80 protein-coding genes are annotated in these 105,103 nt (G+C 37.2%); 50 read left to right on the plus strand and 30 right to left on the minus strand.

The features are described from left to right. Nucleotides 1–554: 554 nt before the first annotated feature. Nucleotides 555–1,631: a magnesium-protoporphyrin IX monomethyl ester (oxidative) cyclase gene (gene acsF / locus QNJ50_RS02320; protein ID WP_300631590.1), complete on the minus strand. Its 1,077-nt coding sequence runs from the start codon at nucleotides 1,629–1,631 to the stop codon at nucleotides 555–557. Nucleotides 1,632–2,478: 847 nt separating this feature from the next. Here acsF and QNJ50_RS02325 point away from each other — a divergent pair. Then, nucleotides 2,479–3,012, plus strand: coding sequence for a TM2 domain-containing protein (locus QNJ50_RS02325; protein ID WP_300631592.1), 534 nt, complete (start codon nucleotides 2,479–2,481; stop codon nucleotides 3,010–3,012). A gap of 5 nt (nucleotides 3,013–3,017) precedes the next feature. Here the strand turns inward: QNJ50_RS02325 and QNJ50_RS02330 are convergent, their stop codons facing one another. Together QNJ50_RS02330 and QNJ50_RS02335 are read right to left on the minus strand one after the other, a co-directional pair. Next, nucleotides 3,018–3,548 carry a DUF2996 domain-containing protein gene (locus QNJ50_RS02330; RefSeq protein ID WP_300631594.1) on the minus strand — a complete coding sequence of 177 codons (531 nt, stop codon included), beginning with the start codon at nucleotides 3,546–3,548 and terminating at the stop codon, nucleotides 3,018–3,020. A 45-nt stretch (nucleotides 3,549–3,593) separates the two neighbouring features. Next, nucleotides 3,594–3,743, minus strand: coding sequence for a hypothetical protein (locus QNJ50_RS02335; RefSeq protein ID WP_300631596.1), 150 nt, complete (start codon nucleotides 3,741–3,743; stop codon nucleotides 3,594–3,596). A 121-nt stretch (nucleotides 3,744–3,864) separates the two neighbouring features. Between QNJ50_RS02335 and QNJ50_RS02340 the strand changes: the two genes are divergently transcribed. The 3 genes from QNJ50_RS02340 to QNJ50_RS02350 all read left to right on the plus strand — a co-directional run bounded on the left by QNJ50_RS02340 (nucleotide 3,865) and on the right by QNJ50_RS02350 (nucleotide 8,047). Continuing rightward, on the plus strand, nucleotides 3,865–6,090 hold the full coding sequence (locus tag QNJ50_RS02340) for an S-layer homology domain-containing protein (protein ID WP_300631598.1): 2,226 nt from the start codon (nucleotides 3,865–3,867) through the stop codon (nucleotides 6,088–6,090). Nucleotides 6,091–6,642: 552 nt separating this feature from the next. Further along, nucleotides 6,643–7,284, plus strand: a complete 642-nt coding sequence (locus QNJ50_RS02345; protein WP_300631600.1) for a hypothetical protein — start codon at nucleotides 6,643–6,645, stop codon at nucleotides 7,282–7,284. Nucleotides 7,285–7,294: 10 nt separating this feature from the next. Further along, nucleotides 7,295–8,047: a pentapeptide repeat-containing protein gene (locus QNJ50_RS02350; protein WP_300631710.1), complete on the plus strand. Its 753-nt coding sequence runs from the start codon at nucleotides 7,295–7,297 to the stop codon at nucleotides 8,045–8,047. Here the strand turns inward: QNJ50_RS02350 and QNJ50_RS02355 are convergent. Together QNJ50_RS02355 and QNJ50_RS02360 are read right to left on the minus strand one after the other, a co-directional pair. Further along, nucleotides 8,044–8,250: a hypothetical protein gene (locus QNJ50_RS02355; RefSeq protein WP_300631602.1), complete on the minus strand. Its 207-nt coding sequence runs from the start codon at nucleotides 8,248–8,250 to the stop codon at nucleotides 8,044–8,046. The two genes, QNJ50_RS02350 and QNJ50_RS02355, sit on opposite strands and share 4 nt — an antisense overlap. A gap of 47 nt (nucleotides 8,251–8,297) precedes the next feature. Further along, complete coding sequence (locus tag QNJ50_RS02360; protein WP_300631604.1) at nucleotides 8,298–9,140, minus strand: prohibitin family protein; 843 nt, start codon at nucleotides 9,138–9,140, stop codon at nucleotides 8,298–8,300. A 326-nt stretch (nucleotides 9,141–9,466) separates the two neighbouring features. Here QNJ50_RS02360 and QNJ50_RS02365 point away from each other — a divergent pair, with 326 nt between their 5' ends. From QNJ50_RS02365 to QNJ50_RS02375, 3 genes are all read left to right on the plus strand, one after another. Then, entirely contained in the window at nucleotides 9,467–9,667 is a 201-nt protein-coding gene (locus tag QNJ50_RS02365) for a hypothetical protein (RefSeq protein WP_300631606.1), read from the plus strand. Between the two features lie 739 nt (nucleotides 9,668–10,406). Next, on the plus strand, nucleotides 10,407–12,905 hold the full coding sequence (locus QNJ50_RS02370; RefSeq protein ID WP_300631608.1) for a glycogen/starch/alpha-glucan phosphorylase: 2,499 nt from the start codon (nucleotides 10,407–10,409) through the stop codon (nucleotides 12,903–12,905). Between the two features lie 212 nt (nucleotides 12,906–13,117). Further along, nucleotides 13,118–13,756, plus strand: a complete 639-nt coding sequence (locus QNJ50_RS02375; RefSeq protein WP_300631610.1) for a histidine phosphatase family protein — start codon at nucleotides 13,118–13,120, stop codon at nucleotides 13,754–13,756. Nucleotides 13,757–13,915: 159 nt separating this feature from the next. Here the strand turns inward: QNJ50_RS02375 and QNJ50_RS02380 are convergent, their stop codons facing one another. From QNJ50_RS02380 to selD, 3 genes are all read right to left on the minus strand, one after another. Further along, the gene (locus QNJ50_RS02380) at nucleotides 13,916–14,458 is read right to left on the minus strand and encodes a hypothetical protein (protein ID WP_300631612.1); all 543 of its coding nucleotides are present in this window, start codon (nucleotides 14,456–14,458) and stop codon (nucleotides 13,916–13,918) included. Nucleotides 14,459–14,739: 281 nt separating this feature from the next. Further along, nucleotides 14,740–15,441, minus strand: coding sequence for a class I SAM-dependent methyltransferase (locus QNJ50_RS02385; RefSeq protein ID WP_300631614.1), 702 nt, complete (start codon nucleotides 15,439–15,441; stop codon nucleotides 14,740–14,742). A gap of 69 nt (nucleotides 15,442–15,510) precedes the next feature. After that, the gene (selD, locus tag QNJ50_RS02390; RefSeq protein WP_300631616.1) at nucleotides 15,511–17,964 is read right to left on the minus strand and encodes a selenide, water dikinase SelD; all 2,454 of its coding nucleotides are present in this window, start codon (nucleotides 17,962–17,964) and stop codon (nucleotides 15,511–15,513) included. Nucleotides 17,965–19,248: 1,284 nt separating this feature from the next. Between selD and QNJ50_RS02395 the strand changes: the two genes are divergently transcribed. The 4 genes from QNJ50_RS02395 to QNJ50_RS02410 all read left to right on the plus strand — a co-directional run bounded on the left by QNJ50_RS02395 (nucleotide 19,249) and on the right by QNJ50_RS02410 (nucleotide 25,154). Beyond that, entirely contained in the window at nucleotides 19,249–20,586 is a 1,338-nt protein-coding gene (locus tag QNJ50_RS02395; RefSeq protein ID WP_300631618.1) for a pentapeptide repeat-containing protein, read from the plus strand. Between the two features lie 925 nt (nucleotides 20,587–21,511). After that, nucleotides 21,512–21,988 carry a glycosyltransferase gene (locus tag QNJ50_RS02400; protein WP_366914202.1) on the plus strand — a complete coding sequence of 159 codons (477 nt, stop codon included), beginning with the start codon at nucleotides 21,512–21,514 and terminating at the stop codon, nucleotides 21,986–21,988. Nucleotides 21,989–21,990: 2 nt separating this feature from the next. Further along, nucleotides 21,991–22,773, plus strand: coding sequence for a glycosyltransferase family 4 protein (locus QNJ50_RS02405; RefSeq protein WP_300631620.1), 783 nt, complete (start codon nucleotides 21,991–21,993; stop codon nucleotides 22,771–22,773). Nucleotides 22,774–22,994: 221 nt separating this feature from the next. Continuing rightward, complete coding sequence (locus tag QNJ50_RS02410) at nucleotides 22,995–25,154, plus strand: MHYT domain-containing protein (protein WP_300631622.1); 2,160 nt, start codon at nucleotides 22,995–22,997, stop codon at nucleotides 25,152–25,154. A 182-nt stretch (nucleotides 25,155–25,336) separates the two neighbouring features. Here QNJ50_RS02410 and rfbB read toward each other — a convergent pair whose 3' ends face one another. Both rfbB and QNJ50_RS02420 read right to left on the minus strand, forming a co-directional pair. Beyond that, nucleotides 25,337–26,407 carry a dTDP-glucose 4,6-dehydratase gene (gene rfbB, locus QNJ50_RS02415; protein WP_300631624.1) on the minus strand — a complete coding sequence of 357 codons (1,071 nt, stop codon included), beginning with the start codon at nucleotides 26,405–26,407 and terminating at the stop codon, nucleotides 25,337–25,339. 144 nt (nucleotides 26,408–26,551) lie between these two features. Beyond that, nucleotides 26,552–27,586: a PfkB family carbohydrate kinase gene (locus QNJ50_RS02420; RefSeq protein ID WP_300631626.1), complete on the minus strand. Its 1,035-nt coding sequence runs from the start codon at nucleotides 27,584–27,586 to the stop codon at nucleotides 26,552–26,554. Nucleotides 27,587–27,936: 350 nt separating this feature from the next. On the opposite strand from QNJ50_RS02420, the gene QNJ50_RS02425 reads away from it, so the two are divergent. Next, nucleotides 27,937–28,761, plus strand: a complete 825-nt coding sequence (locus QNJ50_RS02425; protein WP_300631628.1) for a MerR family transcriptional regulator — start codon at nucleotides 27,937–27,939, stop codon at nucleotides 28,759–28,761. A 109-nt stretch (nucleotides 28,762–28,870) separates the two neighbouring features. On the opposite strand, the gene prmA is transcribed toward QNJ50_RS02425, so the two are convergent. Continuing rightward, nucleotides 28,871–29,788, minus strand: a complete 918-nt coding sequence (gene prmA / locus QNJ50_RS02430; RefSeq protein ID WP_300631630.1) for a 50S ribosomal protein L11 methyltransferase — start codon at nucleotides 29,786–29,788, stop codon at nucleotides 28,871–28,873. A 314-nt stretch (nucleotides 29,789–30,102) separates the two neighbouring features. On the opposite strand from prmA, the gene QNJ50_RS02435 reads away from it, so the two are divergent. The 4 genes from QNJ50_RS02435 to QNJ50_RS02450 all read left to right on the plus strand — a co-directional run bounded on the left by QNJ50_RS02435 (nucleotide 30,103) and on the right by QNJ50_RS02450 (nucleotide 33,313). Next, nucleotides 30,103–30,441, plus strand: a complete 339-nt coding sequence (locus QNJ50_RS02435; protein ID WP_300631632.1) for a hypothetical protein — start codon at nucleotides 30,103–30,105, stop codon at nucleotides 30,439–30,441. A 67-nt stretch (nucleotides 30,442–30,508) separates the two neighbouring features. After that, the gene (locus QNJ50_RS02440; RefSeq protein WP_300631634.1) at nucleotides 30,509–31,450 is read left to right on the plus strand and encodes an ABC transporter substrate-binding protein; all 942 of its coding nucleotides are present in this window, start codon (nucleotides 30,509–30,511) and stop codon (nucleotides 31,448–31,450) included. A 5-nt stretch (nucleotides 31,451–31,455) separates the two neighbouring features. Beyond that, on the plus strand, nucleotides 31,456–32,016 hold the full coding sequence (gene tsaA / locus QNJ50_RS02445) for a tRNA (N6-threonylcarbamoyladenosine(37)-N6)-methyltransferase TrmO (RefSeq protein WP_300631636.1): 561 nt from the start codon (nucleotides 31,456–31,458) through the stop codon (nucleotides 32,014–32,016). Between the two features lie 736 nt (nucleotides 32,017–32,752). Next, nucleotides 32,753–33,313 carry a YbjN domain-containing protein gene (locus tag QNJ50_RS02450; protein WP_300631638.1) on the plus strand — a complete coding sequence of 187 codons (561 nt, stop codon included), beginning with the start codon at nucleotides 32,753–32,755 and terminating at the stop codon, nucleotides 33,311–33,313. Between the two features lie 169 nt (nucleotides 33,314–33,482). On the opposite strand, the gene QNJ50_RS02455 is transcribed toward QNJ50_RS02450, so the two are convergent. The 3 genes from QNJ50_RS02455 to QNJ50_RS02465 form a co-directional block, all read right to left on the minus strand. After that, complete coding sequence (locus tag QNJ50_RS02455; RefSeq protein WP_300631639.1) at nucleotides 33,483–34,397, minus strand: branched-chain amino acid transaminase; 915 nt, start codon at nucleotides 34,395–34,397, stop codon at nucleotides 33,483–33,485. Nucleotides 34,398–34,702: 305 nt separating this feature from the next. Further along, nucleotides 34,703–35,539, minus strand: a complete 837-nt coding sequence (locus QNJ50_RS02460) for a hypothetical protein (protein WP_300631640.1) — start codon at nucleotides 35,537–35,539, stop codon at nucleotides 34,703–34,705. Beyond that, nucleotides 35,539–36,171, minus strand: a complete 633-nt coding sequence (locus tag QNJ50_RS02465; protein WP_300631641.1) for a ParA family protein — start codon at nucleotides 36,169–36,171, stop codon at nucleotides 35,539–35,541. The genes QNJ50_RS02460 and QNJ50_RS02465 overlap by 1 nt, the downstream gene beginning before the upstream one ends. A gap of 352 nt (nucleotides 36,172–36,523) precedes the next feature. Between QNJ50_RS02465 and QNJ50_RS02470 the strand changes: the two genes are divergently transcribed. Next, nucleotides 36,524–37,900: a cytochrome P450 gene (locus tag QNJ50_RS02470; protein ID WP_300631642.1), complete on the plus strand. Its 1,377-nt coding sequence runs from the start codon at nucleotides 36,524–36,526 to the stop codon at nucleotides 37,898–37,900. Between the two features lie 273 nt (nucleotides 37,901–38,173). Here QNJ50_RS02470 and QNJ50_RS02475 read toward each other — a convergent pair whose 3' ends face one another. Both QNJ50_RS02475 and QNJ50_RS02480 read right to left on the minus strand, forming a co-directional pair. Continuing rightward, a complete protein-coding gene (locus QNJ50_RS02475) occupies nucleotides 38,174–38,779 on the minus strand; it encodes a GDSL-type esterase/lipase family protein (RefSeq protein WP_300631644.1) in 606 nt (201 codons plus the stop codon). Between the two features lie 23 nt (nucleotides 38,780–38,802). Continuing rightward, nucleotides 38,803–39,012 (minus strand): hypothetical protein, encoded by a 210-nt coding sequence (locus QNJ50_RS02480; RefSeq protein ID WP_300631646.1) that lies wholly within the window; start codon nucleotides 39,010–39,012, stop codon nucleotides 38,803–38,805. A 177-nt stretch (nucleotides 39,013–39,189) separates the two neighbouring features. Here QNJ50_RS02480 and QNJ50_RS02485 point away from each other — a divergent pair, with 177 nt between their 5' ends. The 3 genes from QNJ50_RS02485 to QNJ50_RS02495 all read left to right on the plus strand — a co-directional run bounded on the left by QNJ50_RS02485 (nucleotide 39,190) and on the right by QNJ50_RS02495 (nucleotide 42,985). After that, nucleotides 39,190–40,560 carry a CapA family protein gene (locus QNJ50_RS02485; protein WP_300631648.1) on the plus strand — a complete coding sequence of 457 codons (1,371 nt, stop codon included), beginning with the start codon at nucleotides 39,190–39,192 and terminating at the stop codon, nucleotides 40,558–40,560. 957 nt (nucleotides 40,561–41,517) lie between these two features. Next, nucleotides 41,518–42,504: an SDR family NAD(P)-dependent oxidoreductase gene (locus tag QNJ50_RS02490; protein ID WP_300631650.1), complete on the plus strand. Its 987-nt coding sequence runs from the start codon at nucleotides 41,518–41,520 to the stop codon at nucleotides 42,502–42,504. A gap of 226 nt (nucleotides 42,505–42,730) precedes the next feature. Further along, entirely contained in the window at nucleotides 42,731–42,985 is a 255-nt protein-coding gene (locus tag QNJ50_RS02495) for a DUF4342 domain-containing protein (RefSeq protein ID WP_300631652.1), read from the plus strand. 173 nt (nucleotides 42,986–43,158) lie between these two features. Here the strand turns inward: QNJ50_RS02495 and QNJ50_RS02500 are convergent, their stop codons facing one another. Continuing rightward, entirely contained in the window at nucleotides 43,159–43,497 is a 339-nt protein-coding gene (locus QNJ50_RS02500) for a VOC family protein (protein ID WP_300631654.1), read from the minus strand. Between the two features lie 640 nt (nucleotides 43,498–44,137). Here QNJ50_RS02500 and QNJ50_RS02505 point away from each other — a divergent pair. The 25 genes from QNJ50_RS02505 (at nucleotide 44,138) to QNJ50_RS02620 (ending at nucleotide 78,505) form a co-directional block, all read left to right on the plus strand. Further along, a complete protein-coding gene (locus QNJ50_RS02505; RefSeq protein WP_300631656.1) occupies nucleotides 44,138–46,297 on the plus strand; it encodes an AAA family ATPase in 2,160 nt (719 codons plus the stop codon). Between the two features lie 297 nt (nucleotides 46,298–46,594). Beyond that, on the plus strand, nucleotides 46,595–48,199 hold the full coding sequence (locus QNJ50_RS02510; protein ID WP_300631658.1) for a DUF4157 domain-containing protein: 1,605 nt from the start codon (nucleotides 46,595–46,597) through the stop codon (nucleotides 48,197–48,199). A 250-nt stretch (nucleotides 48,200–48,449) separates the two neighbouring features. Next, the gene (locus tag QNJ50_RS02515) at nucleotides 48,450–49,016 is read left to right on the plus strand and encodes a DUF4255 domain-containing protein (RefSeq protein ID WP_300631660.1); all 567 of its coding nucleotides are present in this window, start codon (nucleotides 48,450–48,452) and stop codon (nucleotides 49,014–49,016) included. A gap of 697 nt (nucleotides 49,017–49,713) precedes the next feature. Continuing rightward, nucleotides 49,714–50,316: a carboxypeptidase regulatory-like domain-containing protein gene (locus tag QNJ50_RS02520; RefSeq protein ID WP_300631663.1), complete on the plus strand. Its 603-nt coding sequence runs from the start codon at nucleotides 49,714–49,716 to the stop codon at nucleotides 50,314–50,316. Nucleotides 50,317–50,374: 58 nt separating this feature from the next. Next, nucleotides 50,375–51,778, plus strand: a complete 1,404-nt coding sequence (locus QNJ50_RS02525; protein ID WP_300631665.1) for a phage tail sheath C-terminal domain-containing protein — start codon at nucleotides 50,375–50,377, stop codon at nucleotides 51,776–51,778. A gap of 38 nt (nucleotides 51,779–51,816) precedes the next feature. Then, on the plus strand, nucleotides 51,817–53,244 hold the full coding sequence (locus QNJ50_RS02530) for a phage tail sheath subtilisin-like domain-containing protein (RefSeq protein ID WP_300631666.1): 1,428 nt from the start codon (nucleotides 51,817–51,819) through the stop codon (nucleotides 53,242–53,244). A 48-nt stretch (nucleotides 53,245–53,292) separates the two neighbouring features. Beyond that, nucleotides 53,293–53,718, plus strand: a complete 426-nt coding sequence (locus tag QNJ50_RS02535) for a phage tail protein (RefSeq protein WP_300631667.1) — start codon at nucleotides 53,293–53,295, stop codon at nucleotides 53,716–53,718. A 154-nt stretch (nucleotides 53,719–53,872) separates the two neighbouring features. Continuing rightward, nucleotides 53,873–54,235: a phage tail assembly protein gene (locus tag QNJ50_RS02540; protein ID WP_300631668.1), complete on the plus strand. Its 363-nt coding sequence runs from the start codon at nucleotides 53,873–53,875 to the stop codon at nucleotides 54,233–54,235. A gap of 20 nt (nucleotides 54,236–54,255) precedes the next feature. Then, the gene (locus QNJ50_RS28530) at nucleotides 54,256–54,399 is read left to right on the plus strand and encodes a DUF6760 family protein (protein WP_366914203.1); all 144 of its coding nucleotides are present in this window, start codon (nucleotides 54,256–54,258) and stop codon (nucleotides 54,397–54,399) included. Nucleotides 54,400–54,413: 14 nt separating this feature from the next. Continuing rightward, nucleotides 54,414–54,896: a phage tail protein gene (locus tag QNJ50_RS02545; RefSeq protein ID WP_300631669.1), complete on the plus strand. Its 483-nt coding sequence runs from the start codon at nucleotides 54,414–54,416 to the stop codon at nucleotides 54,894–54,896. Nucleotides 54,897–55,010: 114 nt separating this feature from the next. Continuing rightward, complete coding sequence (locus QNJ50_RS02550; protein ID WP_300631670.1) at nucleotides 55,011–58,031, plus strand: hypothetical protein; 3,021 nt, start codon at nucleotides 55,011–55,013, stop codon at nucleotides 58,029–58,031. Nucleotides 58,032–58,049: 18 nt separating this feature from the next. Continuing rightward, the gene (locus QNJ50_RS02555; protein ID WP_300631671.1) at nucleotides 58,050–58,724 is read left to right on the plus strand and encodes a LysM peptidoglycan-binding domain-containing protein; all 675 of its coding nucleotides are present in this window, start codon (nucleotides 58,050–58,052) and stop codon (nucleotides 58,722–58,724) included. An 8-nt stretch (nucleotides 58,725–58,732) separates the two neighbouring features. Further along, nucleotides 58,733–59,830, plus strand: coding sequence for a hypothetical protein (locus QNJ50_RS02560; RefSeq protein ID WP_300631672.1), 1,098 nt, complete (start codon nucleotides 58,733–58,735; stop codon nucleotides 59,828–59,830). A gap of 116 nt (nucleotides 59,831–59,946) precedes the next feature. Then, nucleotides 59,947–60,618, plus strand: a complete 672-nt coding sequence (locus QNJ50_RS02565) for a phage baseplate assembly protein V (RefSeq protein WP_300631673.1) — start codon at nucleotides 59,947–59,949, stop codon at nucleotides 60,616–60,618. A gap of 58 nt (nucleotides 60,619–60,676) precedes the next feature. Continuing rightward, complete coding sequence (locus tag QNJ50_RS02570) at nucleotides 60,677–61,069, plus strand: PAAR domain-containing protein (RefSeq protein ID WP_300631674.1); 393 nt, start codon at nucleotides 60,677–60,679, stop codon at nucleotides 61,067–61,069. Between the two features lie 13 nt (nucleotides 61,070–61,082). Beyond that, nucleotides 61,083–61,484: a GPW/gp25 family protein gene (locus QNJ50_RS02575; RefSeq protein WP_300631675.1), complete on the plus strand. Its 402-nt coding sequence runs from the start codon at nucleotides 61,083–61,085 to the stop codon at nucleotides 61,482–61,484. Further along, nucleotides 61,484–64,690, plus strand: coding sequence for a putative baseplate assembly protein (locus QNJ50_RS02580; RefSeq protein ID WP_300631676.1), 3,207 nt, complete (start codon nucleotides 61,484–61,486; stop codon nucleotides 64,688–64,690). Before QNJ50_RS02575 ends, QNJ50_RS02580 begins: the two co-directional genes overlap by 1 nt. 175 nt (nucleotides 64,691–64,865) lie before the next feature. Continuing rightward, entirely contained in the window at nucleotides 64,866–65,858 is a 993-nt protein-coding gene (locus QNJ50_RS02585; protein WP_300631677.1) for a baseplate J/gp47 family protein, read from the plus strand. Between the two features lie 43 nt (nucleotides 65,859–65,901). Next, complete coding sequence (locus tag QNJ50_RS02590) at nucleotides 65,902–66,606, plus strand: phage tail protein (RefSeq protein WP_300631678.1); 705 nt, start codon at nucleotides 65,902–65,904, stop codon at nucleotides 66,604–66,606. Between the two features lie 16 nt (nucleotides 66,607–66,622). Then, entirely contained in the window at nucleotides 66,623–67,666 is a 1,044-nt protein-coding gene (locus QNJ50_RS02595; RefSeq protein WP_300631679.1) for a hypothetical protein, read from the plus strand. A 93-nt stretch (nucleotides 67,667–67,759) separates the two neighbouring features. Continuing rightward, the gene (locus QNJ50_RS02600; RefSeq protein WP_300631681.1) at nucleotides 67,760–69,424 is read left to right on the plus strand and encodes a tail fiber domain-containing protein; all 1,665 of its coding nucleotides are present in this window, start codon (nucleotides 67,760–67,762) and stop codon (nucleotides 69,422–69,424) included. A gap of 171 nt (nucleotides 69,425–69,595) precedes the next feature. Continuing rightward, complete coding sequence (locus QNJ50_RS02605) at nucleotides 69,596–71,404, plus strand: alpha-amylase family glycosyl hydrolase (RefSeq protein WP_300631683.1); 1,809 nt, start codon at nucleotides 69,596–69,598, stop codon at nucleotides 71,402–71,404. Between the two features lie 475 nt (nucleotides 71,405–71,879). Continuing rightward, nucleotides 71,880–72,908: a glucosaminidase domain-containing protein gene (locus QNJ50_RS02610; RefSeq protein ID WP_300631685.1), complete on the plus strand. Its 1,029-nt coding sequence runs from the start codon at nucleotides 71,880–71,882 to the stop codon at nucleotides 72,906–72,908. A 1,320-nt stretch (nucleotides 72,909–74,228) separates the two neighbouring features. Then, nucleotides 74,229–75,083, plus strand: coding sequence for a sulfotransferase (locus tag QNJ50_RS02615; protein WP_300631686.1), 855 nt, complete (start codon nucleotides 74,229–74,231; stop codon nucleotides 75,081–75,083). A 1,133-nt stretch (nucleotides 75,084–76,216) separates the two neighbouring features. Then, nucleotides 76,217–78,505 (plus strand): polysaccharide biosynthesis tyrosine autokinase, encoded by a 2,289-nt coding sequence (locus QNJ50_RS02620; RefSeq protein WP_300631687.1) that lies wholly within the window; start codon nucleotides 76,217–76,219, stop codon nucleotides 78,503–78,505. Here the strand turns inward: QNJ50_RS02620 and QNJ50_RS02625 are convergent. Further along, nucleotides 78,502–79,209 carry a PEP-CTERM sorting domain-containing protein gene (locus QNJ50_RS02625; protein ID WP_300631689.1) on the minus strand — a complete coding sequence of 236 codons (708 nt, stop codon included), beginning with the start codon at nucleotides 79,207–79,209 and terminating at the stop codon, nucleotides 78,502–78,504. The genes QNJ50_RS02620 and QNJ50_RS02625 overlap by 4 nt on opposite strands. A gap of 712 nt (nucleotides 79,210–79,921) precedes the next feature. On the opposite strand from QNJ50_RS02625, the gene QNJ50_RS02630 reads away from it, so the two are divergent. After that, a complete protein-coding gene (locus QNJ50_RS02630; RefSeq protein WP_300631690.1) occupies nucleotides 79,922–83,860 on the plus strand; it encodes a DUF2157 domain-containing protein in 3,939 nt (1,312 codons plus the stop codon). A gap of 296 nt (nucleotides 83,861–84,156) precedes the next feature. On the opposite strand, the gene QNJ50_RS02635 is transcribed toward QNJ50_RS02630, so the two are convergent. Together QNJ50_RS02635 and QNJ50_RS02640 are read right to left on the minus strand one after the other, a co-directional pair. Further along, nucleotides 84,157–84,384 carry a hypothetical protein gene (locus QNJ50_RS02635; protein WP_300631691.1) on the minus strand — a complete coding sequence of 76 codons (228 nt, stop codon included), beginning with the start codon at nucleotides 84,382–84,384 and terminating at the stop codon, nucleotides 84,157–84,159. 650 nt (nucleotides 84,385–85,034) lie between these two features. Beyond that, the gene (locus QNJ50_RS02640) at nucleotides 85,035–85,451 is read right to left on the minus strand and encodes a hypothetical protein (protein WP_300631692.1); all 417 of its coding nucleotides are present in this window, start codon (nucleotides 85,449–85,451) and stop codon (nucleotides 85,035–85,037) included. 521 nt (nucleotides 85,452–85,972) lie between these two features. On the opposite strand from QNJ50_RS02640, the gene QNJ50_RS02645 reads away from it, so the two are divergent. Further along, a complete protein-coding gene (locus QNJ50_RS02645) occupies nucleotides 85,973–89,626 on the plus strand; it encodes an NB-ARC domain-containing protein (RefSeq protein ID WP_300631693.1) in 3,654 nt (1,217 codons plus the stop codon). Between the two features lie 49 nt (nucleotides 89,627–89,675). Here the strand turns inward: QNJ50_RS02645 and QNJ50_RS02650 are convergent, their stop codons facing one another. Continuing rightward, nucleotides 89,676–90,182: a DUF1622 domain-containing protein gene (locus QNJ50_RS02650; protein ID WP_300631694.1), complete on the minus strand. Its 507-nt coding sequence runs from the start codon at nucleotides 90,180–90,182 to the stop codon at nucleotides 89,676–89,678. Between the two features lie 542 nt (nucleotides 90,183–90,724). Between QNJ50_RS02650 and QNJ50_RS02655 the strand changes: the two genes are divergently transcribed. Beyond that, on the plus strand, nucleotides 90,725–95,227 hold the full coding sequence (locus QNJ50_RS02655; protein ID WP_300631695.1) for an NACHT domain-containing protein: 4,503 nt from the start codon (nucleotides 90,725–90,727) through the stop codon (nucleotides 95,225–95,227). A 185-nt stretch (nucleotides 95,228–95,412) separates the two neighbouring features. Here QNJ50_RS02655 and QNJ50_RS02660 read toward each other — a convergent pair whose 3' ends face one another. From QNJ50_RS02660 to QNJ50_RS02670, 3 genes are all read right to left on the minus strand, one after another. After that, on the minus strand, nucleotides 95,413–95,553 hold the full coding sequence (locus tag QNJ50_RS02660; RefSeq protein WP_300631696.1) for a hypothetical protein: 141 nt from the start codon (nucleotides 95,551–95,553) through the stop codon (nucleotides 95,413–95,415). 112 nt (nucleotides 95,554–95,665) lie between these two features. After that, the gene (locus QNJ50_RS02665) at nucleotides 95,666–96,763 is read right to left on the minus strand and encodes an alkene reductase (RefSeq protein WP_300631697.1); all 1,098 of its coding nucleotides are present in this window, start codon (nucleotides 96,761–96,763) and stop codon (nucleotides 95,666–95,668) included. A gap of 99 nt (nucleotides 96,764–96,862) precedes the next feature. Continuing rightward, nucleotides 96,863–97,567 carry a pirin family protein gene (locus QNJ50_RS02670; protein WP_300631698.1) on the minus strand — a complete coding sequence of 235 codons (705 nt, stop codon included), beginning with the start codon at nucleotides 97,565–97,567 and terminating at the stop codon, nucleotides 96,863–96,865. Nucleotides 97,568–97,896: 329 nt separating this feature from the next. Between QNJ50_RS02670 and QNJ50_RS02675 the strand changes: the two genes are divergently transcribed. Then, complete coding sequence (locus tag QNJ50_RS02675) at nucleotides 97,897–98,790, plus strand: LysR family transcriptional regulator (RefSeq protein ID WP_300631700.1); 894 nt, start codon at nucleotides 97,897–97,899, stop codon at nucleotides 98,788–98,790. Nucleotides 98,791–98,898: 108 nt separating this feature from the next. On the opposite strand, the gene QNJ50_RS02680 is transcribed toward QNJ50_RS02675, so the two are convergent. From QNJ50_RS02680 to QNJ50_RS02690, 3 genes are all read right to left on the minus strand, one after another. Then, nucleotides 98,899–99,336, minus strand: a complete 438-nt coding sequence (locus QNJ50_RS02680; protein ID WP_300631712.1) for a hypothetical protein — start codon at nucleotides 99,334–99,336, stop codon at nucleotides 98,899–98,901. Between the two features lie 118 nt (nucleotides 99,337–99,454). Next, complete coding sequence (locus tag QNJ50_RS02685; RefSeq protein WP_300631702.1) at nucleotides 99,455–100,294, minus strand: M56 family metallopeptidase; 840 nt, start codon at nucleotides 100,292–100,294, stop codon at nucleotides 99,455–99,457. Continuing rightward, on the minus strand, nucleotides 100,294–100,713 hold the full coding sequence (locus QNJ50_RS02690; RefSeq protein WP_300631704.1) for a BlaI/MecI/CopY family transcriptional regulator: 420 nt from the start codon (nucleotides 100,711–100,713) through the stop codon (nucleotides 100,294–100,296). The genes QNJ50_RS02685 and QNJ50_RS02690 overlap by 1 nt, the downstream gene beginning before the upstream one ends. A gap of 407 nt (nucleotides 100,714–101,120) precedes the next feature. On the opposite strand from QNJ50_RS02690, the gene QNJ50_RS02695 reads away from it, so the two are divergent. Then, complete coding sequence (locus QNJ50_RS02695; protein WP_300631706.1) at nucleotides 101,121–101,858, plus strand: 2-phosphosulfolactate phosphatase family protein; 738 nt, start codon at nucleotides 101,121–101,123, stop codon at nucleotides 101,856–101,858. A 428-nt stretch (nucleotides 101,859–102,286) separates the two neighbouring features. On the opposite strand, the gene QNJ50_RS02700 is transcribed toward QNJ50_RS02695, so the two are convergent. The 3 genes from QNJ50_RS02700 to QNJ50_RS02710 form a co-directional block, all read right to left on the minus strand. Then, nucleotides 102,287–102,634, minus strand: coding sequence for a hypothetical protein (locus QNJ50_RS02700; RefSeq protein ID WP_300631707.1), 348 nt, complete (start codon nucleotides 102,632–102,634; stop codon nucleotides 102,287–102,289). A gap of 322 nt (nucleotides 102,635–102,956) precedes the next feature. Further along, a complete protein-coding gene (locus QNJ50_RS02705; RefSeq protein ID WP_300631708.1) occupies nucleotides 102,957–103,856 on the minus strand; it encodes a fasciclin domain-containing protein in 900 nt (299 codons plus the stop codon). A 595-nt stretch (nucleotides 103,857–104,451) separates the two neighbouring features. Continuing rightward, nucleotides 104,452–104,682 (minus strand): HetP family heterocyst commitment protein, encoded by a 231-nt coding sequence (locus tag QNJ50_RS02710; RefSeq protein ID WP_300631714.1) that lies wholly within the window; start codon nucleotides 104,680–104,682, stop codon nucleotides 104,452–104,454. Nucleotides 104,683–105,103: the final 421 nt, after the last annotated feature.

The raw sequence follows: 105,103 nt of genomic DNA on the forward strand, positions 1-105,103 counted from the left end.
CAAGTCACAATTAAGACTTAGGAATGTGGATTAAATAAAGTACAAAAGTAGGGTGCTGTTAGCATCGCGTAACGCACCATTCCAAATTTCAAAATTACAGGTTATTAAATTCTCATTCCTAAGTTTAGAGATTTTGAATTCAGAAGAATCTTGTTTACAGGATCTTACTTATCAAATATTAATAGGGACACGCTATAGCTCGCTACTTTGTGGATCCGCTAATGACTTTTGACTTTTTACTTGCGCGTAGCGCCATACTTTCGTTTTAACAATTTGATTTTAACAAATTCAGGACTTACGCGAGTGTCACAATTGGTGGGTGGTTGGTGCGTGACGCTACAAGTCTCATTTTTAAGTTCAAATATTTTCGCAGCGTCACACACCCTACAGGAAAAATATGCCAGTTGCGTAAGTCCTAAAATTAAATTTTTGTTGGAAGAAACAGAAAACGAGAAATAGGATAATAAAAAAGTAAAGACGCGACATGTCGCGTCTCTACATATTGGTCAAACTATTATTTTGACTGAATTCTGAAGTTGCTTGAAGGAATGCGTTTAACGTACGCTACCTTCATAAGCCTTAGCATCCAAAGGCTTCATGAAATACAATTTCAAGAATTGTACGCCATTGGAAACATAAAGAGGTAATTTTTGGAATAATTGCAGGAATTTTGGAGTCCCAGAATTAACAATAGCTCTGAGCTTGTCGTTGTTATTGACACAAGTATCTAAGAATTGATAGAATTTGGGGTTTTTAACATCTAACATTACGGGGAAGACTCGTCCGGCGGTTTCGTTGGTCTTCTCAATTACGTGGATGTCATATTCCCGCGCATCCAACCCAATAGCAGCGTAAAAGTCTTTACGTTGGATGTCATTGAGATACATGGTCGCAAAAACTGATAAGAGGAAAAAGCGACACCATAGACGCGCTTTCCAATCATTAAGCATTTGCGGTTGAGATTTCATGATCGCATCGAAGAAATCTCCATGACGGTTTTCATCCTGACACCAGTTTTCAAAGAAACGGAAAATTGGATAAATCCGATCTTCTGGATGTGCTTCTAAATGACGATAAATAGTTATATAACGCCAGTAACCAATCTTCTCTGAAAGATAAGTGGCGTAAAAGATGAATTTTGGCTTAAAGAAAGTGTATTTGCGACTCTTAGTTAAAAATCCCAAGTCTAATGACAGATTAAAATCTGACATTGCTTTGTTGAGGAAACCTGCGTGACGAGCTTCATCTCGGGACATCAAGTTGAAGCACTCCGCTAATACCGGGCTTTTACCTTTTAAGCGACGACCGAGTTCTTTGTAGAGCAAGAAACCGGAAAATTCAGCCGTACAGGAGCGTTCTAGAAATTCTACGAACAATTGGCGAGTTTCCCCATCGATATGCTCCCAAGACTGCTCGAATTCGGCGTCCCGAACAAAGTGATGGCGGTTATAGTCAGCACGAAATTCTTCCAAGATGGCTCTCAATTCGTCTTCATTGACGGAGATGTCCATCTTTTCCATCTCATCAAAGTCGGTGGTGTAAAACCGGGGAGTTAATAAAGTTTCCTTTGCCGGGATTTTTACCCCGGGGCGCATTTCTTCAAAGCTTGGTTTTTTTAGGGAATCTACCATATTGCGATCGCTTCTGTTCCTTTTGTTTTATGCGGATGCCCCTCAAAGCTAAAGAATATGCTTTCGCAGGGTCTAAAAATTAAGTAATAAACAATAGTCTACCAACCCTAAGGACTAGAACCGATAATTTAAACGTTAAGAGTTGCAACAATTACAGAAATATTAATCGTGCAAATTTACGCAAAATTTCTGGAATTTGCCGTTTGCGATTGGTAGTTAATCCGGTATGACCGGAATAGTTTAACTTTAAACGACCAAATTAGAAGTCAATGAATTAGAATTCGATATTTAACTTAAGAGAAGAAATTATTTGGGGCTATATCTCCTACTAAACAAGCTTTCTGGGTTTTAGGCTTGGAGAAAAAGCACTGTGGAGTATTCAGAATCTAAAATAATTATCCGTACCAACTTTGATTTCAACTCACCAACGTGAAACAAATAATTATTTGGAATTATTTTCCCATAACTATTTTGAAATCCGGGTCTCCAAATGTCAGCGATAGGAAATTTCTATAACTAATCTATATATCAGTCAATTTCTTTAACTAGAACAAAGTGCAGAAATCAACACCGATGAAGTTTAACTAACAGTGCCAACCCCAGATTGAAACAATTACAATTGAATATATCTCTAATATTTTTAGTGACTTTTAAATATCAACCATTCTTGGATATTTCTGTACGCTTTCCCACTTTATATTTACTAGGTCTGAATCGCACTGTTGATCACCAGACAAATTAACATCTATCGTCATTTTTAAAGTCCGCTAATTTAAAGTTCGCTAAAAAGTCCCCCGACCGAAAAATTATTTTAATAAATCAACTAAATGAAGAGGTTGAAATTCAGATGAAGGCAAAAAGTGACGTTAATTACAGCAAAAAAACTCAATCGCGTCAAGAGCGCTTGCTGGCATCCTATATATTAACTGCCGCACACTTTTTTGGTTTGAGTGGTTTACACCGTTTATACAACGGTAAGATAGGCACTGGCTTATTATGGCTATGTACTTGGGGTATTCTTGGTATCGGGCAGTTTGTAGACTTGTTTTTAATCCCCGATATGGTTGATGAAGCTGAAGCCAGACTTAAACTTAAAGCAGGGGTTTCTTCCTTTGGGATTCCTTTAGATGTTCCAGTAACCACATCTCAAGTTTACCAATCTGCCAAGAAAGAAGAAACAAAGCCACTAAATTTGAGATTATTGAAAGCTGCGGAAAAAAATGGCGGTAAGATATCCGTAACTAAGGGCGTTTTGGAAACAGAAGCTACCTTTGAAGAAGTTGAAAGCACCTTAAAAGAAATGATGAAGTCGGGTTATGTCAGCATAGATAACGACCCACATAACGGAGCCGTTATCTACCATTTTCATGAATTGAGTTAGTTGAGTTAGTTTATTCCCAACCACTTTTGACCATTTAAACGCTGCATCAACCCAAATACCATTAGATCCAGGGTGATTTTACGTTCATCAATCAAAAAAGATTCCATAGTACTTGGTTTTTTACCTTCATTACAGGAGAACCCTTTTTTACCCTTAATATCTTCATCAGGGAAATATAAGTTGAACTGACGTTGACCACCATACCAACGACCTTCAACTTGCCAGCATTCTCCAGCACTTTCAAAACCAATAATGGGAACTTTTTGTTTCGCAAAAGATAACTGTAAATCTTCTACCCCCTTACCAGTCATCGCTTTTTCTACGGCTGGAACATAAATGTTTTCCATAAACTCCGCAAATGGCTTATCTTCCAGCGCTGGGGGCTTTTCTTTTTTAGGTTTTTTGGCTGCAGCAGGAGGTTTATCGCTTTTAGCTGCTGCAGGTTTGGCTGCTGCGGGTTTTGCTTCAGCAGGCTTAGATTTGGAAGCTTCCGCATCTGAAGAAGCAGGTTTGTTTTGCTTGTTTTCTTCTGCCATTAGTTGAGTTAATCCTTTATCTCACTAAGATAGCAATTCTCCGGTTTAGAAGAAGCTACCTTTGAGTTTATCGATCATTCCCATTTTGGCATAGGGGAAAGATTGAGTAATGAGTAAGAAGTAAGGAGTCAGAAGTAAGAAGTAAGGAGTCGTAGAGACGCGACATGTCGCGTCTCTACAGGAGTCAGGAATCATGCATTATTACCAATTACCAATTACCCAATTGCTTACGCAACGCTACGCTAACACCAATTCGCGATAGCATAAAAAAATAGTTATCAAACCAATAAAATATACAAAATTATTGGGAGGGGTCATGGTATCTTCCACTAGTTTTCCAGATATTCAAAACCATTGGGCGCGTCCATTTATTGAGGCTTTAGCGCAACGAGGAATTGTAAATGGTTATCCTGATGGTAAATTTCGCCCCGACAACTCAGTAACCAGGGCTGAGTTTGCTGCTATTGTAACTACAGCTTTTTCCCAAATTCCTCGCAGACGCGAATATGTACCTTTTGTTGATGTTCCTACGAATCATTGGGCATTTTTGGCGATCCAAAAGTCTTATGAAACTGGTTTCATTAGCGGATTCCCCAATCGTCAATTTCGCCCTTCGACTCGAATTACACGGGTAAATGCTCTCATATCTATTATTAGTGGTCTAGGATTAACTAATACTGTTGATGCCGATTTAGAAAGCAAATTACCGCAAATTTATCGGGATTACGAACAAATTCCAGATTATGCCAAGGTAGGGATAGCAATTTCTACTAAGGCGAAATTAGTTGCGAGTTATCCTGATACTAAATTACTTCATCCGACTGTAGTCGCCACTCGTGCAGATATTACTGCATTTGTTTATCAAGCTTTGGTTCATTTAGGAGAAGCAAGTGAAATTGATTCTAAATATTTAGTATCAGTAACAACTTCTCCCCAAACAATTTCTCCAACAACAACCCCAATCCCAAATAACAATACCGATCGTGAATATGACATTATCTGTTTTGGTGATGAGGTTCCTGGTGTTTTAAGTTTGGTGTGTGCGGGGCGAGAATACTATCGTCGCACGGGTAAATACCCCCGCAGTTTATTGCTATTTAAAGGAAATTCTCAACTTGGAATTGGTGGTCATTTAATCCGGGGAGCTTTATCTTACCTGGATCGTTCTGCTGTTCCTCCTTCTATTCGTTCCCAATATGGTTTGGATACTTTCGGTGATTCACCGGCGATCTATCAAGAATTTCTCAGACGCTCCGGGGTTTATCAAATAGCTTTAGATCCTGAAGATGGGAACACTGCTTTGCGTCAAATGTTGCAAGAGGTCAAAGCCCATATTCTTGACAATATCGAAATCGAATCAGTAATTAAAATAGATGACGGTCGAATAACTGGGATTAAGTTAAACAATGGTGAAACTTACACTGCAACACAGTTTATTGATAGTACGGTCAACGCTGAATTAGCTCAGTTTGCTGGGGTGAGAAAACTTAAAGGTTTTGAGACTTTTGGTTTACCAAATTCAGAATTATCAGTAACTTTAACTTTTCAAACGAAGGGTTTAAGTGTAGCTAGAATTAAGGACGTTGAAAATCAATACCTAAAACGTTTCACTAATCTTTCAGACACCCAAGCCCAAAGCTGGATCAATGTTGCTGCTGGTAATAACTCTGAATTTGCTGATAGCCTCAGAAATAGCCTGACTGATGGAAATGGCAAGTTAAAAACCATGTATGCTGGTAAAGATTATATTGATGTTCGTTCCAGAGCTTTATCGATCGCATACCATGGTTTCCGGGGAACTACATTATCTTTAGAAACCAGTGGAAGTATTCTTGATAATGGCAATGTGGCAATTTTAAATCCCAGTACTCTGTCTTGGAATGCTTTACTATTTGATGTTGATGCTGACCAAGCCGAAAACTTAGCCAAACAAAAAGCCATACCTACACCCAAGATGCAGCAGGAGATGTCTTTTGTTGGTCAGTGGTTTAAGAGTCTAGGTGCAGTAGAAGCGATCCCATCTCACGAATTATACATTCGTCATGCGGGTAATATTACTGGAGTTGTCAGACCTCTCACAGGAGCAGATATGCTTTCTGGTGGAGTATCTGAGGAAGAAGCTTTAGGCTCTTTTAGCTATCATTTCGATATTCGTGGAGGTATAAAAGGTTTAGGTGATCGGGCATTTGAGAAAGGATTTGAAACAGAAGCTCTTTTACATCCCCAAAAACCACTATTTAATTTTGGGATCCAACACGCTTTAGTAAAAAATGTACCTAACCTTGCAGTTGTCAGCCCTGCTTCTGGATTTGAAGGTTATGCTTCCTCCACTGGAAGAATTGTTGAATTTAACTGCGGTGTGGGACAAGGGATTGGTATTGCTTGCGCGATCGCACTATCTAAGAAAAATAAACTTGCAGATATTTCCAACCGTGAGGTGCGAGAAGTTTTACTTCAAACCCAACGTTTACCAAAAATATATGGCGTGAATTACCTTGCACAAGCGCAGCAGTTGGGTATTTTTGAAAATCAAATGGCGTGATGAGAGTGAGTAATGAGTGATGAGTAATGAGTAATGAGTAATGAGTGATGAGTGATGAGTAATGAGTAATGAGTAATGAGTAATGAGTAATGAGTAATGAGTATTGAGTAGCAATTAATAAGTTAGAAGTGAGTCAGACTTGCATTTTAACGACGTATTATGGGGTTTAGAGATCAATACAGTTTAGAATCGGCTAAATCTCAAGATTGAAGTAGGTTGGGTTGACGGAGGTTAGCAAAGCGTGTCCGTAGGACATAACCCAACAATAATCAGGTTTTGTTGGGTTCGCTGTCGCTTAACCCAACCTACAAAAATGCTTAACTGAAACGTATTGGTTTAGAGATAGCAGCAATTATCAGTTGCAATTACTAAATCACCCAATTGCTTACGCCAAGCGCTAAGACTCACTACGAATTATCTATCACCCACTACTCATCACTCATTACTTATTACTCATTACTTATTACTTCCTCTAGCTCCCAAATCAAAGGTATGATAGGTATTCAAGTAAACATAAGATGATCGGTCTTCATACTACGGAGAGAAACAACCTTGGGAGTAGAACTGCGGAGTTTCGTATACCTCGATAACTTGCAACCTCAACATGCAGCATATATGGGAACTGTAGCCCAAGGTTTTTTACCATTACCAGGAGATACGTCACTTTGGATTGAAATTTCTCCTGGAATTGAAATTAATCGAATTACAGATGTAGCCCTTAAATCAGCTTCTGTTCGTCCGGGAGCTTTGGTTGTGGAACGACTTTATGGTCTGTTGGAAGTACATTCAAGTTCCCAAGGAGAAACTAAAACAGCAGGTCAAGCTATTTTAGCGGCTTTGGGAGTTGATAAAAGTGACTCTCTCAAACCACAAGTTGTTTCCAGCCAAATTATTCGCAATATTGATGCTTATCAAACGCAGCTTATAAATAGAAATCGACGGGGGCAGATGCTACTTGCTGGGCAAACGCTGTACATACTAGAAGTTCAACCAGCCGCGTATGCTGCACTTGCTGCAAATGAAGCGGAAAAAGCAGCTGCAATTAATATTCTTTCAGTCCAACCTGTAGGAAGTTTTGGAAGATTGTACTTGGGTGGACAAGAACAAGACATTCTCGCTGGCGCGCAGGGAGCATTAGCAGCGATTGAAAATGTTGCTGGTAGAGGGACAAAATCCCTTGTGGGACAGGAGTAAAGGAGAAGAAATGGCTAATCGAGAGCATCTAGCTTTGCTTAACTTCGGCAAATTTAAATGGGTTGAATGGAGAAAAAACAATCCCCAAGTTGAGTTGGATTTTGTAAGTGCTAATCTTGCTCAAATTCAACTGATTGAAGAAAATCTCAGTGGAGTTAATTTTAGTTTGGCGGATTTGAGGGGCGCTAAGCTAATGCGGGCGAATCTTTCAGGAGCTAATTTGATTGGTGCTAATTTGAGTGAAGCTAATCTCAAAGGTGCTGCGATCGCAAATGCAAATCTGATTGGGACTGATTTGCAAGGGGCTAATTTGAAAGATACGGATTTTAATTCAGCAAAGTTGAGCCGAAGTAATCTTTGTTTTGCAAATCTGATGGAAGCTCATTTGAATAATGCTGACTTGAGTCAAGCAAATCTATATGAAACAGAAGCAATGGGATCTTATTTTTATGGTGCTAATTTTTCTAAAGCTAAGTTAAATAAAGCTCATTTATTAAGCGCATATCTATTTGGAGCAAATCTACAGGAAGCAGATCTGACCAAAGCTGATTTGAAATGGACTAACCTCAGGGGAGCAAGTTTCACAGGAGCAAATCTCCAAGAAACAAAGTTAACAGGGGCGAATATTAAAGGAGCAAACTTTGTGGGGGCTGAGAATTTATCTACGGAGCAAATTCAGTCCGCGCGAAATTGGGAAGATGCTCAATATGATGAGGATTTTCGGGAAAGTTTAGGTTTATATCAAGGAATTAGAACATGTTAGTTGACTAATTCTACTAAAGCTTCTGATTTAAATCTAATTACACCTGAATTTAAATGGCGATAATTATCGCCAAGAAATACTAATAGTGCAATGCTACTTGTGTCGCGATTAGAAATGCGTTTTACTGTACATACCTGTTTTTTATTTTTGAAGTAGACAATAATGCGATTGCCAGTCTTAATATTTAAAGCTTGAATTTTCATAATTATCGCTTAAAATTTACTTTAACTACTCTAAGTAGCTATTAAGGTTATCGCTGAACATCGCCAAGATTCAGTAGAAAAGGAACTGCTGTTTGGTCTTTTTCTCCCATTACTAACACTTTGGGCATTTGAGAACCACCTTCTCTCCAAGCTTGAATTGCCTCTTTTTGTAGCACTAATTGACCACCTTGGGCTTTTAAAGTTTCAGCTAACAACCTTTGAGCCTCTGCTTTACCTTTCGCACGGTTGACATCAGCCTGTGCTTCTTGCTCTGCTTGTTGAGCAACGTAAATAGCTCTTTTGGCTCTCTGCTCAGCGATTTGTTTTTCCTCCACTGCTTTAGCAAATTCTGGGGAAAAATCTAAATCTACAACACTGGTATCCAGGACAAAAATTCCATACTTTTCCAGCCTTTGACTTAAAGCATCATCAAAATCTCGCTTAAGTTCATTTCTTTTGGTAATAGCTTCTTCTACTGTTCTCCTCGCAGCAGCGATTTTAAAAGATTCCTGGGTTTGGGGAGCAATAATTTTAGAAACAATATTCGCCAAAGTCCCTTGGGTTCTGCGTATCTCTACAACTGACAAGGGATCGAGGCGAAAGTTAATCGCAAAACGAGCTGATAAATCCTGAAGGTCTTTAGTAGAGCTTTGTGCTGGGACTTCAAATTTTTGTACAGTCAAGTCGTAGACATCTACAACAGAAACCAAAGGCGGCTTAAAATGAATTCCCTCTAGCAAAACTCCATCTCTGGCTTTCCCTAAAATACTCATAACTCCCGCTTGACCGGGATTAAGAATAACAAAACTATTAAATCCAATCAAAAAGAGCAATACTACCAAGATGGCAGATGCTAAGAGCTTTCCACTGAAAGAAGATTGTTTGTTCAAGTTTTACTTTCCAAGATATGAATTAATAATAAGCGGAAATTTATATCAGTCAATATTTTTGTTAAAACTATTACCAATTTTTCTATTACCAATTTTTGAACGACCCGCTCACGACTCATATCCACAGGTCGATTTTCTGTGTTTAATAATCGGTAAGTCACAATAATAATCGGTAAGTCACAATTTGATAGAGATGGTATGCTTAGACTGATTTAAATTAAACTTGCAAAACCGTTTTAGCTTCATATGTGATTTTTGGAGTATTTCCAAAGTGTTGATAACTGGGTTTTGTACTAAGCAGGCAGCTAGAAAGCTGATTAAAAAATATGAGTGAAAGCATTTCATCTTTGGACAAGTACAAGAAAATTAAAGAGATTCGCCATATAATTAGCAATCAGGGAATTAACAATCCCCCAGAGGTAAGTCATATTGTGCAAAGGGTTTTACAAAAGATAGATTCTGGAGAGCAGTTAGAATCAGCAGCTTTAAAAGCAATTAGTTCTCATATTCGAGGTTGCTCTCGTTAGAAATAATCTCAGAGAATAATTTTAAAAATTTAAGCTGCGACGTGACTTCGAAAAGTTGAGGATATGTTGGGATGTATTACACCCAATGTCAAACTGTGGTTTTAATGTGAGATAAATAATCAAGTCATACTAAACTTAACTACAGGGGAGAATCCTTAACTCCACTCTTATCGCAGCTGTATTTTTTCGCGTACAAAGCTGGATATAATGACTGAAAATGATAAACTCGGAGGTAGTCTGCGAAGAATTCAGGTATCATGAAGACTGCCATGAAGAGATGGGTGAAGCAGAATTTTTTACAACTATTCCAAAGTTTTTAAGAGTAACAAGAGCAAAGCTTACAACTACATGAATAAGTTGCGAATAAGTAAATAAAAAATACATATAATCATGTATATATATCAATGTAGTTTAGTGAGTATTTTTTCTTCCAATTTAATCACATATCACCATTAGTTCGTGTAAATAATGTAGGCTTTCATGGCTTAATACGTAAGCTTTTGTGACGATATAAAATATCAGATTAAAAGCAGGTTAACGTGACATAAAATCCAGTAAGTATAACCAAAATTTACAATATAAATCAAATTTTTGTTAAAAGATAATTATCTATTGCCAGTAAAAACTACACTAGAACTGTGATAAATTCAGAACTGCCAAATAAATAAAAAATACAAAAGCTGACAAAGTTAGTTTTCTCAATTTTCTGACAGTCAAAAACTAAAACTAAAGCTGAGCTATGCAGACTGAAGAAACACAGGTAAAAATAGAAGTAGAAGACGATCGCACAGGCTTAAGTATTGAAACTCTCAAGCGTGCTTTTGCTGATAATTTATTTTATATTCAAGGTAAGTTTCCCCAAATCGCCACCAAAAATGATTACTATATGGCACTTGCATATACGGTGCGCGATCGCTTAGTGCAACGCTGGCTCAATAGTGCGCAGACATACCTAAAAGAAGGTGATGATGTAAAGGTAGTTTGTTATCTGTCAGCCGAATTTCTGGTGGGACCGCACTTAAGCAATAATCTGATTAATCTCGGTATATACGATCTTGTGTGTCAAACCCTTGAGGAGTTTGGGTTAGACTTGGAGGAATTACAGGCTCAAGAAGAAGAACCAGGCTTAGGTAATGGAGGGTTGGGAAGACTGGCGGCTTGTTTCTTAGATTCCCTGTCAACATTGGAAATTCCTGCTGTTGGTTATGGTATACGCTACGAGTTTGGTATTTTTGACCAAGAGATTCGCGATGGCTGGCAGGTAGAAATTACCGATAAATGGCTGAGATTTGGTAACCCTTGGGAATTTGTCCGTCCAGAATATACAGTTGAAGTCAAATTTGGCGGACATACAAAATCTGAAACTGATGCTGGTGGAAACTATCGGGTGCGCTGGATTCCTGAAAGTACAGTTAAGGGTGTTCCCTATGATACTCCTATCCTCGGGTATCGGGTGAATACCGGTAATACATTGCGCCTTTGGAAAGCAGAAGCACCTGAATCCTTTGATTTTCAACGCTTTAATGTGGGGGATTACTATGGTGCAGTTGACGAAAAAATTGTTTCGGAGAACATTACCAAGGTTCTTTATCCTAACGATGAGCCAATCCAAGGTAAACAGTTGCGTTTAGCACAACAATACTTCTTTGTGTCCTGTGCCCTACAAGACTTAATTAGGATACATTTATTGGTGATACGACAAAGTCTGGAGACCTTTCACGAAAAGTTTGCCATACAGTTAAATGATACTCATCCTGCTATTGGTGTTGCAGAGTTTATGCGATTGCTAGTGGATGAACATGAGTTCAGTTGGGAAAAGGCTTGGGAAATTACCCAGAAGACTTTTAGCTATACTAACCATACCTTACTGCCAGAAGCTTTGGAAAAATGGTCTGTGGGTTTATTTGCCAGAATATTACCTCGACATCTGGAAATTATTTACGAAATTAATCACCGCTTTCTTCAGCAGGTACGGATGAAATTCCCCGGAGATACAGGTAAAGTTTCTCGTTTGTCCTTGATTGATGAAAGTGGTGAAAGATATATACGTATGGCGAATCTGGCTTGTGTCGGTAGTCATGCTATTAATGGGGTAGCCAAGCTACATAGCGAACTTTTAAAACAGACTACTTTACGAGATTTTTATGAACTCTATCCAGAAAAGTTTAGTAATAAGACTAATGGGGTGACTCCCCGTCGATGGATGGTTGTAAGTAATCCTGAGTTATCTAATTTTATTACGCAAAAGATTGGCGATCGCTGGATTACCCACCTGGAGGAACTAAGAAAACTAGAAGTTTTTGCGGATGATCGGGAATTCCAAACATTATGGAGAGAGATTAAACAAATCAAAAAGCAACAGCTCGCTGAAATTATTCTCCAACGCACGGGAGTTCGAGTCGATCCCACTTCCATATTTGATATTCAGGTGAAGCGGATCCATGAATATAAGCGACAACACTTAAATATTTTACACATTATTACTCTTTATCATCGCCTGAAACAAAATCCTCAGTTAGAGATTGCGCCACGGACATTTATCTTTGGTGGTAAAGCTGCACCAGGATACTTCATAGCCAAACTCATAATTAAGTTAATCAATTCCGTGGGAGAAGTCGTTAATCGCGATCCTGATGTACGCGATCGCCTAAAGGTGGTATTTTTACCAGATTACAATGTGACTAATAGTCAACCAGTATATCCAGCAGCGGATCTTTCCGAGCAAATATCTACAGCGGGGAAAGAAGCCTCCGGAACTGGAAATATGAAATTCTCTATGAATGGGGCGTTAACTATTGGTACCTTGGATGGGGCTAATATTGAAATTCGGGAAGAGGTGGGAGAAGAAAATTTCTTTCTGTTTGGACTAACAGCACAAGAAGTACTAGATCTCAAGAGTCAAGGATATCATCCTTGGGATTACTATCAAAATAACCAACAATTACGGGAAGTTATTAATTTAATTAGTTCTGGACATTTTTCTGAGGAAGACGAAAATCTCTTTAAACCGCTGATTGATTCATTACTCCATGATGATCCCTATATGTTAATGGCAGATTATCAATCTTATATTGATTGTCAAGATCGTGTGAGTCAAATGTATCAAGATCGAGAACGCTGGACTCGAATGTCTATTTTGAACGTGGCTCGCATGGGTAAATTTTCCTCAGATCGAGCAATTCGGGAATATTGTCAAGATATCTGGCATGTCAAACCCGTTACTGTGGAATTAGAGTAATATACGCGTGTTCGAGCAAACATAACCCTGATTTTGCAAATAAATTGGGGTTAATTAGCTTTTATAGGGCAAGTAAGTGAATTGTATTCAATATTTTTTGATTAGTTTTATTTTTTGGTAGTTTTATTTTTTGATAATTTTATTTTCTGGTAATTCCCCAAGCCAGGAAAATTAAGAAGTTGAGGAAAAATTAAGAAACCAGAGAAACAAAAATGAGCTTAACACTCTACTTTCTCAGACATGGAGAAACATCTTACAGCCGCACAGGTGGCTATTGTGGCGAGCTGGATCCCGAATTAACACCTGAAGGGTTGCAGATGGCGCAAGCATTTGCAACTGCTTACCAAAAGATATCTTGGAATGGGATTTATGTGAGTCCAATGAAACGTACTATTGCTACAGCTAAACCCCTGTGTGATGCTGTGGGTATTGATATGCAACTGCGGGACGGATTGAAAGAGATTCGATATGGAGAGTGGGAAGATAAAACCGCAGACTTCGTCAAACAACATTATGGAGAAGACTATTTTCGCTGGATGACAGAACCTGCATGGAATCCACCCACCGGGGGAGAAACAGCAGTTCAAATTGCTAGTCGTGCTTCATTAGTAATTGCCGAAATTGAGAAAAAGTATACAAGCGGTAATGTTCTAGTTGTTTCCCACAAAGCCACCATTCGGATTATCTTGTGTAGCCTGCTAGGAATTGATTTGGGACGTTACCGTGATCGCATTGATATGCCTGCAGCTTCTATCAGTGTGGTTAAATTTGGTATCCACGGTCCATTATTACAACGATTGGGCGATCGCTCTTATATGGATGAAAGTTTGCGTTCTTTACCAGGCACTTAAGGAATACCAAAATAAATTATTCCCTATGATTAATACCATCAACTTCACTTTTGGCACGTTAAGCTTTGTTGTGCTACAAGCACTCCCTACAAATAGAAATACTGCTTCCTCCCTATTTGATTGTAATTGCTACGTCCTTTCTGTAGTAGTAAAAGTTATTTATCTTACGAACCGACATCTCACCGTAACAGAACCGAGTTTTCTACGCATTGTTTTTTTCAGTCTTGGACCACAGCCTTTGTCTCCCCTAGTAACTCTGTATACGTCATAGCGAGCTGTCCGACCTCTCAGGTTAGGATCGGAACAGACTGAATTTCGGAGTCTTCTCCTGAGGTTGATGATGTTGTAGTTATTTACTCCCAAACCATTAGTAAGAGAATTACATGCTCTCGGTTTCTTAACTGGATTCCTCCAGTGAGCTTTCATACAATTGTGGCAAAAATCTCTTGCTCTTCTTCGACATGCATTGATTCTTGTGTAGCTTGAGCAACTACCTCTACCACTAAAACCCCGTGTGGGAACTTTCCTAGCCCTTCTAACTGGTGCAGATGGTTGTACTCCATTAACACTAGTGACTTTTACTATATAGTAACCTTCACAAGATCTTTTATATTCTCTGGATAAAGCTTTTTCTGAGCCTGCAATCATCATCAATGCAGTACAACATACTGTCATTGCAGCAGCAAATTTCAAATTTTTCATTATGTTCTCCCTTTATTCAAAAATCATTGTTTTGCTAAGAAGAAACCAAACTCCCTAGCATTTCAGGAGAAGTAGATAATGGCACAATTCATGCCTATTATCTCTGAAGATGCACTTATTCTTGATAGATAATGACCGTTTCTATGCAGTTCCACATAGAATTTTTATAGTCTTCTTCCCTTATACTTAGAGTGTATAAAAATAATGTGAGTAATTTGTGAGGATAAAGGGTTTTATTTTTGCCAAACATGATTTACTTGTGCGCCTAATACACTCTACTTTTAACCTTCTACTGAACTATAAATAAAATAGTTATCTGTTGTTTTTACATCTATATTTTGAAAGCCTGCTTGAATTAATTTATCTTTTAAGGAATCTTGTTGATAATAAATTTTGAAAACTTCAAATGTCTGACCGTTATTTAATTTTCGCTTTTGATTTATATCTCGTTCGTTGCGGGAATGATGATTTTTCGCGTGGGATGTTTGACTAAAAAGCGAATCAATAATAAACAATTTCCCTTGGGGTTTTACAGATCGGCGAACTTTCTGCAAAAATTCATTTACCATGATTGGCGGTACGTGAGATAACCAAAAAGCAAAAAATATCAGGTCGTATTGAGCTTGTGGTTGCCAAGAAAATACATCTAATTGCTGGTATTCTATATTTATATTCTTATCGTTCCCATTTAATTTCTGTTGATTAATCTGAATCATTTCTTCAGAAGCATCAATACAGGTAATTTGTTCTCCTATTTCGATCAATTCTTGGGTCCAAATCCCAGTTCCGCAAGCCAATTCTAAAATTGATTGACATTTATCCTGTTCTCGTAGAGCATTTCGAATAATTTCGACTTCCGCAAACCAACGCTGATTAATTTCTACACCATAGTCATAACGACCTATTCTATAAAACCATTCATCATATTCGTTCGCTCTGGCTTTGTAGTAATTAATCTGCTCTTGAATAGCTTTGTCTATCATGAGAACTTGTGTGTTTAGTTACTCAAACTAGTTATTAAAAAGCAAGTATATCAGGTTTTTATGATGCTTTTAACTAATTATTTTTATTGCCTTGTTTCCCTCAGTTTGTGGCGTTACCAAACCAATAATACGGCTATCCTTGTATCCTAGAACCTGAAGTACATCAAGACAGCTATTTGCTTGTTCTTGAGGTACGGAAGCTAACAAACCACCAGAAGTTTGGGGATCGAATAGTAAAGGGTAGTGAGGATGATTTTCTATTGCTTGTAATTCTTGGGTTTTTGAATTCTGGATCTGACCAGCAGCATCTAAATTTTCCGGGTGGAGTGAGCTAATAATTCCTGCAGCGATTGTTTGTTGTGCGCCAGCCAAAATTGGAATAGCATCAATTTGTAATTCTATATTTACTTGGGAAGCTTTGATCATTTCCACTAAATGTCCCAGCAAGCCAAAACCTGTGATATCGGTACAAGCTGTCGCACCATTTTCCAGAAAGCAATTAGCTGCAGCTTGATTAGACAATAACATTGATTCTACTGCCCCATCAATCCAACGACCTTTTGCTTGGTGACGCATATTTGCTGCAAATAGGGTTCCGGTTCCCAGAGCTTTAGTTAAAATTAGTACTTCTCCTGGTTTCATTCCACTTTTACGTAGTAACCGTTCTGGAACCCCTAAACCATTGCAAGATAAGCCAAATCCTAATTCTACGCCTCCTGTGGTATGTCCGCCAATTAAGGGTGCTTGGGCTTGATTTAATACTTTAACTGCACCGGATAAAAGTTGGTACAAGGTTTCTTCAATTTTTGCAGTTGCACCATAGGGAACTGTAGCGATCGCTAGAGCACTTTGGGGTTTTGCACCCATTGCAAAAATATCACTTAAACAATGATTGCTGGCAATTTGTCCAAAAATATAGGGGTCATCAATTAAACTACGAAAATAATCAATACTTTGCACCATCGCCTGTCCGTTTGCTATTTGCATTACTGCAGCATCATCGGGTGCATCCAAACCAATAATAATATCGTTTCGTTTTTCTTGATAGGGCTGTTCTGCTCGAATGCGATGTAAAACTTTTTCTAGAACTCTACCGCCAATTTTAGAACCGCATCCTGCACAATGCATGGTGGGGTTGGAACTGGAATTGGAAGATGGGAAAGGGGTTATTACCGATTTTTGATTTTGCATCTTCATTTCTGGGAGCTTATTAAAACGATCCATAAATTTGCGATCGATATAATCTTTCCATCGCCACAACAATTTGTGTGGTGGTAAAGTAAAAAAGCCACGTGTTGCGATCGCTCTTTGGTCTCCAGTACCGATCAAACTTAAATATTGTTGTTGTGGTTGAAACGGTTTGAGAGATTTACCTAATAAAAAGCGTTGTAAATTTTTAAATAAAGGTTTACCTTGACGAACTGCAAAAACTCCTGCTTTGGGACGGAGATGATTTACCATTGTGGCGATATCTCCCGCAGCAAAGATTTGGGGATGGGTTAAAGATTGTAAATAATCATTGACTAAGATAAAACCTTGCTTGTCGGTTTTTAGTCCTGCAGCTTTTAACCATTGGGGTGCGGAAGCTTGAGTAACCCAAAAAACGTAATCGCATCCTATTGTTAAACCTGATTCACAAATGACATTAAATTTTTCTACTTTTTTTGTTGTTACCCCCTGCTTATTTTCTAAAAAAGCTTTAGATTGTGGATTATGGGGTTTAACTTCACAAACACTTTCACTCAAATGTATTTGAATACCTTTGCGACGCAAGACTTTTTCCACCAAACGACGCACCGATGGATGATGATTAGGCATTAATTCTGCACTACGCTGGAAGAGATGGATATTTTGGGGATTGGGGATTAGAGATTGGGGATTGGGAATTTGTGACTGATTAAAGTAACCGTGCATCGATAATGCTAATTCTACGCCACCTGCACCACCACCAATAATACTGATATTTGTACTTTTTTGATTTTTTCTACTTTGATTTATGTCTGTTTGATTTACTCTACTTTGATTTTTATCTATTCCATCTGTATTTATCCTCAAAGCATCATTAGATCCAACTTCTAATTCTCCACACATTCTCCACCAGTGTTCTAATAATTGTGGAACTGGCTTTGCAGGAATAGCATATTCAGTAGCACCAGGTACAGAAATTGTTGCAGGAGTGCTACCAATATCAATTGATAATACATCGAAACTCACACTCGGACGGTTAGCACATAAAATTTGCTGATTTTCCAAGTCTAAACCAATTACTCGGTCAACATATAGCTGTGCTCCTGCAAATTCAGCTAAAGGACGCAAATCGATGTGACACTCATCGTAACTATAAAAACCTGCAATATGTCCGGGTAACATTCCCGAATATGGGGTATAACTACTTTCTGTAATTAAGGTCAGACGTACTCCTGGTAACTTGTTCATTGCAAACATCCTCATTGCTATGACATGAGAATGTCCACCACCAATTAACACTAAGTCCTTAATTATCGGTTCTAAGTTCTGCTGCATTTAGGGAAAATCACAAATATTTTACTTCTACGCCGTTATTTCCAGACTAACGAAAACAGATTTATGGAAAATGTTCAATCAATAATCCAGTTTCCAAGCACAGGTTACTAATTACAAGTTCTTTAACCACAAGTTTCTTACTTGTAATACCAATTCAATAAATCATTGCAACAGATTATCTCGTAGAGACGCGACAGAGGCTAACGCCGACGCCGCAGGCTCTGTCGCGTCTCTACAAAATTTATTTGTCTCACTATTTTTCCAAATTGGTATAAGTTGCCAATTATAAATGAAACATGATGAGATTTCCCTAAATCCGGAAAGTTTAGTTCATACGTCCAACTTTTATTTTTTTAGGACGGTCGCAGAACAGAATTAACACAGGCGTTAAGTAATACAGGTCACATTAAACCATGTAACTCAAACTCTATTGGTTAAAAGTAATATTTATGACAATATATTGGATGCATATATTTTACAATACATAGATTGACAAAACACTTTAAATCAATTAATTACTTAATTTGATTGTAGTTTTATATTTTAAAATATATTGATCCGAACCAAATTATTCATAGGTATTTTATCTACATAAAACAAAATATATTTTTTAGATAACGGTTATAAACAAGCAAATTTTAATGACTACTAATTTAAGGTATGAAGTCTCAATAATTTGCTGATAATATTTACTACTTTGAATATTTTATATATTTTGAATTATTTATGTATAGCGATCTATTTTTTTCATGCACATATCAAAGAAGGTGGATTTTATTGTTACTAATGGCATAAAGTACAAGAGTTGAAAATCATTTTTCAATGCAAATAGCTTACAAAACATGGAAATAGAAGCTGATAACCATAAAATACGCTGTTTTTTGTAAAGCAGATATGATGCAATTTAGATGGATGTGAATTTAGAATGAGCAAAGTATTAAGTAGCTAAATTATGTTATACAAATTTATCTATGATGAATTGAAGGAGGTAAAATTTTTAATGAATAATCTTATGAGACAATATTTAATAATATTCATATTTTTCGCTGCTACAGGAGCTAATAACAATATCACGATTTGACCGAATAATTAACTCCAGAAATTATTTGCTTACAATTAGGTAGACAGATAATATAGAAACACAATACATGTAGGGTGTGGTTAGTAAGAAATATATTTATTCCGGAAATGAGGTCAGTAACGATTCAATTAACTGAGACAAATGTTATACTCCACACAAAGCACTTACAGTGAAAATTCTATGTCGTGAGGAATACTTTTGATATGTCTGCCCATAAGACAGACGCACTCAAGAAAAAGTTAGTAGCCATATCAGTTATATTTGCTTTATTTTATACTCTACTCTGTCTTGTTGTTGCAGGAAATGAGGAATTATCCCAGCGGGAAAAAATTGAGTATGAGACGCAATGGCTGACTACAACTGGAATTATTTTTCTTGGATTCGGTGCGATCGCTAATGTCTATTATGTAGCAAAACGGTCAGATGCAACCGAGAAAAATGCCACAGCTACTGAAAAAGCTAATGAAATTGAAATCAAAAATGTTTATCTAGCTCGGGAGCAATCCATCGCCGAACGATTAATGACAGCAATTACCCAGTTGGGTCATGAAAAAGTGGCGACGCGCGCTGGTGCAATTTACATTTTAGAAAGAGTTGCTCGAGATTCTCGAAAAGAATATTGGACTGTTATGGAGATTATCTCAGCTTTTATCCGGGAAAATGCTCCTAAAAGCCAAGATAATCGCGAAAATGCTCGCAAGACAGCCAAAATTCCTACTGATATTCAAGCTGCTTTGACAGTCATTGGTAGACGAGATTTTCATAAAGACCGCAAAAACCAAAAGCTGGATTTACGTAACACGGATCTGAGATGGGCTGATTTACAAGGAGCAAATTTACAAAAGTTAGACTTGCGTGGGGCTAACATGCAAGGAGCAAACTTGAAAGATGCAGATCTTTCTGCTTCTAATCTGGAATCAGTTCAGTTATCAGGGGCGATTTTGTGTGATGCGAAATTGCGATTTTGTAATTTACTTGAGGCTAATTTATGTGGTGCAAATCTAAATCGGGCTATATTTTGTCAGGCTAATTTGCGTTCAGCGAATCTTTCTGGGGCTAGTTTACTGGAGGCTAATTTCACAGATGCTAATTTGTACAAGGCGAATTTGCAGCTAGCAAACCTTAAAGTTGCTAATTTTAATGGTGCAAAGCTATTTTTGGCTAACTTACAAGGAGCAAAGATTGACAAAGCAAAGCTGCAGAAAACTGGTTTAATTGGTGCAAATTTACAGCAAGCTAGTTTGAATGGAGCAAATCTTAATGGTGCAAATCTCAATGCTGCTAAACTTCAATATACAGAAGTATTTTTTGCAAATTTAACTGAGGCTAGTTTAAGAGAAGCAGATTTACATGGAGCGAACTTAATGGGAGCAAATCTGAATAATGCGATTCTATGTGAAGCTAATCTGAGTGCAGCTAATTTGATCGGTGCAAATTTAAATTGCACGAATCTTGATCGAGTCAGACTTGACGGAACAATTTTGGAAGGGGCAAAAAATTTAACATCACAACAAGTCAAAGTTGCTAATGGTGAGGTTTAAATCCCAATAAACCATGGCGCATCTACCATATTTCAGTTATCAGTTGTCAGTTGTCAGTTATCAGCTATCATTTATCAGTTACTAGTTTATGGCTAATGCTACACCCTTACGGGCTACAGTTAGCAGTTACCAGTTATCAGTCGTATCTATTGATTATTATTGACAGAATTTTTGAAATTTATTGTAAATAAAGATTGTAAATAAATTTTATGAGTAAATAGGGTTTACGCAAGTATCATCATTAGACCTGTCCGGAAATTGAATATGCATAACCCAAAATCTTTGTAGAGACGCGCCACAGCCTCTGGTACGTGTACGTCTCTACATTCTTTTCTGGAGATGTCTATTAAGAACACAATTACGCTACACAAGGTGCTATAAGTACTTCAAATAACTTCCCTAGTTTTTCCCTATTTATTTTTAGATTGAAAATCAAGTCAAGCAAATAAAGCTGAAATATTTCGTATCACCTTTGTGGTGTGCGAAATCAAAAAATTTTAGTAATTGCACTCAGAAGATTTTGAGTAACTTGAGTTACATAGTTCCTAGTGTAAATTAACTAGAATAAAGTACTCGATATTTTATATCAAATCCGTTAGCATCGGAATTATATATTTTATATGAACAAAGATTCAGAGTTTTTTCAATCACCTTTTAAATCATTCCAAAGTAAACGGAAAGAATATTAATTCTTACTAAGAGGATGTTCCAAAGTCATATTATTTACTTAATATATCTTGGATCCCCCTAAATCCCCCTTGATAAGGGGGACTTTTGCCCCCTTTTTAAGGGGGTTGGGGGATCTCAACAATGATATTGGGTAATAAGTGATACTTCCCAAACATCCCCTAAATTGCAACTTGTCTTAAAACTTCTTCTCCTATCAAATACTTGCAATAAGTTAAACTAAACCGATGTAATTAATATTCACTGGGTGGGTGGTTATCTGCAAATTGAAACTATTGCCAAATTTAAGCAGCCTCTAGTGTGGACATTCCACGATATGTGGGGATTTACGGGAGGCTGTCACTACACTTTTGAGTGCGATCGCTATAAAAATAATTGTGGTAGTTGTCTCCAATTAAACTCATCACAAGACAAAGATATTTCCCGTTGGATATGGAAACGTAAAATCAGATCGTGGCAAAAACTCAATTTGACGATTGTTAGTCCTAGTAAATGGTTAGCCCAATGCGCCCGTCAAAGTTCTTTGTTTCAAAATTATCGAATCGAGGTAATTCCTAACGGTATTGACTTAAAACGTTATAAACCTATAGATAGAAGTTTGGCTAGAGAATGGCTCAATTTACCTCAAGACAAGCAATTAATTCTATTTGGAGCAGCATTTACCAATCAGAAGCGTAAAGGTATTCACCTATTGTATTCTGCCTTGGAAAAGTAAAAATGCAAGAATTACTACTTACATATGAGTATGAAATTATTCATTTTGAATATTCTCATGCAGCAGTTTATCTAGAATTACAACATCATAAAACAAAAACTATTATTAGTATTCATGACATTATATCTCATTCTTTTTTAAGAAAATCTGTAACTAATCCCTTATTAGGAATAGAAGTAGCTAGAATATTCCGCTATGAGAGTAAATTATATTCTGCTGCCAGTAAATTATGGCTACTATCTGAGAAATACCGCAATATTCTTACTTCTTTATTTACAATTCCAGGCGATAAAATAATTGTTAAGCCTCCCAGAGTAAGTCATTTTATTAATAATTTCCATCGGACTCCAGAAAAAATCGAATCAAAGACTTTACTTTTTTGGGCAGCCATGAATCGCCCAGAAAATGAAAGAGGAATTATTATTTTTATCGATAAATGTTTTCAGAAAATTTTAGTGAAACATCCTGATTTTAAATTATATATTGTTGGTTATAAGCCTTCAGAAAAAAATTTTAAACTTGCTGCCAATAAAAATATTATAGTTACTGGTTTTGTGGAAGACCCAACACAATTCTTTGAGAAAGCAGAAATCGGTATTGTTCCATTATTGGAAGGATCTGGAATTAAATTAAAAACTTTAGAAATGCTTCATGTTAATATGCCTGTCATTAGCACTAGTATAGGTGCAGAAGGGATAGATATTACTAATCAATATTTGCTAATAAATGATAATTTTGATGAATGGGTAGATTTAATTAGAAATATTACACTGAGTAAATGTTAATTGAATCAGTAATTACTTTTATTGCCGAATTAAAAAGTATTTTAACCATTTAAGGCATAGTAAGAAAAAATACATTAACCATGTTCCAATATTCTTTTGCTAAGAGTATTTATTAAAGTCAGAGTAATATTGATTTGAAAAGTGGCATTATAAAGAATTAGGATAAAAAAATAAGATGAGATTTTATAACTAAAAAATTTTAAACTTTAAACTTTAAAGAAATGAATTACCATTTAATTGACAGTTATAACCTCTATTTAGTAACAATTTCAGTTGTCATCGCTATTTTGGCATCTTATACCGTCCTGAAATTAGCCGGAAGGATAGCGGTCGCAAAGGGATGGTTGCGACGCTGTTGGCTAGTTGGTGGAGCTTTAGGAATGGGTTCAGGGATTTGGTCGATGCATTTTATAGGGATGCTTGCATTTAAGGCTCCGGTATCGATCGATTATGATTTTGTGTTGGTTTTGCTTTCCATGTTACCGGCAATTGTCGCATCTGGATTGGTGCTATTTATTGTTAGCAACCCTACGATCGGCTCTTTGGAGCTAATTGGCGGTAGCCTATGTATGGGAGGAGGAATTACCACAACTCATTACTTGGGGATGGCTGCGATGCAAACCCCAGCAATAATGCATTATGATTTGATCTTAGTGTTAATTTCAGTATTTGTTGCGATCGCGGTTTCTTCAATTGCACTTTTTCTCACTTTTCAACTCCGTTCTGAATCAATATCTAAACGCCGATTAAAGCAGGTTGTTGCAGCTATTGTTATGGGCTTTGCAATTGCCAGCATGCATTATACCGGAATGTTAGCCCTAAGTTTTCAACCGTCAAATGATGTTGCATTAAGTACATTTTTATTCACTACAAAAGATGCAAACTTGTTAGCAACTGGGATCACAATAGGAACCTTAATCATATTGGGTTTAGCCTTAATCACTACTTTATTCGACCGACAACTTTCTGCAAAAGAAGAAAGTCATCAACAGTTAAAAACCATTCTTGAGGGAATTAAAGTTGGTGTTTTAGTCATTGGTTCTGACTCAGAAATTTATATGACCAACCAAGCAGTTTGCGATTTGTTGGGAAAGACTGAAATAGAGTTACGGAATCTGTGGGAGACCTTTTGTCAAAATTATCAAATCCAAGAACTTGAAACTTTCAACCTCTCAGAAATTCAAACTTTACCAAAATATGATTGGGCTCTACATGAAATTTTTTGTGCAATTGTTTCATCCCGAACTGTTGACAATGCAGTAATGAGCCTGAATAAGACAAAAATTGAGAAACAGAACTGGTTGTTAGTCAACATAGTTCCTCAATTAAATAGTGATAGTAAAGTAGAGAAAGTTGTCTGTACCTTTAGCGATATCACCAATCTTAAGCATAAAGAAGAAGCTCTACAAGCAAGTGAAGCTAAAAACCGTATGTTAGCTGAAGTTGCGACAGATCAAGCCCAAGAATTAGAAAAAACTTTAAACAAACTCAAATTAACCCAAACTCAACTTATTCAGCAGGAAAAAATGTCTAGTTTGGGACAAATGGTCGCAGGAATTGCCCATGAGGTTAATAATCCCATTAGTGTTATTTATGGGAATTTAACCCATGCGAAAAAATATACAAAAGACTTAGTTGAATTACTCCATATTTATCAAAATGAATATCCTCAAGGAAGCCCAAAAATTCAAGCAAAACTTGAAGAGGTTGAGTTTGACTATATTATTGACGATTTAAATAAGTTATTCACATCAATGAAATTTGGTAGTGACAGGATGCGGAAAATAGTCTTATCTCTGCGAAATTTTTCTCGCCTAGATGAGGCAACAATGAAAAAAGTTGATATTCATGAAGGTTTGGATAACACTTTACTTTTGCTAGCACACAGAATAAAAGCAGAATCTAATTTACCACAAATAATCATTTATAAACACTATGGTGAATTACCTAGCATTAACTGTTATGCAGGACAGTTAAATCAAGTATTCAAAAATATCCTAGATAATGCGATTGATGCTCTTAGAGATACTTTCGAATTTTATGATTGGACTAGTGAAAAAAAGTATTTTAATCAAGATAAAAATAAATTCTTGAATGGATATAAAGAAAAATTATTAAAATTACCTTCTATTTATATTTATACAGAATTGATTGATAAATCTAGAATTAGGATTGATATTGCTAATAATGGTCCTAGTATTCCTGAATCTATTAGAACGAGAATTTTCGATCCATTTTTCACTACGAAACCAGTTGGTCGTGGTACGGGTTTAGGCTTATCAATTAGTTATCAAATTATTCACAAACACTCTGGAATATTAGAATGTATTTCTCAGGCTGGATGGGGAACAAAGTTTCGGATAGAACTTCCCATTATATAGCCCGATGTGCGATTCAAAATTCATTAGCGGATCCGCTAAAAAAAGTCAAAATTGTATTACTCATAATTTCCAAGATTTATAAATCTCCTAAATGAATAATGAATTAGAGTTACACATACTAAAATATAATAATTTTATAGTTATTGATTTACCACCAATTACCAATTACCAATCATAAACAACTAATTATCAGTTTTATAATTCCTCTGATAATAAGACTGATATTCTTGGGAAAGTAGAGGTTCCCACCATTCACGATTATTAAGGTACCACTGCACGGTTAAACGTAAACCCTGTGTTATCGTCATTGTAGGAGTCCAACCCAACTGCTTTCTAATTTTGCTAGTTTTAACTGCATATCTGCGATCGTGTCCGGGTCTATCCTTAACAAAAGTAATTAATTGTCCTGCTGGTTTGACTGGTAATTCAGGTATAAACTCATCCATTAACTGGCATATCATTCGTACCAGATTAATATTTTCGACTTCATTGTTTCCACCAATATTATAAGTTTCTCCCGGTTCGCCGTAGTTAATGACAATATCTAAAGCTCGACAGTGATCGCCCACGTAAAGCCAATCACGTACATTTTTACCATCACCGTAAACTGGTAAAGATTTACCCATTAATATATTGATACAAGTTAAAGGGATTAACTTTTCCGGAAATTGATAAGGACCATAGTTATTAGAGCAATTAGTAATAATTGTTGGTAATTGATAAGTATGATTATAAGCGCGAACTAAGTGGTCACTACCAGCTTTTGACGCTGCATAGGGACTATTGGGAGCATAAGGTGTAGTTTCTTCAAATCGTGGCGCGTCTGAAGTAAGACTACCGTAAACTTCATCTGTGGAAATATGTAAGAACCGATAATTTACAGGTTTACCTTGAGTTTCCCAGTAATAACGAAATTCTTCTAAAAGTGTAAAAGTACCTAAAACATTAGTTTCGACAAAAGTTCTCGGTCCAAGAATTGACCTATCCACATGGGACTCAGCTGCAAAATGAGCAATCACATCGATGTTATGTGTTTCTAAAACTCTTTTGACTAACGCAGCATCCTTAATATCACCCCGTACAAATCGAAAATTTTCTTCACCCTCTAAATAGGCTAAGTTTTCGCAGTTTCCAGCATAAGTAAGTGCATCTAAAACCACCATGTAGTCATGGGGATAATTATCGCGCCAGTGACGTACAAAATTAGAACCAATAAACCCCGCACCCCCTGTTACCAATAAGCGCCGAGTCATAAAAATCTTCCTCCCGATTGACTAAGGATCGACAGTTTATCTAATGCGTTATTTTTTACAGGATATAGCGATTAATGGAAAACTTAACTTATGAATTGATACAGATTGATGCAATTAGCAATTCATAATCTAAAATGTTTGCCTTTAATAATTCTTCTCCTGCAAAATTTTTTCTAGTGCTACTTTCATCTCTGTATTGCTTACATGTTTTGTTCCTAACTGCTGCATCATAACACCAGTTGATAAATTTGCTAGTATTGCAGCTTCCCAACTAGATGCACCAGTTGCTAAACCTAAAGAAAATAGAGTTGTCAAAGTATCTTGAATACCTGTAACATCTAATACTCTGTCGTGGTAAAATCTGGGTATGTAATGTTTATTGCCATTACGTTCTAACAAAACTATTCCATTTGCAGTACCCGTAATTAAAATATGTTGTCCTTGGGTTAATGCAAACAAATCTTTGCCAGCTTCAGTTAATTTCTTTTCATTGTTGATAGTATATCCTACTGATTTCTCTGCTTCACTTAAATTCAAAACAAATGCCCTTGCACCGCGATATCTTTCCAAATGCTTTTGGGTACTAACAATTGTTTGAGGAGCAGAAACTGCTGCGGAAATTACCGGTTTAGTCATAGTTCCATCCCCGCGATCGCAACAGACAATTACGTCAACTGATGCTATTTGTTGCTTGATATATTCTGCTAGTTCTAATTGCGCGTCTGGTTGGGGAAATTCATCTGATTTGCGATCGATTGTAACAATTTGCTGCTTAAAAGATGGTTGAGAATAACCTAAAACCCTTGTTCTGGTAACGGTAACTCTGCTTGGATCGCAAAAAATACCATCAACATTAATATTTTCAACTTTCAATAAATTACGTAACGCTTTTCCTTCATCATCCTTTCCTACCAAACCTGCGGCTTTAACTTGCACGCCCAAATGAGCCAGTTTATATGCTATGTAACCAGCATTTCCTGGGGCTTTGGATGTTTCTTTGTGGCGGAGGATTAATATTGGGGCTTCAGAGGAAATATCTTCTACTTTACCAATAAGATATTCATCCAGGGTTAAATCTCCCATGATGAGAATTCTTCCTTGGGTGAAGTTATTTAATAAATTTAATAAACGCTCTTTGGAAACATGTAACTTGTGAATAAAATCAGAGTCAAAAGGCATGATTGGGCAAATAACTTGGAATTCATAAATTAAATATCAGCATCAGATTCTACACTTACATATAAAAAGTAAGAGTGATCTAGAAAACATGAGTTTTTAAAACCTTCTTTTCCCCTACCCGATATTTTGTTTGTCAGACTGCTGTTAAAGAAAATTTTAAAAAGTTGATGAAATAGAAATTTAGGAATGTGGATTAAATAAAGTACAAAAGTAGGGTGTTGTTAGCATCATGTAACGCACCATTCCAAATTTCAGAATAACAGGTTATTAAATTCTCATTCCTCAGTAGGGGTTGACTTTGTCCTTAGGGTAAAGTGTTCGATTAAATAGAAGCGATTTGAGGTTTTCCCATGCTCAGAATTAGTGACTTTGCTCAGCTTAGTCGTGTTTCGCCAAAAGCGTTACGTCTCTATGACCGCATGGGTTTACTTAAGCCGATAAAAGTAGACAGTTTTACCGGTTATCGCTATTACTCAGCAGTTCAACTACCACGTCTTAACCGAATCCTGGTCTTTAAGGAACTGGGATTTTCTCTAGAACAAATAGCTAAATTACTGGATGAAAATATTCCTGCTGAAGAAATTAGAGGAATGTTGCGTATTAAACATCTTGAAATTCAGCAGCGATTGTTAGAAGACCAAGTTCGGTTAGCGCGGGTAGAGATGCGGTTAACAGAAATCGAACAGGAGAAAAAAATGCCAAACTATGAAGTTATTCTCAAGCCTGTGGAATCTCAACTTGTTGCTGTAACGGTTGGAGTTATTCCCAATTATCAAGACTGTGGACCAATATTCGACCGCTTATTTGATGAAGCGTACTCTCATGTATCTCGTCATAATCTGAAACAGTTTGGAAATGGTATTTCTATTTATCACGATACTAAGTTGCGAGACCATGATATTCCCGTTGAAGCTGCGGTACCAATATACGAAAAAATTCCTAATAATGAAAAAGTTTTAGTTTATGAATTACCGGGGGTTGAAGATATGGCTTGTACGGTACATCAAGGGTCATTCGCTAGTTTGGGACAAGCATATAACATTTTACTAGAATGGGTAGAAAAAAATGGATATCGAGTCATTGGTTCTACCCGAGAAATTTATTTGCAGTATGAACAAGGTGGGGACGAATCGCAATATGTAACAGAGGTTCAGATTCCTGTGGAGAAAATCTAGATATTTACATAAAAATTTGGAGACGTAAGTTATTATACATCTTTAGCCGACCGATATTACGTCTCTGCATCAAAAACTATTGAAAATTGATACCACTACTAAATAGGATTTAAGAACGCCGCACATTTAAACAACACCATTCCTGACGTTTCCAAAGTGTTGCAACCTTCCAACCATATTTTTCTAGGACGTCAGTAACAGCGTTAGATTGCTCCAGTAAAATACCGCTAAAAATAGCCCAGGTTGTAGGTTTGACGATTTTACTCATTCCTGGGATTAGTTCCATAATGACATCTGCCAAAATATTACAAACAATTCCATCTACCTCTTGAACTAAACTACTTACAGTTTCTACACTTCCCTGCTCTACAACTAATTTCTCTGCTGCAATTTGATTTAACTCTCGGTTTTCATTCGTTGCTTTAATTGTTAGGGGGTCAGTATCAACAGCATAAATTTTCTTTGCACCCAGCAATAATGCTCCAATTGAAAGTATTCCCGAACCACAACCAATATCAGCAATCACCACATCATTATTTGCTGTTTGTTCTCCAATAAAAGATGTTTGACCTCCACCCAATCTCATTTCTAAAGACTCCAAACACAATTGGGTAGTAGCATGGGCTCCAGTACCAAAAGCAACCCCTGGATCTAATCTAATAATTAAGCGATCGCTATTTTGTGGAATGGGTAACCATGCAGGATTGATTAAAAAGCGATCGCCAATTTCTTGGGGTTTCCAATATTGTTTCCAGCTGCTTGACCAATCTTCCTCATCAATTAAATGCCATTGTACTTGGGGTGGAGATAGTTCCATGCATAAAGCATCTTGACGTAATTGTAGCGATAATGCGGACAAGTCTAATAATTCGGCTTGAATTTGGGGTAAGTAAGCTTTTACCCAACATTGATTATCTTTTATCTCGCTTGCTGTACCGCGACAGCCAAAATTTCCCAGTCGCCAAAAAATAGTTTCTTCTAAATCTGGCTCGCATAATATTTGTAGTTCCCACCAGCTATTTGCCATAGTTATACCAAATCACTCATCTATTTTAAGGCTTGTCCCACGCACTCTTGAGGAAATAAAAATAAGGAATTGCGATTCCTAACTTCAAGAAAATACTGCAAAATCAGCAAAATCAATTTTTTGCGAAACAATACCGAAAAAATTATTTTCTTACTTGTAGTTGTTGTTATTCTACCCAAGTATTTGCTATGTAATTTTGATTTGCGCTAGTTAAATAAAACTTTAACTGCGATCAAATCAATAATCATAGAAAACTCTTATTACAGCAAAATTTTATTAGTAAACAGATAAATTAGGGCTTCTATAAAAATAAAATGCTGACATCTACTAAAAAAGTTATAGACTTGTCTCAAGTATTACAGGTGAAATACTTTGAGGAAGAGCGAATTAATGATGTTCTTCTCATACTGGAGAATGTAGTAAATCGTGAAGAATCAAACATTAAGCTAATTTTAGATTGTCTTTACGATGTGGGAATGGCTAACCTAATCGACCGAAAATTTAATCATGGAACTCTTAAAGGAAGTTTAAAAATACTTGCCAAAATATCTAAGCCAGCTTGCAAAGAGATTGCTTGGCGTTGGTTGAGAAAAAAAATTCCCCCGTTAATAACTAATTTGTTACACGAAGAAGTTTGTTTCAAAGACAATTAATATCCATCAATCTGGAAAACTTGATTGGTAGATAATTGATATCATACAAATAAACTTAGGTTAAAATATGTTAGCTTCTATTCGTATTTTTCTATCCACTCTATTAATTGTATTATTTGTAACTGGCTGTGCAACGACCACTGACAAGCCAAATTCAACAACTACCAGCGAACCTGAGGTTGCTCTTACCAAATCATCACAAACAACAAATTCTCCCGTTCAAAGAGTCGTATCACTTTCTCCTTTAGTTGCTGACATTATTTATCAACTAGATAGTACAAAACTAGTAGGTATTCCTGGTTCTAGTCTCCTGAAAAAAAATTCTGCACTTGATAATGTTACCCGCGTGAGTCAAGGTACAACTCCACCAGATCTAGAAAAGATTGTTTCTCTCAAACCCGATTTGGTAATTGGTGCGGAAGGTTTTTCTAACCAAACAACTACAAAACTGGAAAAATTGGGTATAGCAACTTTACTGACAAAAGTTAATACTTGGGAATCCTTAGAAGAATTAACGAAAAATCTTGCTCAAACTATAGGTGCAGACCCCAAACCGTTACTCAAGCGCTATCAAAATTTCTTACCAGAAAACAATCAAGGTAATAAACTTCAAGAGGAAAAGGTATCTGGTCTGGTACTGGTAAGCACCCAACCAATTTTAAGCCCAAATAAAAATAGTTGGGCAGGGGATTTACTGACAAAATTTCAAGTGAAGAATGTAGCTGCAGATTTACAAAGTAAAAGTCCAATCGCTGGTTACGTAACCCTCTCAGCGGAAAAAATCCTGCAACAGAACCCAGATACATTATTTATTATTAATTCGCCATCAGGACAAAATGAAACAGAACTGCTAAAATCTTTTGAAAAACAATCTTTCTGGAATAAATTACAAGCAACCCAGAATAACCGCGTTTACATTTTTGATTATCATGGTTTAATCAATCCTGGAAGTATTGATTCAATTGAAGCGGCTTGTGAAAAATTAAAGCAAGCAGTCAATTCAAAATAGTATTTATGCCCAAACTACCGCCAAAAAACTACGTTCAATCTATTTCCTTCCCTGACGATATTACTTTGCGCCCCATTGGTATAGTACATTCTCCCTACAAAGAAAGACACGGTACACCACGACAATCAGAGCTTAGATCTGCACCATCTAATTATCAGCCAGCGATCGCACAAATTGAAATGTTTCCCGATGTTATACCTTCGATCGCATTGAAAGATATGGATGGTTTTGAACGTATTTGGGTAATTTCATGGCTACACCTTAATAAACACTGGAACCCAACTGTTTTACCTCCGCGCGGTCCACGAATTCGCCGAGGAACTTTGGCGACTCGAGCTCCACATCGTCCCAATCCCATTGGGATTAGCGCACCTAAACTTATCAAGGTAGAAGGTTTAGTCTTACATGTGGAAGGAATCGATCTACTGGATCAAACGCCCGTATTAGATATTAAGCCCTACGTAACGTATTGCGATTCCTTTGCTGATGCTAAATGTGGTTATGTAAATGACATGGAAGATGCTCTAGAACATGAAGTTGATGTATTTGGAAAAACAGAACGTTGACGAAAAATAAATGATAAAAACACTCCTTGACAAGGGATGATTTAAATCAAAGCAAAATGCAATACAGCAACATATTGCAAATCAAGGATAAATTAATAAACAGGGAATAGTGCTTGGAAAAGTAAGAGCCGAATCTTTAATTTTAAAATTATTGATTTTATTTTCGATAGGTTTTCTTCTACTAAAAAATAGAAATTAGGCTTATTCCCTATCTTTATCCAAAGATGGAATATTCCTTGTTTCATCGGAAGGATATAGCGGTTTTCATTTGAATCAAATACATTTTCTAATTCCCAAATGTAGAGACGTAAAATTTTACGTCTCTACGAGGTGTACTACACTCAACCGAAAACCGCTATATCGATTTATGTAAATCTAGTTTATGGATATACATAAATATATTCCATAATATTTTCCATGAAAATTATGATACGGATCGATTACTTTTCCTATTCAATGATCTTATTCTAAAATTCAATATATTTTCAATATCTTGTAAGTTGCAATTATTACCTTTATTCAAGCAAGGGTATTGCGATCGTTAAAAGATAAAGGTCTACTACTAACTATATGAGTCATTTATTTTAAGTATTTGTGCAAAATTAATTTAATATTTTTCTCTTAAGAACTATATCTAAATAATTTTGCTTAACCAATTACTACTTGACAAATTACTAACTTTTGGCATCTGACTTTTTGGTCTTGTTCCCAATCAACATCACTAATATTCATCAATATGAGTACTGAACAAACAGTCAATCAAATAGTTGATTTATCCGAACAACTGGAAAATACTCAGACAAGTATCTCCGAACAGCAAGAAAGTCGAAATGCGCCAATATTTAATATAATTACTAGTTTTCTGCAAGCCAATAATTTACAATTTGCAAAAGCAGAAGATGTTACTATTTTGTGGTTCCGAGTAAAAGGAACTAATGGGGAATGGACCTGTTATGCTTACAGTAAAGAACTGGAACGTCAACTAGTTTTGTATTCCGTTTTTCCCTACAAAATCAAACCTTATAAACTTCCAGCAGTTGCTGAATTTATTGCCAGAGTGAATTACGATATGATGCTGGGCAATTTTGAGTTAAACTTTGATACTGGAGAAATACGTTATAAAACAAGTGTTGATTTGGGAATACATATTTTTGAGCATACTATGCTTCAGGGTTTAATGGAGGCTAATTTTGCTTCTATGGATACGTATTTTGAAGGTTTCATGAAAATTATTTACAGCAATATTTCTCCTGAAGAAGTTGTAACAGCCATAGAATGCGAGTTAGATGCTTGTTAAATAAGTAGGCGAGAAAAAATTAAACTATGTAAATAAATATAAAATATCTGTATTTTTCTCGTAGTAGCGCTTTAGCGCTAAAGCGCTATTACAAACAAGTTATGATTTTTCTTACTAACCTACTTAACTGATTAACCGAACTTGATATGATACATGATAGGTGGAAAAATTAAGCAATTGAAATCGGGAATACCCAATCTTTGTATTTTGGCTCGCGATTTTCGGTAATTGCAGTTAGTTTTTCGCGCAATTTTTCAGTAATTGGTCGTTTTTGTGACAATTTATAATTTTCTATTCTATTAACTGGACTGATTTTAGCTGCTGTTCCACTGAGAAATACCTCATCAGCAATTAAAAGTTCCGATTTATCAATTGGTCTTTCTACTACTTCTATCCCTAAATCGTTTGCAATAGTTAGAATACTATCTCTGGTAATTCCTTCAAGAATATCTTGGTCAAATCCTGGTGTAAAAATTTTTCCATTTCTAACAATAAAGATATTCATTCCCGAAGCTTCACTAACTTTTCCTTGGGAATTCATCAAAATTGCTTCATCAAAACCTGATTCCACTGCTTCAGTTTTAGCAAGTGAAGAAGTAATATAAGCGCCTGATATTTTACCACGCAAAGGAAAACTTGCGTCTGCTTGTCGTTGCCAAGAACTAATTCTACAACTTACTCCCTCTGGTGATAAATAATCTCCTAATTCAATCCCATAAATCGCAAAGTCTTTTTCTACATTATGTAATCTTGGAGAAATTCCTAAATCAGAAGTGTAGATAAAAGGACGAATATAAAAAGATTTATTAGGTTGATTTTTCTTTACAAAATCAATGATTACACTTTCAATTTTTGTTGCTGGTAAGTCGTAATGTAATAGCTTTGCGCTTTGACTTAATCTTTGACAATGACGGTCTAATCTAAACAGCAGGATTTGCGTTGCATCTTGTGGATTGGGGATACCGCGCAATCCCCCAAATGCACCTGTTCCATAGTGTAAAGCATGGGTCGCAATGGAAACTTGTGCGTTAGCAAACTGTGCGAATTGATTTTTAAAATAAGCAACGGGCAAAAAATTGTACATGAGCGATGAAAACTTTAAGTTTAAAATTTCAAGTCTAACCGATAATATAATCCTGCTGTCGATAGCTGTTTAGTAAATCTACAAATACAAAGCAGATATATGTTTTGCAATTGTAGACATTTTACAACTGACAAAATAGACGCTTAGGATTTTCCAGATTTTAATACATATATCAGGAAAATTCTTACTGCGCCCATCTATCAGTTACCAGTTTATGGCTAACGCCACGCCGGTTTAAAGTTATCTGGTCTCTGCTCTGTGTTCCCTGTACCCTGCTCGCTGTTCACTGATAACTGACAACTGACTTAGTCAAGTAACCACATTTGGGAAGAGTTATCGGAAGAATCTTCAGAAGAAGGACCGCTAGGTTTTGGCGATCGCGTAATGGGTCTAGTATCTCTTACTAGGTGGGATTTACGATAGTGTTGAGGTCTTAAATCTGACGATTTTGCTGGTTGAATTGCTGATTTTTGTGTTTGTTGTGTTTGTTGTGGTTTTGGTTGTTGGTAAGTCTTGCTCTGTTTGGGAGGATTAAGCTGTTCTTTTAAGGCGGAATTGATCTCTGCAAGTTTTACCACATCTTGTTTCGCTTGCTGCAGGTCTTTTTTCAATCTTTCCATTAATTCATCTTTAGCTGCGATCGCAGTTCTTAAATCGTTAACTTGCTGCTCCAAAAGTTTTTCGTTGTGCTGTGCTTGTTCTAATTTTTGTTGTAGTTCTTGAACTCTAACTTCTAAATCAGCTGATTTTTTGGTTGCTTGAAGTTCTTTTTTCAACTCAGAAGCTAATCCCTCTTGCTGGGATAATGCAGATTCCAAATCTTTAATTTGATGTTCGAAAGTTGCTTCATTTTCATGAGCTTGCTCGAGAGTTGCTTTTAGTTCCTTGATGGTAGCTTCTAGATCGGTCTTAGTTGTATCTGTACCTTCAGTATTGTTTGAGTTATTATTCTTTGGGTTTGGGCTCGTACTTTTTGAATTAGAATTTTTGCCAGTCTTTACTGAAGCATTTGTTGTTTTCTTTTCTTCTACTGCAGAAGCATCAACAGGGGTAGCTTTGACATCAATTGCAGCAGCATCTTCAATTTGAGTAACTTTTTTAGTTTCTTCTTGTAGCAAGTCCGAAAGACGTTTCCTAGCCATTATTTTCTCCAATCACGCTGTAATTCATTTGCCACGCGACGGTAATCAGATTCCGCCTCGCGAGCATTTTTCCCTCGCCATTGAGTAATCGCGACACCTTCAAGCGCTGCGCGTTCGTGAGCTTTATAAATCCGGACAAAGGCTTTGCAGGAGGAAATTCCCAACTGCATCAGAGTATTTTGGGCTTCTAGTGCTTCCTTTAAACTTCGCGTGTCTACTTTGGTTAAAAGCACTCGATGAGGTACTCCCGCAGGAGTAACAGCTTGGTTAATTGTTTCAATTAAAACTGTTAAATCCATCGGTGCTGGAGGTGTAGGCAAAACTAGGTAATCTGCACTTTTCACTACCGCTGTTAATGCTTCCGATTGCAGTGCCGGAGGCGTATCGACTACTACTAAATCGTAACCTGTTATTTTACGTAAGCGACCTAATAATTTGGGATTGGTCTCTTGGGATAAGTCAAAACTCATACCATTCTCACTCCGCTCGACCCACCAAGTGGCAGAAGCTTGAATGTCTGCATCTACTAGAAGTACTTTGGTTTTCTCTGCAAATGTTGCAGCTAAATTAACTGAGGTCGTTGTTTTGCCTACCCCACCCTTTCCATTCAGGATCGCGATTACTTTTGGCACTGGTTAATTTTAATGCTCTATGGTTGAATATATCGCGTTATGGGTGACCAAATACTTAGTAATTACTAATTTATTAATTACTGATTACTAATATGTCCTTACTTATTCAGGATTTACCCAATTGTCACAATACACCGCTGGTGCGTGATACTAAAAAATTTATAATTAATACTTTTGAGTTCACTCCAAGTGTCATGCAACCTACAAGAAAAATCTGCCGGTTGCGTGAGTCCTATTATTATTTTAAGCCCAATAGAGCATCCAAGAAAAAAAATTGCCACAATAAAAGCTAGAGTTACCAATTCTGAATCGAACTTTATTCTCACTCCAATTTCTCACTCAAATATTTTTTATGAAACCAAGCAACAGCCTACCTGATGGACCAGATATGCCGAAACTATTACGGCGATTTAAGTTTGTGTTTCAACCAATTAAGTATGTAGAAGATTTTGCCAAAGTTTACGGGGATATATTCGCAATTAGGGGATTTTACAACGATACTGCTGTCATCTATATCAGTCATCCGGAAGCTTTGGAGCAGCTATTCACTACAAATCCTAAAAATCTCAGAAGTGCAAGTAGAATCTTAAGATTTTTGTTGGGCGATCGCTCTATTATTTTGCTTGATGGGGAAGAGCATCGTCGTCAACGTCAATTGCTAGCTCCTCCCTTCCATGGCGAAAGAATGCGAGCTTATGGGGAAACTATACGTGATGTTGTCGAACAAGTCAGCAATCAATGGGAAATGGGTAAACCTTTTAAGATTAGGGGTTCAATGCAAGAAATTGCTTTGCAGGTTATTTTAAGGGTTGTATTTGGTTTGGATGAGGGAAAACGTTCCCAAAAGTTGGCTGAATTATTGAATTCTGTCCTGGAGTCCATTGGATCGCCTTTACTTTCTGCTGGTTTATTTTTTAGTTTTTTACAAAAAGAATTTGGTGGATTGAGTCCTTGGGGACAAATGAAGCGCAAATTACGACAAATTGATGAGTTAATTTATGAGTTAATTCAAGAACGTCGAGTAGAATCCAACCAAAACCGCCAAGATATCCTCAGCTTAATGATGTCTGCTTGCGATGAAGATGGTCAACCAATGTCAGACCAGGATTTACACGATGAACTGATGACTTTATTGATCGCAGGACATGAAACCACTGCTTCAGCTTTATCTTGGGCTTTTTATTGGATTGATTATTTACCAGATGTACGAGAAAAATTACTTAAAGAATTGGCCGAACAGGGGGATAATTTAGACCCAAGCATTATTAGCAATTTGCCTTATCTTACTGCAGTTTGCCAAGAAACTTTACGTATTCACCCGATAGTGATGAGCGGAGTTTTACGTTTTGTCACATCTCCAGTTGAAATTATGGGTTATCAATTACCCGTAGGTACAGGTATTATTCCCAGTATTTACCTTGCTCACCATCGCGAAGAAGTTTACCCAGAACCGAAGAAATTTAAACCAGAAAGATTTTTAGAAAGACAATTTTCACCCTACGAATTTTTACCTTTTGGTGGTGGGAACCGTCGCTGTATTGGAATGGCTTTTGCTTTATATGAAATGAAAATTGCGATCGCTACTATTTTGTCACATTATATTGTTTCCCGTAGGGATAGCCGTCCGGTTACTCCAGTACGTCGCGGTTTCACTTCAGCTGCACCCGCAGGGATGAAAATGGTAGCGACACCCGTAAGTAAATCTGCAAAAATTTTGGTAACAAAATGATTTAAGAGTCGAAGAAATTCCCATCAGCGGATTGCAAGCAAGTGAGGTATAGCTAAAACCCTATAAAGCAGTCTGTAAAGAGTATTCTACTTCTGCTCCCCTCGCCAATAGGGTACGGTCTGTCCTGTCTCCTGACTCCTAAAGTCATTTATTTTAATACCAATTTCAAAAAACACTGCTACACATCACCTTTTTGAGCAAATCTTTAAATCTACTCCCTGTTTCCTATTCCCTTCCATAAGGGAAGTATAGCAATATTAAAGGAAATTGGTATTACTCAAACCAATTCAACCAAGCTTCCCAATTTTGAAATATTTTTGCTAATTCAGTATATCCTGCTGCTCTTGGATGAGCACCGTCATAATTTTTTATTTCACCTATCCATATATCAGAATTTATGAGTGTAGGGAAAGCATCCAAATAGGGTATATCCAATTTATTACAAATTTGCTGAAATTCTTGGGATAAATTAGCAATCCTCTGATTTTGTGTTTCATCTGCGATCGGTAATGGTCCCAGCATCAAAACAGGATATAACTTTTTTGTTTCTATGAGAATTTCTTGGGTATTAGCAAGAGAATTTTTAATTGCAACGCGAGTTTTTCCATTCTCTATTGTTGTATCATTTACACCAAAACAAAATATAACTCTGCCATCATATTGTTGTGGTAAACGATAGGATATTTCTCGCAAGTAACGATTTTTTAATTCTGTACTAGTTTCTCGTCTGACCCCTAAATTATAATAAGTGATGTCATGACCTTTTTTATTTGCATCAACACAAATTCTACCAGTCCAACCTAAGCATTCTGGATCGCCTACACCATTGACAAAGGATTCACCAACAAAGCAAATTCTAATTTCTTTTGCTGTCGTCATTTTTAAGGTTAATTTTTAAGCTTCTAATTGAATTTGCACAAACATTTCAGGAGCAAAATTTGCTCGAATAGACAATCGAAAAATCTCCAATTTCTGCTTTCTTTTCTTTCTCCCAGAATTTTAGCTGAGTCCAATCCTTCTTGTGAAATCAATTCTACATAGTTTTCTTTTACGCGCTCTCCGTCTTCTAACCACATCTCTATTAATTGGTCAGGTGGATTTATTGCGCTCATGGAGTTAGTTCCAGTTATTAGTTTACTACTTGTATTTTTCTTATATTTTAAGTTAATGACAGCAATTTAAAATGAAGAAGTATTGTTATGATTCAGGGGGTTGTATCAACAATATTTGACTATCTGTATAAATATAGTTATTTTTTCGTCTATTAAATTACTTAATATTACCCGGGTATGGATAATTTTTTATTGGATAAATTCTTAAAAATAGCTTTATGGATATATATCGGATCTGTAGTTTTGCTCTTCATATTTTATCGTCAGGAGAAAGAGGTTGTAACTGTCAAAAAGCAAAATCAAATTCAAAATCAAAATCAAAATCAAAATAAAACTCAAAATCAAAATAAAACTCAAATTCAAAATAAAACTGCACAAAATAAATTAGTTAGATTCGATACACCAAAAACAGAACCAAAAATTACTGCTATTAGTAACTTAGGTGCAAAATTACAATTTCAAGAAGAATGCAAGTTGAAATCGAGTACAAAAGCTGACACCAAGAAAGTTTCCATTGCAGCCGTTGGTGATGTACTTGCTCACAAAGTTTTGCAGAATCAAGCCCAAAATCATAGCCAAGGTTTCAAAAGCATTTGGTCTCAAGCAATCCCATATCTGAGAAAGGCTGATATTGCTTATGCTAACTTGGAAGGAACTGCAGCAGCAGGGATGAGTTATACAGGATGGCCGAATTTTAACTATCCACCAAGTATCTTAGACGACCTCAAAGATAGTGGTATCGATATTTTATCCACCGCCAATAATCACTCCCTCGATCGCAGTTCAAAGGGTGTAAATCTTACTATCGAAGCTCTACAAAATAGAGATATTAACTACACCGGTACCAAGCATACGGATTTTAAAAATGTTCCCTGGCATACCCTAACTCGCGTTAATGGAATGACGATCGCTTGGATCGCTTGTACTCACCATGCGAATTTTATTGATAAATCTGGACGTCGCGATCGCTACAACCAAGTTCTTTATTGTGGTTCTAAACCAGCATGGAATCCAAGCAAACTTAACCCAATCCTGGAAGAAGAAATCAAAGCTCTTGCAAATAGTAAAAATATAGATGCAGTAATAGTAACGCCACACTGGGGTATAGAGAATGAAAATAAACCGCGCAAACAACAAAAACAAATGGCGCAAGCAATGGCAAATGCTGGTGCTACTGCTATTATCGGTACACATCCCCACGTAATTCAACCTTGGCAAATGCTTGCAACCGAAGATGGTAGAGAAGTTTTGGTAAATTATTCCCTGGGAAACTTTATTACCAGAGCGGAAAGGGCTTCCAAAAACTGGCGCAATGCTATGCTGCTAATTTTCAATCTCAGTCAAGATGGGTCGGAAAAAGCACGGGTTAGTGGTGTCGGTGTTGTACCAATGGAAATGACCTACTCCCGTGGAGTTCATCGCCTCACAGTTAACACCCGAAGCGCAAAAAATCATGCTGCAAAATTCTTTTCACCAAAGAGCTTCGTAAATATTAACCAGTATTTTAGTCAAATTGGTGGCTGTGAGAACAAAAATTTAAGTAGGTGAGCAAAATTATGTAAACGAAGATTTTAAAGATTTTCTTTTCTCAAATTGATGCGATTAAGTAGGTCGGCGTTAAAAAACCAAGGTATGTCATTGCGTTAACGCAGTGTGCGCAAAGCGCATGTGGAACGTAGTGAAATGTTAGCACGCACCTACGGTGAACGCGGAGCGCGTCCTCAGCAATCGCAGGAGTTTTAGACTTATTTACCTTTTGTTACATAGTTGAGTTTATTTGTACCTGCTTACTTACTCCCCCGCATCAGGTTACCTTGACGACACCAAATGTAGATAATTTTGAAGAGTTTGGTGTCGATATAATAATATAATTAATTGACTAAAATTATTTATGAAGGCTGTAATATTATTGATGCGATTAGCTATAAAAACTATTTTTTATATTTATAAATTATCTTTTAAAACAACAACACCCAAGCTACTAATCACTTAGTAATTTCCTCTTCTTAATCCTTATAACTGGGGTTGCACTGAATGAATAACTTAAACCTAGGAATAGAGTTAGAATCCAGTTGTATTGCCCCCTATTCAACAACATGAGGAAATATAAGTTTTCGCGTCGGGTGTTGCAGTTGGGTTACGAGACAGATGATGAAACAGCTTTTTTACCTCTTAACTAATTTTGAACTAAACAACGTTGGCTGTTGTCTCTGCCAGGGAAGCTTTATTAAGCTTCAATTATTAATTTATCACTACTTTTAAACTATGTGGTTTGTTCGTAACTAATCTTTACATTTTAGTATTAACAAAAGACATCCTATATTATCTATAATAACTCAAAATTTAGCACATGAAAGGATGCTTTGAAAGTATCGTGTTTATTAGTGAAGGTAAATAATATGACTTTTTAAACATCCTCTAAGACTTTATTTTTGAGGTACTCTTTCCCCAAATACGTCTAATATGTATAAGACAGATAATGACTAAGCAGCTAGAAAAGCGGACGTGAAAAATCTTGAAGGTAAAGTCACATTAGTGACGGGTGCTACACGGGGAATTGGTAAAGGAATTGCAATTGGGCTGGGTGAAGCAGGCGCAACTGTTTATATTACAGGACGTAGCCTCAATGATTCTGATTCCGATGGCGAGATTTCAGGTACTTTGAATGATACTCAAACAGCAGTTGAGTCTGCTGGTGGTGTTTGCATTCCCGTTCGAGTAGACCATAGCGATGACGAGCAGGTGCGCTTACTATTTGAACGCATTCAAGACGAACAAAGCGGACAACTGGATCTATTGGTTAATAATGCTTATTCCGGCGTCAGAGCATTGAGAGATGCTCAAGGAAAACCATTTTGGAATTGCGAACCCAATTTATGGGATGCAATAAATAACGTTGGTCTTCGCAGTCACTACGTCGCCAGTATTTTTGCTGCTCGGATGATGACTAAAAATCTTTCAGGTTTGATTTGCACCATTTCCTCTTGGGGTGGGATGTCTTATATCTTCGGTGCAGCATATGGTGCGGGAAAATCTGCATGCGATCGCTTAGCTGCTGATATGGCTGTCGAATTAAAATCCCACAGTGTTGCTTCTGTTTCAATTTGGCCTGGTATTGTTGGTACAGAGCATATTTCCAGCATGGCAGATGAAATTAAAGAGAAAAATATAAGCGATCCTCAAAGTAGAATATTTCGTGATCGCTACAATTGGGAAACCCCTCTACTAACAGGACGAGCGATCGCCATGCTAGCTTCCGAACCAAATGCAAATATAATGCGTCGTACGGGACGGGTGCAAATTGTCGCCGAACTAGCTAAGCATTATGGAATCGTTGATCGGGATGGAAATCTTCCTGCATCACTCCGTTCTCTTCGCTTTGTACTACCTGCTGCGTTACCAGCACTCAGAAATTATTCGTCCTTAATTCCCGATTTGAAAGTACCGTGGTGGTTGATTTTATTGGGTGGACTTAGCTCTCCTAAAATTTGATGTGAGGATATTGCTTCTCACGGATATTTGTCTCACGGATATCTGATTGTAAGGGGTATTTGATTTCAAGCGGTTTAAGCTTGGCTTTTTTGGATTGCTATATTAGTGATGTAGGGCTTGAAAATAAGTCGTAATATAGTTCATATTTTGAATTTTTAGTTGCGTCTAGCACAACACCTTAGCTACATAAAGACTAACGATAAATATTAATCGTGAGAGTTTTGAAATGAGCGAAAAAAAAATCAATACCCAAGAGTTAAAAGTGAGTGGTGATAAACTTCTCAGTCAAATTAAGGAATTAGTTCGTAAAGGTAATATACGCCGTATCATCATCAAGAATGAGGATGCCAAAACTTTAATTGATATACCTCTAACCTTGGGAGTGGTTGGAGCTTTGCTTGCACCCCAGTTAGCTGCTATTGGTGCGATCGCAGCTCTGGTAACCCATTGTACTATCGTTTTTGAGAAAGTAGAGGATTAACCGACCCAACCCAACCTCCCCTTAGCGGAAGCAATGCGTCAGCATTAGGGGAGGAATGTTGGGTATTAACTGGCGAATTCTAAAGCTACACGTCGCTGAATTTCTTCACTGGAAAGCTCTTCAATGTGAGAACTGATTGACCAATTATGACCGAATGGGTCTACAACTCTACCTTATCTATCGCCCCAGAAGGTGTTTTCTAAAGCCATTGTTACTTTTGCACCTGCATTTACGGCTCGCTCAAACCATAAATCTGCATCATCAATTTGCAAATGAATACTCACCGGAGAAGCATTTAAAGTTTTTGCTGAGAGATGACCGCAATCAGGAAATTCATCATTGAGAAAGATGATTGAGTTACCGATTTGTAATTCTGCATGCATGATTTTCTGTTTGTCTGGTGTGAGCATGCGATACTTTTCTTCCGCACCAAAGGCTTGTTTGTAGAATTCGATGGCGGATGCTGCATCGTTAACTATAAGAGAGGTATAGACGCAGTTGTGTGATATCAAGCTGCATGGGTATTTTGCCTTTCCTATGTCAGATTTATCTTACACTTCATGATTATATAAGTTTTACTTTAATACACATCAACATCTTTACAATACTTTCCGTTCTAAAGTGTATAAGTTGATTTTACGTACATCTAAATAAAGACAGGAATTATTACAATAAGATAAAACCAATAAACGAGGTCAAAAAATTCTGTCTAGAACAAAGATTCAAGGAAGCATTTTGATAATGATGTAACAAATATAGCTAATTATTTCATGAACAAAAATCATTATGTTTGCGATCAATATAAGACATATGTCGTAGTAACTCTGCTTTAGGTGCATACTACCGTCGTATGCAGTCACCCATGGGTTCTCCAAAAGCAATTACCGCCACTACTCATAAATTAGCACGTATTTTTTATTATCTTTGGACATCCGGAGACACTTACTTATACTGACCCTGGTATAGATGCTTATGAGCAACAGTATAAAGAAAGGATACTTAAAAATCTTAAGAAAAAAGCTAAGACTTTTGGCTTTGAACTTACTGCTATTTCAACACCTACCGAATGTACTTCTTAGAAGTTAAGGTAACTTTTCCTGAAGATATTCACAGTCCCGTCTCTTCCGACGGCAAATATATATAACATCAAAGATGAATGTTTTATGTCTTAACAATTTGCTTTCAGCATTGCGGCAACTCGATCTGTTGCTCAAGTATACGTTTAAAAATGCCCAAAAATACAATGGAGATGAGTCACTAACCGATCCTTATCGAGGTCTTTACATCAATGAAGATGATATAAAACGCGACTTACTACAGGAACCGGGTGTTTCACTTTTGTTGGATCACCAGGTTGATTTAGAGGGAATATTTACTCAAATTATCAACAGCTCTTCAACTTTAACTAACTTGTATCAAAGTTTTAATTTATCTTTATTTGATTTAGTTATTGTCTTAATAGCCTTAGCACCAGAACTTGACCTGCGTTACGAGCGGATATATGCATATTTACAAGATGATGTTACTCGCAAGCGTCCTAGCATAGATTTAGCAGTGAATTTACTATGTGCTTCTGCATCAGAAAAACTGAAGCGGTTGGTTCATTTTGCGACTGATGCGCCGTTAATTAGTCAAGGCTTAGTAACTTTATTCCCAGATCCAAATCAAATCAAACCGCCCTTATTGGCTCATTATTTCAAGCTAGATGAGCAGGTTGTTCGTTACTTGTTAGGTGAAGTAAAACTTGACCCACGATTAGCAAATTTTTGCTGGTTGGGTAAGTCCGAATACGTTTTACAACAGTTAACATTAGATCGGGAGATCAAACTTGCTTTAGGAAAACTGACCGAACAAGCACATCAAAGTCAACAACCACTGCGGCTTTATTTTTATGGCGCACAAGGAGTAGGAAAAAGTCGAACCGCTAAAGCGATCGCCAACCATTTAGGAGTACCAATCATAACTGCAGATTTGAAGATAGTGGTACAACTAAAACTGGATTTTGATTTGATTTTACGGTTGTTGCTGCGGGAAGCTAAACTACACAATGGGATTTTATATTTGTCTGGAGTTGATGAAATTCTCAGTCAAAAACAGTACGGCGAGTATCATCACCTGCTCACTGCTCTGACTCAAAGCAAAGGAATTATTATTTTAGGAGGTAAAAAACCCTGTGATTCTGATACTATTAAATCTATAAATGCAATTTCTGTAGGGTTTGACCTGCCAAATTTTGCTCTACGTCGGACTTATTGGCAAGCTTCTGCAACTCAAATAGGTATAAAACTCAATGAAGAAGAGATTGATATATTGAGCGATCGCTTCCGTTTAACGCCCGAACAGATTGATGGCGCGATCGCGATCGCTCGCAACAAAATTCTTTGGAGTCAGGCTACAAATTCGGAGGAAGCACAGATGCAAGGATCGCAGCAGTCGGATGCACAAATCAACATCACGGAATTATTTGCTGCAACCCGCATGCAATCGGGACAGGATCTAACAGGATTAGCACGCAAAATTACACCCAAACATACTTGGGAGAATATAATCTTACCAAAACATCAACTTAGGCAACTGCAAGAAATTTGCAATCAAGTTAAGTATCACCACATAGTCTGCAACCAGTGGGGATTTGACCAAACCCTTTCTCTCGGAAAAGGTATTAATGTACTTTTTTCTGGTTTACCAGGTACGGGTAAGACTATGGCTGCAGAGGTTATTGCTAACGAGTTGCAGTTAGATATGTACAAAATCGACCTGTCCCAAATTGTTAGTAAGTATATCGGTGAGACAGAAAAGAACTTAGATCGGGTGTTTACAGCAGCGGTAAATTCCAATGCCATACTGTTATTTGATGAAGCAGATGCTCTATTTGGGAAGCGTTCTGAAGTTAAAGACGCCCATGATAGATATGCAAATCTTGAAGTTGCTTACCTGTTACAAAAAATGGAAGAGTACGAGGGGATTACAATTCTCACCACGAACTTACGCCAAAATTTGGATGAAGCATTCACCCGTCGCATCCGTTTTATTATTGAGTTTCCCTTCCCCGAAGCAGAGCATCGTTTGCAAATCTGGCAGAGGATTTTTCCCCAGCAAACACCATTGTCAGAGGATGTGAATCTCAATTCCATCGCCCAAAAGTTTCAGATCGCTGGGGGTAGTATACGAAATATAGCTGTAGCAGCGGCTTTTCTGGCGGCTGAAGAGGGTAAGGCTGTTGGGATGAATCACTTACTTCAAGCTATAAAGCGGGAGCTTCGAAAGATGGGGCGGTTAATAAATGAGGAAGATTTTCAGAAAATGAGTTAAGAGTATACCGAAAAATAGTTAATTAACAATCTAATTAGGAAGAAATACAATTTAAACATAAGTCTGTCAATCGAGTGTCCCAGTCGCAAAGTGTCATCTTATGATTTCCGAAATCTATGAATTATCAGGGATTGAGGAGCTGATAACTTACAAAGTGTGTAAGTAAATAGTACAGGCAACTACTTTAATATTAAAGTTTTAACTTCAAGGCAATTTTTTCGCGATCGCAGATAAATAATTGAGGCAATCAATTTTGACAAATACTTGTAACAAATCTTATGGCTGACGAGGTGGATAATGGCAAAGGAAAAGCAGGAAAGAACTTTAAATAATCAATCTCAGCATAAACAACACAGGGATTCCCAGGATACAGAACTATTATTTCAACAGAGAATCGGCTCAAGTCAAAGTAATTCAATAGGGCAAAGAATAAGTCGGATAAGCAATGTTCCTTCCATAGCAGCCCATTCTGCGATGCTCAATCGTGCCCCTGCAAAACAACAATCTGCTAACAGGCACTTGCTATTGCAGTTGCAGCGACAACATGGAAATAGATATGTACAGCGGGTGGTGCAAGAAGCACAACAACAGAACCAACCTGTGATTCAAACGAAACTGACTCTAGGTGCAGTGGGTGACAAATACGAACAGGAAGCGGATCGCGTCGCCAAGCAAGTGGTGAATAGTATTTCATCTACAAATCAAGAACCCGTGCAAAGGATGGAACCTGAGGATGAGGAACTGGCACAAATGAAGCCAGATATTCAGCGGATGGCTGTGGGTGAAGCAATAGAGGTGGATCCAAGTGTCGAAGATGCGATTCAACGGGCGCGAGGTAGGGGACAACCTTTAGCAGAGAATGTGCGCGTACCAATGGAACAGGCATTTGGGGCTGATTTTAGTGGGGTGAGGGTGCATACGGGTAGCCAATCACACCATTTGAATCAATCGATACAGGCGCGGGCTTTCACTACGGAGCAGGATGTGTTCTTTCGTCAGGGGGAATATAATCCAGGTAGTCGGAGTGGGCAGGAGTTGTTGGCTCATGAGTTGACTCATGTAGTTCAGCAGAGTGGTGCAGTCCAGCGATCGCAAAATCCAAAACCTACCCTACAGCGTGAAGAAACAGCAATTATACAAAGGGTAGTTTACGATAATATGGCTGAAATGTGGAATGACGTCCATAGTGGCTATTCGCAAGAGAAGATTCAAAATATTCTTAAAGATTCTGTGCTGTCCGCACAATATAACGACGCAGCTGCCCAATTACCTAACTGTAATTTTGTTCAAGTTCAAGGCACAGCACCTCAAGCTAAATCAACACCTGACGCAGACCAACCTTATAGGATAGAGTGGGACACGGCGACACAACTCTCTCTTGATGAGGATTACTTTGCAAGTGCTATTATTCATGAACTGGCTCATGCTGCATCATCACAACAGTATCGAAGAAATGGAGTTGATGACAGGGAACTTATTTGGGCTAACATGAATTTGCCTCCTGCGGAGGGTCTTGTCGATACTGAAACTGGGATGAGTGATAATCAATTGGAATCATATCAAACTCAAATGGAGACAATTGATAAAAATTGGCTAGGTATAGAAAAGGAGGCTACGGCAGATAAGACGTCGGGAAAACTTCCCCAGCTTCACTACGACCATATATATCAAAGAATCCAATATGCCTTGGGTACAGGCTTTGTCCACAACGATACAGTCTTAGCAGATATGCTGTACTACTTAAAAGCGAAGAGATTAGATAATACAAGGACATATTCATTCGCAAGACGTATGCTCAATGAAGCCAATGATCGTCGTAGGAATGGTTTTTGGTCTAGGAGTGATACTGAAGTCAGAGTAGTTGATAGCAAAGCATGGTGGTTTCAATTTTGGAAATGGTAATTACAGTGCGCTCGCCGATCTTGTAGTGGACTAACACGCCTAAAATGTTGCAATAGATTTGTCCTAAAATTTATTTCAATTAATGATTTTTGGATTTTGCTAATGCACTATTTTAGCTGTGTCAGTCCAGTAGGGTGCGTTAACGAAGTGTAACGCACCGTCGGGATCTCTTCTGAATCACTGATGCACTACCAATTTGACCAACTTACTTAACTGCACCAAAAATAGAGCTTCCTGGGAGAGAAAGCGAATGTTTCAAGACCTCGATAACACCCTCAGAGAATTGCTGAAACAAAAAGTACCGATTGATGACACTCAAATAGATATAAAATTTGAGCTACCCAATCAAGACTGGGAAAGCAAACTACAGAAAGCAACAATTAATCTGTTTCTCTACGACATCCGCGAGAATCTTGGGTTACGGAGTAACGAAAAGTATTTAAACCGCAATGGTGCTACAGGGACTGAAACTATAGCACCCGTCCGCATGGATTTGTCTTATATGATTACGGTTTGGACAAAAGAAATTGTGGATGAACATCGACTACAAGGAAGTATTCTAAAAACTTTGTTACGCTATCCCACCCTACCAACTGAAGTTCTGCAAGGAGATATGAACCAACCTCTTCCCTTACGTGCTTGGGTGAGTCAACCAGAAAAAACACCTAATATTTGGGATTTTTGGTCTTCTCTAGATGGACGACTGAAGGCTGGTTTAAGTTATGTGGTGACAGTTCCCGTTCAACCCTTTACCCCAGTGGAAGTACCTCTAGTTACCGAAAAAACAATAACATTGAAACACCGAAGAGAATCTTAGTAATTTTGTGAATATTTTTTCCAAAGTGCATAAGTTGATTTTACTGATAACTAAATAAGGATAACAAAGATGAGAAATAAAACTTTTTGTAAATAAAAATAGCAAACTTCCAGAAAAAGGTATAAGCTACTATCAGGAAATAAACATACAAACTGATTGTAAAAATTAAAAATCTGAGAAGCAAAAAACAGATTTATCAAAGAAAATTAGTTTGAAAAAGATTCACAATATTTACAAATAAAATACCTAATATAACTTAATCAATTACGAAATCTATTCTATTTATATTAGGTAGTAATATCGAAGTCATATTGCCTCTATTCCTATAATTTAGATATTGTGATTTATGTAGACATAATGCATTTTTATCATGAACCAATTGATGATTATTGAAGATATCATTTCATAAAATAAATCTTAATTCTTCAATTGCTTCATTTTGTTGGTTGACTTGTGTTTTACATATAGAACAATTCAAACATTAATCAAGTATTAGCATTGTATTGTCAATCAAACAATGGTCTACTCAAATGATTTTTACAGATACTCTTTCTGGAATGAAAAGCTTGAGTTTATAGCACTACGCATTTAGGTTAGGATATTGGCGGAAGCTAAAACCTATAACCAGTAGACTTTTGACTTTTGACTTTTTACTTGCGCGTAGCGTTATAATATCTGCACCCACCTCATTGAAGAAATGATAATTAAAGCCAGTCACAAAGTTGCAATTGCGGGAACAATAAAGGATGAATTTACGGAGCAACCCATTGCAGACACCATTGTCAATATAGTAGGTCAAAATTTCAACATTTGGGCAACTGAAAATGGCTCCTTCTATTTAATAGGAGAACCAAAAAGTCCAATCAAATTACCTACATCCCTCGCCAAAATTGAAAATGGTTTTTTCAATTTCATGGATTTACCTGATGGTGAGTATAAGCTAAAAGTTTCAGCCCCTAATTTTAAACTTCGATATGAACAAGATAAGGAAATTGATGTTACAGCACCAAATTTGCAAATATCAGTAGAACTATCTCCAACCCAATTGACTGGAAATGTCAGACGCAGTGATAATCAGGAGCCTATTTCTCAAGCCTTAGTTAAACTTGGTGGTAGCGAATACCAAACTTTTACTGATATAGAAGGTAAATACACCTTATCAGATATCGTGGCGAGTTCCCCTACAATACAGGTTTCTCACAAAAGTTTTGAGCTATCTACCCGGAAACTAGAACAGCAACTAAATCCAGGAGAAAAACGCACAGAAGATTTTAGCTTAAAACCACTAAATTCGATTTAACTTGATTAGTTTATCTTGTATCAAAAATAGTATTTTAGTTAATCTCAAGGAGAATATTATGCCTGAGTATTTAGCCCCTGGTGTTTACGTTGAGGAAGTTCCTTCATTAATCAAACCAATTGCTCCCGTTAGTACGAGTATTGCAGGGTTCATTGGTGTTGTGCCGAATGAGCCGATTGTGGAAGAAGTAAAAGATCAAATGATTGCTACGGGTGATGGTGAGAAAACACAATTTAAACTGCCACTTGGGTCTTACCCAGTAAAACCAGATGCAGGAGAGTATGAAATTAAGATAGGGGATGAAATTAACCCATTTGAAGCTAGACTTGAAAATAATGACGAAACAAAAGATTCATTCGTAGTTTTCCAACAGGCTCCACAAGCAGGAGCCGACATCAGAGGAAGTTACAAACGCTTTTTTAATTCTGTTGTGGGTGTTGGTGAAGTTAAAGTATGTACCAATTTTACTGAGTTTACAAAATCTTTTGGTGAATTTACTCAAGATACCGGACAAAATATATTAGCTCACGCGGTGTATGGCTTTTTTAACAATGGCGGTTCTCGCTGCTATGTCATGCGGGTAAATGCAGAAAATGATATTACCGAACAATTCTTAGAGCGAACATTTGAACCAATTGATGAAATTGCGATTGTCGCTGCGCCAGGAATTTTAGAGTCTAGCGTTCGCGCTGCTATAGTCACCCATTGTCAACAGAGAACCCAAGACCGTTTTGCCATCTTTGATTGTCCACAAGTGGTAGAAACTAATGGACTATTGGATCTCCTAAAATTGGATCGGGATAATGATAACAACGTCGTACCAGACTACTCAGACTATGCAGCTTTCTACTTCCCCTGGATAGAAGTTTTTGACCCAGCGACCAAAACCCGCAAATATGTGCCTCCCAGTGGTCATATTGCAGGTATATATGCCAGAGTTGATACTGCAATTGGAGTACACAAAGCCCCAGCTAATGAGGTTATCTTCGGTGCTCTAGGACTGAAATACAAAATCAGCAAAGCTCAACAAACATTACTCAATCCCCAAGGTGTTAACTGTATCCGTGACCTCAACGGTAATTATTTAGTTTGGGGAGCCCGTACCATAGGTGGAGATGCTAACTCAGACTTGAAATACATCAATGTCCGCCGTACCTTATTATTCCTCAGAGAATCTATAGACGAAGGCACCCAGTGGGTAGTCTTTGAACCAAATACTCCTAATTTGTGGAGGAGAATTACTCGTAATGTCTCTGATTTCCTCACCACAGTTTGGCGTTCTGGAGCATTATTTGGTGACACTCCCGAACAAGCTTTTTACGTGAAGTGTGACGCGGAAACTAATCCACCAGAGGAGCGGGAACTAGGTCGAGTGGTGACAGAAATTGGGGTGGCGATTGTCCGTCCAGCGGAATTTGTCATCTTCCGTATTAGCCAGATTACGCCTCAAACTAATAGTTAAAACCGGCTTGTATCTTTTTGCAAATAATGGAGGCTTGTATGCCAAAAGTTTATAAGACTCCGGGGGTTTATAGAGAAGAGTTTTTTTTACAACCTCAAGAGGCATTACCTACTGGGATTCCTGGATTTGTGGGATTTGCTTGGGCGATCGCACCTTTGGAAAAATTACCACCAGGAATCGACCTTACATCTCTTCCTGAGTCCTTAAAAGGTAAAATAGATTATGACTCAGAAAAAAAGTGTTTAGTTTTTCCCGGAGTTATCACTTCAACCATCAGGGATGAGTTGTTACAACTCTCAGAAGATCCAGAAAACTCAGAAGAATTGCTACTGTTTCAAAAAGCGATACAGTCCCTATTTGAAAATGCTCAACAAGTTATTAGCCTGCAGCGCAAACGAGACTTTGACAATGAGTTGCAGACTCCAAATGAGAGTTACTTAGCAGAGGCAGTAAATGGTTTTTTTGAAAATGGCGGTATTCGTTGCTACGTCGCACGAGCAGTCTTCGAGTCAGAGAACCCAGATAGAAACAAAGAAGCCCTGATTCAAGCCTTGAGTGGATTAGAGCCTCTCAACGACCTAGACTTGGTAGCGATTCCCGATGCGATGACATTGTATCCAGACAAACAAGCAGTTTTGCAGGTGCAACAAGCAGCTTTAAATCACTGTGAAACTTGTGGCGATCGCATGGTTGTATTAGATGCATTACCTAGCCTAGAAAATGGTCAGCCCAAACTGACACTATACGAGGACATTAAATCGCAACATCGTGACCTGAGCGTAAATCAAAAAGAAGCTTTTAACGGAGTTTTATACTTCCCTTGGGTTAAAAACACTCAAGATTATCCCAAACAGGATGATCCTACCCAATTAGAGAAAGGTCGCTTAGTCCCCCCCTGTGGACATGTAGCTGGAATAATTGCCCGTAGCGATCGCGATCGTGGCGTATTTAAAGCCCCAGCCAACGAAGAAATATATGATGTCTTAGATTTAGAACTGCCCATTGACAACTCAATTCAAGAGGAATTGAACCCACTCGGAATTAATTGTCTGCGGTCTTTCCCAGGTAGAGGAATTCGGGTTTGGGGAGCAAGGACGCTCGCGGGTCAAGATTTCAACTGGCGTTACGTCAACGTTCGTCGTTTATTTCTTACCCTGATGCGGTGGATTGACCAAAACATGTTTTGGGTAACCTTTGAACCTAATGGTCGGCTACTGTGGTTGCGAATTCAACGAGAACTGAGTTTTTATCTGGAAGGTTGGTGGCAAGCAGGTGCTCTAATAGGAGAAACCCGCAACCAAGCATTCTACGTTAAATGTGACGAAGAAACAAATCCACCGGAAAATCGCGAACTTGGACAGGTTATTACCGAAATTGGTTTTGCTCCCAATGCTCCAGCCGAATTTATAATTGTTCGCATTGTTCGCCGCACTGATACCCGTGAAATTCTAAGACCTTATATATAAGTCGAGAAATAACCAAACACACCAAATACAAACTTAAGGAGACTAATTATGAACGACGATCTTCCATACCGTGGGTTTAACTTCCGAGTTGAAATTGATGGTATCACTGAAGCAGGTTTTCAAGAATGTGACGGTTTAGATGTGACAACAGATCCCGTAGAATACCGAGAGGGAACTGACCCTAATCATGTACGACATCTAACAGGGCTAAACAAATACTCACCTATTACACTCAAACGTGGTATTACTGACTCCACCAGCCTTTGGGATTGGCGAAAAACAGTGATCGATGGCAAAACAGAACGTAGAAACGTATCAATTGTCTTAATGAATGAAGCTCGGGAAGAGAAAATACGCTGGAATCTGAGTAAAGCTTGGGCTTCCAAGTGGACTGCGCCTAGCTTCAATTCTACCAGTAATGAAGTAGCAATTGAATCACTAGAAATCGTATATGACGAAATGAAGAGGGGATAGTCCAGTCTTGTTGGGTTATGCTTTGCTTTTCCCATGAAGATGTTATATATCCTGCGTCAACCCAACAAGCTATGACTTATAGGCTTATAGATTATTTTTAAGTTACTTACAGTGTTTAGTATCCTAAATTACCCCAAGCTATACTTTGCAAGCTATGCTACAGACTGAATTTAACTTTACTCTGCCACTGGGCTATGTTGATGCAGAAGGTAATCTGCATAGAGAAGGAGTTATGCGTTTAGCAACAGCCTTAGATGAAATTACTCCTCTTAAAGACCCACGTGTGCGTAGTAACCAAGGATATTTGTTGATGATTTTACTGTCGCGAGTCATCACTAAACTCGGTACTTTGGAATTCATTACTCCTAAAATAATAGAAAACTTGTTTGCAGGAGATTTAACCTATTTACAAGACCTTTACTGCCGCGTTAATAAAAATGGACACGATCGCGTGCGTACAAATTGTCCTCACTGTGAAAAACAGTTCGATGTGGAACTAAGTAGTATGGGGGAATAATTGGCTACCCCTTGGAGCGGTTGTATAAGGAGGTAGCCTATATTGCCTATCATTTTCATTGGCCGCACGAACATATTTTAACCCTAGAACACACAGAGCGATTGCGTTGGGTTGCACAGATAGCTGACATTAATCAACGCTTAAACGAACAACTTGAATCATAAGGAAGCAAGAACCAATGCCTTCTCTAGGTCTGAATACAGCTTATGCTGCTGGTAGTAGCGCTGCAGGTGTTACACTCGATCCTTTCGGTGCTTTTAATTTCTTGATTGAAATTGAAGGGGTTTTGGTGGGAGGTTTTTCTGAGTGCAGTGGTCTGGAAGTCGAAACAGAATACTATGATTATCGTGAAGGAGGTGTAAATGAGTACGTACATCACTTTGTTGGTCCAACAAAATATCAACCCCTAGTCTTCAAACACGGGCTGACTTTCATTAATGGTCTATGGACTTGGCATCAAGAAGTTGCTCAAGCCATTGATACGGGGAAATTTAAACGTCGAAATGGCACAGTTTATTTATTAAACGAGCAAAAAATACCAATGAAGTGGTGGAATTTTAAAGATGCTTTTCCCATTAAGTGGACTGGACCACAACTTAAGGCAGATTCGGGAGAAATTGCTTTTGAAAGTGTAGAACTCGTCCATCGAGGACTGAGTTAACCCAGTTCCATATTTAGATATTTGAACTTATTTATTTTATATCAGGCACTATGACCAAAATTGCAGTAATAGTTGCAGTACCTTGGACGTGCTAACACGAACGGAGGCTCAGAGATGGCAGATTCCTCTCAACAATCAGCAACAGGAATAAACAATAACAATACATTACGATTATCTAGTCATATTCAGCGCATAGAAAATCGTGGTACTGAACCTTTAGGAGTAGTTAATATTCGCTCATTTCAGCCTCACTTGTCTCGCGTACCAGGGTGGGCTGTACAACGCTCTACTGTGGTAAATAGAATACTTAAACGCTATAGTAGCCAGGAAAAAACTTCAGCATATTCAGATGACTTAGTACTTGCTGCTCCGTCACAAGCAATACCAAGAGATGAGACTCTGAATATATCAACCGCAACTCAAACAGCAACATCTTCTTCTATACCAATCGCCCGTGCTGTTCGTTCAGAATCAAGAAGTAACAACAATTCTAGTCCTGCAAAACCCAGTTCCACTCCTGTAAAATTCTCCTCTAATACCTCAACAACACAACAGTTGCGAAAACAAGGGAAATCCCAACCCAAATCTCTATTAACTGCGGATAAATCTCCCACAGTACCGACTTTGCAACACACTGTATCTCCATCTCCCCCATCTTCACCAGTTACTTCTGGTAAATTTCGTGTCACCCGCAAACCAGTTCCCTTACCCAAACCTCAGACAAATACTTCATCCCAGTCAAAATTAGAAAGTGTTTTGACCAACCAAGACTCTAGGAAAATAAATGTTCCTCAAACAGCTGTTTCTGGAGCAAATATTTCTGAATCAAATGTTTCTCGAAAAAATATTGCTGGAGATAATATTTCTGAGGAAAATATTTCTGAGGAAAATATCTCTGGAGATAATGCTCCTCAAATAACTAAAAATCAACCTAAAATTGCAAGAGAAATTGTCAGTCAAGGAGAAATATCTCAAACAACAGCATCATCTCTAATATTACCAAAACGCCTTCAACAAGAAAATTCACTCATCCCTGAACGTAGCATTAATACAACCAATGAAATCAATAGGAAACCCCAGGGTGAGAGCCCCCTGATTCAACAAAAATCGACCCAAAATTTAAATCAATTTTCAGATCAAAGTAATTTTGTACAACTTGCTCCAAATCACACTCAACATCAAGCAAATATTGTTAGCAAAGAAATACTAAAGCATCAACCCCAACAATCAACACAATCACTCATCCTACCCAAACATCTAGCCACAAACTCTACTGAAGATTCTGAAAATTCTAGCTTCTCATCCCAGTTAGGATTAGAAAATATTTTGGTTAATCAAAACTCTATTAAAACAGATGTTGCTCAACCAACTGTTTCTAGAACAAATATTGCTGGAAACAATATTCCTCAAACAACTAAAAACCAACCTACACCCTCAAGAGTTATTGTCAACCAAGGAGAAATATCTCAAACAGAAACATCATATTTGATATTACCAAAACGCCTTCAAAAAGAAAATTTACCAACTGCTGATAGAATTAATATTACCAAAAATGGTGATATACAACTGCAGGGTGAGGGTTCTCTAATTCAACAAAAATCAACTCATAATTCAAATCAAAATAATTTTATACAACTTCCTAAAAATCACACTCAATATCAAGAAAATATTGTTAGCAAAGAAATATTAAAAAATCAGCCTCAACAATCAACAAAATCACTCATCTTACCCAAGCACCTTTCTAAAAGCTCTACCGAAAACCAATCTATAAAAACAGATATTTATCAATCAACTATTTCTCAAACAACTGGGAATCAACCTACAATTGCCCGAGAGATTGCCAATCAAGGAGAAATATCTCAAACAGTAAAACCATCTCTGATATTGCCAAAACGCCTGCAGCAAGAAAATTCACCAACTGCTGATAGTGTTGATATTACCAATACAGATAATAGAAAAAGCCAGACTAAAGGTTCCTTAATTCAACAAAAATTAACTCAATATTCAAATCAAGATAATAAAGCACAAATTCTCATAAATCATACTCAAAATCAGTCTAAAATTGCCCGAGAGATTGCCAATCAAGGAGAAATGTCTCAAACAGCAACACCATCTCTGATATTACCAAAACGCCTACAACAAGAAAATTTACCAACTGCTGATAGTGTTGAAATTACCAATACATATAATAGAAAAAGCCAGATTAAGGATTCCTTGATTCAACAAAAATCAACTCAATATTCAAATCAAAATTCAACTCAACCTCAAAGAACTCATCAAGCAAATATTGTTAGCAGGGAAATACTAAACCATCAACCTCAACAGCCAACAAAGTCACTCGTACTACCCAAACATATTTCCCATAATTCTACCAAGGATTCTGAAAATTATAGTTCTTCATCACAATTAGGATTAGAAAAATTTTTGGATAATAAAAGCTCTATAAAAACACCTATTTCTCAAATATATACTTCTCAAATATCTCAAAATCAACCTACAATTGCTAGAGAAATTATTAACCAACCAGAAATTTCTCAAACTACAACACCATCTCTAATCTTACCAAAAAGTTTGAGTGAAAATTCTACTAGTGGTCCTCAAAATTCTATAGTTTCTAATTCTAATAAATTACCTACAACCACGTTACAACCGAAAGTGGTGCATGAGAGTTCCTTAAAGACTCCATCTGTCACAATTACACAAAATATAAAACCCTTACAGGTGATTAGTAGAACCACCTCCCCCAAAGAGATCACATCAGAAATTCCTTCTCCTGTGAATCTCTTAAACCAACAAAACATGGTTTGGCGTAAAAGTGTTAGTCAAGCTTTATCTGAAAACTTGTTAAATCAAGTCAGAAACAGCAACAATCAGCCTGGAATGCCTCTTACAATCAATTCTGTCAGAGGAGAACAATATATTACTCGTAAAATCTCAACTACATCCAGTCCTGATTCTATGGTTAATGCACAAAATAACTATAGCAAACATATTACCAATGGAGAAACACCAGCCCAAACAAATACAAAAACCAATGAAATAAGTGTAGAACAGATTGCCCAACAGGTTAGTCGTATTCTGCATCGCAACTTATCAATCGAACGCGAGCGTCGGGGAATGAATCTATGGTACTAAAAGGAGAAGCATCAAAAAGTGATCAGTAAGTTAGAAATTCAACCGCTGAATCCTTTAACTTTATCACCGAGCGGTGGACCAATTAAAGTTACTTTTAATCCCAATTCCTATTCAATTAGCAAGAGTGTAAGTTGGAAGACCCCAGATAGTTCAACAGGTAGGGGTGAAACACAAGAATTACTTAATGCTCCAAAATTAACTTTTGGTGGTGGTAGCAGTCGTATACTCAGTATCAATGAACTGTTATTTGATGTCACTGAACCAGGGAGTGGAAATGATGTCAGGGAAAAAACCAATGAGATAGTTGCACTCACTCGCATTGACAGAAGTTTTAAACAGCCTCCCGCTTGTCGTGTAAGTTGGGGAAGTGCTCCAAGTGGTTCTGATTTTCCTTTCGATGGAGTCATTACGGATTTAACACAAACATTTACACTTTTTAAAAAAGACGGTACTCCGGTTCGAGCAACATTGAGTGTTACTTTTACGGAATATATCAAACCACAAGATGACCAGCGTAAAACCGATCCAGAACTAACTACACACACAGTCAAACGCGGGGACAAGTTGAGCAGCATCGCAGCGAAACTATATGGAGATCCAACACGCTGGCGCATAATTGCGGAAGCTAACAGCTTAGACAATCCGCGCCAGTTGGAGATTGGCAAAATCTTAACTATTCCAGAAGTGGACTAGGAGGAAAAATGACCAATGCTTCTAGAGAATTATATTTACCAGATTTTGATGTCCTGATTAATAAATCGCCGATTCCCCTGGATGCAGAGTTACAACTGATTCGCATTACAGTTGATGAGGATGTAAATATACCTAGTATGTTTACTTTAGAATTTGCTGGGCTAGACGAGCGACCATTACCTGATATTCCGATTATTGACAAACCAAATCTATTTGAGATCGGTGGTGAAATTACAGTAAAGCTGGGTTACCATCACGGTAAAATAGAAGAGGTAATCGTAGGCGAGATAATTGCTTTAGAACCAGAGTTTCATTTCCAATTGCCGCCTAGCTTAAGGGTGCGGGGCTATGATCGCCGCCATCGGCTACAGAGGGGTTCTAAAACTCGAACATTTCTGAACAAAAAAGACAGCGATATTGCAAGGAAAATAGCTCAAGAGGCGAAGTTAACTCCCGAGGTCGTGGATAGTAAAATATCCCATGAGTATGTGCTGCAAGCAAATCAAACAGATTGGGAATTTTTGCAAGCTCGTGCTTGTCAGATTCAGTATGAAGTGGTTGTAGAAGACAAAAAGCTATTTTTCCGACCGGTGAGCAATGACAAGCCCGAAATTATGACTTTAACCTTCATGGATGATTTGCTGGAGTTCTATCCTTTTGTCTCTGCTATGGGTCAAGTTGACGAGATTACTGTGCAAGGATGGGATCCCTTGCAAAAAAAACAAAAAATCGTCGGACGCGGTAACAAAGAAGTTTCTAAGATGGGTGGTAAAAAAACTGGAGCGGCGCAAAGTCAAGCAGCTTTTAGCAAAGCTACTGGCGTTTGGACTTCTCACCCGGTTAGGACTGAACAAGAAGCTGAACAACTTGCTAAAGCTAACTTTAATGCTGGGATACTAAGTTTTATTACAGGTGAAGGACTTTGTCACGGACGCACAGATTTAAAAGCAGGCAAAGTTATCAAAATTGATGGTGAACGAATTGGGAAACAGTACCGAGGACAATATTATGTCACTAAAGTAAATCATCGTCTCAACATTAGGACTAGTCGCTATGGACAAGGTGGTTACTACACTCATTTCACTTTCCAACGAAATGCTTTTTAGTTATTAGTAGTTATTTAGGGAACAGAGAACAGGGAACAGGGAACAGAAAAGAAAGAATATTAGATATACCTCAGTTATTTGAGAAAGGCTGCAAGTATTTAGGGAGTATAACAATCGTGAGTTTATTTGATGTAATAGTTGACACACAGAAACAGCAGAAAATGTCCCAGAAGATTTATGGGGTAGTAATTGGAATTGTTAGCAACAACAAAGACCCAGAAAAGCTTGGGCGGGTAAAAGTAAAATTCCCTTGGCTCAGCGATAATGATGAGAGCTATTGGGCACGGATCGCTACACCAATGGCTGGTCCAAAACGCGGTATTTACTTTATCCCAGAAATTGATGATGAAGTCCTTGTTGTTTTTGAACATGGAGACTTACGTTTTCCTTACATTCTTGGTGCTCTGTGGAACGTTAAAGATATTCCTCCTCCAGAGGCAAAACAAGATGGGAAAAATAATATTCGCCTGATTAAATCTCGCAGTGGTCATATAATTTCTTTTGATGATACAAATGGGCAAGAAAATATTGAAATTCTTGATAAAACCAAAAGCAATAGCATAAAAGTTGATACTAAATCTAATACTATTACCATCAAAACAGACAAAGATATTAAACTATCAGCTCCTCGAGGTGTTATTCAATTAGATGCCCACAAAATAAAAATAAACTCCACAGATACAACTGATATTACAGCAGTAGCTGATATGAATATTAAGGCTACCGGCAAGGATGCCAATACAATTATCAAAAGCGGAACAGGAAAAGCAAAGATATGTCTTAATTAGTTAATAGTTAATATTGATGAATTCTGAATTCCTAATTATTGATTAGAGGTTAGAAATTATGGGCAGACCAGCAGCAAGAAAATGCGATGTAATATTTGCAATCGATATACACCTTGTAATGGCAGTGCCACTTCCTTCACCTGTACCTACACCTTTACCATTCTTTGGCAATATCAATGGTAATGTCAGTTCCAATGTCGAAATCATGGGAAAGCCAGCAGCTACTGTAGATAGTACCGCTAAGAATAAGCCATCACATACTGTTCCAAGTCCAGCTTTTTTTGTAAGGCCACCTACTAATAAAGGCTCGGTCGCATCGGGTAGTTCCACAGTCATAATTAACGGTAAAGAGGCAGCAAGACTTGGCGATAGGGCTAAAACTTGCAGCGATCCAGTGCCACTAGTAAGTGTAGTAATTGGGACAGGTACAACAGTCTTTATTGGTGGTTAGTAAGGAGAATAAGATGTCTAAAACATTTTTGGGAAAGGGTTTAGGCTTTCCGGTAACGGTAAATGATAATAGCATACTAGCAGAAGCCGCCTTTGAAGAAAGCATTCGCCAGTCAATTTGGATAATCCTTGCTACAGCCAAAGGTGAACGAGTGATGCGCCCAGATTTTGGCTGTGGAATTTATGATTTAGTGTTTGAAGTCAATTCACCTTCTACAGTTGGTAAGGTATCTCAAGCTGTGCGAGAAGCTTTGCTGAGGTTTGAACCACGTATTGACGTGCTAGATGTGCAAGTAACTTCAGTGTCAGACTTTGAAGGAGAAAAGCTACTAATCAATATTGACTATCAAGTTCGGGCTACCAATAACGTTTTTAACCTAGTTTATCCCTTTTATCTGGAAAGGAGTGTAAGCTGATGCCACAACCACCACCGATTGACTCTCGCACGGCAAAGGATATTGCCGAACAGGTGCAAAATCTGTTACCACAATATACACAAAATTTTGAAGAGGCTAACGGCGATCGCCAACTCCAAGGAATTAGTGCTGCACTGGTTAATATCTTTGCTCGTTATGCCGAAATTATTATTCAACGTCTCAATAAAGTACCGTATAAAAACTTCTTAGCATTTCTGGACCTATTAGGTGTTTCACAGACACCACCTCAACCAGCTAGAGCACCTTTGTTGTTTACGTTAGCAACTGATAGTGACGTTGATGCTTTTGTACCTGCTGGAACTCAGGTGGCAGTACTACTTGATGATGATGAAAGTCAACAAGTCATTTTTGAAACAGAACGTGACTTAGTAGTTACCGCAGCACAATTGAAATATATTTTTGTACGCGAACCAGAAAAAGATTTTTACAGTAATTATACTAATGATAATATAACTACTTATAACAATGAAAATGTTCAAGAAGTTTCAGCTTTTGAAGGTCAAAAACCGATTGAGCATTACTTCGATATTATTAATAACACTCTATTAAAGCACTCTGATTTGCAAACTTTAACTTTGGGTTTTGAGTTAGAGGAAAACTTGCAAAATCCAGAAATCCGTTTAGCATGGGAAGTTTGCAATGGATTGCAATGCTTCTCCATTCCTAGTTCGAATATTGAAGACCAAACGTCCAATTTGACTAGAAGCGGTACAATTATCTTTAACAATTTTAACGAAGTTAGCAAAGAAATTTATCAGTTAGATAATTCAGATGATTTAGATAATTTAGATAATTTAGATAACTTAAACACAAAATATTTGTTGCGTTGTCGATCGCAAACTCCTATTTTTTCTAGTTCTCAAGTATCTTTTATTAATAATGTCAATTTGCAAGCAACATTCGATCATACACAACAGCGGATAGAACAAGCATTTACCAACTTATTATCAATCGATTTGAGTAAACCTTTTTTTCCATTTGGAGAAGAACCCAAATTTGGTGATACACTATATCTTGCAAACCAAGAAGCTTTTTCAAAAAGTGGTGCTACTGTCACTCTCCATATAAACTTAGCAGATCTCGCATCTGCTGGAATACCATTACCCATCGAAAACAAAGACCCAAATGCAACATTAGAATGGGAGATTTGGACTGATAAAGGATGGTTTTCTGTAGGAACTTCTACAGCAGAAGATACGGAAGATCCGCCACCTTTATCACCGCCAGAGGTAACATTTCGGGATGAAACTAGAGCCTTTACATTTTCAGGTTCTAATCCAAACTCTGACCCAGTCGTAGAATTTATTTTACCTGAAAGCGAAAACTTGCAGCCAACAACTGTTAATGGAATTGAGAACTTTTGGCTGCGAGTGCGGATCAAGTCTGGTAATTATGGTGAAGATGCTCATTACGAAAGAGATGAGAACACTTTTGGAGGATTTAGTTTAGTCCCTGCAAGTTTCAAACCACCATTAATTAATTCGTTAAAAGTTGACTATACCTTAACAACTTCACCGCAGCTACCTGAGACTATAGAAACCTACAACGATTTCAGTCGCCAGCAAATAATTCCTCCTGATTCCAGCTTTGAACCATTCCAACCTACTACTGATACTCAAGCAACTCTCTATTTAGGTCTTAGCATACCAGAGAATCGTCTCAGTTTTCCGAACCGGACTATCAGCATTTACTTCCAAATGGCGGATGTACTTTATAATCCAGATTTAACAACTAACAATTCCTCAGCCAATTCCTTACCTTCGAAATCATCACCACGTTTAACTTGGGAATATTGGAGTAAAGAAACTAATAAATGGACAAATTTGTTTGTGCAAGATGAGACTGAAGGATTGACTCATTCAGGATTAGTGGAATTTTTACCACCAGAAGATTTTGGTGACAAAAAAGAATTTGACTTACCAGAAAATCTTTACTGGTTGCGGGTGCATCGGGAACCAGATAGGAGTGAATATTCTCAACAACCATTATTAAAACGAGTATTGCTAAACACAACGAGCGCAATCCAAGCCCTAACGATCGCAAATGAGATTCTCGGTTCTAGCAACGGTTCAGAAAATCAAAGCTTTAACACTACCCAGTCACCAGTACTTGAGGGAGAATATCTGGAAGTAAAAGAGCCAGAAATGCTCAGAGATGAAGAACAAGAAAGTATCAAAAAAGTACATGGTGAGAATGCAATTTCCGAAGTACTTGATGAAACTGGACGACCAGAAGAAATTTGGGTGCGCTGGAGTGAAGTTGCAGATTTTTACAGTTCCCGAAGCCGTGATCGCCACTATATCATCGACCGTAACTCAGGAGAAATTCGCTTTGGTGATGGTTTAAGAGGACTCATCCCTCCACTTGGAGTTGCAAACGTGCGGATGAGAAGATATCAAGCTATAGGAGGTGCAGCAGGTAACCAACCCGAAAACACTATTGTCCAACTTCAAACCACTATTCCTTATATAGATTCAGTTACTAATCCAGAAGCAGCAACAGGAGGTGCTGATGTGCAAACATTAGATTCTTTAATAGAACTAGGACCACGTACTGTGCGTCATGGGGGACGTGCAGTTACCTTTGAAGACTATGAAGACCTCGCAATGCAAGCGACATCAGAAGTTGCACGAGCAAAAGCTATACCGCTACTTAATCTTAAGGACAACCCGGTAGATATAAATTTACCTAATCTAGCCCCCAAAGCTCCTGGGCAGGTAAGTATTATTATTGTGCCACGCTCTATGAATATTAAACCCTTGCCTAGTTTGGAACTACTCAAACGCGTTCAGGAATATCTGGAAACTTATGCTATTGCAACAGCAAAAATCAAGGTATTTGGCCCACTATATATAAAGGTAAATGTCAGCGCAAGGATCGTTCCCAAATCTCTAGAAGAAGCTAACAAAGTCCAAAAAGCAGTCAAACAAGCCTTAACTCGCTTCCTACACCCTCTAACTGGTGGGTTTGATGGTAAAGGTTGGGCATTTGGTAGGTATCCTTATAAATCAGATTTTTATGCTTTACTCGAAGCAGTTCCGGGGGTCGATCATGTTCGTAGCCTAATCATAAATGAAGAAGAAGAGCAACCAAAAGTTAAAAATACAGGTCGCTTTCTTGTTTATTCTGGTATGCACGAAATAAATATGTTGCTTGAACCTGATGAAGGACTATCAGCAAGATAGCAATTTGATTGCATAAGTTAATTTTACTGGCAACTATAAATAATTTAAAAGCAAAGAATTTAAAGGCAAAGAACTTAGAAAGACTGCAAATATAAGATATTTTTCTCTATGATTTTGGCAAGTCTTTTTAATATAAATTGACAATCTATCTGAGCAAATTAACATTGAATTTCTTATGCCTCTCCCACTTCCCAATTTAGACGATCGCACCTATGAAGACTTAGTTCAAGAAGCTCTGGGCTTAATTCCTACCTACGCCCCGGAGTGGACAAACCATAACCCCTCCGATCCCGGTATCACATTGATTGAATTATTTGCCTATCTGAGCGAAATGCTACTTTATCGGCTCAATCGAGTCACAGATGCTAACAAGCTAAATTTCTTAAGATTGATTAATGGTCCTGATTGGAAGCCTAGTGAGCCACTTAACTTAGACAATGAAATTCGAGAAACCATCTTAAAGTTGCGTAGTCCTGATCGCTGTATCATGGATAAAGATTTTGAGACCTTAGTGCTACAAGCCCATTCCCAAGTTGCTCGTGCTCGTAGTATAGCCAATCGTAACCTAGAAAATCTGGAGTCTGAACGCCTATCAGAGATAGAAGAAAGAGCAGGATACATCAGTGTCATTATCGTTCCACATGTTGAAGAAACAAGCAATCAATTTCAGAACATCAATGAACTTCAACCTACGAGCAATCTCATTGAACAAGTCCGCGATTATCTAAAATCTCGACTGCTGTTAACTACAAAATTGCGTGTAGTAGGTCCCCATTATATTTATATTGGTATACATCTGAGGATTTTTCTTAAAGCCGATGCTTTAGAAGAAGATGTTAGTCCCCGTGTCAAAAATGCACTACAAGAATTTCTGCATCCTCTTCGAGGTGGTGAGAAAGGTAAGGGCTGGTCATTTGGTCATCATGTTTATGTCTCTGAAATTTACCAGTTGCTTGATCAGCTACCAGGAGTAAATTATATTACCAGAATAGAGGATCATGATGAGTTGACACTTAGAGAGCGGCAAGATCCAAAACAGGTAATTCAACATAGTGATCGACTACTCATAAATAAAAATAAGTGCTTGGTTGCACTGAAATTAAAGCCAGAAGAACTTGTTATTTTAACTAAAGATAATATCGAGCTAGAATTTAAAACTTTTATTTAAAACTTTTATTTAAAACTTTTATTTAAAACATTTATATAAAACTATGACTTTCACCTTAACGAGAACCCCCAGTAGTTTGATGAATTATCTTCCTGGTATTTACCAAGAAGATCCGTTCCTTGGTCAGTTTATCCTAGCGTTTGAAAAGTTATTGCTAGGGACAAATGAAGAAGCGACATTTCCTACTTCTAAAGGACTCGAAGAAATCATTGCTTCTGGAGAACTTGAAGAAATTATTGCTAATGTTGCACTTTTGTTTGACCCACATCAAACACCTGAAGACTTTTTACCGTGGCTGGCTAGTTGGGCTGCTCTTACTTTAAGGGCTGACTTACCCCCCTTACAACAACGGGATTTCATTGCCCAAATTATTCCACTTTATCGACGGCGAGGTACTAAAGAAAATCTACTGAAACTCTTGAAAATTTTTACAGTTACCCAACCAAAAATTGAGGAAATGGGAGATTTAGAATGTCGAATAGGTATCCACTCAACAGTTGGGGTAGATATGTATTTGGGTGGTGGACCACCACATTTTTTTCAGGTGACTGTAACTTTACCACAATTGGACAGTTCTTCTGAAGTTCAACGACAGTTAGAAATTGTCAAATCTCTGATTGAATTAGAAAAACCTGCTCACACTTACTATGAGTTGAATCCTGAGTTCCCCAGTATGCAGATTGGAGTACACTCAACTATCGGCGCTGATACATTACTTGGTATTTGGCCCACAAATCAAAATTTGTAAAAGGAGCTTTTAGACTATGCCCGAAATTAAACGTCTTAACTACTTCAGAACTCAATTTTTAGAAGAAGGAGATTTTATAGATGAGCAAAAATATCATCGTGACATGCGTCACCTACATAATAAGGAACTCCATGATTGGGGAATTGTTTCAGGGCTAGAAGTCAAAAAGACTGACGACCAAAAAATCTCAGTCAGCCCTGGCGTAGCGGTTGATCGAGAAGGACATGAAATTGTCCTGTCATCGGATCTAGGACCTAGAGAAATTAACCTCAGTGATCAAGACCAGTTTGGGAGAGACGTTAATGTCTACATCATCATTCAATATGCCGAAGACAAAGATGAAGAAGACCGCCGCCAGTTAGGTGCTATAGATAATTATATCCGTATAACCGAACGTCCCAAGCTAAACGCTAGCAAAGACTCCCCTGCTGATGATGGCTCAGTGATCGTACTTGCATCGATTGAACTGGATACTAACGCTAACATTAGTAAAATCGATGACTTAAGACGCAAATACGCCAGTTCTAGGATTGCCCCAGGTGCGATCGCAGACGAACAACTAGCACCTGAAATTTCCAATCAAATTACTGCTGCAACTCAGTTTATTGCAAACTATGACCTCGGCAAGCGTGTTTTAACAAGTTCAATCACATTTGACGAAAACTCTCAATCTAGCGCACAAATATCAGTACCAAATCTCGATTTTATACCAAGCTTAATATTAGTCGGAGGAATTTCTAGATGGACTTTAAGCGCTCAAGAATCTTATTCAGCCCCAATATCTGGCTTTGTCAACAATCAATCAATTTTAGATCAACGCTGTTTTTGTTCTGGTGTGACAAAAATTTCTCCAGAAAAATGGCTACCTGTTGCCTCAGAGGGTCGTGATTTATGCGATGTGACGTATACAGATCAAGTTGAAGATAAACAATCGAAATTGGTAGTAACAGCCTCTGTTTCAGCTAATGCAATGACCGTTCAGTTCAGAAGAAGTGTACCTGATGGCTTTGATCCAATTGATCAATTTGAAATTAGACTATCTTTGCTGTGTCTGGGGTAACTGCTATAGCTATAAAAAAAATAACTTCAGCGGATTGAATTTAGGGCATTTTTTTAACATTAAACTGCAACAAATTAAGGAGTTTTAGACAATATGAATGACGAATTTAATCAATTAGGACGCTACACATTTGAAGGACCAGTGGGTATTGGAGTGAATTCACCCTCTGCACAGTTAGATGTGTCAGGAACTAGGGGCGATATCAAAGCTAAAACCATATTTGTGAACGATCAAATATCTGCAGGAAGTTTTGTTGGAGACGGCTCAGGTTTAAGAAATATACGACTGAATTTTGGTAGTGTAAACACGGATCAAATAGCTGATAATTCCATCACGAATCTCAAAATTCAAGATGGGGCAATTACAAAAGAAAAACTAGACCCTTCAATTTCCTTTAATATTCCCAATGGTGGGGTAGGAACACAACAGTTAGCAGATAATTCTGTGACAACCCCTAAAATTGCGAATAATGCCGTTACCACTCTCAAAATTCAAAATGGAGCGATTACGCGAGATAAATTAGACCCATCAATTGACTTTGACATTCCAAATAGTGGAGTAGGGACAGCACAGTTAGCTGATAATTCTGTGACAACCCCTAAAATTGCGAATAATGCCGTTACCACTCTCAAAATTCAAAATGGAGCGATTACGCGAGATAAATTAGACCCATCAATTCCCATTGGAGGCAGTACAGGTAGTCAGTGGGGAAATGGTCGTAATGACAGCATCTTTTATAGTGGTGGTAATGTTGGCATTGGGACAGATAATCCAGGTTTTAATCTTGACGTTCAAGGCATTATCAACACCACCCAATACTACAAAAACGGTGTTCGTTGGCAATTGACAAGGGATGATATTGCTGACAATGCGATAACCACTAACAAGATTCAAAATGGAGCCATCACACGAGACAAATTAAATTTTGATCCCGGTGGCGGTTCGGGCGGAAGTCAATGGGTAAACGGTGTTAATAATAGTATCTATTATAGCCAAGGCAACGTAGGCATTGGAACCGACGAGCCAAAAGCAAAGCTACAAGTTGTTGGTAACTTGGCATTAGGTGCCGAAAACGGTGAGCGGTGGAATCTTGCTGTAGATGAAGACGGTAACTTGAGATTTAATGCTAACGGACCTTCTGGTGGCGATCTCAGAATGATTATCAATGATGATAATAGCAACATTGGTATTGGGGAGGTAGCTAATCCACAAGCAATACTACACATAGCTGCACCAGAGTCATCGGGAAATTTTGGAGGAGAAGTCAAATTTTTCCCAACTTCTGGACCAGGAGTTGACTTTAGTTACGACGGTGGACCAGACGGTATATTTGGGTTTACTAATTACGGAAGAGAAGATGGAGATACAAGATTTCAATGGCAGGGAGAGGATGGAAGATTCAGAGGTTTACTGACTATTACAAACAGAGGCGAAGTTAGAGGACGTTTGGTAGACATATCATCTAGAGCACTGAAGGAAAATATTACTGATTTCTCTACTACTGAAGCCATTGAGGCATTGGCAAACCTAAATCCAGTTAAATTCAATTATCGAGAAGATAAAGATAAAGAATCAATAGTTGGATTTATTGCCGAAGATGTGCCTGAGTTATTAGCAACTCATGACAGAAAAGGAGTTTGCGCTTTAGATATTGTTGCTGTGTTAACTAAGGTTATTAAAGAGCAGCAACAGGAACTATCCCTTTTGAAAGAAAGAGTCAACTCTTTAGAAACTGAAAGCACTAATGTCAAAGAGTAATCGACTTGCGATTAATTATTCTTCGATTTGGGTTAAAGAGGAGTTGAAATTTCCATGTAAGTAATGAAGTCTAACTCTACTTGCTATTGTCGCTTCGGACTGTAATTACGGTGTCTGTGCGTAAGTTCTGTTTAATTTTGCGATTACATTTTTTCGTAGGATATCAACTTGATGAATACTGCAACCATCCCCATCTCCACTTCTGTACGTACTGGTATGGGTGCGATTCCCTTCGATGGAGGTACAACATTCCGTGTTTGGGCACCCTTCGCTAGTAGTGTCTCTGTTACTGCTACATTTAATGGCTGGTCTGACACTGCTAATCCCCTAGCCAGCGAAAACAATGGCTACTGGTCTGCTGACATCACTGGTGCTAAAATCGGTGAACAGTATAAGTATGTAATTGTCAACCGTGACACTGGTAATATTTATAAGAAAAACGACCCCTATGCGAGGGAAGTTACTAACTCTGCTGGTAACTCAGTTATTTGTGCTCTAGAATTTGACTGGAGTAATGATAACTACAGAACTCCAAACTGGAATGAAATGGTAATCTACGAAATGCATGTGGGCACCTTTAATGATTTACCAGGAGGAGCACCAGGGAATTTTAATGGTGTAATTCAAAGATTAGACTATCTCCGAGACCTGGGTATCAATGTCATCAAATTGATGCCACCAACAGAATTTGCTGCTGATTTTTCCTGGGGGTACAACCCAGCAAATATATTTGCCATTGAAAGTGTGTATGGTGGACCTGAAGGCTTTAAGAAATTTGTCAAAGCTTGTCATCAGCGTGGTATTTCCATTGTTTTCGATGTTGTCTATAACCACCTCGGACCTAGTGATCTTGATCTATGGCAGTTTGATGGTTGGAATGAAAATGACAAAGGAGGTATTTATTTTTACAACGATTGGCGTTCTAAAACTCCTTGGGGAGATACGCGACCTGATTATGGACGTCCAGAAGTTCGTCAGTATATTCGCGATAATGCCTTAATGTGGCTCTCGGAGTGCCATGTAGATGGCTTACGTTGGGATTCGACAGTTAATATCCGTACTCAGAACAACGGTGGTGGTGGTGAAATTCCCTCAGGATGGAGTTTGATGCAGTGGATTAATAATGAGATTAATACCTCCAGTCCTTGGAAGATTAGTATTGCTGAAGATTTACAAAATAATGAATGGATTACCAAAGATACAGGTGCTGGTGGTGCTGGCTTTGATGCTCAATGGGATCCTAGTTTTGTTCATCCTATCCGCGATACCATTATTCCTCCTAACGACAACGGACGTAATATGTACGCTGTTCGCGATGCCATCTATCACCGCTATAATGGTGATGCGTTTGAGCGAGTAATTTACAGCGAATCCCATGATGAAGTCGCTAACGGCAGATCTCGGGTCCCTGAAGAAATCTGGCCTGGTAATGCTGGAAGTTGGTTTGCCAGAAAGCGTTCTACCATGGCAGCAACTTTGGTGTTTACTTCACCTGGTATTCCCATGATTTTTCAGGGTCAGGAAATCCTGGAAGACCAGTGGTTCCATGACCAAGATCCTATTGACTGGAGTAAGTTAGATACTTACCGTGGAATTCACGATATGTATCGTGACTTGATTCGCCTACGTCGCAACTGGTACAACAATACTCGTGGTTTAAGAGGTCAATATGTTAATGTCCATCATGTCAATAACAAAGATAAGGTGATTGCTTTCCATCGTTGGGAGAATGGAGGTCCAGGAGATGATGTTATTGTTGTAGTGAATATGGCTGACCGTAGCTACGATAGCTATAATATTGGTTTTCCTAAGGAAGGTTACTGGCAGATACGATTCAATAGTGACTGGAATGGTTACAGTCCTGACTTTGGAAATCATCTCGGCTATGATACAACGGTTACTTGGGGTGAAGCTGATGGTATGCCCTGTAACGGTAATATTGGCATTGCTCCTTACAGCGCAATTATCCTTTCCCAGTGATCACTAGTGTCGTGGTAGTATTTTGCATATCGCTTCTATCTTTTTTCTCTAAACTATCATCAACTATATCAAATCCTAATTCATAGGTTGATTGAATAAATATGAATAATCTTTGAAATGCTTGTAAAGCATGGGTTATAAATTTATGAACAGGTATCTGACTCAAATTTAACATCCGTTCGTGGCGTAATACTTACGGTACGCAATAACTAACTACGTTACGCTGACAACGCGCCAAAGGCGTTTGTTGACGCGGCGTAGCCGAACATCCGCAGGATGCGTCCAAACCGCTAGCTGCTAGATGCCGCGCGTCGTTCGTTAAGCTTTAGTTGTCAACCAAATCTCCACCGGAAGACGAGTAGCTAAATCAATCACAGTTAATATTTTTCAGCAATTCTCATTTTGGAAGGAGAAGAATACAAATTTCTTTTAATTTGATAGAGAAGTAAGGTGAAGTATTAATAGGAGAGAAGAAATGGCTTTTGAATGGAGTGATTTTGTGACTATCCTCAAAGATACTGAGATTGAATTCCAACATCTCAAGAAAGTACAACTCGCCCAAGCAATTCTTGAATCGGGACGAGGTAAGTCTGATTTATTCAAATTGCATAGTAATCCATTTGGCATGAAATATCGTCCTGAAATGAGTGGAATAGCAATTCCTGTATCCTATGAAGCCAGTGATGGTGCAGACATATATTGCAAGTTTGAAACCCTTCAAGATGCTGTTGATGGATATTGGATTTTTATTGAGCGACCTGTGTATTCTGGATGGCGTACAAGTATTTCTTCTCCTGAAGAGTATATAGAATTTATTGCCTTCGCTGGTTATATAGGTGGTGCTTCTGCTGCAAAGCAGATTTATGTGGACAAGGTTACAAGCCTTTTTGACGAAGCATCAGAACTTCTCAACTTTTCACCAGACCCAAACGTAATTTGGAAGAAAAATGGTGTTCTTCTTGAGATTGGTCATGGCAAGTTACCCAGTAGAATATTTGATCCAGGTGCCATTGGTGTCAACTCTAAAAATGAGTATAATTTGAATCAAATTGCAACAAAAGCAGCACAACGTGTTATTAAGAAAGCTGGTGTACCTTGCGATATCACAGATGCAGTTGCAAGTTTGTACAGATTAGGAAAACGATCTGCTGGATATGACGTGTTTTGTTCGATTCACCACAACAGTGCTTCAGTACCTGCTCAAGGAGCAGAGGTACTGGTTCATGATCATAAAGCAGATTCTGCAGACTTAATCCTTTCAAAAATTATGAGTGCAGAAATTGCGACAGAATTAGGTATACGAGATCGTATCGCGAGAGGACGCAATCCACGTCAACGCCTGGGAATTTTAAGTGGCGCAGAAGATACTGATGTTCGAGCTGCAGTTTTAGCTGAAGTCTATTTCATCCACGTTCCTGTGCCTGATGTAATTGACTGGAGTACAAGAGGTGGGCAAGCAGTAGGTAGGGCAATTGTGGATTGGCTAACAACTAATCAGGGGTAATCTCAGCAATTCTCATTTTAATATTTCATGACATAAAAACCCTTGTAACAAGAGGGTTTGATAATTCTTAACAAATCTGGAAATCGCTGAAATGTGGCTTTGTCTTCCCAGTATTTTCGTAATTTGGGGTCATCATGTGAGTAAGCCCCTGGAACTTTAACGTATCAAATATTTAACCTGTCTTTTGTTCACGCAGTGCGTCTCAAAGCAAACTCAATCAATCCATCCTGCCATCGCTTAACCCCCTCAATGTAGAAGAACAAAAAAGTTGGAAAATTTCATCCGCACTGCGTGAACAGGGACTGTAATCCTAGTAAATACGTTATCTATTTCAAGAACAAAAGAAATAAAGTTGGAAAATTTACCTTATTAAGAAGCTATAAATTTAATAACAACATTTTTAAAGACAAAAAAGTTGGAAAATTTATATCCTTGTCTTGTTCTTCTACACAATAATTTAATACATAACTAACGCCTTACGACATCCAATGTTGTTAAACAAAGTAGAGCACAAATGGCATAACGCCTTGCATAGTGACCAACGCCTTACGACATCCAATGGTTATTCAATATTATATCTGTATCATGACATAAGAAAATCTCAGTCGGAGTCATTCTAATATCTATCCCCAAGAGTTATTTTCTAACTTTTTTGTTTGTTTACACTAGGTCGCCTTACCATGTATTACAAGGAAAATTTCGGGCTTATGTAACACATCTAAATGAATTTAGTTTCTGCCATGTAATACACGGAAGATTTTGATCTCTTTTACCATGTATTACACCGTAGCTCTCTTTTAGCTTTCTCCACGTATTACATAGTAACGGTACAATCAGATCCTCGACGCCGTTTTTCCCTTACCTAATCAGGTATTAATTCCTCTCTTCCTTCCAAAATAAGCGAACGTACAGTTATCAACAATCTTTAATGAAAGAAATTTAATTAGAAACAATTAGAAATTCCGATCTAAAAACTCTAATTCAAAAAATTTAATTTCAAAACTCTATTTGAAAAACTATAATTGCACATTTAGAACGCAATTACCAAAAAAATATAAAAGTTATACCTCTTGCTTTATACCTTATGATTGATACATTACAAGCTACTTTACTTACTCTTCACATAACTAAATTAATCGGCAATATTATTCTTAAAGGATAATACTTTGAAAATATTTTTCTACTAACAGATGGTATTATAACCCAAAACAACAGTTACTTGTTTTTCCCTCAAGTGCTAATTGCCATCCTTTGCTTGTAGCTCAAGCTTTGTAAGATTTTCGCATTAGACTTGATATGTTTTTGTATTATGTTACTAGGATGAAAAACCCCATTAAAATTCTCTATATTTTAAGTTCCGGACATAGTGGTAGCACTTTAACCGATCTAATTCTTGGCTCCCACAGTGAAATAGAAAGTGGAGGTGAAATTGATCGCTTACATGACTATATCTCCGAACGACCCCCAGGACGAGGTGAAATTGAACGAGTTTGTACCTGTAAAAAGAATATAAAAGATTGTGCTTATTGGGAAGCTGTTTTAAGCAAAATAGATTCAGATAAATATAATATCGGTGCAAATATTGAATCTGAAGAGATAGAAGTTTTTGAAGAATCTAACTTTAAATTGATTGAAGCAATTCTTGAGGTATCAGAAAAAACTATTTTCTGTGATAGTTCTAAAAGTTATCCCAGACTTGTTAAATTTTTAAAATCAAATAAGTTTGCTGTTGAAATAATTCATCTTGTGAGAGATCCTCGTGCAGTTGCATACAGCGTAAGGAGAAAAGGTCTTAAATTGAATGATGAATCTTATAACTTTTTTAATGCATTAAAAAACTACAAAAAGGTTAATTCAAAGTGGTTTTCTGAGTTTAGTGGACTGGATAATTACCATTTACTTAAATATGAAAATATAGTTCAAGATACTGAGAAAGAGGTCAAAAGACTAATGCAAGAATTGGGTCTTAATTTTGAAAAAGACCAGTTTGAGTTTTGGAAAAATGAGCATCATAATATTGGTGGAAATAGGATGAGACTTCAAAATCATAAGAGTATAAGGAAAGACGATGAATATTTATCGAATATCTCCTTTAAAGATTGGTATTTAGCTTCAATAAAAACCTTTCCACAGCTTAAGACTTTTGGTTACCCAATTCTCAAAAATATGGCTTGATAAAATTGCTTAAGATAATTAATTGATTGATTAATTGATTGATATTATGGCGGCTATAGTTTGGGAGGAGTGCAAGCTTCTTCTAAACCTACAACCTTTTTAATTATTCACCTTTTTCTTAGAGTTGAACTGAATAATTTTGGAGCACCAAGCAACCACTAATTGGTATTTTTTGTTAGTAAAAAATATTATCATAATTTTCAAAGTATATATATTAATTTGGGAATAAGTAATTAGGGGATAACAATAAATGTCATTACTGACATTTTGCTAATTATGAAACCATTTTATAATTGATAAAGGAAAAAGAATAAGATATTTTTATTTACCAAAAATCTGTGAAATAGTTAATAAGCCACAAGTAGCTTGATATCACTATTATCCAGGAATACTACATGCTAATTTTTTAATTTTGAGATTGCTTATAAACACAATTACAGCTAAGATTCTTTGCATCTGAATATAAATTTAAGAATCAACTAAAAAATTACCAATTATATGTTATTTATGTAAACTATTGTCTTTAGATTTACCATTTAAAAGTTATTATCCACACAGCATGATATTTAGCGCCTATGATGTTTGATGATTTCTCATAATTTTTAATTCAATTTAATTTATTTTTCATTGAAATTTGTCTGCGATCTCAGATGGTTCAGATAATTCAATAATTGGAAAATATACGTGAAAAGTATCATTTATTTCTAAATGAAAATTTTAATGAAAATCAATGCTTTACATTTAGAAGTAGGTAAAATATTTAAAATTTCCTGTGTAAGCACAAAACTCAGGAAATTAACCCCATTACAAAGTTTAAACTATTTTCTATATATCTCGTAAACACCAAGCTAAACTAAATATCATGAGTAACAAATGTCAGTTTCAATCAAATTACAATAGATAATATTTATCAGCACAATGTTATTCTCATAATCGAAGATAAACTCATAATCTTTGAAAAAATCAAAACTTTATTTGGGACTTGCACATACAAGGCTGTTCGGATAACAATTTTTAAGAAAGTGATTTTTTTGTCGGGGTGATTGCATTTCAATGTCAATTTAAGAATAATTGCAAAAATTATTCCGAATTTTGTATTTGTATTTAAATTGTTGCGATACTAGAGGGTTTTTGTGGTGGTTGATACAGGTTTAAGACAAAAGCAACTTGCAATAACCGCTTATCCACAACAAAGTGCGGTTGATTTAAAACAGTTTTTTACTATATTGGGACACCGACGTTGGTTGGTATTAGGTTTCTCTGGAGTTGTGTTGGGAATTGCATCTGCATTAGCCTTCATAGCAAAACCTACATATCAAAGCTACATGCAAATCATGGTGAGTTCTAATCTGTATCAGGGTGTGCGATCGCCATATAATCAAAGAGATAACGAAAGAGATTTTGCCGATCCTAATTTTCGAGTAGTTGATTACACAGCTCAAAGACAACTGATGCTGAGTAAGAAATTAATCAAAAAAGCTGTTGAACTGCTTCCTGCTGAATATGACATGGAAGTGGAAGATATTAAAGGTAAAAAAGGTCAAAGTAGTCCTTTAGAAGTTAAAAGGATTGAAGGGGGATCGGGAGTAAATAAAGTTCTTTCTCAAGTATTCGAAGTTTCCTATAAAGATAACGATCCGATTAAAGCTCAAAAAGTACTACAAGCCCTACAAAAAGTTTACCAAGATTATAATATCGAACAGCAGAAAGAGCGATTGAATAAAGGGCTTGGTTTTGTTAACAGTCGTTTACCCGAAATCAAAAACTCTGTTGTCAAAGCTGAGAAAAATTTAGAAGCATTCCGACGCAAGCACAATTTACTCGATCCACAGGTACAGGGACAAATTTTGTTGGAGTCCTTAGCAAATACCCAACAACAACTTGAAAATACTCGCGCTCGGCTTCAGGACGTAGAAGCACGGTACCGAAATTTAGAAAGAAAAGTCGCAGAATCACCCCGAAATGCTTTAGTTTCTTCTCGATTAAGCGAGTCAACTCGTTATCAAACCCTATTGAATGAAATTCAAAAAACTGAACTAGCTTTAGCTCAGGAAAGACTGCGTTATACACAGGATTCACCCCAAGTCAAAAACCTGGAGGAGAAAAGAAAAAATCAACTTGCGCTGTTAGAACAAGAAGTTGGACGTACTTTAGGTGATAAGAAAAACTTAAAAACTGAAATTACAACAGCAATCGAAACTCTTCCTAAAACTGCAACTGCGCTCCAAAATAAGATTAATCCTAATAAACTCCTCACTAAGGGACAAATGGCAGGAGTTGATATCAAGTTAGTAGAAGAGTTGCTTCAGTTACATACAACTTATTTGGGACTGATTGCAAACGAAAAAAGCCTCAGTCAATCAGCCGAAAAAATTCGTACCGAACTCAGTCGTTACCCGACCTTAATCGCTGAATATAATCGACTTTTACCTGAAGTAGAAACCCATCGTCAAACCTTAGAGCAACTTTTACAAGCTCGCCAATCTTTAGGTTTGCAAATCGCCCAAGGAGGGTTTGATTGGCAAATATTAGAAGAGCCAGAAAAGGGAATTTACTTGGGTAGCGGTAGATTAATGTTGTTGTTTGGAGCATTAGTTATTGGTCCAAGTATGGGTATTGCAGCAGCATTAATTCGTGAGCAATTTAATGACGCCATCTATTCCACTGCAGAAATTAGTAAACTCACAAATATTCGTTTATTAGGTATTATCCCAAAATTTTTACCTCCGCGAAAAATTAAGAAATTTTTTAACCTACCATTTAAAAATGGACAAATTACAGATCCAAGTTTTGTAGAAACAATTTCTTTTTTCCCATCCCACGAAAGCTTAGATATGGCTTTCCAAAATCTGCAAATCCTCAAATCTCCTTTACCTTTCAAATCTCTCATGTTAACTTCAGCACTTGAGGGTGAAGGAAAATCAATATTGGCTATGGGAATCGCGATGAGTGCAGCCAGAATGCATAAACGAGTGCTTTTAATTGATGCTAATCTCCGTAATCCCAATCTTCATAATGCTTTGAAAATTTCTAATGACTGGGGTTTATCGCTGTTACTCGAGGATGATAGTGACGTTCAACCACAGGACTATATTCAGCCCGCACACCCCGCAATTGATGTTTTAACAGCAGGACCATTTCCTGAAGATAGCGTGAAACTTTTAAGTTCCGCCAGGATGAAGGAATTATTGGAGTTATTTGAAGATAAGTACGATTTGGTAATACTTGATACCCCACATCTTCTTGGTACAGTCGATGCAAGAATAATTGCATCTTACTGTAAAGGTATAGTTATGGTTGCACGGTTAGGTAAAGTTACTCGTAACGAACTAATACAAGCCACAGATATTGTTGCTAGATTAAACCTAGTGGGAATACTTGCCAATGAGATAAAATCTTCACAAATTGGAATGAATAATTAAAGTGACTTTCGAGAATATTGTCGATAGAAAACACCACCAAAACCCAAAGCAAGCAGCGAACCTAGAACTGAAATCGGTTCTGGAACTTCTGCTATATTTCCTCCAGGTTGGAAAACTGGAGTTGGAGTCGCCGGCGTAATGCTTGAATTACTTTTGCTATAAGTAAAGTTATCCATTACAAAATTTCTACCTACAATATTATCGTTAGGGTTTGCGTCTACTCCTCCTGATGAAGTAAATTTCACTCTATCGACCCCTATGTAGTCAAAAATAAATTGCTTGGATTCGCTGGGGTTAACAACCACATTTTGTGAATATTTCAATATTCCCCCTGAAAATCCTTCTACCAAAATATTCAATCCATTATTCCAAGCAGCAGTAAGGAAAGTACTTTGAAAATCGAATAAATCGCCTGTAACTTCGGCTGGTTTTGCATACCAATTAAACGCAGTATAGTCACCCGAAGCTAAACCATTCTCGTAACCAGAACCAGGATGAAATACCTGATTTACGTATCCAAAATTGACCCAATTTAAACCACCATAACCATTTTCTACGGCACCAAATCCATAGGTTGTTTCTATATCATCAAATGTTATTACAACTGCTTCAACTTGCTTCTCAGATAGTGTTGCGATCGCAAGTAGACTCAAAACAGTAATTGATACTTTCTTGACAAAATTTAAAGTTTTTATGTAATTCATTATTTATAAGAGTAAATTTTGATAGTGCAATTTCTGTAGTCAGTAATTTCAATAAGACTATTTGTGGTAGAAGCACGTATCTTTTTGGTTACCGCGACTTCCGAGAAGAATAGATGTTAACTTTTTTCTTTAGTTCCCAGTAAAATGACGGTCTTTTAGATTAAAAATGGGAGAATAAACTAATAAATATGTAAAACTTATATAATATAATGTAAAAAAAATAGCAACTAAAGTCATAATAAACAATAATCACTAGGATGTAAATCACGCGAAATTACACTGACAATGTTTTATTCATTTATTTTTATCAGTATAATTTCTGCTATTTAGATTTTTGTCCACTTGCTGAAGTGTACTCCCGGACTTACATTGACTGTGACACATATAAAAAAGAACTGATGTAAAAAATATTTACACTTCTTGATTTTTATTTTGAATTTGATATCAGCGAAAATTCAGACACATATCAGTACCCTTTACAATCAATAATAAAAATAGAGTAACTGACCGTATTTAGCTTGTTTTAGTATTTTATGTCACGATAATTTATTGCTAATTTTATAACTTTCCACAAAAGTATTTTTTATTAATTCCCTAACAACAAACATAATTAAGTATAAATACAGACAAAAAAACAACTGTCACAGATAAACTGAAAAAATACTGTCATCATAGAGATGATATTAATGTAAAGTATTCGGGATGCATAAAAATGCGATCGCAATTTGAGCGTCCAGATAGTCCAAATAATCTAGAAATTATACTGCCCAGGAATCATCCTGAGTTACTATCGGGGCTCGATAGTTTATTAAAATTAGGTTTGATATCCGATTCTCAAGTCAAACATATATGTCGAGAGTTTTTGGTATGTCAAGCAATACTACGAACTCAAAACCAAAAAGCACCAGAGAAGTCAGCAAAGGTTTCTCAAACTTTAGCAACTAAGGCTCACAACGACCCCACAGAAGCGTCACAAAGGTTAGCAGCACCTAATATATTTGCAGTAATGTTGCAATCTTTACTAGCTGAGTTCAGCGTTCGTTGGTTGCTGTTTTTGGGAATGTTCCTAGTAGTTATGTCTTCTGGAGTACTTGCAGCAACTCAGTGGGACAAATTTCCTGCACCTGGACAATATGGAGTTTTATGGGCTTACACTTTAACTTTTTGGGGAGCAAGTTTTTGGGCTGGAAGACAGCAAAACCTTCGCTTAACTGCAGGGACATTACTTGCTATTACCTTGTTGTTAATACCAATAAACTTTTGGGCAATAGATAGTTTTGGTTTGTGGAATAATCCTTTAGAGTGGACTGCAGTTACGATCGCTGCCATATCTCTAACAATTATTACCAATTCACTTTGCAATCATCGGCTATTTGCGGGACATTTACCTATAGGAAAATTATATTTGGTAAATGTTCTGGCTTTAAGTTATTTGCACTGGGGTTGGGAAATTCCTGGGATACCTTTAATAGCTATTTATATTGCCACAATTGGAACGACTATAGCTACTATTATTCAAGCTTTTAATCGAAAAATATTCATACCCTTGCAAAGCGAAGATAAAAAATCTGTTTTGGGTATGGGTTTAATCGTTGCGGTAGTAATTTATAGTTTACTAGTACTTTTAGCAAGAGCCATCTTTGTTGTTCGTATCGATCCCACACAGCTGGGTTTAGCAATTGGTATTTGTGGTTGGTTAATTAATTGGTTAACACTTCGTCCTCAAACCAAAGTAAATAAATCTTCCACAGTTCCTACCCTTAATTTCTCATGGCAATTAATTGGTAGTACTTTGCTAATAGGGAGTTGGTTGCTGACAGTTACAAATCAACCCCAACAGGCGATCGCCATCAGTGGATTGGGATTATGGTTATTTAATCGGCGTTTACGAATATACAGTTTAAAATTTGACCTTGGAGCAATTTTTATAATTGGCTTGCAAACGATTTGGTTGGGTTGGCGATTAATTCCTGCAGAATTACAAACGACTCTTATTTCTACTGCAACTCAAGTTACCAGTTCTATTTCTCAACCTTGGAGTTTACTCAGTGTCGCTCTATTTCCTTACATCATTTTCATGGTGGCATTTTCACATATATTATACAAACGTGAAAAACTAGAATTAGCAGAATTTGGCGAACAATTAACCTTAAATTTGGGCGTAGTCTTAACCATTACTTCATTATTAAACCCAACTCTACGTTTCCTGAATTTACTTTTATCCAGTATCACTTTAGGAGTCGTTACTTATAAGCATAGCTTTAGGTCTAAACAGAACCAACAAACCCACAGAAGAAATAAAAAAAATATCAACCTTGTTTATTTAACCCACATTACTGGAATACTTGCACTGAGTGCTGGAATAAATTTGTTTTTACCGAACCTGAGTAAAGAATATTGGGTAGCTATTTTATTAGTTTTAATGGTTGCAGAGTGGTTTTGTAGCCTTGGTCAAGGAATATGGCGACGTAGTGCGTGGTACGTTGGTTTAGGGCTAGCCGCAGAAAGTTTCGTACTTTTATGGGTTGATATACCAGCTCAGTGGTATGGATTAGAAGTAAATAGTGGGAATTGGGGATTAATCTGGCTGGTAACACCAATTGCACTCACAGTAAATGCTATTCGCTACAACAAACTGGGTCATAATGATGCGGAACGCAATACAAATGCTTTACTGGGAACGACCGCTTTATTTGCGGCACAGTTATTAACTTTACCTTTGAATGATGCGAGATTATTAAGTTTGGGAGTTGGTGTTGGGTTGATGTTTATCAACACTAACTATCTAAGAAAGAAAAAATTTGCAGTAATTACAGTTGGCTTTATTTTCGCTTCTTTTGCAAGTGTGTTGTGGGAAGTTCTACCCAAATCTTTAGTAGAAGCTTGGTTTTTAGCGGGAGCATTAATTATTCTGTGTTTGTGGGTTGTTCGCCGATCGCTAGCTCGTCAAGAAAATCATTTAGCAGCAATATACACTGATGCTACTGACAAATGGGGAATGGTGTTGTGCGGTACGGAAATATTTTTACTTTGTATTCACACCCTGTTAGTTTATTTAGGACAAACAGAAGCAAAACTCTTATATCCAGTTGCAATAGCAATAAATTTGGGTGCGTTAGCATTTCGTAGTTGGGATACACCTAGCAATTGGACATTTTATGGTATTGCTTGGTGTTTGGAATTATTTATTGCGCAAATACTAGGATTTGGGGAAACATCACTCGTCAAAATCACAGTTGCAAATATAACCCTTGGCTTAATAACCCAGCTATTTGGGGAATGGTGGAGACAAAAACATCAATTACGAGCACTTCCCCAACGCTGGCATATTTTACCATTAGTGTATGGCTCATTTGGACTTTTACTGCGCTATCAAGCCTTTGATAATTGGACTGGTTTATCTTCATTAGCCGTAGCTTTGATCTTCATCGGTGTAGGACGACGCACTCAAAAATTAAAACCACTACTCTACCTGGGGATTATTGGTGTATCACTCGCAGCATATGAACTACTACTCTACCAAATATCACAAGCCTCAGGGGAAACTTACGGAGATGCTTTGATTGTGATGTCTGCACTCGGTACTACAATGATGTATGGCTACCGAGTTTTATCACCTTGGCTGAAGAATTATTTACGTTTACCATTAGTTGAGTTACAAACTATATCCCATTTTCATTGGGTGTGGAGCAGTTTTTTACTCATATCAGCACTCTCAATTCCAGTTGAACAACAAATACTAGGATTTGGAACTGGTGTATTTTTAGTTAGGTATGCAATTTTCCAAGGTCGAATAGATCCTAATTCTCAACCTATTTGGAAGAATATTAGAGGTGAGGAAATTTGGGTTTATTTGGGTTTATTAGAAGCGGGCTTAATTAGTATTTTCTTATGGGATACACCGATAGGAAAAATATTTAGTGGTATTTTAATTCCTTGGCAAGCAGCAATTTTTTGTCTATTAGCTTACTTTGTTTATATATTACCTTGGGAAAATTGGGGTTGGTCAAAAAAACCTTGGGAAAACCTAGCATATATTTTGCCACTAGTTATTATATATTTAACCAAATTTGATATCTCTCCACTAACTTTGTTAATAGTAGCCAGTTACTATGTTTTTCTCACAATAATAAAAGTTAATTTTCGTATAAGCTATATCAGTCTTGTATTAGTGAATTGGGCAATATGGCGTTTATTCTTAAGTTTACATTTTATAGACCCTTTATGGTATGTTAGCTTAATTAGTTTTTCATTGCTATATATTGCCCAATTCGATCCCCAATTACAAGATATAGAACATAAAAGAACTAAACATTATTTAAGATTATTAGGAACAATTATAATTTGTGGATGGGCTGCCACCTTCAATCAAGGTATAGTACTAATTCCCGGAATATTAAGTATAGTTTCAATATTTGCTGGATTAGCTTTGCGAGTTAGGGCTTTTCTTTATGTTGGTACTGCCACATTCTTGATGACAACCATTTATCAGTTAGTAATTTTAACTTATACCTATCCTTTTAGTAAATGGATTTTCGGTTTACTTGTTGGTATTATATTAATTTTAATTGCTGCTAATTTTGAAAATCATCGGAATCAAATTAGTAGTTTAATTCGCAGTACAAGTGATGAGTTGAAAGGATGGGATTAGTCATTTAAACCGTAAATTTTATTTCATATATAAAATCTATTGATATTGTTAGTAAATATATATAAATTTTACTACTTAATTCATTAGTTCATTAATATAACCATACAAAAAAATATCCTAAAATGGTAGGAATTACGGAAAAGTAATTAACAAATAAATTTGACAGTCCTACCATCTTATTAAGAAGATCTTAAGATGTAAATTACACCCAAAATATTGATGTAGTAAAAAAATCTGATAAACGATCTATTGCAATCAAATGAAAATTTGACCAGTAAACTCAAGTAACAATATTTTTAACGCAGGGATTCAACCACCATAGTTGCAGCTATTAAACAAAGTAGAATAATTCCCAAGCGCCGCATCCAATCAAATACTATTGGGAATAAGGTGTTAGCCCAATCTGATCTATCAAAAACCACAGACATTACATAAGCAATTGTCAGACCAAATAATGCTAGCAAAAAGAATTTAATGAAATGGGAAACAAATCTAAATAAGTAGGTATGTTGATGTTTATTCATAGCTCTATGCTCACAGTAAATACTTTAAATTATCTTTTTGCACTGTAAAACTATCGCTGATATATCACCTCCACATAGTTAGTCTTTGAAAAAATAGAAGTTGGTAAATTTGATGCAATCGATGAATTTACTAACTACAACTCACTTGTACTAATATTTTTCGAGCGCACTCATCGTTAGAAATACTTTTATTCAGTTTGGCGGTTATTTTGAATATTTCCTACAGGGGCTATATAGCCCCTTTATTTGGGAAAATATTTGCTAATCGCTGTGGATTAATCGTAGGGGTATTGTCATTTGTATTAATTTTCCTGAGGTAAATAGATTGAAGATAAACAACAGTGAGGATTGCAATTGTTGTTAAAACCATTACTAGTAAATCGTTATTCCTCATGGCACTATCCTTACATTAAAAAAGTCACTAAAAAACCGGTAAGTGATTAATTCACTTCACCGGCTCGTCAACTTCTCGTTCGATCGAAAGCCAAATTTCTCCAAAATTAGTTGTAGATATTCTATTGTCTCTGCAAATTTACTTAATTTTTAGTTGGAAGATTATTCGCCAACTCATTATGCTTATGATTTGAATCCATGGGGTGCGTCAATAAACCTGTTCAAATTCTTGCAGAAATCTAATAAAGAGTTACAAATTACGAGTTAGTACTTTGTCCTGGTATATTTCCCTTATGGGATTGTTTCCAAGCAATCCAATTTTCCAAAATATTATCGTACATTACTTGAACTTCCTCGATTTCCTGACGATTCAAACGGTAACGATGACTAATATGTCCAGAAAACTGAATTGCTGTTTGATAATTTTCCTTTTTACTACGAGTCATAAACTCGCCATGTCCAGTTAACAAGACAGATTCCATCAATAATACAGTCATGTGAGAAAAAGCAGGATGTAACTCGAACAAGCATGATTTCTGTGGAGAAATACCTTGTATTTTCTTCTTTTGTAACTTGAATGCAGACGATGGTTTCACAGATACATCCCCAACACCCAAATACATTTTCATAGCATTAGAATTGCTAAAAAACTCAGAAAATGGTGAGAAGGTCATAATTGATTTCTCCGATAGCTTGCTATTGTCTCGGTTAGCAGCGATCGCTACAATTGGTTATATACAGATAAAAGCTATATCAGCCAAAAAGCGTAAAGCTACTTCTTCTTACCTCTCTCACACCAAGCTCACATACATGTAACATACTTATAAAATAGTACACATTCACAGTAATTGCAAGTAGAAAAATAAAATTTTCTGATGGGTCTTATTGGTTAGTGTAAATTATTTTATCTTTATATCCCTTAGCTTTTCTCATATTAGTATAATCAAGGCATTACTTTATACTGTCAAATATAAAATATGACAAAAAAATAACAATTAAGAAACAAAGCTAATAATCAAATATCAAGTTTATAAAGCCTTTTAAGAGAATTTGTGTCAAATAAAAAGTTTGGTTAAAAAAAATACCTAAAAAATTGAATACCGTGAAGTGAGATACATACTATTTTATAATTTTTTTAGTCATGTTATAAGGTGTTATCTCACATATTGATATATTGTGTGGAGCTAGTATGAAAATGATGAGCGCTGCCGATATGTCCCAACTGCCAGAAAATTTCATTACAGAGCTAGCAGCGAGGAATGGTGTAACAAACACTGAGTTAAGTGCTTTAATGCTGGCATTAAAAGACAATTTAGGTTCTGAAATTGCTGACCAATTGGGAATATCCCAGTCAGCGGTACGAAAAAGACTAGGAGAATGCTACCGTAAATTTAATATCGAAGGTAGCAGTAACAAAAAACTGCATAACCTTAAACAAAGGCTATTAACTTCATACCAAGAACAAACAAGTCAAGCAGATAAATATTTACTGCGTGAAGACTGGGGTGAAGCTGTTGACGTTGCGGATTTTCGGGGTCGAGATGAAGAGCTTGTAGAGTTAGAGCAATGGATTGAGGGTATTGATTCTCCGCGCTGTCGATTGGTGACAATCTTGGGTATTGGAGGAATAGGTAAAACGGTTTTAGCTGCACGAATTTCCAAAAAAGTACAGGGAAATTTTCAATACTTGATTTGGCGTTCCCTTCGTAATGCTCCATCTTTGGGAGATATTCTCACTCAGTTATTACGTTTTTTGCCCCAGGATACAGAACTTGATTTGCCAAACGATGATAACACCAAGATACTGCGTCTAATTGACGCCTTGCAAAAAAATCGTTGTTTGATAATTTTAGATAATGTCGAATCTGTATTGCGTAGTGGAGAAGGTAAAGCCCTCGAGCGAGCAGGAGAGTACCAACCAGGATATGAGAAATATGGCTATCTGTTTAAAAAGGTAGCAGAAAGTGCCCACGAAAGTTGTTTGCTATTAACTAGCCGGGAAAAACCCAAAGAAGTAGCAGCACTGGAAGGGAAAAATCTTCCAGTCAAAGTATCCCAACTGAGGGGATTGGATATGGAAGAGGCAAAAGCTATTCTTCAAGATAAAGGATGTTCTTGTTCTGAAAGTCAATTAAGTGAGTTACTAAAAAGATACTCTGGTAATCCTTTGGCTTTGAAGATAGTTGCCACTACAATCTATGATTTATTTAGTAATAACGTCACCGAATTTCTCAATCAAATTCAGCAACAAACAGCTGTTTATGGAGATATTCGCGCCGTTTTAGATCAGCAATTTAATCGTTTATCAGAATTAGAAAAACAATTGATGTACTGGTTAGCAGTTCATCGGGAATACGTTTCTTTAAAGGAACTGCAACAAGATTTAATTCGTTCGGAGCCAGCGATTAGAATATTAGAAGCAGTTGAATCACTATTGCGGCGATCGCTAATTGAAAAAGAAAAAGGTCGCAGTCGTTTTCGACAGCAATCTGTTGTCATGGAATATGTCACACAAAAGTTGATAGAGCAAGCCACGGAAGATATCAGCGAAGGGAATTCAACAGAATTTATCAATACCTATCCCTTAATGAAGGCACGCTCCCTCGATTATATTCATAAAACCCAAGAGCGGCTGATTCTAGAACCAGTCAAACAAAAGCTAAATAACATCTTTGGTGTGGGGGAACTGGAATCTCATTTACGGCGAATGCTCACCAATTTACAAGAGGAGTCTTTGCGAAAAAAGGGTTATGCTGCAGGTAACTTAATTAATTTACTGCGCCAATTACAAATAGAAAAATCTCCAAAAGATTTAAGTGGGCGCGATTTTTCAGATTTAACTATCTGGCAAGCTTATCTGGAAGATGTTAACCTGCAGCGTACCAGCTTTAATAATGCTGATCTTACAGGTTCAGTATTTTCTGAAACAATGTCTAGCTTAGTATCAGTTAAATTTAGTCCAAATGGAGAATACTTTGCTACAGGCTTGATTAATGGAGAGGTTCGTTTATGGCGAACTTCAGATACTACACAATTACGTATATATAAAGGTCATAATACCTGGGCTTGGGCTTTTGCTTTTAGCCCCGATTGCCAAATCATTGCTACTGGTAGTGCAGATTATACGATCAAAATATGGAATGTCCGTACGGGTGAGTGTCTCAGGACACTTCAAGAACATACGAATAAAATTTACTCAGTAGCATTTAGCCCGGATGGTGGAATTTTGGCAAGTGCTAGCGAAGATCAAACTATTAGATTATGGAATGTTAACACTGGTAAATGTCTGCAAACCCTTCAGGGTCATACCGATTGGGTATGGTCGGTAACATTTAATCCTAAAAATCCTAATATTCTTGCCAGTGCTAGTTCTGACGGCAGCGTTAAACTTTGGGATGTCAATACAGGAAAGTTCTTCAAAAGTTTGACAGGACATAGTAGAGATGTTTTGTCTGTTTCTTTTAGTCCATCCGGGCAATCTGTAGCAAGTAGCGGCGAAGACAATACAGTTAAATTATGGAATATCCATACAGGTGAGTGTCAAATCACACTTGAGGGACACGAAAAACAAGTTTATTCAGTACGATTTAGTCCAGACCTCAACAGCAACATAATTGCTAGTTGCAGCCAAGATCGGACAATTAAACTGTGGGATATCAAAACTGGCGAATGTTTGTTTAATTTGCTGGGACATGAAAGTCAAGTATGGGCGATCGATTTTAACCCTGATGGACGCACCCTGCTAAGTTGCAGTGACGATCAAACTATCAGACTTTGGGATGTAGGAACAGGAACATGCTTAAATGTAGTGCAGGGCTATACTCGTGACGTTTATTCAGTAGCTTTTAGTCCACTTCTGCCAGATAATAAAATCATTCTTGCTAGTGGTCGCGACGATCGCAGTATTGGCTTATGGGATTTAAATACCTATGAGTATCATTCTCTTATTGGACATCAAGGACGAATTCGTTCTGTGGCATTTAGTCCAGATGGGCAAATTCTTGCTAGCAGTAGTGCAGACAACACTGTAAAGCTTTGGGATATTAGAGATACTGATAACAGTACTTGTATTCAAACCCTTTCAGGACACAGTAACTGGGTATGGAAAGTTATCTTCAGCCCAGATGGAAAAACTGTTGTCAGTTGTGGTGAAGATAACACTATTCGGATCTGGGATATCAATACTGGTCAGTGTCTGAGGATATTAGAAGGACATACTTACTCAGTATGGGCGATTGCTTTCAGTCCTGATGGACTTATACTCACTAGTGGTAGTGCTGATACTACAATTAAACTGTGGGACATTCATACAGGAGAATGTATCAGAACTCTAACAGAGCACAAAAATTTTGTTTGGTCAGTAGCATTTAGTCCTGATGGAAAGATTCTCGCAAGTGGTAGCGAAGACAAAACAGTAAAAATTTGGGATTTTAATAAGGGGAAATGTTTGTATACCCTGGAAGGACACACCAAACAAATTTACTCAGTAAAATTCAGACCTGTTTGTGAGGAATCCTCACAGAGAATTGATAACCTTCTTGCTAGTGGTAGTGGTGACATGACTGTGAAGTTATGGGATGCCGATCGCGGGATTTGTCAAGATACACTTAAACACGGGCATACAGCACCAATTCGATCGGTCAGCTTTACTGTTGATGGTAATTTACTTGCCAGTGGTAGTGAAGATGAAAATATTCAACTTTGGGATGTGGGAAGTTGTAGCCGATTGAAGCAACTAAAGTCTAAGCGCCTTTATGAGGGGATGGAAATTACAGGTATTAGCGGTTTGACAGATGCTGAAAAAGCTTCTCTAAAAGCTTTGGGTGCAGTAGAAAAAATTGAACAATAGTCCAGAACAATAGTCCATTCCACACAATAGTAAATTCGGGTTAAAACTGTTAACTGGTGACTGGTGACTGTTCAGTTAAAGTTTTTGAATTTTTTTCTTCTAATTCGTGAACTTCTTTTTGCAAGAAAAAATTGAGGAAAGTTCTTATTCCTGAGATTGCTGCAAGTTTTCCCAATGCATCCCAACTAGGTGATATAGCAGTTGCTGCAATATCTGCTGCTAACAGAAACTCTAAAGACACAGCTAAAGACATTCCTAATTTGAGACGGAGTGATAATAAAGCTTTTTGACGATCAGTATGTTTGAGAAGTGATGGTATCTTCTGGATACTTCTTAAAATTCCCCAAGCAAGAATCAACAGAGCAATACATTCAATACCGATTTTGAGCAAAAATGCCGTCTGCAGTAAAATACCTTCAGCAAAATTATTAAAATTTTCAATATTTCCTGAATGAGTGTTTTTCGTCGCAGTAGCAATAGTATACCAAGATTTTTCTAAGGCTAGTCTCTGAATCGGATTAATCCCAAAAGAAAACACAGAAACAACTATCGACATGACTATAACTTTAATGGTTCATAATAAATGCAGCTGATTTTACCTTGTTCGAGTTGTTACGCTAATATTTTTTGATTTTGCATATATTCTCCGCTTTGTTGAATCAATTTTGCAACTAAAGCAGTCAGTCATCCAGTTTGATGATTTGCACCAATTCCAGCCCCATTATCGCCGTGGAAATACTCATAAAAAAGAATTAGATCTTGCCAGTGGGGGTCATTTTGAAACTTTATTTATATTTTCAGTCGGAATTATAAGTTTCCATCTGATTTTGATTTTTGACTGGAATCAAGCTCGAATCAGTAGTTAATATTTATTTATTATCCATTCTTCATTAAAAAACACATGAACATCACTGGTGTTAAGGGCTTAACAGAAGTTGAAAAAAGTTCGCTCAAAGCATTAGGCGCAGTGGATAACAATCAAAATGAAAATAATCTTAAGTAAATTGACTGATATTAGTTACATAAATAGCTGTATATTATTCCAATAAATAGCTACTATAAGGAAAGGACTCAAATCATCCCTTCCCAACCAGTATAATGCTTGAAATCCTTATAGATGCTATAACTGGTCTTGCCAAGGACGAACTCAAACGTAACGAAAGGGTTATTAAACTACTAAAACAATTTAATCTTGACCCCGACCATCCACCAGCAGAATTTACAGGTGTTTATAATTACGCATTGGTAGAGTATGGGATAGGAAAACCACGGGCGATTTTACAACTTTTCCGTCAAGAAGAAGTGCAAAAAGCGTTTCGTCAAGCTTTTGATGCTGATAATCCTTCCATTGTAATTGCACAAATCGAGCAAGTTCTGGAACCGGATGAATGGAATATTTTACAAGAGGCGATCGCAGAAGAGGACATTGATGTCATTATTGAATTAGCAGAGTTTAGCGCTGTTTTTATCAAGGTTGTTGAATTAACTCGCACCCCTGCAGAAGTAAGACGGGACTGTAATATAACAGAGCTACAACAAGAACTAAAAGTAATCAAACAACAGTTACATCAATTAAGAAGTCTGGAAGAAATTCAAACAGAACTTGCAAAATTAACTAGTCAATCATCACGTTTATTAGTATCATCAAACCAAAATCCCCGTAGAGACGTAGCATGCTACGTCTCTACAGATGACCTAACGTCAACGCAACCCCAATGCAAAGCTGCGCATCTAGCCGAACAACTACGGGGATGGTTCAAAACTCTTGGTTATGGTTTTGAGAAGTATGAAGTTTGGGAAACCGGTTATTTTGAATTAATCATTAAAATTCAGGGTAGGCGACGCTTTGACCGAATCTTGGTGCGGGGAATAGATGGAGAAGCAAAAATTAGTGATTTGGTGGCTTTGCGTCAGTCTGTAGAAACTCAAAAAACTGATGAGGGTTGGTTAATTGCTGCACGTCGTATCAGTCGCTTAGCACGAGATGAAGTAAATAAAGGAGAAAACGAAGATTTATTTTGCTATACCCTCGATGAACTAATCGATGAAACCGCAGACTTCACCAACTATATAAATTGGTTGTCAAATGAGGTGAAGAAACGCAAAATCGATCAATTGTATGTTCCCCTTGCTTGTACAAAGGAAGAATTCGACCCGGTAACGAAACAAAGGATGGGGGTAAATCGTTATGATGAGCAAGATGGTTGGATCGATGGTTATATCGATTTGTGGTTAGACGATCCGGCTAAAGAACATCTTTCTGTTTTAGGAGAATTTGGTACCGGGAAAACTTGGGTGGCGTTTCATTATGCTTGGACTGCTTTACAAAAATATCAGGAAGCGAAACAAAAAGGTTTAACCCGTCCCCGTTTACCCTTGGTTATTTTATTACGGGACTACGCCAAAGCCTTGGATGTAGAAAACGTGATGGCAGGGTTTTTCTTTTCCCAACATGAAATCAGCTTAAATATTTCCGTCTTTGAACAACTCAACCGCATGGGGAAACTGTTGCTTATATTTGACGGTTTTGATGAGATGGCGGCGCGGGTTGATAGACAACAAATGATTAATAACTTCTGGGAACTTGCAAAGGTAGTAGTTCCCGGTGCAAAAGTTATACTTACCTGTCGCACGGAACATTTCCCTGAAGCCAAGGAAGGACGGAGTTTATTAAACGCTGAATTACGCGCCTCAGTTGCAAATTTAACTGCTGAGTCCCCGCAATTTGAAGTATTGGAATTAGAAAAATTCAACGACGAACAAATCCGTCAGGTATTTTCTAATGTGGCGAATAGCGACACCGTTGACAAGGTGATGAATAATCCCCAACTTCTAGATCTAGCACGTCGTCCGGTGATGAGTGACTTAATTTTAGAAGCATTACCAGATATTGAAGCGGGTAAACCTGTGGATATGTCGCGGGTTTATTTGTACGCGGTGCGACGGAAGATGGAACGGGATATTAAGTCGGAACGCACGTTTACATCATTAGCAGATAAGATGTATTTCCTGTGCGAAATCGCTTGGGAAATGCTTTCCACCGACAAAATGAGTCTGAATTATAAGTTGTTTCCCGATCGCATTCGGCGCTTATTTGGTTCTATCGTGCAAGAACAAAACAATTTGGATCACTGGCATTACGATATGATGGGGCAAACAATGCTGATTCGTAATGCAAATGGTGACTATACTCCGGCACATCGTTCGTTGTTAGAGTTTTTTGTAGCGTATAAGTTTGCTGCGGAGTTGGGAGTTTTGGCACAAGATTTTCTCGAAGTAGTGCAGCCATATGAGTTATGTATAGATAAAAATGCAGCGCCACAGGAATATACTTGGTCTGAATATTGTCAGTTACAGGTAGAAAAGCGGAAGAAAAATCATTTAATAGCACCTTTGCAGGGTTTTAAAAGTGAGCCGTTAGAAAAATTGCGGGAGACAGTTGGTAAAGCACGATTAGCGAAAGCAGTTTTGGATTTGTTGGTGGGGATGATTGATCGGGGGAGTTGTTGTGAAAGGTTGTTGCAGGTTATTGAAAGTACGAAGGGTAAGAGTGAGGCGGAGGTTGGTTATGTTGGTGGAAATTTCGTGACTCTGGCAGTTAAAGTTAATGAAGGTGCTTTGGAGGGGAGAGATTTTTCAGGCACTGTGGTTAAGGGGGGAGATTTTAGTAACGCAAGTTTACGAAGCGTCAATTTTTCACAAGCAAATCTAAGTGGTTCCAATTTTAATAAAGTTCTGGGTCGTGTGTTGTCAGTAGCATTTAACCCAGATGGAAATTTGTTTGCGACAGGAGAGGTTAGCGGAGATATTCATATATGGGAACTTTCTAATCAACAACAAATTGTGTTTTGTAGCGGTCATAAAGATTGGGTTAGAACCCTTACCTTTAGTAAGGATGGAATAAATTTAGTTTCTGGTGGTGATGACGGACTCATCAAAATATGGGATGTCCATACTGGAAAATGTCTTAAAACACTGCAAGGTCATATTGCTCAGCGGGTTTATTCAGTAGAGATATCTCAAGATAATACGAGAATTATCAGTGGAAGTAACGATAATACGATAAAAATATGGGATATCAGTAATGGGGAATGCTTGAAAACTTTAGAAGAACATACCAAGACAGTTACCTCAATTGCTATTTGTTCTGATGGAAAGAAGTTCATAAGTGCAAGTGATGATAAAACACTAAAGCTCTGGAATATCAATACTGGGAAATGCTTACAAACTTTATATGGGCATACCGATCATATATGGAAAGTAGATATTAGTTCCGATAGTAAAATAATCGCTAGTTGCAGTCGCGATCAAAAAATTAAGTTATGGAATATAGATACAGGTGAATGCTTTCAAACGCTTCACGATCATACTGGTGGCGTACATTCATTAACTATTAGTCCTGATTGTAAAACTATAGCGAGCAGTAGTAGGGATAAAACAATCAAGCTATGGCATGTCGATTCAGGTAAGTGTTTTCATACATTACAAGAACACACAAGCGCTATGAATTCATTGTCTATTAGCCCTGATAGCAATACCTTAATTAGTGCGAGTCATAACCAAAATATCAAATTATGGGACATCAATACTAAAGAATGTTTAAAGGTTTTACAAGGTCATATCAGTCCAGTATATTCAGTCGCAATTAGTCCTAACGGTGAAACTTTAATTAGCTGTGGTGATGACCAAAAAGTGAAAATATGGAATGTTCATACAGGGGAATGTTTAAAAATATTACAATCCCACAGTGATGTAGTTTGGTCAGTAGCTATTACTCCTGACGGGAAAAAAATTATTAGCGGAAGTGCAGACAACACAGTAAAGTTTTGGGATGTAAAAAATGGAAAGTGCATCAAAACTTTTCTTGGACATGAGAGTAAAGTTTATTCAGTTGCTGTAAGCCCTGATGGTAAGAGTATTGCTAGTGGTAGCGATGACCAAACAGTAAAGATTTGGAATATTGAAACTGGAAAATGCGAGAAAACTTTTTATGGACATACTGATAAGATATGGTCAGTAAATTTTAGCCGCGATAGTAGAATTATTGCTAGTGGTGGTCGCGATAGAAAAGTAAATTTATACGATATTCATACGGGAGAATATCTTGTAACTTTTGACGATTTTAGTGAAAGTGTTAATTTTGTATTATTTAGTCATGATGGTAGAACTTTAGTAACTGCTAGTAATGAGCAATTGCTAAGGTTGTGGGATATTCCTAGTAAAAAATTTATTAGAGATTTTCAAGGACATAATAGTAAATTAACTTCTGCTGCTCTTAGTTCTGACAGTAAAATTTTAGCTAGCGCAGGTAGTGACGCAATTATCAAGATATGGGATACTTTTACGGGCAAATGTATACAAACTTTAGCAGGTCATACTAATACAGTATGGTCAATAGCGATCGCTAGAGATTATTCTATGTTGGTTAGCGGTAGCTTAGATGAAACAATCAAAATTTGGGATGTTAAAACAGGTAAATGTCTCAAAACTTTCAAAAGCGATCGCCCTTATGAAAACATGAATATTACAGGTGTTAAAGGTTTAATAGATGCCGAAATTTCCACACTCAAAGCATTAGGCGCGGTAGAAGAGAAGTCTTGACTTGCTTTGGACACGAAAAAATCAATTTTATCAAACTTGTTGCACAACACCCCGATGAGGAATTTCAAAGGACACCGCTGTAGTGATTTTTACAGAGTTGTTTTTTACAGTTAATTGCTCGGATTCAGATTTTGGTAGTAGTCTAAAATCCAATACAGTTCAGTTAGGACTTTTTTTTAAAACAATTAACCCTGTAGAGACGCGACAGAGCCTGCGGCGTCGGCGTTAGCCTCTGTCGCGTCTCTACGAAGAAATTTAGGCTTATCTGAACCGTATTGGTCTAAAATTGGTACACCAACCTTTAGGAGAGATATCGCAACTGACATAACAACGCTGCACTGAAACGAGGAATAACTAATCTTTAAATCAATCTTTAAATCGATTGAAATCAAAGGAGTAAATAATGGGAAATAGTAATTACCCATTACCAATTACCCATTACGAATCAAGGAAAGGATAATCAATATATCCATTCTCTGCATCTTTATCACCTCGTCCATAAAATGTTTTAGGAGTTGGTTCGTTCAATTCTGCACCTAATTCAAAACGTCGTGGTAGGTCGGGGTTTGCCAGAAATAATTTACCATAGGAAACTAACTCTGCTGCTTCATCTGCAAGCACTTGATTTCCTGTTTCCTTTGTATAACCACCATTAGTAATAATTTTTCCTTTATAGACAGATCGAAATACTGGAAGTACAGGATTAATTACATCGCGATTAGCTAAGTCTATTTGATTGGGTTCCATTAAATGGATATAAGCCAAATTAAAATTATTTAAAGCATTAATTACATAACTGAAAGTAGCTTTTGGATCGGAATCATACATCCCATAAAAAGTATTACTAGGAGAAAGTTTAATCCCAACGCGATCTCCACCCCAAACTTCGGTAACAGCTTCAACTACTTCTAATAAAAAGCGAGCGCGATTTTCAATTGAACCACCATATCTATCTGTGCGTTGGTTAGAACCATCTTGGAGAAACTGATCGATTAGATAACCGAATGCTCCATGTAATTCAATCCCATCAAAACCCGCTGTCATCGCATTTTTCGCACCTTGGCGAAACTGTTCGACAATTGGAGGGATCTCTTCAGTTTCTAAAGCGCGTGGTACTTCTATATCTACTTTACCTATAGGGGTATGAAGTTGACCCTGAGGAGCAAGTGTGCTAGGAGCAACAGGTAATTCACCATTAAGTAAGGAAGGATGAGCAACTCTACCACTATGCCATAGTTGCAAAAATATTTTTCCACCGCGTTCGTGGACAGCTTGGGTTACTAGTCTCCACCCTTCAATTTGTTCGGGAGAGTAAATTCCAGGACAATTCATGTAACCATTACTCAAGGGGGAAACCATTGTACACTCAGTCACAATCAGCCCTGCTGATGCTCTCTGAGCGTAATAAGTCCCCATTAATTCTGTAGGAATGCTTCCATTGGCTCGCAAGCGAGTCATGGGTGCCATTACCATACGATTTGATAAAGTATAAGAACCTAAATTAACGCGAGAAAAGAGATTATTTTTCAAAGTCATAAAACAATCCAATATATTTTGCAGAGACGCAATATATCAGATTGCATATTACGTCTCTACATTTTTCAATCTTCAACTGTCAAACAACAGCCAACTAACTTAATTAACCATATCAAACAACAGTACTTCTGCATTATCAGCAGTACTTGTTAGCGTAATTTCAGTTTCTTGGGAAATCGCTGCACCGTCACCGGCGTAGAGATTCTGTCCATTGACCAATATAGCTCCTCTTGCTACTTGAACCCATACTAAATGACTATTGTCAATGGTATGACTCACTTCTTCACTATTTTGGAGAGAAGTAACATAAAGATCCAGATTTTGATGAATCTTCACCGAGTTATCTCGTCCTTCACGAGAACCAACTAACCTCAGTTTGCCTTGTTTTTCACTAACGGAAAAGTTTTTCTGTTCGTAACTGGGTTTGAGCCCTTGTGTATCGGGTAAAATCCAAATTTGGAGAAAATGAACTGGGTCAGTTTTAGAGGCGTTAAACTCACTGTGTAAAATACCTGTTCCTGCAGACATCCGTTGAACATCACCCGGACGAATTACAGAACCATTACCAATACTATCCTTATGTTCGAGGCTTCCTTCTAAAACATAGGAAATAATTTCCATGTCGCGGTGGGGATGAGTCCCAAAACCTTTTCCTGGTGTAACTTTATCTTCGTTGATTACTCGCAAAGAACCAAAACCCATATGATTTGGGTCGTAATAATTACCAAAAGAAAAGCTATGCTTGCTATCGAGCCAACCAAAGTTGGCTTTACCTCTTTCACTTGCTGGACGAATAGTAATCATATTTCCCCTCCTTTGAATTTCAGTAACACTTTTGTTGGTGAGGAATAATTTTTTATTATTTATATTATCTATTGTTTTTATATAAAAGACAATATACTAAAAATAAGACATATTGTCTCTAATCTTTCTACAATCATATATTTATTGAGTTATATATTTCTAAGTCATATATAGCGGTTTCCGGTTGAGTACATTACACCTTGTAGAGACGCGACATGTCGCGTCTCTACAGGATGGGAACGTAAAATGTATTTTATTCAAATGAAAACCGCTATATTTCTGAAACTGCATTAAAGGTTTTAATCGCAACTGTTTATTTTTCGAGCCCTATGGATAAATTTGAAAGTATTCGAGCATTCACTCAAGTAGTTGTATCGGGAGGTTTTGCAGCAGCAGCACGGGAAATGGGTGTATCGCGTTCCACAGTAAATAAACTTGTAATTAATCTAGAAAACGAATTGGGAGTTCAATTACTTCAACGCAGTACTCGTCAGGTTAACCCTACCACTACAGGACTTGCTTTCTACGAACGCTGCATCAATATTCTTGCTGAATTAGAATCAGCCGAGTTAGCAGTTTCTCAAATGCAAGAGGAACCTAAGGGAACATTGAAAATTAATGCACCGATGTCTTTTGGTATCTCGCATTTAGCTCCTCTGGTGGCAGATTTTATTACTTTACATCCAGAATTGCAGGTTCAGTTAACCTTAGATGATCGCTTTATCGATCCAATTGCTGAAGGTTTTGATATCACAATCAGAATCAGCGAATTTAAAGAATCAGCAAGTTTAGTTTCCCAGGCGATCGCAACTGTTGAAAGAGTTTTATGCGCATCTCCGGAATATATAGAAAAATATGGAAATCTCGGTTATCCGAAAGAACTTCGCGATCGCTCTTGTTTGCACTATGGGTATTTAGCAACCGGAAATCAATGGAAACTGATTGGTAATGATGGGGAACATACTGTTACTGTAAATGGTTCTCTGTGTTCTAATAATGGAGAAGTTCTCAGAGATGCAGCTGTTAAAGGTCTGGGAATAGCGTTATTGCCGAAATTTATTGTCAAACAAGAATTGCAGCAAAAAAAACTGCAAGTAATTTTATCCGACTATCACCCGCCAGAACTTTGTTTATATGTTGTATACCCCCTAAATCGCCATCTATCCATTAAAATCAAGCTATTTACAGAATTCCTGCAAAAAAGTCTAGACAAAACCATCTGAACAAAATCATACAAATATTAAGAGCGTTAACAAAGTTTTGCTATTTAGCAATTTTTAGTAGTTTGATTCAAAATCGAATTATCAAAAATCGAATTATCAAAAATCGAACTATCCAAAATCAAACTTCAATTGCTCAGCCATTTTTCGTTCTAAGTTTTCTAATAATAAATTTATATTTTTGCCAAGTTCTTTAAAACAAACGGGTGGCGCTATTTCTGGTTCAAAATAAATCAGCTTTATTTGATCCTTGGCAATACCAATCATCAAAACTTCCATTTCAGGATTATAGTGCTCAATAATTCCCAACACTTCCTGAAGTTTATTGTCAACCCGATCGTTTAAATTTTCTACAGCTGCTTGCGGACAATAAACAAAGTGGGGTTTTGGTTGTAAATCAACTCCAATCGTACCCTTGCTATTACCATTTTCCAACCATAAACCCCAAGTTAACGCCGCCAATTCTTGTTGATGATTTTTTACAAATCTATCCAACTGATAACGCCACTGATTCTCTGGAGAATCAGCTTGGATACTACTAAACATTATTCTTATTAACTTATTGTCTTAATAAGATCATCTCATGTTAACGGCTAAAGGTGCAAAATAAAAATATATTAATGGGTAATGGGTAATTGGTAATTGGTAATGGGTAATAAACAAAATATTACGTGTGAAATAAGATGCTAATAAGAGGTAAGAAAGCTAAAACAAATCTATCCCAAGAAATTTCCTTAAATTGTGAGTAGTTTTCTGGTGGTTTTAAAAGGGCTTCTATTCTTTGCTCCAAGCGATCCGTACCGGTAGAATCGAGGGCAGCACAGCAAATATCAGTGGAAATAGGTTGACTGCTAACTACTAACAACAATGATTCTGCTAGTAATAGAGGGTCTACCCGCAATGCTGCACGGGCGTCGGCGCGGAGTTCTCGCAAAATTAGTAATTCTTGCCACAAAGCTTCAGTATTTGGTAACCAATCAGTGCAAGTACGAACCCAACCCAACCAAAAAAACCAAAATGTATCCCGGTGATAGTAATGTCCTTCTTCATGGGCTAAAACCGTATCTAATTGTTCAGGAGAAAGACTTTGGATTAATCCTTCACTGACAACTAATTCTGGCTTCCAAAAACCTATTTGACCCGCAAATAATGCATCTACCTCAAGTAATCTAGCTTTTTTACCCGCTAAATTAATTAAACGATTATTACGGGCGGACTGGACGGATTGCCATCCTTGCCATCCCAACTTAATACACAAATAAGCAAAAAACACAAGGGCATGTAAAGCTAAGACATAACCCAACCAACCCGTTTGTATTCCCCCCATTTTGCCTTCAGGACCCATGCAGACTAAGGCAAATACGGTCATAAAAATCAGTAAAGGAGGGAAAAGGAATAAAAACAAAGTTTTTTGCCAAGCTTCGTACCAATCACCTTCAATGTGCTTGTAGGATTGTCGAATCTTCCAAGCACAAATAACAGCGACCGAAATCATCAGTAGATGCATTATTCTTCCTCCCTGGCTTTCCTTGCAGCTTTTATACGTTGAGCAATGGCTTGTATTTTTTCAGAAGCTGATTCATCTAAACTATCTGCAAAAGCAGCAATTACATCAGGGTTACCTACTGCGAGGAATTGTTGTAACTGCTCGTGGGCTTTTATAACTTGAGCTTGTTTCTTTGTCAGCAATGATTGCCAATAATAAGCTCTTCCCTGCTTGTCGCAAGCCAACCAACCTTTATCAGTCAGACGACGCAGCACTGTAGTTACTGACGTGTAAGCCAATTCGCGGTTCGGATCTGCCAGAATTCGATCATGCACGTCTTTGACTGTAACAGAACCTAGTTCCCAAACAATATTTAAAATTTCTGCTTCTAGCGGTCCTAAAGATAGTTGTTTGGGGCGATATTCAGGTAAAGGTGCCATATCGATTTTAGTTTTAAGGTGTGTAAACGGATTGGAATTAAAGTTAGTGAGTTAGGATTAATGAATTAAGAATTACTAATTCAGATTGACTTGAGAAATATTTAAATATCGAGCAAAGCGCTCAAATAAATCAGTATTTCTAATATCTGACTCATAATAGAGCTAATAAGACAATATATAATTCAAGTCTATTATACGATTACAAATTATTTGTAAATCCTTGCTGGCGAGTACTTATAAGCAGGTAACTGTTGACCCACGCTTAGTTTACTTAACATTGCAAAAATCACTTATTTAATTTGAACTTTTAACTGAACTGTTAACTATTAGACACCAACTGTTCTGTTTTGTGACATCAAATCGGTAGAATGTGACACAGCTACTTCTGTTTCAGGTTTATCCAAGTTGTGAAGCTATTTGTTTATCATACTCCCGAATTGACTCCTGTAGATTCATTGCCAGAGTGTGCGATCGCAGTTGATGTATTGCGTGCAACAACCACGATGGCTACAGCATTAGCTGCAGGTGGCGAAGCAGTTCAGGTATTCAGCGATATCGATTTACTAAAAAAAGAAAGCTCGGCTTGGGAAAAGGAAAAGCGTTTGCTGATTGGGGAACGTGGAGGTGCAAAGCTTCCAGGTTTTGATTTGGGCAATTCTCCTTTGGAATGTACGCCAGAGCGTGTCGAGGGAAAGCGGATATTTATTAGTACCACTAACGGTACCCGCGCCTTGCAAAGAATCGAAAAAGCCAAAGTTGTATTAGCTGCAGCTATGGTTAATCGTGCTACCGTAGTCCAATATCTTTTAGACAAACAACCAGAAACTGTTTGGTTGGTTGGTTCTGGTTGGGAAGGTAGTTTTTCTTTGGAAGATACTGTTTGTGCTGGCGCTATCGCTCATGGTGTGATTCAAAAAAGCAAAATTACAGCCGACGAAGTCGCTGGAAACGACGAGCTTATTAGTGCGATCGCTCTTTATTGCCAATGGCAAGATAACTTACTCGAACTGTTCCACCATGCTAGTCATGGCAAACGTTTATTACGCATGGAAGGTTACGATGATTTAAAATATTGTTCTGATATGGACACTTTAGATGTTTTACCTATCCAGCATGAAGCTGGTGTTTTGAAACTTAATAGTTAATTCTTTTTTTATCATTTTGATTTCTGTCATTTTGATTATTTTAGCTAAAAACATTTTTTTTCATCCCGTTTTTAGCATGTTTTAAATTTTGCCGCAGGTTATCTAAGATGGTCTGCGGCAAAACTATTTTGTTGAATATTCCAGATTGGAAATTAGGAATTAAGAGATGGGATTGGCAAGTAGTTTTGACCTAATGGTAGTTTTGACCTAATGCTACGAAGCAAATTACTCAAAAATATTTCGAACAATCAGCAAAATAAAAAATAAATTTAATACTAGATTGTAAATAGATATTAAGCATAAATACTCGCAAAAAAATATACTTGCTATTGCCTCTAATTAATTCCCTGTTAGGAACCCAGAAACTCTTCAAGTATATTTAATCTGCAAAATCCGAATGTCGATAAAGATAATTAATTTACCCACTCCTATTCACCTAAATCGAATAGTACCTTTACCCCATCATTAAATTGGACATTTAATCCATCATTTCCGATGATAAATTTTTCTGCCGGTTCCAAGCTAACATCTTCTTCACGTGAAGACAAAGACTGATTTAAGTTGGATAAATCTTTTCTCGGTCTTTGTTCGTTGCTAAAGAATTTTGTGAAATCTTCCTCTGCAGTTACAGTATCGATTCCGGTTAAAGAATCTCCAGATAAGGTATATCTACCAGAACTAGTATTAGCTTCTCGCGTAGAATCCGCAAGCACTGGCTTACTAAAACCTAAAATAACCGCTAATACCCCAAAAACAGCAACCAATATAGCGTTCATATTTATTTCCCAAATTCTTTCTATTTCCAAAGTTTCTCGGAAATACTAAATGTTGCAAGGCACACAAATTAGCGTTTACTTGCCTATATTATATTCTGACATTCAAACCGACTTGTATTTTTCAACACTTAAAATATCATCTAATCTTAACATTACAAATAAAATATACAATCAAAAATGTATATTTTATTGGTTTTAAGTTTTTTGAATTGCTAAATTTTGAAGTTCTAAGTTTTTAATTCCCAAGTTTTGAAATCCTAAGTTTTGAAGTCCTAAGTTTTGAAGTCCTAAGCCTTGAATTACAAATTCTTGTACTAAACCTTCAACGCCGTTGATTTTTGGAGCCCTCGGACATTTTAACGATTATTGTATTCCTCAAATTTCGAGGTATCAAAACGCGATTGATTGAGTGAATTACTCCATTTGTAGCTGGAATATCTGCATGGGTAATACTACTATCATTCAATATAATTCTTTCTGGAGTAACACGAATCGCAACACTTCCACCAAGTGTGTTTAATTTACCTGTTGTCAACTCTTTTGCGGCAAGTTCGCCTTTAACTATATGATATCGTAACAACTTATGTAACAAATACTTGTTTTCTGACTTAAGTAAAAAATCCATTGCACCTGCTGGTAAAGACTGATTGAAAGCATCATTGGTGGGCGCGAATATGGTGAAGAAATCCTCAATCAGGGTATCCGTTAATCCTGCTGTCTCAATTGCTCGAGCAAAAAGATTCAATGAGTTACTAGCAGCACTAACCTCCAAGAGATTACCACTACTAGAAGACTTTTCCAGAATTTTTGCAGGTGGATTGTTAGAGGGAACTGGGCGCGGGATGTCATCATGAATATCTGACGTAGGCTGAGATGGTTGAATATCTTCTGGTAGAGATAAGTCTGGAGACTCTTGCGGAATCTCAGGAATATTTTCTGGTGTTTGGGGAATAGAAGGTGAAGTTGTTGGTGTCGGAATAGGAACAGGTAGCTGACCATCATTCTCACTGCTTGGTATCGGCGTACTGACTGGTTGCTTTAGTGTCTCAGGGATGGAGGAGAACGAAGGTAAAGTTTCCGAAATCACTCTAGGAAATCCTTCAGTGGTGAAACTTGCTTTTACAGGAGTAGGAAGAAAAACAAGAAAAACCAAAATTCCAACTGGGAAAGAAATACTTTTACTCAATCTAAGCTTTTGCTCTATTCCAGGATTTATATCCACCACCTTGATGTGCGACCTAAGGCTAAAAAGCGATTCATCATCCTTTAAAAACATAAATTTATACATTAAAATTTGTTAGCTCCATTCACAGTTTGCAATTAATTATATTTTTCAAGATAAAAAGCTTGTAATTTAAATTTTTAAGTGATATTATTTGCGAGGCAAAATATTTATTACAGTTCAAACTAATAAAAAGCGGACATTTTGTCCGCAAACAGTTAAATAATTTAATTTCGATGAAATTAATTAAGATAGTATAATTTTCTACAAAATCCTAATTAATCCAAAAAATGATGCAATTAGCTTTCCGAAAAAGTCATAACTTTAGGATCGGAATGAGTTTATCAAACTAAAGCAATTTGTCCAACTAAAGCGCAAACTAAAACAAAAATACTAGAAGCATGCTCAACTTTGTTCTGCTTCTATATACCACCTTAATTGAATATTTTTCAGACTCAAACAGTTTGAGAAGGACAATTTATATTCCTAGTTAGTGAAATAAAACATTTTATCCCCTTAGTACTTAGCTTTGAGTGCTACATGGAATAATGATTTAGTGTTACCTCTCAACCTTTGACATTCTACCAAATGAATTTTAGGTTCCAGTTCTGGCATAATTTGATTTTTGCCGTTCCAATTGGTAGTTTTCCTTAAGTAGTCGAATGTAAGTCCGATATGGTATGTAGTCTACCGGCTCGTAACCATTGTAACGAAGCATCAATACACAAGCCCATGAATACTTTCCGGCAATAATTGCTTTTAGCACCTCTTCCACTTGTTTTTGATTCATTTTCTTTTGTGACTCTGCATGACAGATTAGGAATATCGATGATTTTGGGGAACACTTGATTAATCTATAAGTTAAAGTTTATATATTTATTGCAAGTCTACTACGCTTCATTTTCAAAAATTCACAATAACTTTACATTTTTTTATCTCTTGAAATGACATTGTTACTATCCCCTGTAATATCGTCAAGAGAAATAACTGAATTTGAATTTTTAAGACTTTTTTATATTTCCATCTATAAGTTTTATAAGTGTAAAATTAAAACATTAAATAACTTATTTGGGAATACTATATTCTTGAAATAAAGATATCTTTACCTAAGTAAAATGTGTTTTTTTTGATAAAAAATGAGGTAATTTAGTAAATACCTCGCAATTTTATTTTCTTCAGTTTTATCAACCAATATCCATTAATGAATGCGAAAATACTAATTATTTAAAAACTAGTTTTTAAATAAT

The organism is Mastigocoleus sp. MO_188.B34 (genome assembly GCF_030065675.1).
GTDB lineage: Bacteria > Cyanobacteriota > Cyanobacteriia > Cyanobacteriales > Nostocaceae > Mastigocoleus.

What these genes read in the sequence shown, in the direction of transcription:
- acsF (WP_300631590.1), bottom strand. Translation starts at nt 1,631, where the DNA reads ATGGTAGATTCCCTAAAAAAACCAAGCTTTGAAGAAATGCGCCCCGGG.
- QNJ50_RS02325 (WP_300631592.1), top strand. Translation starts at nt 2,479, where the DNA reads ATGAAGGCAAAAAGTGACGTTAATTACAGCAAAAAAACTCAATCGCGT.
- QNJ50_RS02330 (WP_300631594.1), bottom strand. Translation starts at nt 3,548, where the DNA reads ATGGCAGAAGAAAACAAGCAAAACAAACCTGCTTCTTCAGATGCGGAA.
- QNJ50_RS02335 (WP_300631596.1), bottom strand. Translation starts at nt 3,743, where the DNA reads ATGATTCCTGACTCCTGTAGAGACGCGACATGTCGCGTCTCTACGACT.
- QNJ50_RS02340 (WP_300631598.1), top strand. Translation starts at nt 3,865, where the DNA reads ATGGTATCTTCCACTAGTTTTCCAGATATTCAAAACCATTGGGCGCGT.
- QNJ50_RS02350 (WP_300631710.1), top strand. Translation starts at nt 7,295, where the DNA reads ATGGCTAATCGAGAGCATCTAGCTTTGCTTAACTTCGGCAAATTTAAA.
- QNJ50_RS02355 (WP_300631602.1), bottom strand. Translation starts at nt 8,250, where the DNA reads ATGAAAATTCAAGCTTTAAATATTAAGACTGGCAATCGCATTATTGTC.
- QNJ50_RS02365 (WP_300631606.1), top strand. Translation starts at nt 9,467, where the DNA reads ATGAGTGAAAGCATTTCATCTTTGGACAAGTACAAGAAAATTAAAGAG.
- QNJ50_RS02370 (WP_300631608.1), top strand. Translation starts at nt 10,407, where the DNA reads ATGCAGACTGAAGAAACACAGGTAAAAATAGAAGTAGAAGACGATCGC.
- QNJ50_RS02375 (WP_300631610.1), top strand. Translation starts at nt 13,118, where the DNA reads ATGAGCTTAACACTCTACTTTCTCAGACATGGAGAAACATCTTACAGC.
- QNJ50_RS02380 (WP_300631612.1), bottom strand. Translation starts at nt 14,458, where the DNA reads ATGAAAAATTTGAAATTTGCTGCTGCAATGACAGTATGTTGTACTGCA.
- QNJ50_RS02385 (WP_300631614.1), bottom strand. Translation starts at nt 15,441, where the DNA reads ATGATAGACAAAGCTATTCAAGAGCAGATTAATTACTACAAAGCCAGA.
- selD (WP_300631616.1), bottom strand. Translation starts at nt 17,964, where the DNA reads ATGCAGCAGAACTTAGAACCGATAATTAAGGACTTAGTGTTAATTGGT.
- QNJ50_RS02395 (WP_300631618.1), top strand. Translation starts at nt 19,249, where the DNA reads ATGTCTGCCCATAAGACAGACGCACTCAAGAAAAAGTTAGTAGCCATA.
- QNJ50_RS02405 (WP_300631620.1), top strand. Translation starts at nt 21,991, where the DNA reads ATGCAAGAATTACTACTTACATATGAGTATGAAATTATTCATTTTGAA.
- QNJ50_RS02410 (WP_300631622.1), top strand. Translation starts at nt 22,995, where the DNA reads ATGAATTACCATTTAATTGACAGTTATAACCTCTATTTAGTAACAATT.
- rfbB (WP_300631624.1), bottom strand. Translation starts at nt 26,407, where the DNA reads ATGACTCGGCGCTTATTGGTAACAGGGGGTGCGGGGTTTATTGGTTCT.
- QNJ50_RS02420 (WP_300631626.1), bottom strand. Translation starts at nt 27,586, where the DNA reads ATGCCTTTTGACTCTGATTTTATTCACAAGTTACATGTTTCCAAAGAG.
- QNJ50_RS02425 (WP_300631628.1), top strand. Translation starts at nt 27,937, where the DNA reads ATGCTCAGAATTAGTGACTTTGCTCAGCTTAGTCGTGTTTCGCCAAAA.
- prmA (WP_300631630.1), bottom strand. Translation starts at nt 29,788, where the DNA reads ATGGCAAATAGCTGGTGGGAACTACAAATATTATGCGAGCCAGATTTA.
- QNJ50_RS02435 (WP_300631632.1), top strand. Translation starts at nt 30,103, where the DNA reads ATGCTGACATCTACTAAAAAAGTTATAGACTTGTCTCAAGTATTACAG.
- QNJ50_RS02440 (WP_300631634.1), top strand. Translation starts at nt 30,509, where the DNA reads ATGTTAGCTTCTATTCGTATTTTTCTATCCACTCTATTAATTGTATTA.
- tsaA (WP_300631636.1), top strand. Translation starts at nt 31,456, where the DNA reads ATGCCCAAACTACCGCCAAAAAACTACGTTCAATCTATTTCCTTCCCT.
- QNJ50_RS02450 (WP_300631638.1), top strand. Translation starts at nt 32,753, where the DNA reads ATGAGTACTGAACAAACAGTCAATCAAATAGTTGATTTATCCGAACAA.
- QNJ50_RS02455 (WP_300631639.1), bottom strand. Translation starts at nt 34,397, where the DNA reads ATGTACAATTTTTTGCCCGTTGCTTATTTTAAAAATCAATTCGCACAG.
- QNJ50_RS02460 (WP_300631640.1), bottom strand. Translation starts at nt 35,539, where the DNA reads ATGGCTAGGAAACGTCTTTCGGACTTGCTACAAGAAGAAACTAAAAAA.
- QNJ50_RS02470 (WP_300631642.1), top strand. Translation starts at nt 36,524, where the DNA reads ATGAAACCAAGCAACAGCCTACCTGATGGACCAGATATGCCGAAACTA.
- QNJ50_RS02475 (WP_300631644.1), bottom strand. Translation starts at nt 38,779, where the DNA reads ATGACGACAGCAAAAGAAATTAGAATTTGCTTTGTTGGTGAATCCTTT.
- QNJ50_RS02480 (WP_300631646.1), bottom strand. Translation starts at nt 39,012, where the DNA reads ATGAGCGCAATAAATCCACCTGACCAATTAATAGAGATGTGGTTAGAA.
- QNJ50_RS02485 (WP_300631648.1), top strand. Translation starts at nt 39,190, where the DNA reads ATGGATAATTTTTTATTGGATAAATTCTTAAAAATAGCTTTATGGATA.
- QNJ50_RS02495 (WP_300631652.1), top strand. Translation starts at nt 42,731, where the DNA reads ATGAGCGAAAAAAAAATCAATACCCAAGAGTTAAAAGTGAGTGGTGAT.
- QNJ50_RS02505 (WP_300631656.1), top strand. Translation starts at nt 44,138, where the DNA reads ATGAATGTTTTATGTCTTAACAATTTGCTTTCAGCATTGCGGCAACTC.
- QNJ50_RS02510 (WP_300631658.1), top strand. Translation starts at nt 46,595, where the DNA reads ATGGCAAAGGAAAAGCAGGAAAGAACTTTAAATAATCAATCTCAGCAT.
- QNJ50_RS02515 (WP_300631660.1), top strand. Translation starts at nt 48,450, where the DNA reads ATGTTTCAAGACCTCGATAACACCCTCAGAGAATTGCTGAAACAAAAA.
- QNJ50_RS02520 (WP_300631663.1), top strand. Translation starts at nt 49,714, where the DNA reads ATGATAATTAAAGCCAGTCACAAAGTTGCAATTGCGGGAACAATAAAG.
- QNJ50_RS02525 (WP_300631665.1), top strand. Translation starts at nt 50,375, where the DNA reads ATGCCTGAGTATTTAGCCCCTGGTGTTTACGTTGAGGAAGTTCCTTCA.
- QNJ50_RS02530 (WP_300631666.1), top strand. Translation starts at nt 51,817, where the DNA reads ATGCCAAAAGTTTATAAGACTCCGGGGGTTTATAGAGAAGAGTTTTTT.
- QNJ50_RS02535 (WP_300631667.1), top strand. Translation starts at nt 53,293, where the DNA reads ATGAACGACGATCTTCCATACCGTGGGTTTAACTTCCGAGTTGAAATT.
- QNJ50_RS02540 (WP_300631668.1), top strand. Translation starts at nt 53,873, where the DNA reads ATGCTACAGACTGAATTTAACTTTACTCTGCCACTGGGCTATGTTGAT.
- QNJ50_RS02545 (WP_300631669.1), top strand. Translation starts at nt 54,414, where the DNA reads ATGCCTTCTCTAGGTCTGAATACAGCTTATGCTGCTGGTAGTAGCGCT.
- QNJ50_RS02550 (WP_300631670.1), top strand. Translation starts at nt 55,011, where the DNA reads ATGGCAGATTCCTCTCAACAATCAGCAACAGGAATAAACAATAACAAT.
- QNJ50_RS02560 (WP_300631672.1), top strand. Translation starts at nt 58,733, where the DNA reads ATGACCAATGCTTCTAGAGAATTATATTTACCAGATTTTGATGTCCTG.
- QNJ50_RS02570 (WP_300631674.1), top strand. Translation starts at nt 60,677, where the DNA reads ATGGGCAGACCAGCAGCAAGAAAATGCGATGTAATATTTGCAATCGAT.
- QNJ50_RS02575 (WP_300631675.1), top strand. Translation starts at nt 61,083, where the DNA reads ATGTCTAAAACATTTTTGGGAAAGGGTTTAGGCTTTCCGGTAACGGTA.
- QNJ50_RS02580 (WP_300631676.1), top strand. Translation starts at nt 61,484, where the DNA reads ATGCCACAACCACCACCGATTGACTCTCGCACGGCAAAGGATATTGCC.
- QNJ50_RS02585 (WP_300631677.1), top strand. Translation starts at nt 64,866, where the DNA reads ATGCCTCTCCCACTTCCCAATTTAGACGATCGCACCTATGAAGACTTA.
- QNJ50_RS02590 (WP_300631678.1), top strand. Translation starts at nt 65,902, where the DNA reads ATGACTTTCACCTTAACGAGAACCCCCAGTAGTTTGATGAATTATCTT.
- QNJ50_RS02595 (WP_300631679.1), top strand. Translation starts at nt 66,623, where the DNA reads ATGCCCGAAATTAAACGTCTTAACTACTTCAGAACTCAATTTTTAGAA.
- QNJ50_RS02600 (WP_300631681.1), top strand. Translation starts at nt 67,760, where the DNA reads ATGAATGACGAATTTAATCAATTAGGACGCTACACATTTGAAGGACCA.
- QNJ50_RS02605 (WP_300631683.1), top strand. Translation starts at nt 69,596, where the DNA reads ATGAATACTGCAACCATCCCCATCTCCACTTCTGTACGTACTGGTATG.
- QNJ50_RS02610 (WP_300631685.1), top strand. Translation starts at nt 71,880, where the DNA reads ATGGCTTTTGAATGGAGTGATTTTGTGACTATCCTCAAAGATACTGAG.
- QNJ50_RS02615 (WP_300631686.1), top strand. Translation starts at nt 74,229, where the DNA reads ATGAAAAACCCCATTAAAATTCTCTATATTTTAAGTTCCGGACATAGT.
- QNJ50_RS02625 (WP_300631689.1), bottom strand. Translation starts at nt 79,209, where the DNA reads ATGAATTACATAAAAACTTTAAATTTTGTCAAGAAAGTATCAATTACT.
- QNJ50_RS02630 (WP_300631690.1), top strand. Translation starts at nt 79,922, where the DNA reads ATGCGATCGCAATTTGAGCGTCCAGATAGTCCAAATAATCTAGAAATT.
- QNJ50_RS02635 (WP_300631691.1), bottom strand. Translation starts at nt 84,384, where the DNA reads ATGAATAAACATCAACATACCTACTTATTTAGATTTGTTTCCCATTTC.
- QNJ50_RS02640 (WP_300631692.1), bottom strand. Translation starts at nt 85,451, where the DNA reads ATGACCTTCTCACCATTTTCTGAGTTTTTTAGCAATTCTAATGCTATG.
- QNJ50_RS02645 (WP_300631693.1), top strand. Translation starts at nt 85,973, where the DNA reads ATGATGAGCGCTGCCGATATGTCCCAACTGCCAGAAAATTTCATTACA.
- QNJ50_RS02650 (WP_300631694.1), bottom strand. Translation starts at nt 90,182, where the DNA reads ATGTCGATAGTTGTTTCTGTGTTTTCTTTTGGGATTAATCCGATTCAG.
- QNJ50_RS02655 (WP_300631695.1), top strand. Translation starts at nt 90,725, where the DNA reads ATGCTTGAAATCCTTATAGATGCTATAACTGGTCTTGCCAAGGACGAA.
- QNJ50_RS02660 (WP_300631696.1), bottom strand. Translation starts at nt 95,553, where the DNA reads ATGTCAGTTGCGATATCTCTCCTAAAGGTTGGTGTACCAATTTTAGAC.
- QNJ50_RS02665 (WP_300631697.1), bottom strand. Translation starts at nt 96,763, where the DNA reads ATGACTTTGAAAAATAATCTCTTTTCTCGCGTTAATTTAGGTTCTTAT.
- QNJ50_RS02670 (WP_300631698.1), bottom strand. Translation starts at nt 97,567, where the DNA reads ATGATTACTATTCGTCCAGCAAGTGAAAGAGGTAAAGCCAACTTTGGT.
- QNJ50_RS02675 (WP_300631700.1), top strand. Translation starts at nt 97,897, where the DNA reads ATGGATAAATTTGAAAGTATTCGAGCATTCACTCAAGTAGTTGTATCG.
- QNJ50_RS02685 (WP_300631702.1), bottom strand. Translation starts at nt 100,294, where the DNA reads ATGCATCTACTGATGATTTCGGTCGCTGTTATTTGTGCTTGGAAGATT.
- QNJ50_RS02690 (WP_300631704.1), bottom strand. Translation starts at nt 100,713, where the DNA reads ATGGCACCTTTACCTGAATATCGCCCCAAACAACTATCTTTAGGACCG.
- QNJ50_RS02700 (WP_300631707.1), bottom strand. Translation starts at nt 102,634, where the DNA reads ATGAACGCTATATTGGTTGCTGTTTTTGGGGTATTAGCGGTTATTTTA.